Raw genomic sequence first — 115,343 nt, forward strand, 5'->3', positions numbered from 1 at the left:
GTTTGTCTGCGCAGACTGCAATATTACTAGACTGAGAAGTAATAAAAGAATAAAGAACTATACTCAACCTATATTTAAATCTTCAGAATAAACTTAAATTTTGTGGCCTAAATTTTATTATCTATATCCAATATACTGTGTACTAACTATGAAATTTTTAATATGTGCCAACTACTTACCTCATGTGCTGAACTTTCGCGGTAAGTTATTACAAGATATCGCTGCACTAGGCTATGAGATACATGTAGTAGCACCAGACCTAAAGGCTTATGCTACAGATTACAATGTCTTAAGTGAGCTTGGATACAGTCTACATGAAGTACCTATGCAACGTACTGGTACCAATCCTATTGCAGATACAAAAATGCTCATGGCGATGTATAGTCTATTGCATGAGATACAGCCTGACTTTATGCTCTCATATACTATCAAGCCCGTTATATACGGCACGTTGGCTGCTTGGCTTGCTAAAGTGCCTAATCGTTTCGTATTGATTTCTGGACTGGGTTATACCTTTCAGCAGGTGGAAGAAACGAGTAAACGTACAGTATTTCAAAAACTCGTCCATGGTATGTATCAACAAGCACTAAAAAAATCATCAAAGGTATTTTTTCAGAATACAGATGATCGTGACTTATTTAAAAGTTTAAAGTTGTTAAGTTCTAAAACGCCCAGTGTGGTAGTAAATGGATCAGGTGTTGACGTCACTGATTTTGATGTCTTACCGTTTCCTAGAGATACGGCAGGGAGTATCAAACCTTCTTTCTTATTAATTGCTAGATTACTCAAAGATAAAGGTATATTAGAGTATGTAAGGGCAGCTAAAAGGATAAAGGCAGAATATCCTAATGCTGAATTTCATTTGGTAGGCTGGATAGACGAGAACCCTGCAGCCATCAGTCAGACTCAGCTAGATGATTGGATAAAGGACGGTGATATTAACTATTGGGGTAAGCTTGACGATGTTCGTCCGGCAATACAGGAGTGTTCTGTATATGTACTGCCCTCATACCGTGAAGGCACGTCGCGTTCTGTGTTAGAAGCAATGTCGATGGGTAGAGCAATAATTACTACAGATGCTCCAGGGTGCCGTGACACTGTGATATCTGGTGACAATGGCTACCTTGTTCCTGTCCAAGCTGTTGATGAGTTAGTCGATGCCATGAAGCACTTTATAGATAACCCTAGCTTGTATGAAAAAATGGGTCATGCATCTAGAGGTTTTGCTTTGGAAAAGTACGATGTAAAAAAAGTAAATGCACATATGATCTCTGAAATGGGGTTAATGTTATTAAGTAATAAGTTATAAACGTATGATGTTGTAATATATTAATTATTATATATACTCTTGTATTTCCTACTTACTTAAAAGCGATACTTTCCAATTGTTTATCAATAAGAAGTTATTCAAAAGTAAAGATATCAAATATGAATTGCTACTACAAACGCTAATTAACGTTAATTAAAGATGCTGGGTTTATAAATGCTTAAAAGAATATGTGACATTACAATCGCCACAACTGCTCTAATTACTCTCTCACCTGTGTATACTGTAGTGGCGTACAAGGTCAAAAAAAATTTAGGCTCACCGGTCTTATTTCGCCAAACTAGAGCAGGTATTCATGGTGAACCTTTCAAAATCTATAAATTCCGTACTATGACAGATACAACAGATTCTGAAGGTAATGTGTTACCAGATGAAGATAGATTAACTGAATTTGGTAAACAGCTTCGTGCGACCAGTCTCGATGAACTTCCTCAGTTATGGAATGTCATTAAAGGTGATATGAGCATTGTGGGTCCTCGTCCTCAGCTTATGGAGTACCTGCCTTATTATAACGAAGAACAGTTTCGACGACATTTGGCTCGACCAGGTGTGACAGGATACGCACAAGTAAACGGTCGCAATGGTATCAGTTGGGAGAAGAGGTTTAAGCTAGATGTCTGGTATGTTGATAACCAATCCATGTTATTAGATATCAAGATTCTTTTAAAAACTGTCAAGCAGGTTGTTACCCGAGAAGGTATTAGCGCTGAAGGTGAGGCGACAATGAGTAGGTTTACTGGCAATATAGTAGAAAACGAAGCAAAAGAGTAAATAAGCCATTTGGTTAACGTTGGCATAACTATAGATGAGTAGGTCATTATGTACAAAAAAATAAGCGTTTTACTAGGCTTTGGTATGGTGTCTGTATTAGCATCTGCTCAAAATCTGTATATGAATGATATGAAACTGAAGTCAGAGCTTGACTGGTTGAATGCCCAAGGTGTGACGCATATCAGCACCAGCACATGGCCATTGACTGCTAATGAAATTGCAAATGCACTCAATACGGCTAAAGTGACGACTGATACTCAACAAAGAATATTGCAGTCTGTACGTATCATGCTTGCTCAAAATCCAAACTCTTTAGTCAAAGCAGAGGCAGAAGCTTACTTACAAACAAACCGCCAGCAGCTGCCACAAACTTTTGCAGATGACAATCTGGCAGGACAACAGATATCAGCTGCGATAGGACTCAGTGAAGAGAACTGGGAGATGAAGCTACAAGCCAACGTAAAAAACGATGAGCTTATCGATGACGATAGTGATGTTAGTTTTGAGGGGTCGTATATCGCTGGTACGGCAGCCAATCAGTGGTTAATAGCAGGTAAAATTCCAGCATGGTGGGGCCCAGGGAATGATGGTAGCCTTATCCGAGGGGATGCCAGCATCCCGGTCACAGGTATTACCATGCAGCGCGATACACAAACTGCACCGACTAACCAGTATTTGAACTGGGTTGGCCCTTGGCAATATCAGCTGTTTGCTGGTCAATTAGATGATTATGAGGCCATACCAGATGCTAAGCTATTTGGTGCTCGCCTCACTGCGAGTCCATGGGAGTGGTTAGAAGTTGGTGCGTCTCGAACCTTTATGTGGGGCGGAGAAGGTCGTCCAGAGAGTTTTAGCTCCTTTGGTGATGCTGTTTTAGGTACTAAAGATAATGAGGCTACTGCAGGTAATACTGACAATGATCCGGCCAATCAGTTGGGTGGTTTTGATGCCAAAATACAGTTAGCACCGCTACTTAATGTACCAGCGAGTGTCTATGGACAATATGTTGGCGAAGATGAAGCGGGTGGTCTTCCAGCCAAAAATATGTATTTAGCGGGCGTAGACTATGCTTCTGAAGCTTATGGAAAACCCTATCAGTTATATGCTGAATACGCAGATACTCGTAGTAGTGGAGAAGTAAAAGGTGTGTCTTACGATCATTTTTTATACACCGATGGCTATTACCAACAGGGCTATCCGCTCGGACACTCTTTAGGCGGTGATGCTGAGAGTGTATCAGTAGGTGGTAAGCTATGGCTCGATAGTCGGAACTTTGTCAATACAAAACTGCAATATGCCAAAGTAAACCAAGCGGATGAGGCAGACAATCAAGCCTTTCCAACGACGGCTAAATTAACAGCTATTGACGTATCATGGGCACACCAATGGCAACCTCAGACACTAATAACGAGTAGGGTATGGGCGGTAGACTCTGATACTCAGTCAACTGATATTGGTGCAGGTGTGGGTATAGAGTTCCAGACTTATTAGACAAGAATAAGTGAATACCTTAGCGCTTTAAAAATTAAGAAACGGTCTACTAATATTATAGTAGGCTGTTTTTTATTTGAGCTGTTGCTAGAGCTACGTGTTGGTAAATTGACGCGTATGTTCTATAAGTAATTGTCAATTTGATAGCCCTTTACTTGTATATTGCATAGCAATAGTTAAAGAATTAGTTTTTAGCGGTACTCTAATACATGCTAGGATTTTGCAGCGTACACAGGTACAATATTATTCTTAGTCAAAGGTTGACGAAGCAAAGGACAGGCATGCAAAGTATTTGCGCGCGCTGTCTTTATTTTTTTATATCGTACCCCCTATTGGAGTTACTATGTCTACTGCTCAAGAATCCGCCACCGTTTTGGACGGCAAAGCACTTGCCAAACAAATAGAACAGGATCTGCGTACACGCGTTGATACGATAAAGGACAAGACTGGACGCACCCCAAGCCTTGCCACGATATTGGTTGGTGATGATCCTGCTTCTGCAACTTACGTTCGCATGAAAGGTAATGCTTGTAAGCGTGTTGGTATGGATTCTATACGTGTTGAGATGCCAAGTGCGACAACCACTGAGCAGTTGATGGCAAAGATAGATGAGCTAAACAGTAATTCAGATGTACATGGTATTTTGCTGCAACATCCAGTCCCTGAACATATCGATGAGCGCGCGTGCTTTGAGCAGATTGACTTGGCAAAAGATGTCGATGGCGTGACTTGTCTTGGTTTTGGTCGTATGGCTATGCAGCAGCCTGCCTACGGCTCATGTACACCGCAAGGCATCATGCATTTGTTAGAGCATCATAATGTCGAATTATCAGGTAAAGAAGCGGTAGTTGTGGGACGTAGTGCTATCTTGGGCAAACCAATGGCGATGATGCTACTCAATGCCAACTGTACGGTGACCATTTGCCATTCAAGAACCCAAGATCTAGCAGCACATATCAGACGTGCCGATATTGTAGTTGGTGCTGTGGGTGTGCCTGAGCTGATTAAAGCAGAGTGGATCAAAGCAGGCGCCGTTGTCGTTGATGCAGGCTTCCATCCAACAGATGATGGCGGTGTTGGTGATATTGAAATGCAGGGTATGGAAAATATTGCCAGTGCTTACACCCCAGTGCCAGGCGGCGTTGGTCCAATGACTATCAATACGCTTATTCGCCAAACGGTCGATGCTGCTGAAAAATCAGCAGGTCTGAACATCAGCTGAAAGTAGTGAAATGAATGCTGATCGCCGATAGTTAAGAGGCTTGAGGCAATATAGACTCAGGCTAAATCAACCACCTTTTAGTTGATAGGACCTAAAAATGTCTAAGAAAAACGTAGGTTTTCATGAGCGACTGCAAGGCATTGGCAGAGAATTTGTCGATATCTGTCATTACGTCATTTTGTTTTTAATCAGCGTGGTGGTGGTTTGGACGGCAGGCAAGGAGTTTGTCGATATTGTCCAAAAGGGTTCAGCGGACTTAAAAGATATTTTGATGCTGTTTATTTACCTTGAGCTGTTGGCCATGATAGGTATCTATTTTAAAACCCATCGTTTACCCGTTCAGTTTTTGATATTTATTGCCATAACCGCATTATCACGACATTTAGTTGTCGACGTACAGGCGGTCTCGGATTATTTTCATCTATGGCTACTGGCGACAATTTCTGTAGCGATCATGCTGTTGAGTGGCGCTATTGTAGTGCTGACGTGGACCGCAAAAACCTTTGGTCGCCCAGAGGATAATCTCGACAAACAGTATGCAAATTTAACGGTCAAAGCCATGCTACCTGATGACGCGCAAGCACCGGATAGTCATACAAAGCATCGCCGTGAGTAATGTTTGATACCTATATAAAAAAAGGCTACCAGTGGTAGCCTTTTTTTATATAAATGAGTGATCACAGCCATTTTAGTTTTTTGAAATTGTAGTATAAGAAGCTACACAACGCGATGATGATAATCATGATCACAAGGTAAGCGTATTTCCAATGCAGCTCAGGCATAAAATCAAAATTCATCCCATAGATACCAGCAATAGCAGTCGGCACTGCTAAAATACCTGCCCATGCTGCAAGCTTACGTACGACTTCATTCTGCCCCATATTGACCATGGCCATATAGGTATTCATAACCACACTCAACATTTCATTGAGACCATTGATGGCGTCTAGTGAGTGCAAGAGATGGTCATTGACATCGCGGAAGTATGGTTTGGCTGCTTGAGAGAAACCAGAGACAATTTCGCTTTTTTTATGATTGATAAAGAAGCTACAGATGTCTTGGACTGGTAGGATAATAGCCCGCATATGTACCAGCTGCGACTTGAGTTCATAGAGGTTTTTTAGTGTGCTTTTATCAAACTCATAGGTAAAGACATAGCGCTCTTGCTCGCGCAAATACCGACCCAAGCGATCAGTGATCGGCATATAGTTATCAACGATAAAATCAAGTATGGCATGTAATACAAAGATAGGACCCATACGTAGCTTTTCAGGGCGACGGTGGCAATGCTCACGGACAGGGGCGTAGGAGTTTGATGGACCATTACGAATAGTAATCAAGTAGTTTTTGCCCATGAATATCGCAGTCGTACCATAGCGAATGACATTGTCCTCAAGCTTAGCAGTACGTAGCACCACAAAGACCATGTCGTTATCGTAGTTTTCTACCTTGGCACGCTGATGATCAGCGAAGGCATCTTCAATTGCCAACTCATGGATATCAAAAGCATCTTTTACTTTGACCATGGTTTCTAGGCTGGGGTCATAGAGACCAAGCCAAATAAACTGACCGTTATTACTAAGCGCACGGCTCACATCATTGAGTGCCACCTTGTCTATATTTTCGCCTGTCTTGCGAGAGTAAGCATAACAATTGACCACTTCATCAGCACTCGATGAATCAATATCTTCATAGCGCTCAGAATCAGGATCGTAGACCGTCATGGTCTCGATAGTATCTTCTGTTGTCGCATCAACATCGCCATAAATATAGCTGTCATCACCATCCAAATAGAGGTGCTTGTCATTCATATTGGCATAAATGTGGCTCATATTAGAGTCAGGAGCAATATGAGCCGTTTTTTTGATTAATTGGTTATTGTCGTTTTCCATACATCCTCCTGCCACATAATAAAAAACTGCAATAATCTAAAATTTTAAGTATAAAAGCCGTGAACATGACTACTGTGACTAAATATGGCTAAATACTAATGCCCTTTATTTAGTAACCCTCTATAAGGCATAGCTTTTTAGGGTATCAATATCTACCAATGCCAATAAGCTTTCGTGACACGCTTCTAGTTTGATTTGTGGCGCGATATCAAAGTCTAGCGCTTCAACCCAGCGCAGCGCACAAATGCACCAATAATCACCAGGCTTGAGACCTGCAAAATTGTATTCAGGTAGCGGGGTAATAAGATCATTACCGCGACCGGCCGAAAAGTTCAAAAATTCACTGGTCATCTTGGCGCAAACTGTGTGCTGACCGACGTCGTGATTGCCAGTATGACAAAAGCCGTTGCGGTAATAGCCGGTGATAGGATCGAAGCAGCAGCTGGCAAGGGCAGTACCTAGTACGTTGGTTTGGTTGTTGGCGGGGTTTGGGTGATAATCAGATGACATAAGGCTTCCGAGATAAAAATATGTGTTAGTGTACCATGAGTATGTGTCAAAAACGCTGATGTAAACATGCGCAGCACTCGATGTATAACAAAAAGTACACGCTATCGTCAGCCACCCCTTTAGTAAATAAGCATCGCGTTAAATCCTCTCGTAGGCAGGTCGTAGATAGGGCTATATCTGCTTTACTTATAAGGCACCATTAGATGCTAATTAGATAACGATTGGATATAATTGTCACTAGGCGAACCTTAAGTGCTATGCTAAACTAAAGCATAAAGTGCCTTGATTATTTGTCGCAATTTTTTAGCGCACAAAGATACTCGTCTTATCATTCAAAATTATACTTATTATTCACCCTTTTGCGGTTACCTGGTTTGTTTATAAATAATTGGGTCAATGATGTTGCGTGTTGAAAAAACACGGCATCAATATTTGACAAAACAACCCTTTGAGTACCGCTTCAGTACCGCGTTTTTGGTAAGCGATACGCCAAACAAGGATTTATTGTGTCTGTTAGTTCTGATTCTACAAAACCTACCCAGCAAAACTCCATAAACGAGACAGCAGCTCAGCCTGCAAAGGACAGCGCTGCATCTAATAGCATGCCCTATCTGAGTGGTTTTGCGAGCGATGTTGCCAACAGCTGGCTATTACCTGATGGGGTAGTCGATGTACTGTTCGAAGATGCGCATAAGCAAGAAGTGCTTAGGCATCAATTGATTGAGCAGCTTATCACTCATGGCTATCAGCTTGTTTGTCCACCGATGCTCGAGTTTACTGAGTCCTTGCTCAGTGATGCATCAGAAGATCTCAAGCGTCAGACCTTTAAGATCATCGATCAGCTGACCGGACGTCTAATGGGTGTGCGTGCTGATATTACGCCGCAGATCTTACGTATAGATGCGCATCATGGCGGTACAGGTATTGCACGTTACTGTTACGTTGGTGATGTGATCCATACCTTACCATCAGGACTGTTTGGCTCGCGTACACCGTTACAGTTAGGTGCTGAAATATTTGGTTGTGAATCACTGACAGCAGATATTGAGCTGATTGATGTGTTGTTTACGATGGTAAATAACTTAAATATGAGCGCCGCGCTTCATATCGATTTGGGTCATGTAGCGATATTTAAGCGCCTAGCTGAATTGGCTGAGTTACCAGATAACGCGACTGAGCGCTTGATGTACCTATATGCCAACAAAAACCTTCCAGAACTCAAGCGCGTCTGCCGTGAGTTGCCGATGGGCGATGATTTTTATGTGTTGGCACGCTTCGGTCATGATATTGCAAACTTGTTGGCCAAATTGTCAGACGCAGCGCAACAAGACAGCCAAATCGCAACCGCTGTGGATGAGCTACAACGTCTAAAATCTCATTTAGAAGATCAGTGGCAGTGCCCAGTCAGTATCGATGTGACCGAGCTATCAGGCTATCACTATCATACGGGTATCGTATTCAACGGCTATATCAATAGTGAGACCCAGCCACTAGTACGTGGTGGTCGCTTTGATGGTATGCAGAGCCAAACGCAAACCTTACGCGCCGCCACCGGCTTTAGTATGGATATCAGTCGCTTGCTCGCTCATACACAGCTTGATGCGCCAACTATTGTACTGGTTGATTTTGGATCACTGGCTGACGCAACTGCAGATGAGACACAAACGCTATCTGTGCAAGTTGAGAGTCTGCGTCAGCAAGGTTATCACGTCACCATGCCATTAAACGCAGATGATCGTCCACATGACGTTACTCATCGACTGGTTATGACGGACAATCAATGGCATCTACAAACTGTTTAGTTGCCAGTTCAATAAATACAATTTATTAAGTACACGTTATTAGAACGCTCAATGGTTCGTTAGATAAAAAGATACAGTAAATAAAGCATGAAGCTATTTTAGCTTTCCGACTGTTATTGCACACACCTCAATACATAAAGGTAAGGATTGATCATGGGTAAGAATGTTGTAGTCTTGGGTAGCCAATGGGGCGACGAAGGTAAGGGTAAAATCGTTGATTTACTTACCGAAAAAGCCTCAGCAGTAGCCCGCTTCCAAGGCGGTCATAATGCTGGTCACACGTTGGTTGTCGATGGCAAAACCACTGTCTTGCATTTGATTCCATCAGGTATCTTGCGTGAAGGCGTTACTTGCTTTATTGGTAATGGCGTGGTGCTCGCACCTGACGCATTACTAAAAGAGATGAAAGAGTTAGAAGACAACAACGTCCCAGTGCGTGAGCGTCTGCGTATCTCTCCAAACTGTCCACTTATCATGCCTTATCACGTGGCACTTGACCAAGCTCGTGAAGCCAAGCGTGGCAGCGGTAAAATTGGTACAACGGGTCGTGGTATCGGTCCTGCCTACGAAGACAAAGTAGCACGCCGTGCAATCAAGCTTGCCGATTTGTTCCGTGACGATCTAGAAGAAAAGCTACGTAACCTCATCGAATATCACAACTTCCAACTGACTGAGTACTACAAAGTTGATGCGATTGATTTTGATGAGACACTCAAGCTATGCCAAGAATGGAAAGAAGAAATCAAAGGTATGGTTACTGATGTCACCGAAGACCTAAATCAATTGCGTCTTGCTGGCAAGAACCTCATGTTTGAAGGTGCTCAAGGTACACTACTTGATATCGATCATGGTACTTATCCGTTTGTGACCAGCTCAAGTGTAACAGCAGGCGGCGTATCAACGGGTACTGGTATCGGTCCATTATACTTAGACTACGTACTTGGTATCACCAAGGCTTACACCACGCGTGTTGGTAGTGGTCCATTCCCAACAGAATTGTTCGATGATGTTGGTGCTCATTTAGCCAAAGTCGGTCATGAATTTGGTGCGACGACTGGCCGTGCGCGTCGCTGTGGTTGGTTCGATGCTGAAGCATTACGCCGTGCCGTGGTGCTGAACTCGATGTCAGGTATCTGCTTAACTAAGCTTGATGTACTAGATGGTCTTGAAGAATTGCTCATCGGCGTGGGTTACAACCTACCTGAGACTGAGTGTGCAGGCGCGCATGATGCTGAATTCTATGAATCAGTAACGCCTAAGTACGAGACTATGCAAGGCTGGAGCGAGTCAACGGTTGGTGTTACTAACTATGACGATCTACCAGAGAATGCAAAAAAATACATCAAACGTATCGAAGCATTGATCGGTTGCCCAGTTGATATCATCTCAACTGGTCCTGATCGCGAAGAGACGATCGTATTACGTGACCCGTATGATGCTTAATTTTTACTATATATCTTAGTGAGTCGTTTTTAGTATTAATAAAAATCCCAGTGCTGAGCATTGGGATTTTTACTTTTTTGCAAGGTATGGTCATAAATTAACCCTATCATTTATAGCCTTAATCATTATAATAGGCAGCAATCCTATGTTGGCACTCAGGTATTAGATTTGACTAACTATGAGTTGGTTCATTCAGCTGAGGTCAATATGGCGGCTAAAGATAAAACAAAGCATTAACTCTTTCATTTTTTATCGAATTTATCATTTATTAGGAGCTTTTCATGGCTAACGAACGTACTTTATCTATCATCAAACCTGACGCAGTTGCTGGCAACCACATCGGCGCTATCTATAGCCGCTTTGAACAAGCTGGTCTAAAAATCGTTGCAGCTAAAATGCTACAACTTGATGACGAAAAAGCAGGTGGTTTCTACGCTGAGCATGCTGAGCGTCCATTTTACAATGACCTAAAATCTTTCATGATGTCAGGTCCAGTATTGGTATCAGTACTAGAAGGCGAAAACGCTATCGCTCAGCACCGTGAAATCATGGGCGCTACTAACCCAAAAGAAGCGGCTGAAGGCACTATCCGTGCTGACTTCGCTAGCAGTATCGATGAAAACGCAGTACATGGTTCAGACTCAGCTGAATCAGCAGCACGTGAAATCAGCTACTTCTTCAGCGATGATGAAGTTTGTGCACGTACGCGCTAATAGCAGCAGTTATTGATATCAGCTACCCTGTAGCATAGTGAGTGTTAATGATTGGTTTTGCAAGACGGCTTATATCTTATGGGTATAGGCCGTTTTAGCTATTTGCTGATGGGCAACTTAGATTATAATAAAGCAATCTAGATTGAAATTATCTGAAGAGTCCCTCATTATAAGTCCTATTTATTCTTACCAAAATCGTCATAAAGTCTTGCAATTTAGGATAGTGATATAAAGACTCACATATCGTCGGTTGATTTCCCTGTCAGATTGCTAAACACTCAAACTATGAAAACACTTAAATTACGCATCAAAAACAAGCACGTCAATCAGCTCAATAAACTGGCTGAGGCGGTTAATTTTGTGTGGAACTATGTAAATGATTTGAGTTTTAAGCATGTGCAACGTACTGGGCGTTTCTTTTCAGCTTACGATATTGCACCGTACACCAAAGGTGCAGGCGAATTTTTAGGTCTGCACAGCCAAACGCTTCAAGCAATCACTGAAACTCATGCTAAAAGCCGAAAACAATTTAAAAGAGCCAAATTAAACTGGCGTACCAATAATCCGAAAGCCAAACGTAGGTCGCTTGGCTGGATCCCTTTTAAGAAATCTGCAATCAGGTATTTGGGTATCAAGAAGGCAGGAAAGAAAAGTCTTAAATCTATAATTCAATTTAGCCTTGCAAAAGGCCAAAAAATTACTATCGACGTCTGGGATAGCTATAACTTATCTTTGTATAACATTAACACCTGTGAGCTCGTACAAGACAGCCGTGGACTATGGTATGCGTGCGTGACTGTTAAAGAGCACTCAAACTTGAAGTGTGGTACTGGTAAGGTTGGTATCGACTTAGGATGTAAAAAAGCGGCAACTACCAGTGATGGCGATACTCTAGCTACCAAGCTAACTTATGAATATGCAGCTAAATTAGGCATTGCTCAACGAGCCAATAATAAAAGGCGTGTCAAAGCGATTCATGCCAAGATAAAAAATACCCGGCAACATCTAATCCATGTTTTCACCAGCAAACTGGTTAAAAACAACAATATAATTATTATTGGTAAACTTCAATCGAGATCATTCATCTCAAGCAAGCTAGCAAAATCTGTTTATGATGCTAGTTGGTTCGAAGTGAAGCGGCAACTGGATTATAAATGCAAGCATGCAGGTTGCCGTTACTTAGAAGTGAATGAAAATTACACAACCCAAACCTGTTCGTGTTGCGGTTCACGCCAAAACAGTCCGAAAGGTAGAAAAGGCTTAGGAATAAGAGAATGGTCTTGTGCTCAGTGTGGCACAACGCATGATAGAGATGTCAATGCGGCAAAGAATATTCTTGCGGTCGGGCTTGACCGTCTAGCAGTAGGAATCTCTTCATTTTAGAGAGGAAGTCAACAATCCCTTATCAGCATCCTCTAATCAGTATCAACGCGTTGTATTGGCATTGGTTGCTCATGAGATAAACGCTACGCTCATAACGGATTGCTCATGCATTCAAGCCATACGTGTGTACGGCAACGCTCATATCAATAATTGCATCGCTTATTAGACTGATGCAAAAAGGTTACCTATTATGTCAACTGTTCAAGCACCAACCCAGCATATACCTGCCAAGCTTACTGATAGCATCAAATTAGTAGATGAGGCACATGCCAAAACCAACCTACTCGGCATGACCCAAGCGCAGCTGGCTGATTACTTCAAAAGTATCGGCGAAAAACCTTTTCGTGCTACTCAGGTTGTTAAATGGATCTATCAGCATGGGGTTACCGACTTTGAGCAAATGACCAATTTGAGTAAATCATTGCGCGATAAGTTGTCACTTAATGCTTGCGTGGTACCGCCAAAGGTTATTCATCGCCAATACAGCGATGATGGTACACGTAAGTGGGTGTTTGAAGTGACGGGCGGCTCACTGGTTGAGACGGTGTTGATTCCAGCAGATGACAGTAAGCTAAATGGCCGTAAGACGCTATGTGTGTCTTCACAAGTCGGCTGTGCGCTTGATTGTAGTTTTTGTAGTACGGGTAAGCAGGGTTTTGAGCGCGATTTGAGTGCCGCTGAGATTATTGGACAGCTATGGGTTGCCAATGCCTCATATATGACTGACGAAAACGAAAGCTTAGAAAATGTCGATCACAGTCTATGGGAAAACAATGTCACCAACGTCGTCATGATGGGTATGGGTGAGCCGCTATTAAACTATAAGCCAGTGGTTGGCTCAATGGAATTGATGCTCAGCGATCATGCTTATGGGTTATCAAAGCGCCGTGTGACTTTATCAACATCAGGTGTCGTTCCCAAAATGTATCAACTTGCCCAAGACATCGATGTGGCATTAGCGATCTCATTGCACGCGCCAAACGATGAGCTGCGTAATGAGCTGGTACCAATAAACAAAAAGTACCCGCTAGATGAGCTGATTGCCGCTGCAAAAAACTACGTCTATGATGTTAATCCACGTCACAAAAAGCACGTCACCATTGAGTATGTGATGCTCGATGGGGTCAACGACAGCAATGAACATGCGCATCAGTTGGTCGCACTATTAGACGGTCTACCAAGTAAGATCAATCTTATCCCGTTCAATCCGTTCCCACACGCGCCATATGATAAGTCGAGCAACAACCGTATTCATGCGTTTAGTAATATACTTAGCGAAGCTGGATTTGTCTGTACTATTCGCCAAACGCGCGGCGATGATATCGACGCGGCTTGTGGTCAGTTGGTTGGACAAGTGGCTGATCGTACCAGACGTTCGGCTGCATGGCAGCAAAGCATCAAGGATCGTGAAAACGGTTGATATATAAATCATAGGTGTTCTTAACGTAGATGCTTAACTGTCATTTGTCTGTCGCAACGGTAACGAAAATGTATCAATAACGCTCGAGACTGAAGAGCACAGCAATTAATAACAACTAAATTGTACTTATAGGGGTTAAATCTATTAAACTGATGCTCGATGACCAAATGCATTGAACCACAGTTTTATGATGGCGGCTATGATGACTTCTAAAAATTCTTGTCAGTTTGAACCTAACAAACCATTTTTTAAACGTTACAAGCAGATAGGCGCGATGACGACTCATGTCAATGTATCGAAGAATGTACCGAAACAAATGTTGTTTGTGGCTGTGCTCGCAGGATCATTATTAAGTGGTTGTCAGAGCACGCCAAGTAATGATCTGACAGGTGGTACAGTCTATCAAACCTCTACGGGCGCAAGCGGTGATCGCAATTCAGACCAACAAGAAGTTGCACGTGTGCGCACCTCACTGGCGGCACAATATATCCGTAAAAATGAGCTGGATGCGGCGCAGCGTCAGCTCGAAAAAGCCTTTACTGCCGATAGCCGTTACGCGCCAGCCTATGATATGATGGGCGTTTTGTTGCAACAAGAAGGCAGCCGCATCAATCTTGCAAAAGCCGATCAGTACTTCAAAAAAGCAATCGCGCTAGACAAAGATTTTGTGCAAGCACACAATAATTATGGTGTTTACTTGTCACAGGCGAAGCGCTATCGCGAGGCGGCAGAGCAGTTCGAGATTGCAGGCGCATCATTAGGCTATGAAGGCCGTATCGGTGCATTAGAAAATCTAGGGCGCACATACCTTCAGCTGGGTGATAACAGCGCTGCTGCTAAAGCGTTCCTGCGAGCGCTTGATGGTAACCGCAATAGCATCATCGCCCATATTGAATTGGTTGATTTGTTGCTTGAACAACAGCGCGTACCTCAGGCTCAAAGATTATATGATGAGACATTGATATTGGTGCAAGGGCAGGGCATCAGCCCCCGCTTACTCCTACAAGGTATCAAACTTGCGGCAGCACAAAAAAACACGACAACGCGCCAGCAATTGGCCCAGCAGCTTTTATCTGCTTATCCACTGAGCGATGAAGCGAAACAACTTAAGACTTGGCTTAACAATCCAGAGGCACCATGGAAATGACCACCCCATCATCGAACACTCAATCTAACGCTCAGGGATCATTTGGTGCCATGTTGCAGCAAGCCCGAAAAACTAAGCAAGTCAGTTTAGATGAGGCGGCTGCCGAGTTATTTATTTTAAAACGCCATCTAGAGGCATTAGAGAGCGAGAACTTCTCTGAACTACCACAAGCCACATTTGCTCGTGGCTTTGCCATCAACTATGCCAAATACTTAGGTCTGGATTCAGCCAAAATCGCAAGTAGCTTCGATGCCGCCTATCCTAATGAGCTTAAAGCCAAGTCAGTAAATAACACGGATACGCCACTGCGACCAATGGGAACATTGCAGCGTGATACGCATAGTCGTATCCGTTTCAATCCACTATTGATCATCGGTGTGATTGGACTCATTATTTTGGCGATATTTTTATTCCGTATGGTGAGTAATGCGAGTAAAGAAAATAACCAAGAGCCTGTCGCTGCTGTGGAAGATGTATCAGCCATAGAGCAAGCGCAGGGGGCCGCGATTAATATTGATAATGATGCCAGTAGCGTTGGCGCTTCTGGCTCTGCGCTGAATCTGGGTGATGCCAATGCTAGTACAGCTTTTTTGAATGTTAAGTTGAGCGATGATGCCGTAGTTAGTATCACTGATGCCTCTGGCAATAATCTGATTAGCGGGGACCAGACAGCTGGCGACTATGATCTATCAGGTATGCCACCATTCGATGTGCAAATCGATAATATCGATAATGTCAGCTTGATGCTTAACCAAGAAACGGTCGCTTTAGAGACTTATGCAACTGATAAGCAAGCGACTTTTGAGTTAACGCCTTAATTGTTGATGAAAGGTTTGATTGCCTGTTTTCGCTAAAGTGGTCACATGTGCAAGCTCGTTTATATATACAAGCCAGTGGCTTTTTTATTTTTGATTCAAGGATTTATGTATGTCAATGCCATCACCTATCAACCGTCGTTTGACCAAAAAAATCTATGTGGGTGATGTTGCAATTGGTGGTGATGCGCCAATCAGTGTGCAGAGCATGACCAATACTGACACCTGTGATGTGGCCGCAACGGTCGCCCAAATTGAGCGCTGTGTTGAAGCTGGCGCTGATCTAATGCGGGTGTCAACGCCAACGATGGACACGGTAAAAGCCTTTGGCGAGATTCGCAAACTTGTGAGCGTGCCTCTCATTGCGGACGTACATTTCGATCATAAAATCGCCCTAGCAGTTGCTGAAGCAGGCGCTGATTGCTTACGTATCAACCCTGGTAACATCGGTAGCGATGCCAAGGTGCGTGAAGTGGTTGCTTGTGCTAAACATCATAATATTCCTATCCGTATTGGCGTCAATGCAGGCTCTCTAGAAAAAGACATTCAGCGCAAATATACTGAGCCAACTGGGGAGGCGATGCTTGAGTCAGCGATGCGCCATATCGATATTTTAGAGCGCCTTAACTTTGATCAGTACAAAGTATCTGTCAAAGCCAGTAATGTGTTTTTGACATTGGATGCTTATCGTCTGATATCAGCACAAATTGATAATCCACTTCATCTTGGGGTAACCGAAGCTGGGGTATATCGTACTGGTGCGGTAAAGTCTGCAATTGCCCTTGGTGGTCTCTTATTAGACGGTATTGGTGATACTATTCGCATCTCTTTAGCTGCCGAGCCTGAAGAAGAGATTAAGATTGGTTTTGATATCTTAAAATCGCTGAATATCCGTTCAAATGGTGTCAACTTTATTGCTTGCCCAAGTTGCTCACGTCAAGAGTTTGATGTGATTAGAGTGATGACAGCGTTAGAGTCGCGTTTAGAAGATATCCGTGAACCGATGGATTTATCCGTCATCGGCTGCAAAGTAAACGGTCCAGGAGAAGCAAAAGAGGCAGATATTGGTATCGTTGGCGCCGCACCAAGATCGCTAGTCTATCGTATGGGCGAAAAAAGCCATCTTATTGATACCGACAATTTGGTCGATGAAATAGAAAGCATGGTTCGTGCTCACGCAGAAGACTTGGCAAAAAAGCGCGAAAACGAAATCATTCGCGTAAGATAGGCCAGTGTGTTGATATATGTTTCAAACTGATACACAACGTCAAGTAGTTAAGTTAAAACACAATGAACATTTAGATAGACAACAACAATAGATATACCTGTTAAATTTTTAAGGATACGACCGTACCATGATCAAAGCTATTAAAGGGTTCAATGATATTTTGCCTGATCAATCAGCAAAATGGCTACATCTAGAAGCAATATTGGCTGATGTACTTGGTAGATATGGTTACGAGCATATCCGCCTGCCTATCGTTGAGCAGACTGATCTGTTTGCACGTGCCATTGGCGGCGCTACTGATATCGTCGAAAAAGAGATGTATAGCTTTACGGATAAGTCTGAGCCGCCCACACCTTTGACGCTACGTCCTGAAGGTACGGCAGGCGCAGTACGCGCTGTCATCGAGCATAATCTACTGCGCGGTGACACTCCTAAGCTTTGGTACATCGGTCCAATGTTTCGCTATGAGCGTCCGCAAAAAGGCCGCTATCGTCAGTTTCATCAGTTGGGTGTCGAGAGCTTTGGTAGTGCGTTACCAGACGCTGACGCTGAACTGATTGCGATGACCCATCTAATGTGGCAAGAGTTGGGTCTAAAAAATGAGATGCATTTGCAGCTTAATAGCTTAGGTGAGAGTGATGAGCGTTATGCTTATCGCGAAGCATTGGTCGCTTATTTAACTGACAAAAAAGATCAGTTGGATGAAGACAGTCAGCGCCGTTTGACGACCAATCCGCTACGTATCCTAGATAGTAAAGAGGCGAGTACACAAGCACTGTTGGCAGACGCGCCAAAGCTGGCAGAATTCTTGGGTACAGAGAGTAAAGCGCACTTTGAGCAAGTTCAGTCATACTTAACAACACTTGGCATCAATTTTGAAATTAACCCGCATCTGGTACGCGGGCTTGATTACTATAACAAAACGGTCTTTGAATGGGTAACGGACAAGTTAGGTAGCCAGGCGACAGTTTGTGCCGGTGGTCGTTATGACGGTCTGATCGGACAGTTAAAGTCTACGGGCACTGATGGTAGCAAGCCGGTAAAATCTGAACCAGGCGTTGGTTTTGCGATGGGGCTTGAGCGCTTGTTGTTACTTATAGAAGCGGTTGCACCAATTGCTGATGTACCTGCTTGTGATGTGTTCGTTGTCGCTCACCCAGAGGTTTATGGTGCTGGTGTTGATTATGCACAACGTTTACGCTACAGTCGCCCAGATGTACGTGTAAAAATGGCAAGTGCCACAAGCTTAAAAGCACAAATGAAAAAAGCAGATAAGTCAGGTGCTGCATTGACGGTCATTATTGCGCAGCAAGAGCTAGATGATAATACAATCAGTGTTAAAGACATGCAGACAGGTGAGCAGCAAACGGTCGTACAAGACTGGTTATCGAGCAAAGACAACTTTTCTCGTAGCTAATCATCTTGTCATACCGTTGTTTTGATTTTGGTATCAGTAAATTAATGTACATTTTATCAGGTAAATATATATGGCTCTGACCCCCAACTCGCCGAATGCAGACAACTCCATGCAAGCACTAAAGCAGTATGGCAGTTATATCGTCACTGCGATTTTGTTGGCGCTGGCCGCTTATTTTGGCTGGACATACTGGCAGAATAACCATGCGCGCGTAGATACGGTCGCCGCCGATCAATACGCAGATATCCAGCGATTGAATGAAGAGGTCAGCATCGCATCGCAGAACCCAGATCTAGAAGCACAAGCGCAAGAAGCTCTGGCACAGAGCCGTACACAATTAGACGAGAATATTGATGCATTAGTAAGCACCCATGGCGACTCAGTTTATGCGTGGCAAGCACTAATGATTAAGGCTCGCCAGCAAGTAGATAGCGATGACTTCACTGCAGCAGCTGAGACGCTCAAGCAAGCACTCGCAATTGACTTGGGGGATGCGGGGTTAGAGGCGATTACTCGTCTGCGTTATGCCAAGACATTACTGGCTACTGGGGACGCAGATGCAGCTTTATCAGAAGCCAATAACGATATGCCAAGCTCGTTTGAAGCCAGTCAGCAAGAATTACTAGGTGATATTTATTTGGTTCAAGACAACAAAGACTCAGCGATTAAGTCTTACAATAATGCTTGGGAGCTGTTACGTAGCCGTCAAGAAACGCGTGCAGTATTGGCATTAAAAATGGAAAGTCTAGGTATCACGCCTGAGCCTATCGCAGAGCAAGCGAGTCTTGTTCAAGAGTCAGCGACTCCTGAACAGCCATTAGTGGTTGATAGCTCAGAAAGTGTGGCCGTTGAGACGGTACAGTAAATAGGATTGTATTGAACGATAACACTAATAGTAGTCGCTTAAATAATAGTTAGTAGTCGCTCAAAAACTTTTAAATAAGATTACTAATGTGCGGTTAGCCAATGTACTAATTAATAATAATTCATCTGTAGTGAGAACGTATAATGACCCAATCTATTCGCGCAAGCAAAATGTTAAGTACCAGGTTCAGTACTAAGACTGTCAAAAAGACAGTCATGCATGTAGCAGTACTTGCTGTGATGAGCACTGCAGTGATAGGGTGTACTCGCGGTATCAAGCCCGTAGTCAATGACCCAGTAAAGTTAGTACAAATTGCGCAGCCAATCAGCGTGCTACAGCCAGTATTTAGCACTGACGTGGGCAATAAAAAAGCCAGTAAAAAAGACCCACTAGATTTGCAGGTTGGTTATGCCAATGGGCAAGTCGTTACTGCCTCACGCGGTGGCGACTTAATAGGCTTTAATCAAGCAGGTGAGCGCTTGTGGTCAATAAACGTTGGTGATCAAATTACAGGCGGCGTTGCTTTAGACGCGCTCAGTCAAACTGCTGTTATCAGTACTCGCAGTGGTCAAATTATGGCATTTGATAGTGCTACGGGCGCCAAACGCTGGCAGCAACAGTTATCAGGGTCGGTCTTGTCTTCTGCATTGATCAGTAATAATCGTGTGGTGCTATCAGCAAATGATGGTTTCTTGCATGGCTTGTCACTACAGACGGGTCAATCAGTATGGCAGTTTGCGACCCAAGTACCAGCCATTAGCGTTCGCGGTAGTGCAGCACCGACTTTATTAGATAATGAAACAGCATTGTTGTCTACTGCTGATGGTCGTCTGCATGCGATTACCGTTGATAATGGCTTACCGCAGTGGTCAAGACGTGTCGGTATCGGTTCTGGTAGTAGTGAAGTTGAGCGCATGAGCGATGTCGATGGCACGCCAATTGTAGATAAGCAGCAGATGTTTGCCATTAGTTATAGCGGACAGCTACTAGGTATTGATTTGGCTTCACGTCAAGTAATGTTCGTCAACGAGCTTGCAAGTCTCAAGTCGCTTGCCGTGAATGCTCAACAAGTTATTGCGACTGGTTTGGATGGCAATGTGGTCGCTTACGATCGCAATAGTGGCGAGACGTTATGGGAAAGTAAAGCGCTAGCGTATCGTGATCTAACCAACCCTGTCATGATTGGTAATTATATTGCAGTTGGTGATTTCGATGGTGTGGTGCATTTATTTGATCCTGCGACTGGCGATATTGTTAGTCGCGTGGAGACAAAAGGCGCACTGACCAACCTGCAAGTACAGGGCAGCCGCCTTATGACTCAAAGTACATCAGGACAAGTGGCTATTTGGCAGCTGGTGCGTTAGTCAGTCAACTGAGTTATTATTATTTTAGAACACAAACGCTGCTTGGTCAGCGTTTAGTGCTTTGTGTAAATCGCTTGTTTATAGACAGGCTTTCGCGTACTCTATGCGACCGATGCGCTAGCCATGTATACTGTATATCGTTTAGTCATTCCAGATATTTTTTAAAACTACGATTATTTTTGATTGTAAGATAGCTATCTACTATTTTTGCTATTGTTTTATTATTCATTTTAATTTGCGGTTAAGTACAGCCTATTCGCTGCTATTGTTATGTTGCTGGTTATAAGAACAGCTGTGCTGTCCGTCATTGTGCCTTTCACTGAGAGTAACCCATGAGTATCAAGCCTGTGGTCGCCTTAATTGGTCGTCCAAACGTCGGTAAATCCACCTTATTTAATCAGTTCACAAAGAGTCGGCAGGCATTGGTCGCTGATTTGTCAGGATTGACTCGTGACCGTCAATACGGTGACGCGACCTATGAAGACAAATCTTTCATCGTTGTGGATACTGGTGGTATTGGTGAAGCGGACGATGGTAGCGGTAATATTGACGACTATATGTCTGAGCAGTCGCATACTGCGATTCATGAAGCAGATATTATTGTATTCGTTGTTGATGCCCGTGCTGGTATGATTGGCGCTGATGCCGAAATTGGCAAGTTTTTGCACACGTTAGGCAAGCCTGTTTATGTCGTTGCCAACAAAGTTGATGGTGTTCATGACGCCGCGCCTGCCGAATTCTATGCATTAGGATTGGGTGAGCCTTACCCGATGGCCGCCAGTCATGGTCGCGGTGTGGGTAACTTACTCGAAATCTTAACGGCTGATATGCCTGAGCAAGAAAACATTGTAGAGCCAAGAGGCTTAAAGCTTGCGATTATCGGTCGTCCAAACGTCGGTAAATCAACCCTAGTGAACCGTTTGCTGGGTGAAGACCGAGTAGTGGTGTACGATATGCCAGGTACCACACGTGATAGTATTTACATCCCTTATCAGCGCGAAGGCAGAGACTACGTATTGATTGATACTGCTGGTGTGCGTCGCCGCGGTAAAATTGATGAAAAAGTAGAGAAGTTCTCCGTCATCAAGACGTTGCAAGCAATCGAAGACTCTAATGTGACTGTGATTGTGATTGATGCGCACGAAGGTATCGTTGACCAAGACTTACACATGATTGGTTACGCCTTGGATGCTGGTCGCGCTTTGGTAGTAGCGATCAATAAATGGGACGGCCTGACGCCAGATCAAAGAGATTACATCAAGCTTGAGATGGATCGTCGTTTTAACTTTATTCCCTACGTAAAAGTGCATTTAATATCAGCGCTTCATGGCACTGGCGTTGGCAATCTATACCCCTCTATTTTGCGTGCGTATAAGTCTTCAATGTTTGAAGTATCAACCAATCGCTTGACGCAAATCTTGCAAGATGCGGTTACGGCCAATCCGCCACCAACTGTTGCTGGTCGTCGTATCAAGTTGCGCTATGCGCACATTGGTGGTCACAATCCACCAGTTATTGTTATCCATGGTAACCAGACAAGTGCGCTTCCTAAGAGCTATCAGCGTTATTTAGAGAACCAATTCCGTCAGGTGTTCAAACTTGAAGGCACACCGCTCAATGTTATTTTCAAGCAAAATGACAACCCATATGCTAATAAAAGCGATACGCCAACCAAGGCAAAAACCCAGCAGTTGCGCCAACGTGAGCGTAATCGTGCAAAGAAATTCACCACAAAAGACAAAAAGTCTCGTTAGTAACTTTTTATCTAACCCTTCTGTTTGATTCATTGCGTTGTCTAACAGTTACTCATTTTACCGTGTCACTATACACGGTAAAATGAGTATCAAGCATTATTTAGCAATGATGCTGCATCCGTCCGGTCAACGCAGTCATAAATTACCTCAATCTTTCGCTTATAACATCTCCCAAATACCTGTACTATAAGTAAAAGTTTTCTTTACTCAGTAGAGTGATATGAACAACCGTTCGTCTCAAACCATTTCTATGCTTATCTGGCGCTCTGTTGGGCAGGCCGTAACTTTGGCCGTGCTAGCAGGATTTGTGCTGCCTTTTAGTTATGGGTTGGTGCATCATTACCAAGAAAAGCAGCAGCATATCCAGCAGTTGGCTTCGCTATTGACGACCAGTGCATCGACAGCAGATGGTGCAGATATTGTGGCTGATCAAGTCAATGTTTTGCTAGAAAACGAACCTACGATTCAAAGTATTGTCTTCTATTCAACCTCTAAACCGATCAGCGATGTGAACCAGTCCCTTGATGACTGGCGAAATGCTTTATTTGCCGATACTGTCAGCTTTAATTATCCAGTCGTGAGTAAGTATGAAGATGACAATGAGGCAGGTGCTGATAATGCAGCATCTGACCGACAAATAGCCAGCACTTTGTCAGAAAGTATGGCGAACGCGCCAAGTACGAGTCAGTTGACTGATGACTCTGCCAAAAACAGTGCGCTGATTGGCTATATCAACATTACAATGGACGTAAAGTTGCTACGGCTGCACTGGTTCCAAAGTGTCTTATGGTTATGGCTCACAACCGTCGTACTGATTGTTATATTTGCTTTATATATCTTTAGAAAGCTTAACTGGCCTGTCAAAGATATCGAAGCATTGACAGATATTTGCCAAACCATCACAAAAAACTCAGAGTTAGAGCAGCTACCGATCATCCCGCAGCGCTTCAATTTCCAAGAGCTTACGCAAATAAAAAAAGCATTAGTCATACTATTTGGTCGACTACAAGAGGCCAAAATAGGGTATGAGACATTAGCGGCTTTTGAGCAGCAGCTACATAACAAGGATGTCTCGCTTGATGTACAGCTGCATAATTTCCAGAGCATGATCACCCATGAGCTAAAAACATCGCTCAATGCGATTGTGGGTGGCCTGCAGTTGTTGGATTATGAGAGTCTAACCAGAGAGCAGAAAGATGCTGTTGAAATTATCAGTGATGGTAGTGATAAATTGGTCTTATCGCTCGACCATATTATTCAGCTCAATCAGATACAAAAGGGTCAAATAAGGATTCATACCAACGAATTTAATCCGCTACAATTAATCTCTGATCTATTAGTGAAATTTGAGCCTATTGCCAGTCAAAAAGGCTTAGAGCTTATTAGCAATATCCATCACATAGACTATAGCTTGCATGGGGATTCGGCCAAAATTCAACAGATACTATCGATCCTGCTCAATAACGCTATCAAGTTTACCCCTACCGGACAGGTGATTATATCGTCGCAATTGACTCATTTTGATAAGAGTAATCGCTGGAAAATCAGCGTAAAAGATACCGGTATCGGTATCGATAGCGATCATATTGAAGATATCTTCAATCCGTTTTTTCAGGTGGACTCATCACAAACACGTCAATATGAAGGCTCAGGTATAGGTTTGCCTGTTGTGAAGCAAATGGCGCAGCTTATGGGCGCTACAATCGAAGTTGATAGTACATTGGGCTTGGGTACTGAGTTTACGCTTACTGTAGCAATGCCAAACCAGCAGCAGTCCCGTCAGCAGCGCCTTTTATCTGGACTGACTATTGTTTATTACTACTATCAGGAGGCAGGTGCTCTATTAAGTGAGCTGGAGTATCTAGGAGCTACTATTATTTGTCACCAGTGTCCGCAGCAGGTGATAAATGAGGTTAGAACCCAAAAAGTTGATATGGTGATGTTTGCTGAGGATGTATTTGTAGAGAAAGCTGAGCTGCTAGCCAAGAGTATTCGTCAGTACGAAAGTGAAGAGGGTACGCAGCGCACTCTATTGGTATATTGGTATCCACCGCACCGAGCGCGCTATGTTGACAGTTTTGAATACGGACTAAAAGCAGCTGGCATTGACTACTGCCACAGTTCCAATTATAAAGATAAGGCATTGAGCGATTTATTAAAGCGCTGGTTGGTATGGACGTAATGCGACAGCTCAATACGTGATTGGCTCTGTCAAAGTGATATGGTGTGCTCGGTAGTACGCTAGATATAATTAACCAGCAATAGTCTCGTATAGAGTTTCCTACCGCTACTATGTTTGCTAGCGATTAAGCAAACGTTTTTCTAGTACAAAAAAAGACGCCCAATTTTGAGGCGTCTTTTTTGTTAACGGGTCTTTACTGATTCATACGTTGTTAGCGTTATTATTTATGTTGTTATCTATAAAGAGAGCAACTTCTAAAAGAATAAAGTATGTCCTATAAAGATAAACTACGCTCTATAAAGACAGATTAACGCTTAAAAAAGATTCTTTGCCCAGCGTACAACATGTTGCCAAGTACGGCTGAAGAATCCCGACTGTTCGATATCACTGGTCGCGATAACAGGAACGGACGCCACCGCTTTACCATCAATAACCGCCATCATCTTACCGATTTCTTGACCTTTTTTGATAGGTGCTTCTAAACTCTCAGGAATATCAACTACCGTAGTGATTTTATTCTTTTGTGTTTTGCTGGTTAGGATCTGTAAATTATCGCCAGTAGCCAGCTCTATCTCATCTGCTTCCCCAAACCATACTGGGATTTTGCTGACAAACTGACCAGCAGGTGCTTTGGTGACTGTAGTGAAGTGACCAAAACCCCAATTGAGTAGTTCACGCGATTGATCCGCACGCGCTTGTTGGCTCTTAGTGCCCATAATGACAGAAATTAGACGCATACCGTCGCGGTTACTAGAGGCCACTAAGCAATAGCCTGCAGCATCCGTATGACCTGTTTTTAGACCATCAACAGTTGGGTCAGTGATGAGTAGAGCGTTACGGTTACCTTGGGTGATGCCATTGTAGGTAAACTCTTTTTCGGCATAAATACTATAGTAATCGCCACTATTTTTGATAATAGCGCGGGCAAGTTTAGACAAATCTAAGGCTGATGCTAAATGACCCTCATCAGGCATACCGGTTGCATTGACGAAGTTGGTATTTTCCATACCAATCTTCTGCGCCTGCTCATTCATCAAAATAGCAAAAGATGTTTCGCTACCAGCAATATGCTCAGCCATTGCTTTTGAAGCATCATTACCTGATTGAATGATGATACCGCGTAGCATGTCGATAACGCTGGCTGTCTTATTAACTGGAACATACATACAAGACTGGCTGCTACTACCACGGCACCATGCATTTGGACTCATGAGCACTTGGTCGTCTTCTTTGAGGTCACCCGATGCTAGGCGCTGCTCAATGATGTAACTGGTCATCATCTTGGTTAGGGACGCTGGCGGTAGCGCTTCATTAGCATTCTTTTGAGCCAAAATCTCACCAGTATTATAATCCATCAATACATAGGCGGTATTATCCATCTCAGGTGGCTGTATGGCTGCGTTTGCCATCACTGCACTCATTGAGATACTTACACCCACTACCAACTGTACCAGCTGATTTTTCACACGCTTTACTGTCATATATCGTTACACCGCATCATGGAACCAAATGTATCTATCGCTTATGCTCAGTACCAATTTTCATATATTATTTTAGGCAATATACCTTAGACATCATGTCTAAAATCATGTATCTACAAAAATAGGGACGACGGCACGATAGACATAAAATTAACGCCTTATCTTAGCAAAATGCCAACCGATGGGGAATCGATAAATGCAAAAAAGTAAGACAAGAATAAAAAGAAAAATGAATACTAATCAAGTGCTTGCTTTTGTTGAAGTATAACTAGGTTGCGATTGTCATAAATGTGATAACCACAAAAAAGCCTGCCGTGCCATCTGTGATTTATAAATGGCATTACGGCAAGCTTTGTATGACATAAACCACAAGATATAGTCTATATCATCATATTCTATAACGACTGTTAATAGCTAATGGTTAACAGTGTTCTTTTATCTGCTAATACACTCTATTAATATTCAGCGTCTGCCAAATCTTCGCACAGAGCTTTGTTTTCTTGCTTTGAGAAGCCCATTGTCCAGCTACGGATACCTTGCAATATCTGACGGTAGTCTTGCTGCGTTGACAGATATTGAATGGCTGCTTTTGGGTCTTCTAGAGTTGGCATTAATTCGTGCAGTTGTACAGTGTATGACTTATAAAAACGTTGTTTCTGCTTACCGTTCAGCATTGATGGACAGATCTCTGATAGTACCTGCATCACAGCGATTTCATGCTTAGTGATATTAATGCCAGACAGATCTAACGGAATAGTGGTCGCAGGATTGTTTGCAGCATTAGACGCTTGAGACAGCATGGCAACAGACGTTATCAGTCCTGCAAGCCCGATTTTTGAGGCAGTCTTTGCTATCACAGAAGCTATAGATAATATCGATTGATTCTTCATTCAGTATTACACTCGCTTATCTTTATTTGATGGTGATATGTTAATGGGTAAAAAAACGAAAGTCACATAAAATATTGATTTATGTGTAGATATCTTGTGAGCCGATGGCACTTTATAGAAACATATCAGTAGCATATACCAACGAGGTCACCTCAGTATAAATGCATCAGTTTGTATTGTTGTATGGTGTTGCGTATTGTAACGCACTGTTTGTTCCTACTTTTTTCTCAGTTTGGTTTGATAGCAATAGCACAGTTATCGACAAAAAACGCAATACATTTTCTAGTGAAAACCGGGGATTTCAGAGTACATTATTAAGATATAATCACTCGAGCAATTAAAGTGAGCTATCTTACGATGGTTGACGTCATTTAGATGAGATACAAGTGGAAGAGGTATAAGGTAACTAAGTGCAGGTGTCTAGTATAGATATATATTGAATACTTCAAGTGCAGTTAACGCTAGCACTCTTTTATAGAGGGTTGACGATATATTAATATGGCAAGGCTTTTAAGATGGAAGCGTTAAATTTTATCTCATTTATAGTTGCAATTTTTGCATCAATAAAGATATGGTACGGTAACAAAACCACGGGCAGATAGAACGTCTGATATAAACATAACGAGCTGATATGAAATTTTTGATTAGTAATGATGATGGGGTGCATGCGCCAGGATTATTGGCTTTGTTTCAAGCACTATCGACTATTGGTGAGGTCGTAGTGGTTGCCCCAAACGACGAACAAAGTGGCTATGCTAGCGCACTGAGTGTCTCAAAACCATTACATACGCATCAATTACCATCAGGGTTTGTAGCAGTAAACGGAACCCCTGCTGACTGTATTCACTTGGCACTGCATGAGCTACACCGTGATATGGACTTTGATTGCGTCATTACGGGTATCAATTCAGGAGCAAACTTAGGTCAAGATGTGATGTTTTCTGGGACCTTTGGTGCGGCGTTGACAGCACAGCTCTTTGGAATACCTGCTATCGCGACGTCTCTAGTAGGTGGCGGCGTAAAAAATGGCGGGCAAGAATCAGCAGACGATTATAAGGTAGCAGCCAATGAAATCGTCAAACTGCTTACTGATACACCGATTTTAGATACTCTCAAAAGTTTGCCCTATCATGTATTAAACGTTAATATCCCTGATGTGGGTAGCGCAGATGACATTAGAGGTCGAAAGATAACTTCATTGGCACACAAACAGATTGCTCAGCCTGTACGTCATATGATTGATCCGCGTGGCCGGGATGCATACTGGCTGTCTTTACGAAAACGTAAAAACGACGAGTGTATGGAAGAATCGCCTCTAGATACTGCCGCTCCGTTATCAAGACCCAAAGATGGCGGGTTTGGAAGTGACGGCAAGTGCGGAGATATCGCTACGCCGGTGATGACAGATGATAAGGCTGTAGTGGCAGGGTATGTCAGTTTATCGCCAGTACGTCTGCACCATACGCCGACGGTGGCATTGGCTCAGTTTTCGACGCTGTTTAGGCACTAAAGCTATAAGTTAGGCAATAAAGCCATAAGCTCGATACGATGTAATCCAAACCATATAAATAGCCATCATGGTTACTTTACCATCTACTGTGTTAGTGATATAAGTCATTCGATGGATGGCTAAGTGTAGTGTGCAGTCAAAATACCAAAAGAGCTTTTAGTGATGTAAAAAGCTTTTGGATGATAAAACAATAGATCAGCAATACAAAGAACAGGAACCTTGTATGAAAAAAATTACGACCGGATCGCACCTTGCCAAAGCGGCGTTGATTGGCACAATGGCAGTTGCTACCTTGTCTGTGGTGGGCTGTGCAACTAAGCCGACTTATCAATCACCTAATCAAGCTGGCCCTAAGATCATAACCAACGCGCAAGGCGTCCCTAACTACCATCGCGTACAGCGCGGCGATACGGTCAGCCAAATTGCGGCGCGCTATCGTCTCAACTATCGTCAAATTGGGGCGCTGAATAACCTAGATAGTAAATATACGATTTATAGTGGGCAGTGGCTCAAGCTATGGCAGGGCAGTGTGGCAACGACGGCTAGCAATAATAGCTACAGCAGACCAGCACAGCCACAACCTACTTATACGCCTCCTGTGACGACGGCTCCAACGCCAGCGTACGGAGCAACTGCCAGTTCGACCTCTGGCTATGACTATCCTACTCGTAATCCAGTGACTCGCAACATTGATCCTGCGGCAGGCAACATGGGTATGTGGTTTGCTGGAAACATTGGTGATCCAGTACTTGCCAGCCAATCAGGAACAGTGCTTTACTCAGGTAACGGTCTACCAGAATATGGCAATTTGATTATGATTCGTCATAGTGATGACTATATCACTGCCTACGCGCATAATAGCCAATTGCTTGTAAAAGAAGGGGATACGGTACAGCGTGGTCAACGCATTGCCAATATGGGCAGCAGTGGTCAAACCAATCAAGTCGGCTTAGAGTTCCAAGTTCGCTTGAACGGTAATCCGATAGATCCGCGTACGGTACTTGATCGTTAGCACTAATATATCAGTACTAAGACATCAGTATTAATACATTAACATTGAGGCATTGTTGCTGATGGCTAGGCGACTTTGAGTCATTCATTTATTCATATTTGAGATTTTTATGAAATTAAAAAAACAATACCTCGCCCTGATGCCAGCATTAGTAATGGTCGGGTGTACAAGTCAACAAGCAATGCAAAAAAAGCCTGTCCGTCAAGGCGGTGTTGAGATCACTCAGACTCAAACTGTTCAGGTAAAGCCGACACCTGCACCAGTTGTCAAGCCGCAGCCCGCCCCAAAGCCTAGTTATAGTAGTTTTTCTGATTGGAAGTCAGACTTTTCTATGCGCGCGATATCAGCAGGCTATGATGCTCAGGTTATTCGCCGGATGTTGGATTCGGCATATCTGAATCAACAGGTTATCTCGCTAGACTCAGGGCAGCCTGAGTTTTCTAAAATGCCGTGGGAGTATGTAGACTCTGCGGTATCAAGTGGACGTGTCAGCGTCGGCAAGCGTAAATTTGCAGAGCAGCGTGCGTTTTTGTCGCAGCTAGAGTCGCAGTATGGTGTTGATGCCGAGATTATTGCAGCGATATGGGGTATGGAGTCATCATATGGCGCGGTCACTGGCAATAGTGATTTGCCAAGCTCGCTTGCCAGTCTTGCCTATGATGGTCGTCGTCAAGCCTTTGCTGAGGCCCAGCTGCTATCGCTAGCAACGCTGCTACAGCGCGGTGATGTCTCATGGTCACAGCTCGATGGCTCTTGGGCAGGTGGTATGGGACAGACACAGTTCATTCCTGAGACGTGGCTCAAACAAGGTGTGGATGGTGATAATAATGGTCACCGCAATCCATGGGCAACAGGCGATGCATTAGCTTCTACGGCCAACTATCTTAGTAACTCAGGTTGGGTTCGTGGTCTAGCGCCTTTTTATGAGGCAACCGTGCCAGCGTCATTTGACTATTCGGTCGCTGGTAGCAAACAACCTGCGGCTAGATGGGCGGCAATGGGTGTGGATACGATCGCTGATGTTTACCTAGACGCTAATACCGAGATGGAGCTGTGGTTGCCAGCTGGTAAAGATGGTCCAGTGCTACTGCTGAGTCCTAACTTTGATGTGATTAGAGTGTACAATAACTCATCGAGTTACGCATTAGGGGTGAGTCTGTTGGGCAAAACGATTGATGGGCAGAGTGGGTTGCAAAAATCATGGCCTCGTTATGAGCGTCCATTATCTACCGCACAAGTCACGAATCTACAACGTCGTTTAACCAGTATGGGTTATGATACCAAGGGCGCTGACGGTATCGTAGGTACCAATACACGCATGGCATTTCAGCGCTGGCAGGCAGACAATGGGCGAACGGCAGATGGATTTATCACTCAAAACAGTGCATCTTCATTGGCTGGCTGGTGAGGTACACTGGCGGTATTGATACACTGGATAAAAGCAACTTTTGCTAACTGTCTTTGATTGCTGTTGACTAGCCATTAGTTTGCTAATAACTACCTATCAGCTCTCAAACACCCATTTTACTTTGCTCTACAAAAAGCACCTTGCCAAGGTGCTTTTTTTGCTCCAGTCTATGTTTGATCTTGCCATACCTCATTACTGCAATAGATGTGGTTACGAGCATTGAATGTTGAGGGTACTCTAATTAACGACATACGCTCGTTTTTTCAAAACTTATCAGGACAAGGTTAATACAAGAAAGTTGATACTTTGGGTGATAGACTCTAGATACTGCATCTTTAAAAGCTTTATCTTTAATAGCATCTTTATCTTTAATAACTGCTTTTAGTTAGAGCTGTCGATAGTAATAATTGAAGCTATTGATAGTATGTATTTTATAAAAAATAATTAGAACGATCAAAAGAGCGTGCCTTTATGATTACCATGGAAGAATTACAAGCGGCAATAAAGCTGCGTATCAATGATTATAATAATACGGATTTTCCGCTACAAAAAAGAGCCATCAATACTTGCGATTTATTGGACAGTCGCAATCATATACTGGCGCAAGATATTACCTCACCTTTCGACGTACCCAGACAGAATCTATCTGCCATGGATGGTTATGCTATTGCTGATGGTAGCGATCTATCAGACGGTAATACTATCGAAATCATTGGTGAATCTCAGGCGGGTAGTGCTTATACTGGTGTGACAGCAGCAGGGCAGGGTGTCCGTATTTTTACGGGAGCAGTTGTACCTGATAGCTGCAATACGGTTGTCATGCAAGAGAATACCAACTTTGCTGATATCAGAGATACCATCGATAAGTCGCAGCCCTATAACATCACGCTCACACAAACGACTAAAATCAACAATAACATCCGCGCGCAGGGCGAAGAGATTGAGTCTGGCGAAGCTGTTTTAAAGATAGGTAAGCGCCTCAACTCTGCTGATATCAGTTTGCTTGCCAATTTAGGCATCAGCCAAGTTAGCGTGTTTCAACCACTCGTCGTCGGTGTGCTCGCAACCGGCGATGAGCTGGTCACTATCGGTGATGAGCTTCAGAGCTTAGCCCAAATATACAACTCAAATACCCCAACGCTCAAAAGTCTACTGTCGGATTTGCCAATTGTTATTCGTGACTATGGCATCATTCCTGATAATCTAGACAAGACCACAGCCGCTGTCCATGAAGCCATGCAACACTGTGATGTGCTGATATCGACAGCAGGCGTCTCAGTTGGTGACTATGACTTTTTGACAACGGTGATCGAGACACTTGGGCAGATTAACCATTACAAAGTGGCAATGAAGCCGGGTAAGCCTTTTGTATTTGGTGAGTTGAACAAGAATCTTGATAAGCCTGTATTGTATTTTGGACTACCCGGTAATCCACTCTCTACGGTTGTGGGTACGCTACAGTTCGTCATACCTGCACTATGGCAGATGTCGGGTGCTACTGTATTAGAGCAGCCTATGCCGCTAACCATCAAAGCGATGCTTACCAATGACATCAGAAAATCTCCTGGTCGTAAAGACTTTCAGCGCGGTATATTGTCTGAAGATGATGGAGGTAACTATCAAGTTGAATGCTTCTCTAATCAGCAATCGCACAGGATTAAGCAGCTAAGCCGTGCTAATTGTTTCGTTGTTTTGGACAAAGACAGCAGTAACGTGATAGCGGGTAGTGACGTTGTTGTACAACCATTTCCTTGGCTACATCGCTAGCTTGGCGTTTGCTAATTTTATATAAGCTGATTGAATACAGTGAAAAAAACAACATAGTAATGGCATGCTAAACACGAATAATAAAGTAACGCTTATGACAAGCAATACTGATGGCAGTGAAATATGAATGATGACCACATCCAAATAGACAGTCCGCAACTATACTCTCCTGCGTCAGCGCCGGCGTTTGCAGACAGCTATACAAAGTCAGCGCTAGTAGCACCGACGGATCAAATACACGCTCATCAACCTTTGACCGATGGGTTTTCGCGACGTCTGACCTATCTGCGCCTATCGATCACCGATTTTTGTAATTTTCGCTGTGAGTATTGTTTGCCTAATGGCTACCAAGGTAAGCGTCCTGACGATGAGCTGAGCATTTCTGAAATTGCGACATTGGTGCGCGGCTTTGCGCAAGTAGGTACCAAGAAAGTAAGAATCACTGGTGGTGAGCCCTCTATTCGTCGTGATGTTGTCGAAATCATCGAAACGATCAAGCAAACGGACGGCATCGAAACAGTAGCAATGACCAGTAATGGTTATAAATTAGGTAAGCACCTAGCCAGCTGGCAAGCTGCTGGACTCGACCAGCTCAATATCAGTATGGACAGCTTTGATGCCGCTACTTTTCATAAGATGACGGGCTTTGATACCTTGCCGCAGATATTGGCTGACATGGATACGTTGTTAGAAACGACCGATATCAAGCTCAAAATAAATAGCGTTTTGATGGCGGAGACTGCTTTTGAAAACCTCATTACAGCTATCGATTACGTAAAAGACAGGCAGGTCACGTACCGCTTCATTGAATTTATGCAGACCAGCGATAATAGCGATTTGTTTTTTGCGCAGCACGCCCAATCTGATATTATCACTGATTATTTATTAGAGAATGGATGGCAGCCGCATGAGCGTGGCAGTGCCGATGGTCCAGCAGTTGAGTACAGTCACCCTGACTATGCCGGGCGTATTGGTATGATTGCGCCTTATGCTGCGCATTTTTGTGATACTTGTAATCGTTTGCGCGTCAGCAGTCAGGGCAAGGTACATTTGTGCTTATTTGACCAAGGTAATTATGATATTCGTCCGTACTTACAGCAGAACGATATCCAAGGACTAGTGAATACCTTACATAGCTTCATGCCGATCAAGCCTGAACACCATCATCTGCATGACTCCAACAGTGGTATTATGCACAATCTGTCGATAATCGGCGGTTAAGATATTTTGAGTAAGATATTTTGAGTCTGCAATCATGACGCTGATAGAGATTGTCTTCCAACGCAATCGTTTTTCAACATCGCTTTTTTGATACAACTGATATTTAATACAATTATAAAATGACATCTATAAGGGATTGTTTATGAGTAAGTCCGCTGCACAATTCAAACCGCTTAATATTGCTGTACTGACAGTCTCTGATAGCCGTACGTTGGCAGAAGATACATCAGGTCAGTACTTGGTAGACAGCTTGACAGAAGCGGGTCATCATTTAGCAGATCGCCAATTAATCACTGATGATATTTACCAAATTCGCGCCGTTATTAGTGGCTGGATTGCCAGTGCAGACGTGCACGCGGTCATCACTACTGGCGGTACAGGGTTTTTTATCAGAGACAGTATGCCAGAAGCCGTAAGCGTACTATTTGACAAGTCTATTGATGGTTTTGGTGAAATGTTCCGTCTGATTTCAAAAGATGAGATTGGGATGTCTACGGTGCAGTCAAGAGCAGTAGCTGGTATGGCAAACGGTACAGGTATATTCTGTCTACCAGGCTCATCTGGTGCCTGCCGTACTGGTTGGGAAAATATCTTAAAAGAGCAGTTTGACAGCCGTACGCGCCCATGTAATTTTGTACCACATTTTTTGGCACAAAATCCTAGCCATGATTGAGTTATAAATAATTGACCTATGAGTGATATACAATCAAGTCTGAAAGGTAATAGCGTAGTAACAGATTGCTCAAATAATCTGGATGGTCTGGCAGGGGTCGTTATCTTAGCGGGCGGGGCATCCAGACGCATGGGCACACCTAAAGCAATGCTCACGTTGCCATCAGGTGAGCAGTTATTGGACTATCATGTCCGTCAAGCAAGCAAGTTACAAATTCCTATTTTGATTGCAGATAATGGACGTAGTTTTCAAATTGGTTCAGATATAAATCTAGAAAACCCCAATTCGCCTGTTATGCATATTGCTGACTATAGTTCTAATAGTAATGCCAGTAAATGCGACGATACGATCAACACTGGCGGCGCTCTAGTCGCTATTGAATCAGCACTGCAAACATTGCTTGGATTACAGGATTCACATGAATCAAAAAATAAGAATAAATCATGGTTACTGGTTATTAGCTGTGACAGCTTAATACCTGCAACCGATCTGTGGTTGACATTACAGCAATCGGTGTACCAAGCCATTGATAAACAAGCTGTCGATAAAAAAGTCATTTGTTTAGAAGATAACAGTCATTTTTATCCACTACTGGGTTTATACCGTTTAGATATCGAGCCTGATCTAAAAGCCTATATTGATAGTGGTCAGCGTCGAGTGATGCCATTTATTCAGCCGAGGGTAGAGGCTGTGCCATTTATTGTAGAATGGCAGCATTTAACCAACTTTAATACGCCTAAAGATTTTAAGCAGGCATGTGCCGCTCTACCAAAATAATAAAAATACTAATAAAAAGATTACTAAGAAAAGGCTATATCAATGAGTAACAGTGCACAAAAAAATCAGCAATCTGCTTTATCGCATTTAGACGGTAATGGCGATATCACTATGGTTGATGTCAGTGGCAAGACCGCCACGACAAGAGAAGCCAATGCCACTGGGCAAGTTCGTTTTCCCAGCGAGATTTATGCGCAGATCAAAGCAACTGATGGTATGACCAAAAAAGGCAGCATCACCCAAACGGCACATATCGCTGGTATCATGGCGGCCAAACGTACTCATGATTTGATACCGCTTTGTCATCCACTGCCATTGGATAAGATCGGTCTTGTTTTTACGTACCATGATGCACTTAGCAGCATTGTGGTAAGCGCTACTGTCAAAGTCACGCACAAAACAGGGGTGGAGATGGAAGCATTAACCGCCGTGAGTGTTGCCTGTTTGACCATCTATGACATGACTAAAGCGCTATCGCATGACATCGTTATAGATGATATTCATCTAGTCAAAAAGACAGGTGGTAAGTCAGATTATAGTCATGCTTAATACAAAAACAATGAGCTCATGTTCGAAGAGATATTGACTATCAAGTAGGGAAGCTTGCAAAGAGAGGAGAGGGTTATGAGTGCTATCGATACAAAAGCTGATATCGAATCAATGATGGATATCAATGTCATCTATTTTGCGAGTTTGGCGGATGAAGCCAATCGTCAGCAGGAGACAGTAAAAGTGCAGCAGAATACTTCATTGACTGAACTGTACGAACAGCTCAATCAAAAGTATCACTTTAGCCGTCCGCAGGCAGACCTACGCGTCGCTGTAAACGACTACTTTGCTAAGTGGACAGATCACATAAATGATGGCGATAGCGTGGTATTCATCACTCCAGTTGCTGGTGGTTAGGTTTGTATTTATGAGCGGTGATAACGCCGCTATTAGCACAAAAGAGACAAGATATGATAGATAACGTCCATGATCATTCAATGACTATTAAACGTAGCGCTGATGAGGCTTACCTTATCGCTGAGTGCGATGGCTTTGCATTACTAGATATTGCTATTGATGAAGACAAGCTCAAAAGTACGCTAGACAATGACAGCTGCGGTGCGTTTGTCTGCTTTGAAGGGCGGGTGCGCAATCATAATAATGCTACAAGCGTAGATCGTCTTACCTATTATGGTTACGAAGATTTGGCCATCAACCAAGGCCGTGCCATTATAGAAGAGGCCAAAAAACGCTTTGAGATTACTCATGCCATTGCGATACACCGTATTGGTGCCTTGGACATTGGTGATGTGGCTGTATGGGTAGGGGTGGTGTCAGCACATCGTTATCCTGCATTTGATGCGTGTCGCTGGATATTGGATACCATCAAAGCAGATATTCCCGTCTGGAAGCAAGAGTATTACGAAGACGACTCGTCCAAATGGTTAAGCAATAATGGTTAAAGTGGTCAAGTCAGTAGCTGCTGCCGGAGCATTTACCTGTCTTCTGCTCGCACTAAGCGCTTGTACACAAGATAGTGGGGCCAAGTCTTCGGCTGATACGACTGAGCAGGACAAAACGCTGCGTATCGCTGCGGCTGCTAATCTATCTGATGTGCTACCCAGCATCGTTGATAGTTATCAGGCAGATAATAATGTCTCTAAACAAGATACCTTAGATATTGAGGTCACTTATGCCTCCTCTGGCAAGCTATATGCTCAGATTAGGGCAGGGGCGCCTTATGATATATTCTTGTCCGCCAATCAGGAATTTCCAGCAAAGCTTGCTGATGAAAGCATCGCAAATAAAGCCAGTGAGTCAGTGCGTCCGTTTACCTATACCAGAGGGCAGTTAGCACTTTATAGTGTCACAGAACCTTTGAGTAGTATCACGCCAACCTCACTTAGTGAGGTGTTTAGCATTGCCAACTTTACCAGTAACGGCAAGATAGCCATTGCTAATCCTGATCTTGCCCCTTATGGCGCCGCGGCAAAAGCCTATCTACAATCACAGAAGATGTATGACACATTAAATGCTCAAAAACGTTTGATACAGGCAGAGAATATCGGTCAAGCGTTTCAATATGCACACACAGGCAATGTGGACTATGGTTTTGTGGCGCAGTCTCAGCTTGTCTCAATACAAGCCAAACCTGAGCAGTTTGTTATTTTACCACCCGCAGCCTACCCACCTATTCTACAAGATGGAATTATCATCAATAATACAACTGCTGCCGCAGCGTTTATAGGCTACTTGCGCTCGGAGGTGGGGCAACAACACTTCTCACAAGCAGGCTATCTGTCTATCAATTAATTCGTTAGACTAGACATTCTACCTATAAAACGAGCAGTGACATTATATGATCGACCCGTCTCTTATGTCAGATATGCTCAGTCCATTTTGGGTGAGTATCAAGCTCGCTACTGTTACGACCTTATGTCTATTGCTATTTGCCACGCCTATCGCTTATTGGCTGGCAAAACCTAGCCGTAGACAAGCTATGGGACGTCTCAAAGTAGTCCTCATGGGCATCATTGCTATGCCTCTAGTGCTACCACCTACCGTCATTGGTTTTTATTTACTACTACTACTAAGCCCCAATGCTGGTATCGGTAAGTGGCTCATTGAGCATAATATCAGTTCATTGATTTTTACTTTTGAAGGATTGGTGATCGGTTCGATTATTTACTCGTTGCCTTTTTATATACAGCCAGTATATGCACAGTTTTTGCGTATTCCCCAAAGTGTGACGGAAGTGGCTCACCTGTTAGAGCCCAGTCGATTGCGCCGATTTATCAAAATCTCCCTACCGCAAGCACGCGTGGGTATCATTTTGGGCAGTTTAGTGAGCTTCGCTCATACCATTGGCGAATTTGGTGTCGTACTGATGATCGGCGGCAGTATCTCTGGTGAGACTAAGGTGGTGTCGATTGCAATATATGAACAAGTAGAAGCACTTAACTATGAGGCGGCGCACATGATGTCGGGTGTCTTAATTATTATGGGGGTGGTGATGGTGGCGTTGATTGCCAGTGTCAGCCGCATGAATCAGCGTCCATAGTCATAAACAGATATATGCCCGTTAAATGATTATAACTATCACTAATGCAAAATAGAGGCTTATTGAGAGATACCTATATCAGTAAAAGTATAGATGTTAGAGGAAATATGGAAAGCAAGAAACACAGACACAAAAAAACCTCAAACAATCTAATGTTTGAGGCGAAACTTGCTTAAACTTTACAGTCTAAATTCGTTTTAAATATGGCGCAGCGGACGGGACTCGAACCCGCGACCCCCGGCGTGACAGGCCGGTATTCTAACCAACTGAACTACCGCTGCTTAGGTCGTCTTAGCTTTTTGCTCTTATTTAAGGAGCCCACTTGCTAAGAAGTGGTGGGTGATGACGGATTCGAACCGCCGACATTCTGCGTGTAAGGCAGACGCTCTACCAACTGAGCTAATCACCCCTCGAACAATTGCAATGCAATTTATTCAACATCAACTGAGCTCTAAGTTTGTCACTAAGCTCTGCTGCTGTGGGTGTGTATTATATAGATTTACACATGGCTGTCAAACGTTATTTTGACTATTTTATGAAATAATTCATAATAATTTTTTAATATTATTAAAAACAACAGCATAAGGCCGATATTGATTGGCATTTTTCATAACCCATTAATTATCGTTAGCTGTTGTTTGATAATGAAAAGCTACTATACTACGGTTACTTTGTTTTTAGGCATCATTGATGGAGGTCAGCATAAATACTTTTACTATTGGACAGACCTTCACCAATTGGTCGTTGGGCGACTTTGCAGGTCTGGGTCTGATATTGCATATTGTACTCATGATTGTCATGACGTTACGCGTGGTGTCAGTACAGCGTAATATTGGGGTATCCATTGCTTGGATTGCTGTGCTTTATACGGTGCCCGTGTTCGGTCTGATTGCGTACATATTATTGGGCGAGCCGATGATCGGACGACGCTATCGTGAGCGTGTGGATCAAGCAAGTATCGTGATGAATGATATGGCACGCCGCGCGCATTTGGTGTTCGATAAAGGTCAGGAGCTATTGCCAATCAAATACCGCGGCGTCAGTCAAATTGGAACACGCTGGACAGGGCTTGGAATATACCCCAATCATCAGATGCAGTTGTTGACAGATCCTGCTTTGATTTTCCAGCGCTTGATAGAGGATATCCATGCAGCAAAGCGCCTTGTTTTTATGGAGTTTTATATTGTATACCCAAAAGGACAAGTATTAGAGGTAATAGAGGCGCTATCTGTAGCGGCGCAGCGTGGGGTGGAATGTCATATATTGGCCGATAGTGTGGGTAGTTTTAGCTTTATCAATAGTAGCGAGCATCGCCGCTTAGAAAAGGCGGGTGTTTTTGTTCATCAGTCATTGCCAGTAGGGTTGTTTAAGACATTGTTTAAGCGCTCTGATTTGCGTAATCATCGCAAAATGGTCGTCATTGATGAACATATTGGTTATATCGGCAGCTTTAATTTGGTTGATCCACGGTTTTTTAAACAAAATAAAAACGTTGGACAGTGGATTGATGTGGCGATACGAACCACCAGTCAACAGGCTATCAGTATTAATACAGCGATGGCCAAGGTTATCGTGACAGATATCGGCGCCGAAAATAACGATAATCTTGCCCAGTTGCATCAGCGAGTCAATAACTATACGCGTAAGCTGTACGTGATGGACCCAACCATCAATGACTTGAATAGTCGAGTGAAGGTACTGGACGATACTATTGATGAGCATGAGCAACCAGAGATTGGTGCTACCTCCATTGTGATACCAAAGATGCCTGTTGTCGATAAGGTATTGGCGCAGTTAATACCTTCAGCCCCGCAGCTGACCGCTCACGTGATATATAACACGTTGGTCACAGTCGTCCATCGTGCCAACAAACGCATTCGCATCACCACGCCATATTTTGTACCTGATGAATCCCTATCAGGTGCATTGACTATAGCGGCTAAACGCGGGGTAGAGGTGACGCTTATCGTTCCTGAGAAGGTTGATTCTTTCCTTGTACAGCATGCGTCACAGGCCTATTACCAAGAGCTACTCGATGCTGGCGTGACCATTGCATTGTTTCGAGGCGGTTTATTACATGCCAAGACCGTGGTTATCGATGACGATTATTGTCTATTTGGCACGGTCAATATTGATATGCGCAGTTTTTATTTGAATATGGAAGTCAGTTTGGCGATTTATACACCAGAGATGGTGGCCCAAGTGGCTGACTGCCAAGAGGTCTACTTGCAAAACTGTCGTATCTTGAATAGTGAAGAGTGGCAGCAGCGCCATGGCTCAAAGCGCTTGTTTGATAATGTGGTACGCTTGTTCAGTCCGTTATTGTAGCGCTTTGGTTTTTGGGTTAAGGTAAGCTATTCAGATTTTTAATCGTGTGATCACGCTAACTGTCTCGTCTCTACGACCAGTTTATCTACTAAAAGGACTCGCCTGTCTATGTCTGTATCGTCTGCATCGCCCTTAACGCCGCTGGATTATATGGCAGCAGGCTACTGGCAGGATTTTCTGGCTGGACGTCCTGTCGCAGGTGGTATCGCATACGAGGCAGAGCTACATGCTTGTGTGCTGGATGAGTCACTTGAGAGTTTGCAACGTATCGATACGTTATTGTCTCAGGTACGCCGTGATATGGTTAAGAGCGGCATATGGGATGAGTCGACCTTATTAGTCGATGAGTACTACCGTAATTTTTTGGTGTTTTTGGCATTTTATGCAGGACGGGTATTGGCGCAGCAGTGGCAAAGCAGGCCCCATTGGTATGGTCAGTTTGAGCTACGTAAGCGCTATTCTGAGTTGCCACTCAGCACTGATGACTTTTATCAGCATATGGCGGTTGGCTATAATGATAATAATGCGGCTACTGATGCTAGGCCTTTATTTTTTGCATTGGAGCCGATAGGACTGCGTTTGTTTGGTCATATTGATCGTCCGTTTGATGCAGTACAAGGTGGGCAGATTGCTAGTGGATTGTACCAAGCAGTTAAGACAAGACTGCCAGACCTCTCTGATCCATCGAGTTATCATACGAGTGAAGTAGCAACGCCCGATGCGGCCCAAAGCGTACAGTCGACGATAACGCCAAGTGCACACACTGAAACAAGTGCAATAGCCAATGTCCATGAGCAGTTAAAAAAGGCACCTGTCAGTCATCCGTTGACTCAACCTGACAGGGTAGTAGCCGACACAGAGACAGCTTCTGCTATCGCTACGACCTCTGAGCCATCGATGGGCGCTGCACCGTTACCAGTAGATAACCATGTGCGCCCTGAGCTGACTGAAGTGGCTGAAGTGACACAGCCAGTCACCAAACCTATAGCACCAGCAAAAACTTCGCCAACCCCAGAGATGTTTACGCAATTGCTCATAGAATTGGATGAGATTGAAGTACCACAAACAGTAGGTGTGGCTGAATACCAAAAAGCGTGCAAAGTGCTTGATCAGTTTGAGCAGCATATTGCCAAGCAGGACAAACCTCGCAGCCAAATTGTCTTTTCAGATGATCATATCGAAGCAAAGAATAAAGCGCTGCAAACCCTGCAAGTAGCGGCCGAGACTGGCAATACGGCTGCTATGCTGCGTTTGGCAATGTATCAGTTGTTGGGCGAAGGACTGACGGCAGATAATGAAAGCGATAAAAAAGCGGCTGTGGATTGGGTGAAGCAAGCCGCTAGCAAAAACGATAGCCGTGCACAGCGCTTACTCAGCAAACTGTATTACCAAGGAGTAGGTGTCCCTCAAGATATGACTAATGGTAAGTACTGGTTGGAGCAAGCCTCAGACAACGGGCATATGGAAGCTGCCAATCTAGTACGCCAATGGGAGCAAGCGCAAGCATTGATCACAACCCAAAAACAAGAGCAGCACAGTACTAAACGTTATCAGTTATTATTTGGCGCCGTGATCCTAATCGCATTATTGATTTTGATTATTGTCTAGTAGCTGTTTTTAGTGCTCTTTTTTTAGTAACTGTTTTTCAGTAACCGTTTAAAAGCTTATTGTTACGCGCTGATTTCAGGTAAAATTGGCGCGTTTTCACATTTACCCTCCTATTGTTTGATCCATTACTAATTTAGGCTGCTCAATGCCATCAACACATTCTTCATCTGACAACGCTTCGAACCCGGCGGACACTATGCTAGCAGACAGTCAGCCATTGACTGAAAAGGCGGTGTACCAGACGCCGTTTTATTATCAATTCCTGATCAGTTTGCTAAAGCCACTGTACCGCTTGCAAGTGTGGCGTCGCTCTCATAAACGCGACAACTACCAGCAAGAAGTGGCTCAACGTTTTGGGAAGCAATACCCATCGCCCCCAATAGCTATCGATGAAGATCATAAAGGCGTTATTTGGTGCCATGCGGTCTCGCTTGGAGAAACCAATACCGTTGCGCCTTTGTTAGATATGCTAATGGCGAATGGTTATCAGATATGGCTGACCAATACCACACAGACAGGGTTTGCTCGCGGTGCCAGTCGTTTTGTAGATGAGATAGCCCAAGGTCGCATGAGTCACAGCTATGTGCCTGTCGATAGTCCTGCTGTGATTGAGACGTTTTTGGCTCATGTACAGCCTATCGCTGCGCTATTTGTAGAGACCGAGCTGTGGGCCAATATCTTGACCAAGCTGGCTCAGCACCAGATACCTAGCGTCTTAGTCAATGGTCGTCTATCGTCTGCTTCTTTTAAGAGCTATCAAAAAATTGCGGCAGTCAGCACCAGCATGATGAAAAATCTTGCTCTCATCATTGCACAAGACAGCGATTCTGCGAAACGTTTCAGACAATTGGGGGCTGATAGTGCACAAATTCGCGTGGCAGGGTCACTAAAGTGGGTCATCAATACACCCAAAGCCAATAGTAATACTATCAATATTGATGATCAGGACGCCGATACAGCAGAGGTGTATGCACATATAGCACATCAAAAAAATCAGCTGGCAAAAGAGTTTGCCACAGTAGGTCGACCAGTGTGGGTCGCAGCGAGTACGCATGAGGGCGAAGAGGCGGTGGCACTATCCTTGCATCAACAGCTATTGTCACAATCAGCACTGGCTGAGAGCTTGTTGATTATCGTTCCTAGGCATCCTGAACGCTTTGATGCGGTCGCAGAACTGATTCAAAAGACTGGGCTCACTATGGCTCGTCGCAGTAACGATGAGCCGATTGGTGCAGACACGCAAGTTTATTTGGCAGACAGTATGGGTGAGATGATGACGTGGTACACGCTGGCAACTGTTGCACTAGTGGGAGGGTCACTGGTAGATATAGGCGGTCACAATCCAGTTGAGCCGGCTAGCGTGGCAACGCCTGTCATCATGGGGCGCTATACCCAGTCTTGCCAAAGTGTGGTCGATAAGCTGGCAGAGGTAGGCGCTTTATATCAACCAAACAACGAGTGTTATCGTTCAGTTGTAATGAATGAGTCATCCGAAACGGCACAACGCACTCCAAATCAACAGACATTAAATAGCAATAACAAACCCTCTCACAACCACGCTACTGGTAATACTGGCAGTACGGATGACACCGCACTTATTTATCAACAGTTAGAGCGCTGGTTAAGCGACCTGTCATTAGCAGCAGCGGTAGGACAGGTTGGTGAGAAAACAACCGCGCAGCAGCAAGCAGTATTGCTCCGTCAATTTGCGATGATCGAAGATGTCATCGAGCAATACGCTATTCGAGAACAGGCTGTATAAGAGCTGGCTATTCATAAAACTAACGATCAAAGAATTAGCCATTAGAGCACCAGTTATTAAGAAGCTAAACCAAGAGATGCTATGAACTGTATACTGTTACCTGCTGAGAACTTCTCGACAGACAAAGCAAAAATTGATGCTCTGGCACAAGTCAATCATGTCAATAAAGTGCTGGGTGCAAAAGTCGGTGACACGCTAAAAATCGGACAGCTCGGTGGTCATTTGGGTACAGCTACTATTGAGAGTATTGCACCTGACCGTATTCAACTGTGCAATGTCCAGCTCGACGCTATACCGCCTGCCAAACCAGATGTGACGGTTGTTTTGGCCTTGCCACGTCCTAAAGTGCTACGGCGTCTGATCATTGATATGACGGCGCTTGGTGTACGTAGTATTGTTCTGATTAATAGCTACCGCACACAAAAAAGCTATTGGCAAAGTCCGATGCTTGAGCGCCTCGATGAGTTTGTATTAGAAGGACTACAGCAAGGGGTTGATACGATTGCGCCTAGGATTACGTTACAAAAGCGCTTTAAGCCGTTCGTCGAAGATACCTTGCCATGTTTGATGACTAATCAAGCGATCGTTGCGCACCCTTATGGAGAGCAGTCATTTTCTGAATGGCTACAGAGCAACTCATCTCTAGGACTACCAAGCATAGTATTCATCGGTGCTGAGGGCGGCTGGATCGACTATGAGATTGCGTTACTCGCAGCGCAGGGCTGTACGCCTGTACATATAGGTCCCCGCATATTGCGTACAGAAGCTGCAGTCAATGCTATATTGGGACAGTGGCTGCTCTAATCTAATATCACATCTCTAAAACTTCTGAAAACGAGTCTCCAACGAAAATTCTCGGTATCTGTAATTGGTATCCATAAATAGCACTTAAGGTAAATAATGGGTGTATTTCTGAGTTCAATAAATGTATTGATAACTACTATCATTTCCATTAGTATGTTGTTCTCACATATTATGGTCTTATGACTCCTGATATTTAAGGGTTTTATAGCCATTTTGTCTTACCATTTGTTGTACCTTTTTTATAGCACTATTATGGGGAAAACCATGTCATTGAATACCATCAGCGCTAACCTAACGTCTAAAAAGCTTGTTTTACCTGCGGCCGTATTTGGCATGATGTTGGGATTAGCCGGCTGTAGCAATTCATCTACTACAGAAGAGAGCGCGGAAGTAGAAGCGCCAGCGGCTGGTACTGAACAACAAGTAGCTAACGATGATGGTGCTACTAGCGCAGATGGCCAAACGATTACTATTTATTCTTCACGTAACGAACAGCTCATCAAACCACTACTAGATCGTTATACCGAGCAGACAGGAGTGAAGGTTGAATTGGTCACAGACCAAACAGGCCCGCTCATGGCTCGCCTAAAAGCCGAAGGTCAAAATACTCCGGCTGATATGTTACTGACCGTAGATGCAGGTAACCTATGGCAAGCGGCAGAGCAAGGGTTGCTACAACCAGTAGCGTCGTCTGTATTAGAGGCCAATGTCCCAGCAAAGTATCGTGATCCAAAGGGTCAGTGGACAGGTTTGTCGCTACGTGCGCGTACGATTTTCTATGATCCAAGCAAGGTCACTGCTGACCAATTATCTACTTATGCCGATCTGGCGGACCCAAAATGGAAAGGCAAGTTATGCTTGCGTACTTCTAAAAAAGTATATAACCAGTCACTTGTGGCTAGTATGATGGAGCATTTGGGTGAAGAGAAAACCGAAGTCGTCATCCGTGGTTGGGTCGATAATCTAGCGACTGATGTATTCAGTGATGATACCAGCATGTTAGAGGCGATTGCTGCTGGTCAGTGTGAAGTCGGTATTGCCAATAGCTACTATTATGGTCGTCTATTGGACGAACAGCCAAACTTCCCTGTTAAGATATTCTGGGCAAACCAAGATACCACGGGCACGCATGTAAACATCTCAGGCGCTGGCGTGGTTGCAGGCTCGGACAATCCAGATGGTACGCTTAAGCTTATAGAGTGGTTGTCATCTGATGAGGCACAAGGTCTGTACGCCAGCTCAGACAAAGAATTCCCAGTCAAAGAAGGGGTTGATGAGTCAGAGATGCTCAGATCCTGGGGTGAGTTCAAGAAAGACGATATCAATGTACAGAAATTCGGTGAGCTACAAACCCAAGCTATCCAGATGATGGACAAAGCGGGCTATAAATAAGAGGCTACCAATAATCGATATACCAAGCTCAAAAATATATGATTTAACGAACAGTTTTCACAGATAAGTCATTGAGACATAGTTGTCAAAGCAATGATAATTTTGAGTTTGGTATCAGTTTATAAGGTCTCGATGAGTATGACATGGTAATGAGAATATGATCACAACGCCAGATACGTCCCTTACTCAGAACGACACCGTCCATGACGGTGTCGATGATGAGCAGGCTATCAGCCAAGACCACGCCCTTCGTAAACGTATTATATCGAAATCAGTCTTAGGGCTGATTTCGTTGTTTATGCTGGTGCCAATTTTGATCGTGCTGTTATCGTGGACTCAGCCAGTTGCAGATATTTGGGTGCATATGGCAGACTATGTGCTGCCACAAGTGCTCAAAAACACCGCAATTTTATTGCTTATGGTGACGGTAATCTCAGGCATTATCGGTACGGCTCTTGCTTGGGTGACCAGTATGTACCGTTTTCCTGGTCAGCGGTTTTTTTCGTGGGCACTGATGCTGCCGCTAGCGATACCTGCCTACGTATTGGCATTTGTTACTATCGGTATTGTTGATTTTAGTGGGCCGCTCCAGACAGGGTTACGCGATTTTGGTATCAGCACCGCAATTCCGTCAGTACGTAACGTATGGGGTGCAGGTTTAGTCTTGTCGCTGGCGTTCTATCCTTACGTTTATTTGTTAGCCCGTCAGGCGTTTTTGTCTCAAGGCAGGCGAGCGATTGAAGCAGGGCAGATGCTGGGCTTGAGCCGGAGCCGAGTGTTTTTTCGGTTGGCATTGCCGCAGGCATTACCGTGGATCATTGGCGGATTGTTGCTGGCAAGTATGGAGACCTTGGCAGATTTTGGGGCGGTGTCAGTATTCAATGTTGATACCTTTACCACAGCGATTTATAAGGCGTGGTTTGGCTTTTTTAGTTTGACTACGGCGGCGCAGCTGGCCGCGTTGCTCATCGGTGTGATCTTTATCGTGGTATTGTTTGAGCAGTATTGGCAGGCCAAGCGTGGTAGCTCACTGACGCAAGGCAGTAATCAACGCTTTGATGCTAGCAAGCCTGCCAAAATAGGTATGACCTTGCTATGCACAGTTGTATTTTTGGTGGCGTTTTTAGTGCCAGTTTTACAGCTGATTTATTGGACAGCATTGAACTTTCGCCAAGATTTTGATGCGCGCTATATTGATTTTGTTACCAATAGCCTCATGATTGCTAGTATGACCACGCTTTTTATTGCCTTTTTGGCAATTATTATTGCGTGGATCAAACGGCAGTATTCTGATAAGTCGACCAAGCTTATGACCACATTGGCCAATTTAGGTTATGTGGTACCTGGTACGGTATTGGCAGTAGGTATATTTATTCCTATTGCGTGGCTTGATAATCAAATGATTGCCTTTGGTATTACCTCGCAGCAAGTGTTGTCTGGTAGTGTCATCGTGATGCTACTGGCATTATCGACACGTTTTATGACGGTGAGCTTTCAGCCAGTAGACAGGCAGCTGCAACGATTAACTGTCAATCAAGAGGCGGCGGCAAAGCTACTAAGCGATAGCGCCTATCAGCGCTGGCGTCATGTGATGTTACCTGTGCTTAGCCCCGGCGTGCTCACGGCACTGCTGATGGGGTTTGTGGAAGTGATGAAAGAGATGCCAATTACATTAATGACAAGGCGTCAGGGCTGGGATACGCTTGCAGTGCGAGTGTTTGAAATGACGAGCGAGGGTATGTGGGGACGGGCAGCACTACCCAGTCTATTGATTGTGTTGGTTGGTTTACTGCCTGTCTGGATACTATTGCGTCAAAGTGACAAACATAGCTAATAACAACAAAGCTAACTGCTGCTGCTTAAAAAACTGCTATATTCGATAGCGCTTAGCGTAACTGATATTATTATTTTACTGTTTACCTAAAACTGTACTTACCAATAGCGAACTGGGATTGTCTATGTATACTGACTCAATCAACGACTCATCAGATCCTAAGTCAGTCAAGGCTGGGGCAGATATCATCCCTGCCAAAAAATCACCACTCACCCAAGCTCGGATATTGCCGAGGCAGCCCAGCGAGCCTTTAGAAAAAACCAATAGCGTACGCCAAGACAATGAGAGAACTCTCGCTGGCAACCCTTATTTTAGTGTGCAAAACCTAATCGTCGGCTACGATGATACTATTGTCGTCAATGGCATGTCGTTGATGCTCGAGCAAGGAGAGATTGGCTGCTTTTTAGGTTATAGTGGTTGCGGAAAGACGACAGCATTACGAGCGATTGCAGGACTAGAGCAAAGCCGCGGCGGTACCATTCACTTAAACAACCAGCGCTTGACCGAAAAAACCACTCGTCACTCATTTGCCGTAGCACCAGCCAAACGTGGCATGGGGATGGTGTTTCAGGATTACGCGCTTTTCGGTCATCTAAGCGTGGCCAAAAACATCGCCTTTGGTCTCAATAAATGGTCAGCTGCTGATAAAAAAGCTCGAGTGGCAGAAATGCTGAGCTTAGTTGAATTGACTGAACATGCGGACAAACGTCCAAATGAGCTGTCTGGTGGGCAGCAGCAGCGTGTGGCTCTTGCAAGGGCGCTCGCACCAAAACCTAAATTACTGCTACTCGATGAGCCGTTCTCTAACCTAGATGTGGTATTACGTGAATCGCTGGCAATGAATGTCCGCGATATTCTCAAAAGCACCAATACCACAGCGATATTGGTCACTCATGATCAGAACGAAGCATTTGCCTTAGCAGACAAAGTCGGGGTCATGGATAAGGGTAGACTGGTACAGTGGGCGACTCCAAGCGAGTTGTATCATGAGCCTGTTAGTCCTTTTGTCGCGGAGTTCGTTGGTGAAGGTGCGATGATAGACGGTATCATCAAAGAAGGGCATGTAAAAACAGCACTGGGCAATATTTATCGCCGTATGGAAGTCTATGATGACTCGGGCCAACCACAGTACTGTGAGTATGACTATCCAAACGGCACGCCGATCAAAGTGCTGGTACGTCCTGATGACATTATTCATGATGATGACAGTACGCAGACAGCCTTGGTGGTGGGACGCGTCTTTCGCGGTGCTAATTATTTGTACCGATTGCAACTAGATGATGGGCAGACTGTCCTGTCGTTGGTTGCCAGCCACCACAATCATGCGATTGGCTCACATATTGGAATTTTGCCGTTGTTAGAGCATGTGGTCGTATTTGATGAAAAAGACATCAATGCGACCACGTGGTCAGAATATGATAGGTCATCAAGAGTCGATGAAAGTCTCTAGCAAATATAAAAGCTATTATTTATAAGAAATAATGGCTTTTGTCATTGATATCACCAGACACTAATTAAGCGTACTTCGTTGCCAAAATATGTAAATATCGTCCAAGCCACTTGTACGGCTCTAGCTGTGAGTAACGTAACTCCATTCGTATCACTGCATCTGGGTCGTTATGCCCACCGCGTTTGAGCGGGGCATAATCATGAAATACTCGCAGACCACTGCTGCGCACGGTTTTGTACTCATGCGCCTCTAACCACTGCTCAACCTCTTCTTTGGCAACCGGATGGTTGGGTGTCAGGCTTTTCTTGTTGTCTGCCTTATAGTCATTATTATCAAGTAAATTAAAATTCCCCATAATCAGGTTGCGATAATCAAAGCTGGCTGGGTTATAAAAGCACAAAGATAACGCGCCATTATCGGTCAAATACTGATCAAAAAAGTTCATGACCGCTGCTGGCTCTGCGAGCCACTCCAGTAGCGCATGACACATGATCAAATCAAACTTTTCTGTTTCTATGTGGGCCAGCTTTTCCTCAAGCGCTTGATAGGGACAGACATACCAAGTGATGTCTAATTTTTGCTCAATCTGATCTGCACTCGCTTTTGCTTTTTCGAGCATATTCGCTGATATGTCATTAATGACTACGCTATGACCTTGGGTGGCGAGCTCTATCGCAACCTGTGCAAGCCCTGCACCCACATCTAAGATACGTAGAGGTCGCCCAAGCGCCTCACTAACTTGCGCGCTATATTCAAAAATATCACGGCGCAGTACCGCCAGTCGAATCTCACCTTTTAGCCCACCATAGACCTTTTTTTCAAAATGATCAGCAATAGTATCGAAGCTACGATCTGCTCGCTTGCTCTCTGATGCTGTAGCGTGGGTTGGGTCAGGGTGGCTGTCTTGATGTTTAATTGGCATAAGGTATTTAGATCAATAAGTGAGAGGTTTGGAGTATAGTCATCGAATTACTAAGCCGCTACGGTGTTACCTTCCCTAGAGGTACTATATGTACAATCTTCGGTCGGCTGCCTTGTAGCTGTTTTAGATTTCTTTGACTATAGAAAAATATTCAGTACAGCCTAGCGTTTCAAACGTCTATTAATAACCCATTTGAAAACGAATTTCGATAAAACAATGATGATAAATACGACGATAACAAACACCCACATACCACTACCTTGTAGGTTTTCTTGGTAGGCTTGTGCCAAGTACGCGGATAAAGCCATAGCAATCAAAAGTGCTCCCCAGCGGACATAAGGTACGGCACGATTGTTATGATTAGGAAAGCTGGCAACATAATCACTCGAAAAGCTATATAGCACCATTGCTAAAATCCAAATAATCGCAAGAATGATATCCATAATATAAGTAGCCTGTTAGGTCGTTATTTAAGTAGGGCGTGTTCAACATGCCATACTGTAGAAGATGAGTTAGTGTAGCGTTTAAATTTTTTTTGTCTAGAGCGTGTTTTCGATTTACTCGACAACCATTCAAACAGGCTAAATGGGCCAAAAACAGCAAAATTAGCCAATCAAAACGTCCCTGTTAGTAATATATTTTTAGAGGATATTGATTGTTTGAAATATTGGGGTTAATAGGCTGTTTTGCTTGATTTTAATGACGCTCAGAACCCCTAAATCAGCAAATTTGTGCTAAAATAGCTTCTTTTATTTACTATCAAAAATATCATCATTTTCCCAATATTTTTCACGCTTTATAGTGTTGCTTTGCTTGTTATATTTATTGGTTCTTATCAGTATTTAATGAGGCAAATACGCTATCTATAAAGCCTGCAAAATTAATAGCGTGGATATGAGTGAAGGAGTGTATATGAGCGAGTCGGTCAGTCCTATTGGCATTGTAGATGAACTGAAGCAGTCCTATCTGGATTATGCGATGAGCGTGATTGTCTCGCGTGCGCTACCTGATGTGCGTGACGGGTTCAAACCTGTCCATCGCCGCGTGATGTATGCCATGCATGTGCTATCTAACGACTACAATAAGCCATACAAGAAGTCCGCACGTGTGGTGGGTGATGTCATCGGTAAATATCATCCACATGGCGATAGTGCGGTATATGATGCCATCGTACGTATGGCGCAGGACTTTAGCTTGCGCTATCCGATGGTCGATGGTCAAGGTAACTTTGGCTCGATCGATGATGATCCTCCTGCTGCTATGCGTTATACCGAAGTACGTATGACCAAGCTGACCCATCAGATGCTGGCTGATTTGGACAAAGATACGGTCGATTGGGAAGACAACTACGACGGCTCTGAGCGCATGCCAAGTGTGATGCCAGCGCGTATTCCTAATCTATTGGTCAATGGTGCGACGGGTATTGCTGTTGGTATGGCAACCAACATGGCACCGCATAATTTGACCGAAGTGATTAATGCTTGTCTAGCGTATGCTGAAAACCCACAAGTCTCTGCCGAAGAGCTGATGTCACATATCTCAGGTCCTGATTTCCCAACGGGCGGCATTATTTATGGTCGTGCGGGCATTTTAGACGCTTATCGTACGGGTAAAGGTCGCCTGCATATCCGTGGTCGTTATCATATCGAGCCAATGAGCAACTCTGGGGTCAACCGTGATCGCGAGCGTATCGTATTTACCGAAGTTCCTTATCAAGCAAACAAAGCCAAGCTGATCGAGCGTATTGCTGAGCTGGTTCGTGATAAGAAAATCGAAGGTATCAGCGAGATTCGTGATGAGTCTGATAAAGACGGTATGCGTATCGCTATTGACTTGCGCCGCGGTGAGACCGCTGAGGTTATCGTCAACAACTTGTTCTTACAGACGCCGCTAGAGTCTAGCTTTAGTATCAATATGGTGGCGCTCGATAATGGTCAGCCAAAGCTATTGACTCTGCGTCAGCTTATCGCTGCGTTTGTCCGCCATCGTCAAGAAGTTGTGACGCGTCGTACGATTTATGAATTAAACAAAGCCCGCGTCCGTGGTCATTTGCTCGAAGGTCTGACCGTTGCTCTAGCCAATATTGATGAAATTATTGCAACGATTAAAGCGTCGGCAAACCGTGGCCTCGCACGTGAAAGCTTATTAAATAACACGTGGGGTTCGGGTAGCGTCGTTGCGATGCTTACCGCTGCGGGTAGCCAGTCAGTACGTCCTGAGTTCATCGAAGGCGAAGATCCAAAAGCGCCGTTTGGCTTAATTGAAGGCGAAGAACGTTATCGCTTATCACTTGAGCAGGTCAATGCGATTTTAGATATGCAATTGCATCGCTTGACTGGGCTTGAGCAAGATAAATTGACTGAAGAATACCAAGACTTGCTACGTGAGATTGCTCATCTAGAGTCTATTTTAGGTGATTTTGATAAGCTAATGACTATTATCTCTAATGAGATGATTGAGATTCGTGATAACTTCGGTGATGAGCGCCGTACCGATATCATCGATTCGCGTATGGACTTTAGTCGCGAAGACCTCATCCCTGAGCAGACTGTCGTTATGACGGTATCGCGTACTGGCTATGCCAAAACTCAGCCAATCGATGACTATGTTGCACAAAAACGCGGCGGTAAAGGTAAGTCTGCCACAGCCATGAAAGAAGATGATGTGATTGATCATTTAGTCGTGACATCAACGCATTCTACAGTACTGTGTTTCACTGATAGTGGCCGTGTCTTTAGTCTACGAGGCTTTGAGGTACCGATCGCTAGTCGCGGCGCTCGTGGTCGTCCATTGGTCAACTTAATTGGTCTAAACAGTGATGAGACCGTAACGACCATACTACCGATTCCAAAAATAGTAGAAGAATCACCTGTAAAAGATGACGATTCATCAACAGATAATGAGTTGTCAGAAGACAGTAATGAAGCAGAAGCGCCATTTGTTTTCTTTGCAACGGCTAATGGTACTGTCAAGCGGGTAGAGCTCAAGCAGTTTGCTAATATTCGCTCGAACGGCTTAATCGCAGTCGGGTTAGAAGACGGCGATAAATTGGTTAGCGCGCGTATTACTAATGGTAGCCAAGAAGTGATGTTGTTTGCGTCGAGTGGTAAGGCGATTCGTTTTGATGAAAATGATGCACGTGCGATGGGCCGTACAGCAAAAGGCGTTCGCGGTATGCGTCTGTCTGCTGAAGAATTTATCAAGTCACTGGTCGTTATCGAAGATGACGTACGTGAAATCCTGATTGCTTGTGAAAATGGCTTTGGCAAACGTACCTTTGTCGAAGAGTTCAACACACAAAACCGTGGTGGCGGCGGTGTGATTGCAATCAAGACCAGCGAGCGTAATGGCGCACTAGTACGAGCAACCAAGGTTGACTCTACCGATGATATTATTTTGATCTCTGATAAAGGAACGCTCGTACGTACGCCAGTTGAGCATGTCGCTAGCTCTGGTCGTAATACACAGGGTGTCACGCTTATCCGTCTATCAAAAGATGAGAAACTGGTCGCTATGGCACGTGTCGAGCACGAAGAAAGCGATGATGAGTTAGTCGATGCCATGAGAGAAGACGGCACATTTGAGGTAGAAGGTCAGGAGCAAATAGATATTGATGCGACCACTGACAATACCGCAATGACCGATGCCAATGATGCTATCGACATTGCAAATGACCATACGCTAAATGATGACAAATAATACTTATAGTAATTAGCTTTTCAGTCTAGTTTTACATCATTTTTCTAGAAAAAAGCCTCTGACGTTCTCGTCGGAGGCTTTTGTTTTTTTGATTTATTTTTCTCAACAATTTACACAGGGTTCTATTTTTAAGGCTGTTGTTATGCTCACGACCAATCAAACTTTTCAGGGAACGATTGCATCCGTATCATCAAGCTTTTTGTTCTCGATGATGTTTTTGTTTGGGCTATTCATGTTGCCGTTGTCAGGGACACAGGTGGCGTCATGGCGGGTGCTCATGATGCTACTAAGCTTGGTGATATTGCTCAGTCTAACCAAGCAGTGGCAGCATGTCTTTGAGTATATAAAAACACTAAAGACACCCAAAGAGTGGCTCATATTTACATTGCCTGCACCAATTCTAGGCGGCCAGATATGGCTGTTTATGTGGGCGCCAGTTAATGGTTTTGGCTTGGATGTGACACTAGGCTATTTTTTATTACCATTGATGATGATCGTGCTTGGTCGGTTTTTTTACCATGAGCACATGAGTACTTTGCAGTGTGTGGCGGCGATATTTGCAGCGTTAGGTATTGGCTATGATGTGTTTCAATATGGTTCGGTGTCTTGGGTGACGCTGTTTGTGTGTTTGGGTTATCCGCCGTATTATCTACTTCGGCGTACCCTCTCTGTACCACCCATCACAGGCTTACTTTTTGATTTGGCATTATTGACACCCGTGGTGCTCATCGTACTCTACATGACCGGTGGTTTTAGTGTGGCAGCACAGAACATAAAATTTTGGTATCTACTGCCGCTGCTGGGCGCTTTTAGTGCGCTGGCGATGTCACTGACGATGGTCGCGAGTAGTAAGTTGCCAGTGTCACTATTTGGTGCACTGAGCTATATAGAGCCGATGCTATTGTTTGTGTTGTCCTTTACGGTTCTGAACCAAAACCTTGAAGAAGGTGGTTCGCTCTTTATGTACGGCATGATTACGCTTGCACTAGTGGTCATGATGGCTGATAGTGTGGCAGGGTATCTGGCTCGTCGCCGAGATGATCATCTGCATGGATATAGAGAGCCGCAGGTAGGAGGCTTCCCGCCACGTCGTCATTTTATTAATCAGCGTATCGAGGGCGTACTAAAAGCCCATCGTTTTCGCAAGATTCGTCACTACCGAAAAAAGATGAATAAGATACAGCAAAAAATCGAAAAACTTGATGCAAAATAATCATTTATCTGCATTAAATTTACTCAATGTAGAAGTTAATCTACTAGATGCATACTGGCATTGCTTATCTATTCTGACTTTGACATAATGCGCCCCATGATGTAAGCCTAACACATCAAAAGCGTTCAACTTAGATTGCGCGACGACCTTATATGCAAAAGCCTCAGACGTTCTCGTCTGAGGCTTTTGTTTTTTTTAAAAATTGCCAAGGATGTGCCCCAATCTCTAAAGGCTGTTGTGATGTTGACTACTAACCAAACCTCGCAGGGTACGATCACTGCGGTGGCTGCAAACTTTTTATACTCTTTGCTGTTCTTATTTGGTTTGCTACTGCAACCCTTATCAGGTACGCAAGTCGCTTCATGGCGTGTGCTTACGATGTTTTTTAGTCTGGTGCTGCTGGTCAGCGTACTAAAGCAATGGCAGCACATTTTTGATTATCTAAAAACTTTAAAGAACGCAAAAGAGTGGCTGTTGTTTATATTACCCACACCGATTTTGGGCGCGCAGATCTGGATATTTATGTGGGCGCCAGTCAATGGGTTGGGACTTGAGGTCACCTTAGGTTACTTCCTATATCCTATGATTATGATTGTGGTTGGTAGGTTCTTTTACAACGAAGACATGAGTCTACTTCAGTGGGTTGCCATTGTGTGTGCAGGTCTCGGTATCGCTTACGATATCTTTGCATATGGTGCGATCTCTTGGGCGACGTTGTTTGTGTGTTTGGGTTATCCACCATACTATCTACTACGTCGCAAGTTGGCTGTACCACCTATTACTGGTTTGATATCTGATCTTGTATTGTTATTGCCAGTGGTATTGGTCGCGCTGTATATGAATGGTGGTTTTGAGGTGGCAATCACCAACCATAAGCTTTGGTACCTGTTGCCTTTGCTCGGCATCATTAGCACGGCGGCGATGTCATTGACGATGGTCGCGAGTCAAAAACTACCGGTCTCACTGTTTGGAACTTTATGCTACCTTGAGCCAGTATTTCTATTTATATTCTCGATTGCAATTTTAGACCGTAATTTACATGAGGGCGGCTCCATCCTAATGTATAGCATGATTTTTATCGCATTGCTGATTATGATTGCGGATAGTGCCCTTGGCTATCTGGCGCGCAAACGTGACAATCGCTTACATGGCTACAATGAGCCACAAGTGGGTAGTTTTCCGCCGCGTCGTCGTCTCAAAAACCGCCGTATCAAGGGCGTGCTGATTGCGCATCGATTCCGTCAAATTAAGAAATACCAGCAAAAGATAGATAAGATGACGCGCAAGATTGAAGCGCTAAATCTATCATAATGCTAATGAGTGTATCGCTATAGCAGCCAATAGAACTGACTTGGTAGGTAAGATTTTTTGCTATTACTCTACAAACTTGCTGTGTCAAAGGGCATTAAATTACGCTATTATCGAGGAAGATGCTGCTGCGCTTAATTAGGGGCGCTGCACTATGTTTAAGAGATTATATTTGAGAGACTGTCTCTAAATGGCGATATTTAAGTGACGGTATCTAAAAGGTTGTCTCTAAGAACGTACCTCTTAAACCTCAGGACTGACCCAAAACAATATATGACTAGGACGGTTTATGTTACATCTTCATCATTTAGCAAACTCACGCTCGTTTCGTATCATTTGGCTACTAGAAGAGCTAAACGCCGATTATCAATTGACTTGCTATGAGCGCAATAAAGCATACCGCGCCCCTGATAGTCTAAAAAAAGTGCACCCAATCGGTAGTGCGCCAATGCTAGAAGTAGACGATCGCGTATTGCTTGAATCAGGATTCATTATTGAGTATTTGATCAAGCACTACGACAAAGAAAAACAGTTCAAGCCTGACGATAGTGACGAAGCGGCGTGGGAAGCCTATACGTTCTGGCTGCATTTTGCAGAAGCCTCGCTGATGCCGTTGTTGGTTATGCGTCTGGTGTTTACAAAGGTTGTGAGTCAGTCGCCTATGCTGATCAAACCGATTAGCAAAAAAATCCAAGGTCAGGTCGAAAAGAACATGATCGGAAATGGTTTGGACAAAATGCTGAACATGATGGAACAGCACTTGAGCAAAAATCATTGGTTTGCAGGTAGTGAGTTTAGTGCTGCTGATATTCAGATGCACCTTGCTGTCGTAGGCGCAAACGCGGGCGCAGGTCTCAATAAGAGTAAATATGCCAATATCTTAACGTGGCTACAACGCTGTGAAGAACGAGATGCCTTTAAGCGCGCCGAAGAAAAAGGCGGTCGTCTTAATTTTTAGATAATGCTGGTATTATCAAATTGGTATTATCAATAAGCACTGCTCAGTACTTGGCTTATTACTCGAGTAGATATTTAGATAAAAGGTTTTGTTTATTTTTAAGCAAAGCCTTTTTTAGGATAAAACAATGACAGATTCCAATAGACCGAATCATAAAGATCTAAGCAAAAACATTAACTCCAACCAGCCATCAGGACAGAATATGCAAGATAGGCAAGCTATTGACAGCCAGCAGGTATCTATCAAGGCATGGTCACAAAAACTACTGGTTGTCATTCTATGTGCTGCCAGTTTTTATGGTGGTTGGAAGTCTTATGAGTCCAACATGGTCAACGAGTGTACCGCAAATGGTGGGCAAATGATTGAGGCTCAACGAACCATGATATGTCAGCGGTCATAATAAATGTCCCTGACAAATAAAAGGCACCATCTATGCTAAAGCTAACCTTTTTGGGGACCTCTGCCGGGGCGCCAACCAAACAGCGTAACGTAACTGCATTGGCAATCGAGTGCTTGAATGTTCACAATTCTGGTTCGAAGCAGCAGAGCCGCTCACAGCATAGTAGCAATCAAAATAAAAAATCACGTCCTTGGCTACTCATTGATTGCGGTGAAGGCACACAGCAGCAGCTGCTACATACCAAGCTGTCTTTACGTCAATTGACTGCTATCTGTATCACCCATGTCCATGGTGATCACTGCTATGGTCTACCAGGATTGCTGGCGAGTGCTGCGATGTCAGGACGCCGTGATCCGCTAACGCTCATTGCACCCAATGCGATTGCTACCTTACTTGAGGCTATCGTCTCAACGACTGAGCTATACCTACCATTTACGCTCGATTTTGTGTCGATAGAAGACTTACTCTCACAAGAGAGTGACAAAGGTAAAGTGACGCTAGAGTTAGATGGACAGCAGCAGATTATGATAGAGGTCTACCCGCTATCGCATCGCGTGCCGTCCCATGGTTTTGGTATCGCTCAGACCATCAGTCGCCGACTATTGAATACTGATAAACTCAAAGAGAATGGTATTCCAGCAAGTGCACTATGGGGCAAATTACAACAAGGCTGCGATGTTATCACTGAGGATGGTCAGCAATTGCGCTCAGCAGATTATGTTTATAATGATATGCAGCGTACAAAAGTAGTGGTGGCGGGTGATAATGATACGCCAGAATGCTTGAGTGATGCTGTTGCTGATACAGATCTGTTGGTGCACGAAGCCACTTATACGCATGAGGTATTGATGGCTATTCAAGCCAGAAATCCAGAGTTTGATCCCATGCATAGTAGCGCGCATATAGTGGGTACCTTCGCGCAAAACACAGGTGTGCAGAATCTGATTTTGACCCATTTTAGCGCTCGTTATCAAAGCTTTGATAACCCAGAGAGCGAAACACCAAATATGGCCTATATCCGCTTAGATGCGCAAAGTGTCTATAAAGGTAATCTATGGTTAGCGTCAGATTTTGCACAATATACGGTCGATGGTGCTGCCACCTTGGTAGACGACCAGCAAGATAACCGCGTACAGTATGTGGGTTCTGCACGCAGCAATCAGTTATGACTTTATAGACATAACTTTATAGACATAACTTTATAGACATAACTTTATAGGCATGACTTTATAGGTAAGGTGTTACGGGTATGGATTAGCAGCTATTGCTTATTTGTGGTCCTCAAGCGCCAATTGCGTCTTGCCGCTCCAGTAACGGCTAAATTGATAAGCCACTCGTCCTGAGCGCCCACCACGTTCAGAGGCCCAGCGCAAAGCATCCATTCTTATCTTGTTGGCCAAGCTGCCATCATCCGCAGTCACCTCCACATCATGATCAGTATGTGCCGAGATTTTCCGTTGTTCTAAATTCAGGTAATGTTGAATAATTTGCAAATAAGTCTGTTGATCCATAGGATGAAAGGTCAATGATAAGCCAAACCGATCTGACAACGACACAGTCTCATCAATAGTCTCGTAGGGGTTAACCTCGTCGGTCTGACCATTATAAATATCAAGATTGTCTTTCATCATCTGAGGGAGCAGACGACGGCGATTACTGGTGGCATAGACCAGTAGCTTGTCTTGCTCAGAGTCTAGCGCGCCATCCAGCACGCTTTTTAGCGCGCGGTAACTTTCATCTTGACCATTGAACGCCAAGTCATCACAGTAGACGATGTAGCGACAGTTCGAGTCTGCTGGCAGCTCATTAATAGCAGTGCGAATCTTATCCAGTACTTGTAGGTCATCACGGGCAATCTCAATAATACGCAACCCTTCGCTATGATACGCTTGTAGCAAGGCGCGAATCAGTGAAGATTTACCGGCACCGCGTGTGCCTGTCATCAAAACGTGATTGGCGGGATAACCTTTTAGAAATTGGCGCGTGTTCTGTACCAGTTTTGATTTTTGCGTATCGATACCTTGCAAGTCATCTAAACTCAAAAATAGATTGACCGATAAAGGCTGCAGGTGACCAGTACGTCCACCAACCCAGCGATATGCCAGTTGATCAGGGTCAATCTCAATGGTGGGTGTGACGTGCTCTTGCAGATACTGACTGAGCAACTCTAACAAGGAGGCGGGCAGGGCATATTGGGTAGACTGTGACATAATAACTCTAGTGGTAAAGTGGCGGTTGGGTAATAAGATGGTGGCGTGATTGGGGCGGTGCAATATGATAGATAACAACACTGTGAAAAATAGTGCCAGTAATTCGCCTATTAAACAAGCCTTGCAAGCGAAGTCTAGGCAACTATTGCCAGTCATCACCCAAGCATTGTCAGAGCGAGCATATAGTAAAATAGTGCATCAGCGTATTAGTCAACAATACAGAGAGGGAAGCCCAGAGCAGACTCAAGAGAGCGACACGCAACATATCAGGCAGAGCAGGCAGCAAAACTGCTATCAAGGTCTCACGCGCGCCCAACATTTACAGTATGGCAGGGTGATGATCAAATGGGAAATATCCAGCACTTCAGATGTGCCACAAAATATCTCAGATCTGAATCATGAAATAAGCGTATTACAATCGCTAAGTGTTTCGCAGAAGATTCAACTTACTACTATCACACCATCTGTATTTGACAATTACGATATAGATATCCAAGCGTTGGAGCAGCCTCAGCGATTAACGGTATTGGTTATGCCGTATTATGAAAATGCTAGCCTAGCCAAGCTGCTCAATCATCAGCGCCACTCATTTCTAACTGACGAGCAAAAGCATCATTTGCTTGTACAGTCCGCTCAGCTCATCCTCAGTCTACACACAGCTGGTTGGCTGCATAATGATATTAAACCCAGTAATTTTTTGCTTAGCAATATTAGCAACATCCCGAAGGATAATGCTGGTAGCGACCATAAAGCAGCTGACTTACTACTGACGGATTTTGCATTAGCCCAAAGAAGTGATCAAGCAAACGCAATAAATTCTGCTAGCGGCACACCAGCATACTTAGCGCCTGAGCGTTGGCAAGGGCAAAAGGCAACCATACAAAGTGATATTTACGCGTTTGGTAACATGATGGTTGAGATACTGACGAGCGTGCGACCATTTAGTATAAATTCTAAAAGTCAGCAACCGATGACAGACTGGGCAATTAGGCACTGCCAACAACCTATTATTAGGCTGCCAATAGCATGCGCTCACTATCAAGGCATTGTCGATAAGATGCTGGCGAAGCGAGTAGAGAAACGATATCAGAGCATGGAAGCTATATTGGAGGCTTTAAAAGATTGTAATGGTGAGTAGTAAATTACAGACACAAAAAAACCTGCTAAAAAGCAGGTTTTGATATTTGGTCTAAGATGTACTATCCGAAAATGGTGGGGCTGGAGAGACTCGAACTCTCACACCTTGCGGCGCCAGAACCTAAATCTGGTGCGTCTACCAATTCCGCCACAGCCCCATTTTCCGTTACTCTATCATCAAAAGCGATTAAATTCAAACGCTATCTAGACAGTTAACTGATTCGGTAGTGCGTCTCAGTGGTTGGCTATTATATAGAGTTTGAATTTTTGGTCAACCCCTATTTGCATTTATTTTTAACTATTTCGCAATTATTTTTCGTTATTTCTATAAATATCTGATTTTAATAGCATTTAAATTTAGCGTCTTTAACCCTCAATTAATCTTTGGAAGGTACTCTTGGTGCAGAGATATCTAGTTGCTGTAATTTACGGGTTAGGGTATTGCGCCCCCAGCCGAGCAAACTTGCCGCCTCTATCTTTTTACCGCCGCTATGATTGAGCGCTGCCGTCAATAAGACCCGTTCGAACTCAGGCGTTGCGGTTTGTAAAATATCAGTCTCGCCTGTGTTGAGAGATTGCTCGGCCCAAATAGCAAGTACTTGCTGCCAACTTGGGTTTGTAAGAGTGTGACTGGCTTCGATGCTTGGAGCGTCTTGAGCATTATTTATGGCAGCGTCGCTGTTTTGTAGTGCAGGAGTTTGAGTTATTTCTTGCGGTGATAGACCATGCTCTTGGTACAGCTCTGCATCTGCTGGGATGTTTTCGAGCAGCTCAGGTGGCAAGTCTGCCGCCGTCACGGTATCACCAGTCGCCATTACTGTGAGCCATAAGCAGACATTTTCAAGTTGACGGACATTACCTCGCCAGTCAAAGGCTTGCATGATCTGTACGGCAGCAGGATGCAAATGCTTGGCGGCCGTGTTCATCTGCTCAGCGGCAGACTGCATAAAGTGAGCCGCTAATGCTGGAATATCTTCGGGACGTTTGCGCAGTGGTGGTAGCGGTAGACGAATGACATTGAGTCGATAAAATAAGTCTTCACGAAATCGGTTTTGGGTGACCAGCTCTTCTAAGTTTTGGTGAGTAGCCGCAATGATACGTACATCTACTTGGATAGGCTGCTGTCCACCAACGCGGTAAAACTCGCCATTAGCCAGTACACGCAGCAAGCGCGTTTGAGTGCTAAAAGGCATGTCACCGATTTCATCCAAAAACAACGTCCCACCATCAGCCTGCTCAAAGCGACCTTGCCGGGTTGTCGTTGCACCAGTAAATGCGCCTTTTTCATGACCAAATAACTCAGATTCAATCAAATCATGAGGTATCGCTGCCATGTTAAGTGCGATAAAAGGCTGCTGCTTACGCGGTGAGTGTTGGTGCAGGGCACTGGCGACCAATTCTTTACCTGTGCCAGACTCTCCTGTGATCAACACAGAAATAGGCGACTGTGCCAATCGACCAATGGCGCGAAACACCGTTTGCATAGCCTGTGACTGACCCACTATACCGCTAGGATTACCATTGTTTTTTGGATCAGGGATCACTTCAGCGTCATTTTTAGCGTTTTTGGTAGGTGGGCTGGTTGCTATAGGTTTTACATCACTCTCAGAGGTATCAGTGGTGGAGAGCTGACTGTCAGGTTCGCTTGGATAGTCAGCTGCGGCCATGTTTGGCTGGTAATTGATGGCTTTGTAGATAGTAGCCACGGCATCATCTAAGTCAAAGGGCTTGGGCAAGTATTCAAAGGCACCTGTCTGATAGCTATTGATAGCAGAAGTGAGGTCTGAATGCGCTGTCATGATGACAATTGGCATATCAGGAAAGTGCTGATGTACCCAGTCGCTAAATGACAGACCATCCATCATGGGCATACGAATATCAGTTAATATGACATCTGGTAGCTGAGCGTCTGATTCTGGTTGTTTTAACGAATCGTTGAGACGAGTCCATGCTGCTTGCGCTTGGGTAAAACTGATTACCGTCAGTCCTGCATCTTCAAACGTATCTGCCAAAACCATACGCAGTGCAGCATCATCATCGATCAACCATAGCGTAGCAGGGTGGTCGCTAGGGATATTATTAACGGTTACTATTGGGGATCTGGCATCGCTTTTAGGTTTGTGGTTATCACTATATTCGGTCATGTATCGGGCCTAATGAGCAATTGTTATTGTTGGTTTGGGATTGAGCGTCTTATAATTTAGCAGTTTTAGAGCATAATGTGTTCTACGTTTCAGCGATAGGCTGAGTAAAGGGCAGATATAGCGTAAAACGTGTTTGATTGTCACTGGCTTCTTTTGTAGAACTCACATCAATCATACCATGGTGGTGGCTAATGATATCTTGCACGATGGATAGCCCAAGACCAGTGCCTGCAGCACGGCTAGTCACCATCGGGAAAAATATCTGTCCAATGAGTGCAGGATCAATGCCTGAACCATTATCGGTAATGGTGATTTGCAATACTTGCTTGTGCTGCTGTCCTATAATGGTGTGCTGAAAGGCAACGCGAGTCTGGATGTGCAGAGTTGGCTGATAATCAGAATTTATATTGGCTTGCACGTCAGCGGATGATGCGCCCTCAGCGTCAGAGAGTTTGTTTTGTTGTAGCGTTTGCTCAAACTCAGTCATAGATTCACAAGCATTATTGATAATGTTCAAAAATACCTGAATCAACTGATCTTTATCAGCGCATAACTCAGGCAATGACAAATCATAATCGCGCTGTATAGCTATTTTTGGATACTGGCTGACGACCAAAGTCAACACATGCTCTAGGGGTTCATGGACATTCAGTGTCTGCCAGTTTGGTAGTTGGTTGGAGCCAAGCAACTGCCCAATCAGATGTGTCAAGCGATCGGTCTCTGAGATGATGATATCAGTATAGTTGCGCAGTTTTTGATTCATTTTTTGCAAATCATTGTTTGTATCAGCGCTGATACTCGATGAGGTATTGCTAGCGGTAGCATCCTTGTTGGTGGTCGTGACATCACTGAATTTGATAAATTGTCGCTGCAATAATTGCGCGGCACCGCGGATACCTGCGAGTGGGTTTTTGATCTCGTGAGCGACTGACCGCAGCATATGACGGGCAACGGCATATTGTTGCTGCTGTCGCTGCTCCTCTGATATACGGCTTTGACGATCTTTACCCCACATCTCAATGATGAAGTATGACTGCTGCTCATAGATCACAGGCGTCACGCTATAGTCAACAGAGAGTAGTAGGTTGCCATTTAATGGCGTCTTGATGAGGTGATCATGGTCAATAAACGGTTGCTGGTAATCTTGCGCTTGACTAAAACGCTCTCTTAAAGAGCAGATAGGCTCGTCCAGATGCCCATTCTCACTACTGTCGCTATTATCCAAAGTGGCGCTTTCCTTGGGTTTTAATTCTTCAGGTGCCAATAGCGTTAAGATAGACTGATTGATTAACCTTCCACTGCTAATAGCCAGCAATTGCTCTGCTTGTGCATTTAAACGTGTAATCGATAACTGGTCATTAACCCATAAAATAGCAGTAAATAGATGCTGTGATACAAATGCTAAATCAGGTGTGGTTTTGGTAGTGATAAAATCAGCGGTCATGGATGTTACCCAAAAAATAGGATGTTTGATTGAATATTTAACCACAAATCAAGACTATAGAGCGGCAAAACTGGTGATTTTTGCAAAAAAAACGTACAATGCGCTCAGCCAATTTATCTCTAGCAAGGTCAGCCATGTCCAAAACTTCTACCGAGTCAGTGAATACGACAACGACAATCCCTACGTCAGCCGTAAAAGATACTGCCACCGTCTTTAATCCTGCCAAGCCAGCTGTGGCAAAAGAGCAGAGCCAGACAGATAGCAGCCAAGCTAATACTAGCCAACCTTATCATCATAAAGCCAACCACAATCAAAACCGCAGCATTGTCCAAAGTAGCCATGCCACTTCAGCCTCGACAGCGAATGCCACGGCTACGATGCCAGTCAGCGCTGCACCAAAGATTGGGTTTGTGTCACTAGGGTGCCCAAAAGCCTTAGTAGATAGTGAGCGTATCATCACTGAGCTGAGCCGTGATGGCTATCAAGTTGCCAGCGACTACGATGGTGCTGATTTGGTCGTGGTTAATACCTGCGGCTTTATTGAGTCAGCGGTTCAAGAGTCACTTGACGCGATCGGCGAGGCCATTAGCAAGAACGGCAAGGTGATTGTCACGGGCTGTCTGGGTAAAGAGGCGGATAAAATCCGTGAGATGCACCCTGCTGTACTCGCAGTGACGGGCGCACATGCCTATGACGAAGTAATTACGGCAGTTGCACAGCACGTGCCAAAGCCAAACCGTAGCTTGGATGCCAACTATGATCCAAAAATAGATCTGATTGATGAGGCGGGTATCAAACTCACCCCAAGTCATTATGCGTATCTAAAGATATCAGAAGGCTGTAATCATCGCTGTACGTTCTGTATTATTCCAAGTCTACGTGGTGATTTGGCATCGCGTCCGATTGACAATGTTATGAATGAAGCCATGGCGCTCAAAAAGGCGGGCGTGAAAGAGCTGCTTATCATCTCGCAAGATACTTCAGCCTATGGCCTTGATCTAAAGTATAAGACCAGTTTTTGGAATGGCATGCCGCTCAAGTCTAAATTTTATGACATGTGCCAAGCATTGAATGATCTAGGGATTTGGGTGCGCTTGCATTATGTCTATCCATATCCACACGTAGATAAAGTTGTGGAATTGATGGGCGAGAAGAAACTGTTGCCTTATCTGGATATTCCGTTTCAGCACGCCAGCCATCGTATCCTAAAAGCGATGAAACGTCCTGCGCACAGCGAAAACACCTTAGCGCGTATCAAAGCATGGCGTGATATCTGTCCTGATATTGTGATTCGTTCGACCTTCGTGGTCGGTTTCCCGGGTGAGACCGAAGAAGACTTTCAGTGCTTGCTTGATTGGTTAGTAGAGGCTCGCCTAGATCGCGTAGGTGCCTTTACGTATTCAGAAGTAGAAGGCGCTGTTGCCAATGATTTGCCAGATCATGTGCCTGAAGATATTAAGCAGTCTCGCTACGAGCGCTTGATGGCGTTGCAACAAGATATCTCAGCACAAAAACTGCAAGAAAAAGTAGGTAAAACCTTAATGGTATTGGTCGATGAGATTGATAGTGATGAGAATATTGCTATCTGCCGCAGTTATGCGGATGCCCCTGAGATCGACGGTCACGTCTATGTCGATGAGATCAACGATCAAGTCAAAGTTGGGCAGTTCCTGACTGTGACGATTGATGATGCTAGTGAGTACGATCTATTTGCCAGTTATCAAGGTTAGGCATTTGACAAGATATACGAGTGAAAATTGCCCAATGGCGGGCAGTTTTTGCTACAATTAGCGCAATTTAGCCTGTTTAATACGCTTGTCTTTAAGTGCAGCGTTGCGACCAAACTTGATTTGTGTTTTACCCATAATTTTCTTTATAATTTCATGATAATAAGGTGACCTCATGTCTGACAAAAACCCGCGTTACGCTCGTATCTTGCTAAAACTCTCTGGCGAAGCCTTGGCTGGTAGCAAAGACATGGGTATTGATACCGAAGTGCTTGATAAAATGAGCCTGTCTATCGCTCACTTGCGCGGATTAGGGGTTCAGGTCGGTATCGTGGTCGGCGGTGGTAACTTATATCGCGGTGCACAGTTACAAAAAGAAGGCTTGGTTGGCCGTGTCACTGGTGATCAGATGGGTATGCTAGCGACGGTAATGAATGGTCTGGCGATGCGTGATGCCCTTGAGCGTCGTAATATCAAAACGCGCCTGATGTCAGCATTGCCAATTGGTGAGGTTACCGAAAGTTATAGCAGTCGTAATGCGATTCGTTATCTCAAAAATGGTGAAGTTTGTATCTTCGTTGCAGGGACGGGCAATCCATTCTTTACGACTGATACAGCAGCATGTCTGCGCGGTATCGAGATCGAAGCGGGCTTGATCCTAAAAGCAACTAAGGTTGATGGGGTTTATGACAAAGACCCAAGTCTACACGCTGATGCCAAAAAATACGATGGTCTCACTTTTGATGAAGTGCTAGAGCAAAAACTTGGCGTGATGGATTTGACGGCTATTGCGTTGTGCCGTGAGCATAATGTACCGCTACAAGTCTTTGACATGACCAAACCCAATGCCCTGTTGAACGTCATCATGGGCGAAAACGAAGGGACACGCGTTTTTCATTAATTGATGTGGCACTGAACGCAGAGTTTAGCAAGCAGCTCATAATTAACACCCTAATAGTAAATAAAAAATTTGTCGATAGCGATAAATAAGGACACATAATGATTAAAGAGATTAAGCAAGACGGCGAATCACGCATGCAAAAAACACTAGAAGCGCTTGAGAGCACTTTTAGTAAAGTCCGTACTGGACGTGCCCATCCAGGCATGTTGTCAGGTGTCATGGTCAGCTACTACGGTTCTGATACACCGCTAAACCAAGTTGCAAGCGTAAACGTTGAAGACTCACGTACCTTATTGGTTCAGCCGTTTGACCGTACCATGGTTCAAGCAGTAGATAAGGCTATTCGTGAAGCGGACTTGGGTCTAAACCCAATGACTGCTGATGTGATTCGTGTGCCAATGCCAGCATTGACAGAAGACACTCGCCGCGACATGCAAAAACTTGCACGCGGAGAAGCGGAGAGCAGCCGTGTATCTATCCGTAATATCCGCCGTGATATGATGAATGACATCAAAGATTTGGCAAAAGAAAAAGAAATCTCAGAAGATGACGAGCGCCGCGCCAATGATGATATTCAAAAAATCACTGACAAATATATCGAAACTATCGATAGTCGCTTAAGCAAAAAAGAAAGCGACCTGATGGAAGTCTGATATTGATACACTTGCTATTTATAGCAATGCTCAATTCAATCGACTATTTATAATGTGACAGCCAATACGTGATAACTATTGGCTGTTTATTCTTGGATATATCGATATGCATTTATTGATCTATCCATAACTTTGTAGTGTTTGCCCACAACATGGCAGACTATAGATTAGATGGTTTAGTTTACAATCTATTAAGGGATTTTATCTCTCAATGACGATAAGTTTGTGAATTATTTACATGACGCTTTTTAATCGCTGCTGCACACGTTATCATTGTTTCACCTTAATAATAAGCAAGTTTGCCTATGTCCTCTCCAGCCGCTATTGCACCTACTGTTCTTCCTCATCATATCGCTATCATTATGGATGGCAATAATCGCTACGGTAAAGCCAATAAATTGGGTAAGGGCCAAGGTCATATCGCTGGTAAAAATGCGCTAGATCCTTTGGTTGAGTATTGTGTCGATGTTGGTATCGAAGTGCTGACCGTATTTGCGTTTTCTAGTGAAAATTGGCAACGTCCACCTAGTGAGGTCGCACTATTGATGCAACTATTGGCATCGACCATCAATGAGCAAATGCCGCGTATGCATAAATACCGCATTCGTTTGCGTTTCATTGGTGATCGCAGTCAGCTTAGTGAAGAGCTGCAAGCATTAATGCTAGATGCTGAGCAAAAGACCGCGAACTTTGAGGCCATGACGTTAGTGATTGCCATCAGTTATGGTGGACAGTGGGATATTGCCCACGCTGCAAAAAAACTGGCACATCAGGTGCAGTCAGGTGATCTCAATCCTGAAGATATCAACGCTGAGAGGCTTGGTGAGCAGGTACAACTGGCCGACGTACCAGCAGTAGATATGCTGGTGCGTACAGGCGGTGACTACCGGATATCTAATTTCTTGTTGTGGCAAGCGGCCTACGCCGAGTTGTTTTTTACGCCAACTTTATGGCCAGATTTTGTCCCACAAGAACTTGCTTCGATGCTTGCCGAGTTTGCACAGCGTCAACGCCGCTTTGGCAAAACTAGCGAGCAGGTTGTGACAGAGCAGCAAAGCCACTGAAGCACGCGTTATTGTACAAATTCAATGAGTACACTATAAGTGGTCAATATCGCTTGCTTGTGAAATGATAAACCGCTTTAATTAGTGTCACTGCTGTTATTGGGCGATAATCGACTAGCAACTACAATACATCTCTTGGCTGTATTTTCATCATCATTATAAGGCTCGATAAGTATGTGGCAACGAATTAAGACGGCAATTGTTCTCGTTATTATCGTTGGTATTGCAATGTTTGCGAGCCAAACACCTGTTTTATTTGCGCCGCTGCTAGCGGTTGGCGTGGTTATTGCGGCTCACGAGTGGGCAAAACTAATGCCGAAATGGCGTCAGCCGATTGTATTTGTGTTATTGGTATTCGTCATCACTGTATTGTCGCTTATGTTCAAGGTAACTTGGCTCTTCTGGTGGATTGCTTCACTAGTCATATGGCTGATGGCGTTATCTTGGGTCAAAGTATTCCCCACGCAGACCAAATGGTATGGTAAACAACTAGCATTGATGGGTGTGGTCATTTTGACAGCGTCAATCACAGCGATGTTTTATCTGTGGCAGCTATCAGCATGGTGGCTCCTTTACGTGTTCTTATTGGTATGGTGCGCTGACAGTGGTGCTTACTTCGTTGGCCGTAAGCTTGGTCGCCGAAAGATGGCACCCAATGTCTCACCCAATAAAAGTATGGAGGGCTTAGCTGGTGGCTTGGTTACCGGTTTACTGGTAGTGGTTGCGATCAGTGTGTTCCAGCTACAGCTGACAGGACTTGCGCTAATTGCTTTTGCCGCACTATCTGCAATCACTATTCTTGCCTCTGTACTTGGCGATTTGTTTGAATCAATGCTCAAACGTCGTGCTGATGTCAAAGACTCTGGAACTATTTTGCCAGGTCATGGCGGTATATTAGATCGCATTGATTCATTGTTATCTGCCACGCCTATATTTGCCCTTGGTTTTTGGCTGATACAGCAGCTGGGTTTAATAGTGGTATAAAATGACAGGGTCGCTTAGCTGGTTGTGTGAGTATGATACTCAAGCTAAGTGACTGTCTTGGCGAGCATCCCATAGACAGCCTTATTTACGATTACATCATTTTATAGTTTTTCATATCTTGTTTATTCTTCTTTTACTTTCTAAATATCATAGGCATCAATGGTTATGACCCAACGCATCGCCGTATTAGGCGCGACAGGCTCGATTGGCGATAGTACGTTAGCAATTTTGGCTGTGCAGCCACATCTCTACGAAGTCTACGCATTATCAGGCTACTACCGTTTAGACAAGCTGTTTGCACTGTGTCAGCAGTTCTTGCCAAAGCGCGTTAGTGTGCCAATGGCAGCGGTAGACGATTTTGCTAAACGGCTCAAAGCAGCAGGAATCGATAGTGATGTCGTAGGCGGAGAAGAAGGGCTAGTAGATATCGCCACTGATCCGCAAACTGATACTGTTGTTGCCGCCATCGTAGGTGCAGCAGGGCTGCCGTCTACTTTAGCCGCAGCGCGTGCAGGCAAGCGTATTTTGCTTGCTAACAAAGAGGCCCTAGTGATGGCAGGGCAAGTCATGATCAATGCAGTCAAAACGCATAAAGCCACGTTGCTGCCACTCGACTCTGAGCACAATGCTATTTTTCAATGTTTACCGCCTGCTATTCAACAAGACAACACCCAAATTCATGAGCCAGACCATGGTGTCCGTAAGCTATGGCTGACTGCCTCTGGCGGCCCATTCTTGCAACAATCATTTGAGCAGATGCAGCAAGCAAGTGTGGCCCAAGCGGTCAAACATCCTAACTGGTCAATGGGGCAAAAAATATCTGTCGACTCGGCCACGATGATGAACAAAGGACTTGAGTTGATAGAGGCCTGTCATCTGTTTGACTTGCCTGAAGACAAGATAAATGTGGTGATTCACCCACAAAGTATCATTCACTCAATGGTAGAATATAGTGATGGCAGTTTTTTAGCGCAACTGGGCAGTCCAGACATGAAAACGCCAATCGCTCATGCACTCAGCTACCCGAATCGTATTGATAGTGGCTCGCAGCCTTTAGATTTGTTTGCACTCAGTGGTTTAGAATTTATTGAGCCTGATCTACAAAAATTTGCCTGTCTACGTTTGGCGCGTCAAGCCATGCAAACTGGTACACAGGCGACTATTGTCTTAAATGCAGCAAATGAAATTGCAGTCGCCGCATTTTTGAATGGTCAAATACGCTTGACTGATATTGCAGATATTAATGAGCAAGCTTTGAATGATATACAGTTGCCACCCTTAGATGCCGCTGCTGATATCGAAGATATATTGGCCATTGATAAGATAGCACGTCACTTGACGGACAAGCTTGTGGCAAAACTGGCATAATTACTCCAAGTGCAGTTGAGCCAAACGATGGTTGCGATGGCAGTACTGATAAAATATGTCAATGTTAATAAAAGATGCTAAGAACCCTACTGAGAAAAGATCATGACGTTTTTACTAACGCTTCTTGCAGCAATATTTGTCTTAGGTCCACTCATCGCTTTGCACGAGTGGGGGCACTATATTGTGGCACGGATGTGCGGTGTCAAAGTATTAACATACTCTATCGGTTTTGGTCCTAAACTGTTTGGTTGGACCAGTAAAAAAAGCGGTATCGACTATCGTATCTCGGCCTTACCACTGGGCGGTTATGTCAAAATGCTTGATGAGCGTGAAGGCAATGTCGCAAAAGATGAGCAGCACTTGGCATTTAATCATCAGCATCCACTCAAAAAAATTGCGATTGTTGCTGCCGGTCCCATCATGAATTTTATCATTGCCATTGGACTTTTTTGGGTGCTCTTCATGACACCATCTGAGCAATTGGCTACTAAGATTGGGCAGGTACTGCCAGATACGCCTGCGGCAATGGCTCAGTTACCTGTCGGTGATAAGATTGTTGCGATTGACGGACACGATGTACAGACGTGGGAAGGTATCAACTATCGTCTTGCAGGGCGTATGGGTGAGACGGACAATGTGAGCATCACCCTACAGTCGGATACCCAAGCCAATCAGTCGACCCAAACCTATCAAGCTCCCGTCACCCAATTTATGCAGGGTGAAGCACAGGGTAAAGATGCGTTGACCAGCTTTGGGATGTTGCCGTGGCAGCCACAGATTGCGCCGATTGTTGGCGGTTTGGCTCCTGATGGCGCCGCCAGTCGTCAAGGTCTACAAGTAGGCGATCGTATTACAGCCATCAATAACGAAGCAATCAAAGACTGGATCAGCGCCACGCGTATCATTCGTGATAATCCTGAGGTATTACTTGAGTTCACTGTGTTGCGTGATGATAAGACTATTCAGCTACAGATCATGCCGCAAGGGAAAAAGGACAACATGGGCAACGACTATGGACAAATTGGTGCTATGGTAGACCAAACTGAGATCGTGATCCCTGATGCTTACAAAACCACCGTGGTCTATGGCCCTGGTGAGTCTTTGGTCAAGTCGTTCGAGAAGACTGAACAGCTCGCTGTGATGACGGTAGACTCTATGGGCAAAATGCTCTCAGGAATGATTGGTCTAGATAACCTATCAGGTCCGATTACCATTGCCAAAGTTGCCAAACAAAGCTTCGATATCAGTTGGCAGATGGTACTATCGACTGCCGCACTCATTAGTTTAAGTCTGGCGGTATTGAATCTTTTACCCATTCCAGTATTGGATGGTGGTCATATTGTTTATCATTTTATTGAGCTAATTCGTGGTAAACCACTCTCTGAAGGGGTGCAAATGGTTGGGTTAAACATCGGCTTACTCTTACTGGCAGGTTTCATGGTGTTAGCAATTGGTAATGACATCAGTAGGCTGTTTTAATCGATTAATTCGTAATATATTTGATAAACCACGATATACTAATGGTTTAGTGACTCTTATCTACTGATTGTTGCTATGATACGCAAGATATTTTGTGTCGCAGCCTCTGTACTAATCGTAATTTTTAGTTTATTTTGTGATGCATTTTATATAAAGTGTTCTGAGTCAGCCATGTATGGAGTTGCAACTTCATGCAAAACGGGCTAGATAACATATACTTTTTAACTTAACTTTAGCAAGTTTTTTATTGACGGATAGTGTTTATGCGTACGCCTTTATTTATGAGCGCGGCTGGGTTGCCGTTAGTTGTAGCAATGATGAGTATGCCAGTACAGGCTGCAGAATTTGTAGTCACTGACATCGGTTTCAATGGTTTGCAACGCCTAACCCCTGATAGCCTCTATCCGGTCCTACCTATTACGGTAGGAGATACGGTAAATGACAGTAGCTTGGCTGCCAGTATCAAGGCACTATATGCGACCGAAAATTTTGCTGATATCCAGAGCCGTGTCGAAGGCGGCAATCTAAGGTTCGACGTGGTTGAGCGTCCAACCATTGCTGAGGTAAACTTTGAGGGCAACAAACTCATTCCAAAAGAAGGTCTTGAGCAAGGCCTTGGCAATGCTGGTTTGTCAGTTGGTGATGTACTAAAGCAGTCAACGCTACAAGGCGTAGCTAATGAGTTACAACAGCAGTATATCAGTCAAGGATATTACAACAGCAATATCGAAGTAGATCAGACGGTACTCGATGGCAATCGCGTCAAACTTGATGTGCGCTTTATCGAAGGCAAGCCTGCCAAAGTGGTCGATATCAATGTGATCGGTAACAAACACTTTAGCGATGAAGAAATTAAAGACGTCTTTGCGGTAAAAGAATCGTCATGGACACGTTTGCTCTCAAAGTCTGACCGATATGCACAAGAAAAACTGGCCGCCAGTTTAGAGAATTTAAAGGCGCTGTACCAGAATGATGGTTATGTACGTTTTGCAGTAGATAATGCGGTACTAAATATCAGTGAAGACAAGCAGAGTGTGTTTATTGAAGTCAGTCTGACTGAAGGTGAACAATACCAGTTTGGTGAAACCAATTTCTTAGGCAAACCTACTTTTGATAACAATGAATTGAATGAGCTGGTTACTTTTGCACCTAATGAAAAGTACTCACAAGCCAAATTAGATGCCACTACTGCCGCGCTCAAAAGACGCTATGGTAACGAAGGGTATTATCTAGCCCAAGTCAGACCAGTACCACGTATTAATGACGATACCAAAATGGTTGATGTAGACTACTATATTGATCCTGCACGTCCTATTTATGTTCGCCGTATTAACTTTACAGGCAATCTAAAAACACAAGACGAAGTGCTGCGCCGTGAAATGCGCCAGCTAGAAGGGGCGCTTGCGTCTAGCGAAAAGATCCAATTGTCACGCACACGCCTTATGCGTACAGGTTTTTTTAAAGCGGTCAATGTCGATGTAAAGCCAGTGCCTAATCAGCCAGATCAGGTAGATGTTAGCTACACGGTAGAAGAGCAGCCTTCTGGTAGCTCAACGATTGCAGCGGGTTACTCTCAGAGTGGCGGTGTGACCTTCCAGTTAGATTTGACCCAAAATAACTTTATGGGTACAGGTAACCGCGTCAAAGCGGCACTTTCTCGCTCAGAGACACGTGACTCTTATAGCTTGGGCTATACCGATCCGTATTTTACAGAAAATGGCGTCTCGCAGGGTGTTAGTGCCTACTATCGTAAGACCAAGTATGATGATGACAACGTCAGTAACTATGTGACAGACTCATATGGTGCAACGCTAAATTATAGCTATCCTGTTGATGAAACCAAGCGTGTTAGTGCAGGTCTCAATGTTGACAACACAAAAGTACGTGGCGGTCGCTTCCTAGGTATCTCAAATGCTCAAGAAATTCTTGATGATGGTGGTACACAAACATTTGACGAAGACGATGATGGCGTTTCGACATTCAGAAATGACTATCAAACCTATAACTTATTACTTGGTTGGGACTACAGTACGCTAGATCGTCCAGTATTTCCAACTAAAGGTATGAGCCATAGTGTCGATGCCACTATCGGTTTGGGCGACGCAAATTATCAAAAACTTGTGTATAGCGGCAACGTATATTATCCGCTATATAAAGATGTAGTCGCACGTGGTTACACCAAGCTTGGCTATGGTAACGATTTGCCTTTTTACGAAAACTTCTACGCGGGTGGTTATGGCTCAGTACGTGGTTATGAGTCGTCGACATTAGGGCCTAAGTCACAAGTTTATTTTGATGCTATTAATGATCCAGATAACCAAACCTTTTTAGCAGAAGAGGTTGGTGGTAATGCATTAGTTACTTTTGGTAGCGAGCTGATTTTACCGATGCCATTCAAAGGCGATTGGGCAGATCAAGTACGTCCAGTGCTATTTGCTGAAGGTGGTCAGGTCTTTGATACCTCTGATAAAGAAGACAGAACCTTTAATGATTCAGATGTACCTCTATTAACGCAAGACAATGAATTCCGCTTTAGTGCTGGTGCCGGTGTGACGTGGTATACGCCAATTGGTCCAATCTCACTCAGTTACGCGGTGCCTTTCAATGACAAAGAAGGTGATGAGACTGAAAAAGTTCAGTTCCAGATCGGTAATACATTCTAGATTACTAATAAAATCTATCTAACCGCGCTTATGTTTATTTGAATAGGTTAGAATGTCATTAGTTTCCAGTAGGTCGTCAAAATAACAATGTGTTTTGACGACCGTTTTATATACACCTATATTCTATTAATAGTCATTATGATAACGATTGAGCAACTTATCACTCGGATCGAGCAGCGGCAGCCTATTATCAATAAGGCTGATCTGGATGCTGATCAGTTATGTCGACCATTTGTCAGCGTTGGCAGTCTAACCACTGCTAGTGAGCAACAGCTCAGTTTTCTAGCAGACCCTAACTACATCTCTAGCTTGTCTACTAGCCAAGCAGGTGCCGTTCTAGTTACAGACTCGTATCGGGATCAAGTGCCTGCATCAGCCGTAGCATTGGTAGTATCAAATCCATACTTGGCTTATGCCAGCGCCAGTCAGCTGTTTGCTCGTAAGCTATCGTCCAAAGGAATTCATCCCAGTGCTGTCATTGCTGATAGTGCCATTATTGGCGATGAGGTTACTATCGGTCCTTTTTGTGTGATTGGTGAGCATGTACAGGTAGGGTCACGTAGCTCGCTAGAGTCTCATGTGGTCGTCGAAGCACATACTAAGATCGGTACGGATTGTGTCATCAAGCCACAAGTCGTTATCGGCCATGATTGCGTTATTGGCAGCCACGTTAGACTACATACAGGGGTGAGCGTAGGTGCTGAAGGCTTTGGGTTTGCACCTACCTCAGATCCTAGTACCTCGGGTTGGGAGCGTATTGCTCAATTAGGCCGTGTGGTCATTGGTAATCACGTGCGTATTGGTAGCCAGACTTGTATCGATCGCGGCGCTATTGACGATACGATCATTGGCAACCATGTTATTATTGATAACCTAGTACAGGTTGCTCATAATGTGCGTATCGGCGATGGTACAGCTATTGCCGCCCATACGGGTATTGCAGGTAGTACTACCATTGGCAAGCGCTGCATTATTGGCGGTGCTGTTGGTATTACAGGCCACATCGAAATTACAGACGATGTCGTATTGTCTGGTATGACGATGGTCACCAAATCCATAAAAACTGCTGGTTCATATTCTTCTGGCACCGCTGCGATGCCAACTGCTAACTGGCGACGTGCAGCAGTACGCTTTCGTCAGCTTGGTCGCAATTAATCTACACAATCAATCAATATTCAAAATACAGCAAGGAAGCGGCATTATGAGCAGCAACAACATAGATATCCCAACTGATGAAGATATCAAAAGCTTGGCTGAACAAGGTCTCAAGCTGCCACTAACGTACCAGACGATTAAGCATTATTTGCCACATCGTTATCCTTTTATGTTGGTAGATAGAATTGTCGCTTGTACACCTGGTGAGTGCATCACGGGTATCAAGAACGTGACGATCAATGAAGAGTTTTTTAATGGTCACTTTCCTGATGAGCCGATCATGCCAGGGGTACTGATGGTAGAGTCAATGGCACAGGTTTCAGGCGTGCTTGGGTTTATTAGTGCTGGTTTGACCGCAGAAGATGGTTATCTTTACCTGTTTGCAGGCGTAGACAAAGTGCGCTTTAAGCGTCGTGTCATTCCAGGTGATCAACTCATCATTCGTGCAAAAACAGTCATGCAACGTCATGGTATTTATAAGTTTGATTGTACAGTACATGTTGAAGATGAGCTTGCTGCCAGTGCGCAAATTATGATTGCACGCCAAGAGCAGCAAAAAATCAAAGATGCATAAGCGAAAAAGTGCGTATTCAATAAAAGTGCATAAAAAGTGATATCAAACCGACCATTACAATTATAATTAGCAGGTATATTTAACAATACAGCCTAGTATTAGCATCATTAATGAGGCTAGATGGGTTGTATTTGGCTTACTATTTACTCGTATTAAATGATACAAGGGTTCACACTATGAGTCAGATTCATCCCACAGCACTCATCTCCCCATCTGCGCAGATTGATGAGACTGCCATTATTGGTCCTTATTGTATCGTTGGTGATGAGGTGTCCATCGGCGCACATACGGTACTGCATCGCCACGTAGTAGTGACTCGGCTAACACGTATCGGTGCGCACAATCAGTTTTATCAGTTTGCAAGTGTTGGTGAAGATCCACAAGATCTGAAATATGCAGGAGAGCGCACTTGGCTTGAGATTGGCGATCATAATACCATTCGCGAAGCGTGCAGCTTACATCGCGGGACTGCTCAGGATGGCGGGCTGACTAAAATAGGGTGCCACAATCTACTGATGGTCAATACTCATGTGGCGCATGACTGCGTGATTGGTGATCATAATGTACTGGCAAATAACGTCGGAGTAGCAGGTCATGTGTCCATCGGTAATCACACAATTATAGGTGGTAACTCAGGTATCCACCAGTTTTGCACGGTAGATGATTATAGTTTAGTGGGCGGGGCCAGCTTGATTCTAAAAGATGTGGCTGCCTTTACTATGGTGTCTGGCAATCCAGCCAAAACCCATGGTATGAATGTTGAGGGAATGCGCCGTAAAGGCTGGTCGAAAGAGACTATTAACGCACTCCGTCAAGCGTACCGTGTGATTTTTAGGTCAGGTTTGACGACGGTACAAGCGCTCGAAACGCTTAACAATGAGCTACTGCCTCAAGAGCCAAAAATACAGCTCCTTATCGATTCACTACAAAACAGTCGCCGCGGTGTGGTGCGCTAAAAGGGTATTATGACTACTAACCTATGATGCCATTTTATATTTTTTAATTTGCCAAAAGGTTATTAATAAAAGATAATAGCGCCAAAAGCCATAACCAATTGTTATGGCTTTTTATATTTATGAATACTTGACTTTTTTAGTCGCTTAGCAGAAACTGAGCGTTTACGATATTGTAAACAATTCTTTCTTAATGTTACTGGGCGCTTCACATCGAAGTGTTTACTGAATAGTTCGGTAGTGGTACTGGCTATTTGTGGTGATCAAGGATGATTATCAGTGACGTTAATTTGAGCACGAGGACGGAAAAAATGGCTATCAACAAACAAGAACATGCACAGTGGAGCTCGAGTTTTGGCTTTGTACTGGCAGCAGTAGGCTCAGCAGTAGGTCTAGGAAATATTTGGAAGTTTCCATACATGGTAGGTGAAAGTGGTGGTTCAGCTTTCGTTATTGCTTATTTATTCTGTATCGCTCTGGTTGGTTTTCCTATACTGGTTGCTGAGTGGCTAGTTGGTCGCCGTGGACAAAAAAACCCAGTCAACACTTTTGCAGATGTCGCTGCTAGTGAAGGCAAGTCACGTAGCTGGAGCATCGTTGGTGCTACTGGTATCTTGGGTGGCTTTTTGATTCTATCGTTTTATAGTGTCATTGGTGGCTGGGCACTTAACTATATTACAAAAATCTCAACAGGTAGCTTTGTGGGTCAAGACAGCGATTCTGTCGCTGCAACCTTCGATGCTATGCTCGCATCAGCGGGTACATTGACGATTTGGCATACCGTATTTATGATCTTAACCGCGGTCATCGTTGGTATTGGCGTCACAAGTGGTATCGAAAAAACAGCTAAGATCTTAATGCCATTGTTGGGTGTTATCTTGTTCGTTATCGTTGGTTATAACGTGATGAATGGTGGTTTTGGTGAGGCAGTGGCTTATCTATTCACGCCAGACCTTAGCAAACTGACAGCTGACGTTATGCTGGCAGCACTAGGTCATGCGTTCTTCACACTATCGATTGGTATGGGTATCATGGTTGCTTATGGTTCGTACTTAGGCCGTGAAGTGAACTTACTAAAAACAGCACGTACGGTTGTTATTTTAGATACCGTTATTGCGTTGGCTGCTGGTCTAGCCATCTTCCCAATTATCTTTAGTAATGGTTTAGACCCTGCTGCAGGTCCTGGTCTTATCTTTGTTAGTCTACCGATTGCTTTTGGTAGCATGAGTGCAGGTACTATTATTGGTGCATTGTTCTTCTTGCTTATCACCTTTGCTGCTATCACTTCATCTATCTCACTACTTGAGCCAACCGTTGAGTTATTAGAAGAGCGTACCTCGATGAGTCGTACTGTATCGACTATCGTTGCAAGTACGGTAATCTGGCTATTAGGTATTGCTGCATTGCTATCGTTCAACCTATGGTCGGACTTTACTATCATGGGTAATGGTATCTTTGATGCACTTGATAAGCTTACCAGTAAGTTCCTATTACCTCTGACTGGTCTTGCTGCTATTTTATTCGTTGGTTGGAAGATGGATCAACGTGCTATCCAGCAAGAGCTTGGTTTATCTAATGGCACATGGCAGCTTTGGCAGATCGTTGCAAAATTCATTGCCCCAATCGCTGTTGTGGTGGTATTTGTAACGTCGCTAATGGGCTAATATTAATAGTGATTTAGCATTACTAAATCATCTAATGTTAAAATAGCGCACAGCAAAAAGGGCTTAAGATAATTCTTAAGCCCTTTTTCTATGTTTAACGATGAAGCTATCAACAATCAAAGCTATCAGTAATGCTTGCAACAGACTAACGTAAGTTCAGCTCAGGCACGGTTTGTCCACGTTTACTATAGAACTCATTAACAAACTCATCGAACTGATCTTGTTCAATGGCATCTCTAATCCCTTGCATCAAACGCTGATAGTAGCGCAAGTTATGAATAGTTGCCAATTGAGCTCCTAGCATCTCTTTGCACTTGTTCAGATGATACAAATAAGCACGGCTAAAGTTCTGACAAGTATAGCAATCGCACTCTGGATCTAATGGACCTTCGTCATTGCGATACTGGCTATTACGGATACGTACCACACCAGCATTGTCTGCATCGCCCGTCACAAAGTAATGACCATTACGCGCGTTACGAGTAGGCATAACGCAGTCAAACATATCTACGCCGCGGCGTACGCCTTCAACCAGATCCTCAGGCTTACCAACACCCATAAGATAGCGCGGTTTGTCTGCTGGCATATCATCAGGGAGGTAGTCTAGGACATCGATCATCTCTTCTTTGGGTTCACCAACGGATAGACCGCCAATAGCATAACCATCAAAGCCAATCTCTAGCAGACCCTCAAGGGATTGCTGACGTAGATCAGGATACATACTACCCTGTACGATACCAAACAAGGCATTGGTACTGCCCAGCCTGTTGTGCTCATCAATACAGCGCTGTCCCCAACGTAATGATAACTCCAGAGATTTTTTTGCTGCTTCGTGAGTCGCTGGGTAAGGCGTACATTCATCGAACTGCATGACGATATCTGAATTCAAGCTGTACTGGATCTGCATCGATTTTTCTGGAGAGAGGAACACCTTGGCACCGTCGATAGGCGATTTAAAATTGACGCCTTCTTCGGTAATCTTACGCATGGCGCCCAAGCTAAATACCTGAAAACCGCCAGAATCGGTCAAGATAGGTTTGTCCCAATGCATGAACTTATGCAAACCACCAAATTTATCAATCACCTCAGTACCCGGACGTAGCCAAAGATGAAAAGTATTGCCTAGAATAATATCAGCACCGATGGCTTCGATGTCACGTGGCAGCATACCTTTGACCGTACCATAAGTACCAACAGGCATAAAAGCAGGCGTTTGCACATCGCCATGATTGAGATGAACCGTACCACGGCGTGCACGCGTGTCACCGCTGGCCGTTTTATGTAAGACAAATTGCATATGATAACCGCTATGTAAGCTATGAAAATGGCGCTAATTATAGCATTGTTGGTTAATTTTTTGGACATAGATATTGAGTGCTATCCATATACGGTGGACGCGGTACTCAATAACATTGGCTATGGTCACTTTGTCATAACCAAAAAACACAGACCATACCTCAAAAGACACAGACAGTACGAGTCGTCATTGATAAAGTATCAATCATACTGGTGAGGCATTTAGCGTCATTAGGCTATATGTTAAAAAATTAAAATTTAAGAAACCATACTTTAAAAAACTAGGAAAATAATATGAAAAAGACAGGGTATTTATTATTAGCAGGCGGATTATTGTTGATATCGAAAGGGGGGATGGCGGCTGATGTAGAAGAGCCTGAGTACACGTTATTGGCACAAACAGGCGATTTTGAACTACGTCGCTATGATGAACAGCTCGTAGCACAGACGTGGGTGAGCGGTGACCAGCGCGCGGCAAGTCGTGCAGGGTTCAAAGTACTCGCAGACTATATTTTTGGTAACAATACCGCACCAACAGGTGGCAGTAGTAAGATCAGCATGACAGCACCCGTCACCATGCAGCCTAATAACAATGATGGGGGTAGCGACTCACAAAAAATAGCGATGACCGCACCAGTCAGTATGCAACAAGATGACGGGAAATGGCGCGTACAATTTACGATGCCTAGCAAATATACGATGCAAACATTGCCTAAGCCAAACAACCCAGACGTTGAAATTGTAGAAGTACCTGCACAAACGTACGGTGTGATTAAATTTTCAGGATTTACTGGAAGCGAAAAAGTAGATAAAAAGACACAAGAGCTACAGGATTGGATGCAAAGCAAAAATCTAACGCCTACCGGTGATCCTGAGTTGGCACGCTATGATGAACCATGGACACTACCGTTCTTGCGCCGCAATGAAGTCATGATCGCTTATGAGCAAAAGTAGTTGTTCTACTGGGTTCCAAATGAATATTACTATTTTTCCCTATTATCTCGATCATTAATCAAAAAAGACAGCCATTGCTGTCTTTTTTATGTCTGATTTTTTAGCTAATTGGTTTAGCTGTTTTGCTCACGAATGATGTTAAGCATACGGCGTAATGGCTCTGCTGCGCCCCACAGTAGTTGATCACCAACAGTAAATGCGCCTAAATATTCAGGGCCCATATTCAGCTTGCGTAGGCGACCTAGCGCAACAGTTAGTGTCCCAGTTACTGCCACTGGCGTTAAGCGATTCATAGTCGCTTCTTTGTCATCTTCGACTAAGTCCAACCATTCGTTGCCACTGTTCTTGAGCGCCGCTTCGATCTCTTCTAGTGGAATGTCTTTTTTAAGCTTGATCGTTAGGCCCTGTGCATGGCAGCGCATGGCGCCCACACGTACACACATACCATCGATAGGAATGGTGCTTGCGTCATCATTGCCCAAAATCTTGTTGGTTTCAACACCGCCTTTCCACTCTTCTTTGGACTGCTTGTTTTCTAACTGAACATCGATATAAGGGATCAAGCTACCTGCAAGTGGCACACCAAAGTACTGCGTAGGAAAGTCTTTAGAGCGCTGGGTTTGAGCAATTTTTTTATCAATATCAAGAATGGCGCTTGCAGGATTGGCCAGCTCATCTTGCACAGCGTCATGCAAGACACCCATGCCTGAAATCAGCTCGCGCATGTTATTGGCACCAGAGCCACTAGCGGCTTGATACGTCATTGCGCTGACCCATTCAACCCAGCCTTTATTAAACAGCTCACCGATGGCCATCAGCATCAATGATACGGTACAGTTACCACCGATAAAGTCTTTTTTGCCACTAGTTAGGGCATCGTCAATGACACTGCGATTGACGGGATCAAGAATGATGATGCTCTTATCTTTCATACGTAGGGTACTTGCCGCATCAATCCAGTAGCCACTCCAACCGCTATCACGCAGTGGTTGATGAACTTTTGAGGTATAGTCACCACCTTGACAGGTAATAACCACGTCACAAGCAGCGAGTGCGTCAATATCATGAGCATCTTTTAATTGACCGGTCTCAATACCATCAAATTTTGGTGCATCGCCACCCGCATTGCTGGTCGAAAAAAACACAGGCGTGATACCGTTGAAGTCATTCTCTTCTTGCATACGTTGTATCAATACTGACCCTACCATACCGCGCCAGCCTACCAAGCCTACTGTTAAATTACTCATGAAATTCAATCCTATTTACAATTATTTGTTGCGTCATCAACCGATAACAATGCCGTGAATGGCACAAAAAAGCAAGGCGTTTTGGCTATTATTTGGTCATTTTCTATACACTATTAAATATGCTTACCATAACTTTAGGTTATCACTATTCAGAATTACTGAAACATCTATTCGTTTCTAGTATCACAGAGTAACGCTCCGAATGTTAGTGCATTTACATATCCTTATTATACTAAAGGGTCTGACATTGTAAGTTTTTATGACAGTTGTCCTATAATTACGACTCACTTGTAGGCGAAAATCTTATGAGATGATAAAGTAAGCTTCTAGTATCATTACCTAACGCCAGTTCGGTCAAATTAGGGCTACGATTACAATACGCTTTGTCATTGAACAAATGATATCTGACAACATTGACTCTATCATCCTCTCAATAAATGGTTAGTACATACTATGGATCTCTCACTATTATATTATGGCCTACAGTGGCTAGCAGGATTCATCGCATTTGTTACGATCTGGGGCTGGATACCGCTTGATAACTGGTGGGTGCGCGGTGTTGAGTTTCCACGTATTCAGATCATGGTGCTTGGTATTATTGCTTGGCTGGGGATGATCGTGTTTTTTTCAGAGTGGGAGCTGGGTCAATGGGTGCTGTTCGTTATACTTAGTATTACTTTAGCCTTTCAGCTGAGAATGGTCCTGCCTTATACCAAGCTATGGAAAAAGGAAGTCCAAAAAGCAAAAGATAAGCCAGAAGGAAAAGTCCATCACTTAAAAATTATGGTATCAAACGTACTGACACCTAATGATGAGACGCAAAAACTGGTTGATTTGGTTGGACAAAAGCAGCCTGATATTTTAATCACGTTAGAGAGTGATAAAAAGTGGGAAAAAGCATTGCACCAAATTGAATCTGATTATCCTTATACGGTTAAGGTACCACTCGACAACCTATATGGTATGCATCTGTATTCTAAGCTTGAGCTGATAGATCCTGAGGTTAAGTATCTGATGATCGATGACATACCTTCTGTTCATACTCAGCTGCGTCTGCAGGGCGGACGGGTGATTTGGTTATATTGCTTACATCCTATGCCGCCTAGTCCAACTGAAGCTGATAAATCAACCACGCGTGATGCTGAGTTACTCATGGTTGGCAAACACATTAAAGAAAATAACCAAACGGCGATATTGGCCGGTGATCTCAACGATGTGGCATGGTCAAAAACAACGCGACGTTTTCAGCGTATCTCGGGTCTACTAGATCCTCGTATTGGTCGACATTTTATCAATACTTTTCATGTCAAATACCCGTTTTTACGCTGGGCTTTAGACCATATCTTTCACAGTGCTTGTTTTACGGTCGTCGATATCAAGCGTATGCCGTCGATAGGGTCGGATCATTTTCCTGTAATGACCACTCTGCAATACGAGCCAGAGGAGACTAGTAACCAAGAGGGCAATGCACCTACTGCCGAAGCAGAGGATGTTGAAGAAGCAGACCATAAGATAGAAGAGGGCAAAAAAGAAGGCAAAAAAGTATCAGATGAGCATAGAGAAGAGCAGCGCAATTTTGCTTAATAATCGATATTGCAGGTAGGCGTAACCGGTGCTGTCGTAACGTAAGCATATGCTTACGTCAAATAAGGTCTTTAGCTTCTATTCGTACTACATTGATTGTCCTATAATACCTCCATCAACACAAGGATACGCAAGGATGCAGTGTTGAGACGGTACCAATAAAAGAACAGGTCAGCCCGCTGTCTTATATGTTACTGTTTATGACTCAGGATGAGTCAACATGGAAGAGAGATAATAACAATAATATGAAGCGTCAAAGCCCTGAACCAATCGCCCTAGGTTCGGGGCTTTTCTTTGTGTACGATTCGGAAAGATAATAGGTTGTTTACAGACTAATTATAATATTCAGTTATCTGTATTTGACTAGTTTGCTATCAACTATTCCAATTAGTGTGAAATCAGCCATTGGTTGCATTGATTGATGTGGCCAATCAGGATTAATAGTCTTTAGGTATAAGTCGGATTTGTCCTCACCAATAATCACTTGTTTGAAATTAGCTTGTTTATTGTCATTATCGCGAACAATGATTAAATCGCCATCTTTTAAGTCTGTTAAAACTACTTTTGGTTCTACATAAATAATGTCTTTAGGTTTGAATTCAGGCCACATGCTTCTCCCTTGAATAATAAGACCAAAAGCCTGTTCAGACAGATGAGGCAGCCTAGGTGTCCAATCAACTATAGGGTCTATTATAGTCGGTATATTACCAGAAAAGTTGGCAGCTATTGTCCAGCTAATGATAGGAGTCATCCCTTTACTTTGGCATTCTATAAAAGGATTTTCAGCAGTTTCGTAGATATTGTTTTTCTGATCATCATTTGCAAGTAGCCAGTTGGGAGTGCAGCGTAAACAGGTAGCTAGTTTAGAAATATATAGACTTGAGGGTTTCGTATAACCATTTATCCAGCTTGATATAGTCGCTTTACCTGCACCTGTGGCTCTTTTTATATCTGCTTGTGTAATATTAAGTTCATACATTCTTTCAGCTATTTTATCTGCTGTACTCTTCATGAGCTCCCCATTTTCTGACGTAGTGTATGCAATAAAAAAAGGGCACATGCTACTGCACATACCCTTTTTTCGTTAAGCTGTCTGATAATGGTATTACTACTTATTGCCGAGTACTCAAACAATAGGTAATTAGCCCAACACTTGGACGTAAGCACCTGCACGTAGCTCTTGTAACCAGTCTTCTTTGGCTTGCGGCGCTAGGCGCTGATACAATGCTTGACGTGCCATATTACGACGATACTGTTCGCTAACATCTTGCTCACGCTTGCCATCGACTTTTAGTATGTGCCAGCCAAACTGAGTTTTGAACGGTGCAGAGTAATCACCAACTACCGTGTTTTTCATAGTGGCTTCGAATGGGCCAACCATATCTTCTTCACTGACCCAGTCTAGATCACCACCGCGCCCAGCTGAGCCGGGATCATCTGAATAAGTCGACGCTAAACTAGCAAAGTCAGCACCGCTACGCAATTGGTCGTACAGGTCGTTGATTTTTTGTTCAGCAAGCGCATCAGTCTGAAGTTCATCTACTTTCACCAAGATATGACGAGTATGCCACTGCGGTATGAGCATTGTATCGCTGGCCTTTTTATCAGCCAATTTGATGATATCGATACCTTCAGGTGTTAATAGTGGCTCACTAACTGCGCCAACATCAAGCTTGGTTATCTTACTCGATAACTCTGTAGGTAGAGAGGCTGCTTTATGAAAGCCCATATCTCCACCTTGAATAGGAATAGGGTAGCTTCCTTGACTTGCCGCAACAGCTTCAGAGACACTGACGTTTGGCGCAAGCAGGCGAGTACGTAAGTTTTGAGCCACTGCTAAGGCTTCTGCGCGCTGCGCTTCTGACAAGCGGCTGTAGTCATCTATATAGGGAACACGGACGTGTACGGTTTGATATTCACTTTGGTTTAGACGCTTTGCTTCTGGTGAAGCCAAAAAGGCATCAATATCTTGTTCACTAATGCGCACACGGCGACTGATTTGACGCTGCTGCAGTGCTTGGATAGAAGCCTCTTCAATAAGCTGAGCACGCAGCGCAGCGTAGCTACCAGGACGGGCGGCATCTAGACGTTGCTGCAGTCCCGAGATGCTATTGATGCCTTCAGCTTGAGCGATCTGAGCCAAGCGCTGATTGATATCCGCTTCATCAGGCGATACACCGACACGTTTTACCATTGATAATTGCAGTTCACGCAAGATCAGAGCATTTAGCACTTCAGACTGTAGCTGCGATGAGTTGGCAATAGGTTCTCCTGCTGCTCGTGCACGCGCTTGGGTCTGCGTAATAGCATTGACCAGCTCACTTTTTAGAATGGCATTTTCGTTTACTAAGGCAACGATACCATCTGTACTAGTAGCAGGTGTCAAACGAGCTGCCGTGCTTTGTTCGGCGGTCGACGATGCTGGTACTGCTGCAGGTTTTACAGTGGCTGCTTGAGCACTTAAGGTAAGCGCAAGGCTAGCGCCCGTAGATAGCAGTACAGCACGGCTGGTTTGACGTAAAGAAAAAAATCTCATGATGCTCCTCATCAATGTCATCGCATCGGATGGTAGTTGGTCAACGCTATCCAATACTGTTAATAATCAATTATTCGACAGCGTTGACCATAATAGGGGTTCAAGTAATGTCTTACAAATATTCGTCTAAATAATAGGTCAAGCTAGCAAAAAGTGCATTAGTCTTTCCATGCTGTCTGAACAGGTTCAAAGCCCAACACTTTGTCAGCGAGCAATCGTGTTAAGCGGCTGCTGCCACTACCAAGACCATTCAACCGTATCTCTGCCATAACCGCTTCTGTTGGTTCGTCTTTCACATTTAGGTCATTATAGTAACGACGACCATAAACTGCAAAACCAAAGCAACAGTCTTCGTAATCAACGCCGATAAGTGAATCAAGCATCTTATTACTATTATAATCATATTGACCTTGAGCCAATATCCGCCAGCTATTGTTGATAGGGAAAACCGCAGAAGCTGTGAAAGCAGACAGTGGCAACTGATCCGTATTTTCGTCACGCTGGCGTTTAACATAGCCCACATTGAATAAGCTATTGTCTGAGGGCTGATAGCGTAGCTCAGTCGTAATATAGTTCAAATCGTAATCGTTAGTCAGCGCGCCGCTGACATCAACCCAAAAATTATTGTAAGGTTGCGTACTGGTATCCCATACCATGCCCGAAGACGAGGAGTTGAAAACTCGTTGCTCATCATCAAGCGTTACACGTCCATCATCTATATAGAACTGTTCTGCAATGCTACCATCAAAACGTGTCACACCCGTTGCATCGATGTAACGATAATTGACGCCAGGCGTAATAGAATGCAAATCCTGCAAGCGATCATGCCCTAAGAACCAACTGTCCGAAAATAGCTGCTCATAGTTGATAGAGGCAATACGAGTATTAAAGTTAGGGATGTCATTTTGATTCTTGTACGGCGAGTACGTGTATTTGACTCGTGGACTGAGCAAGCGGTAGCCACCCATAGTGTCATCAAAAGCACCAAAAGGTGAGCCTGCTTGATAGAAGTTCAGCGCCGCATCAATACTGGCTTGTGGCACGAATACGGACTGGCTACCATCTTCCTCACTAATATCATTATCTGCTAAGCTGTCCTCATCATATGAGGTGTAGAGATGTTGCAAGCTTAGCTTCGGTCTAATATAGCCCCAAGATCTCTCCATCGGGTAAACGGCGCTCAGTTTATTATAGATACGTGCGCCGCTCTTCTCATCCTCAGAACCATCGTCGATAGACTTTTTGAAATAGGCAGAATCATGTACGCCAGTGATGTCAAAGTTCTTTGCCCACGGTAGTCTATAGTCAAGCTTGAGCTGTGGTAGGCGTGAATAGGGCTTGTCCTTGTCTTCTAACGCCTCACCATCATCGGTAAAAGCATCTAGCGTCTGAAAAGTTTCAACCTTTAGCTCACCATCGACATAATCATTGTAATAATTAACGCGAGCACGGCGTGGTAGGTTGATGGTGTTATCTGATAAACCTAAATTATCAAAATCGTCAAGATAGTCTGAATCCGAAACGTAGCTATATTTGGCATCCGCACTCAAGCGTGGAATATCTTTGGACGACCAATAGTGATCATAAAATAAGCTTTTACGATCTTCATCATTGAATTCTTTGTCGTTAGGCAAGTAAGAGCCGCTAACGATCCCTTCACCATAATTTTCGGTCAAGTAGCGAAATTCGCCTGACAACATAGGGTTGCGGTTGGTATATATTTGAGTATTGAGCGTGGCGTCATAATTGGGTGCTAGATTAAAATAATAAGGCACATCAAGCTCGACACCGCTCTCACTACTCACGCTAGCGCTAGGTAACAAAAATCCGCTGCTACGTCGGCTGTCTATCGGAAAATTAAAGTAGGGGAGATAAAATACAGGTACGTCAGCAATGCGAAAGGTGGTGTCGTAAGCTTCACCGCGTCCAGTATCGGTGTTTAGATCGATACTTTTTGCATCGAACTGCCATTTACGATTGGTAGGCGGACAGGTACTGAACATCACCTCGTCCAACTCGTACTCACTATCGTTGGGTTTGTTCAAGCGTTTAGCATAACCATGTGCTTGTAACTCGACACTAGCAAAGGCCACATCATTGGCCGTTGATTGTCCAGTTTCTGTATTATAGTTCAGGCTATCTGCGACTCCAATCAGACCGCCTTGCCTTGCTCTGTCATTGAGGCTCGTTTGAGAGCGGTTTAGCGTACTTTCGACTGATTTTCCAGTTGCCTGATCAGTAAACATAACCTTGCCCTGTGCAGCGGCAACGCCGTTACTCAAGTCAATAACGACCTTTTCTGCTTCAATGTGCTGGGTGCCTTGATCGACTTTGACATTGCCTGACAGTTCAGCGTAATTAATATTATTGTAATAACCATAGTCTGACTCTGTAAACAGGGGCGCTTGGTTATTCGGTACGCTATCTACATCAGCAATAGGTTGTCCATTTGCAGCACCAGCTTCATTCACAGCACGCTGGTAATTAGGGTTGCTCTTTGGATAGACCCATTGCCCTTCACAGCGCTGCGCGCTATCTACCGCACTTGGAAGTAGCCGTAAGTCTTTACCGACTTTTGGAATGGTTTGGGCTGCTGGTGCTAGGGTGCTTTGGGTATCCTCTGATTCGACGATCGTTACCTCATCGACATTATTTAAGGCAGAAGTGTCTGTTTCTGGCGTGAGCTCATAAAATTCTGCCAAACGCGTGAGGCTGGCTTGAATGCTCTCATCACTAGTATCGAGCTGTTGGTTATCTGTTACTGTGCGGTTAGGTGTAATGGTCGTGCTGGCCCGTGTGTCATTGATTTTTGGAGCACTGTCCATTGTATTTACGGGTTGTAAAGATGACGTATCATCGGCTTCATTAATTGCTGTGATGCTTAGCTCTGAGTCAGCGTCAGCGTCTGAGTCTGAGTCTGAGTCGTCAGAGGCGTAGATGCTCGCACTGCTCATTGATGGCTCAGTTGACTGGGTGTCAGCATCGTTAATAGCTGCACTGACAGATAGACTAGAAAAGCCTAAGGCACCAAATAAGATCAAACGAATGCTTTGGTAAAGCGGAGAATATAACAAGGGCACACCTATGATTGCAGAGCCTATTGGATTGCGATACTGAATTGCATAGCCATACTGTTCGACAATACATCACTGCCAATAAGCTGCTAAAAGATCACTTATTGATAGCGTCGTCTCAAGAGTTTGGCTATTTACATATAATGACGACTAATCATAGTCAAAAAAAACCAAATCAGCTACACTATTTACCAAAATTTATAATATAAGCAAGCTGATTGTGAACGAGATAGAGCGTTCAGTTGAGCATCAAATACTAAGTAATATCTTTATACGTCTACTGGCGCTGATGTTGCGGCCCAGGACAGGGCTATTTTAGCAAGTATTTGCCTGACTTATCACTACTTTAATTATTTATGATTTATATTTAACCAACGATGCCCATTATGACTGATAAAATGACTATAGAGCCTGACATGACCGATAACAATAACGACAATCGCCAACAACAACTAGAGCAGTGGCTGCAGCAAGTATTTACAGATAAAGCTTTTAGTTTGGAGAGTTTGCCTGGTGATGCGAGCGCCCGTCGCTATCATCGCATTCAACTATCAGAAGCTAATAAGCCAGAAAGTACGCGCTATATTGTTATGGACTCTGCTGACGAGCAAGATGCCATGCGTCAGTTTATCAATGTCGCCAAGCTCATGTCGCCTGCCATCAATGTACCGACGCTCGTCGCACAAAATCTGGAAAAAGGGTTTTTGGTACTACAAGATTTTGGTGCTACAGAATTTGCGCATCTGCTCACAGACGCAGCGCCAGCGCAAATTAACGACTATTATCAACTGGCAATGCAGACACTAGTAGCGCTGCAAACGGTACCCGTTGAGGCTGCAAAATCGGAGCACCAGCTGCCAGATTATGATACAGCGCTATTAGATCGTGAGATGACCCTATTTAGCGAATGGTTTATACCTTATATCGGGGTCGATCTAAACGAGACGGTATGGGAGAATTTAAAAACCACATTGATAAATGCAATCTTGTTGCAACCACAAGTAGTTGTCCATCGTGACTATCATAGCCGCAACCTGATGCAAGACCAAGCGGACACATCACGTTTGGGTGTGATTGATTTTCAAGACGCCGTGATCGGCTCTTACACGTATGATTTGGTGTCGCTAGTACGCGATGCCTATGTCGAATGGCCAGAGAGTCAAGTGTCTACATGGATTAACGACTTTTGGCAGTTACAACAGCAAAACTCACTATCTACAGCAGACACTGCGTCACAGCTTGAAAACGATGTGAACGTCATGGGTGTACAGCGTCATCTAAAGGTGCTGGGTATTTTTATTCGATTATCTGAACGTGATGGCAAAGATCGTTATCTAGCGGATATTCCCAAGGTCATGCGTGATCTAATTATTGAATTAAACTGGTTGGCTAAACAAGGAAGTGACGACATCGCGCTTGCCGTTCGACCGTTTAATCAATGGCTACAAGAGACTGTCCTGCCTGCATATCAAGAAAAATTTGCATCACTTTCGCTTTCTTAGGATGAGTCGCTACAATAAACATCAGTTAAACTGATTACTTGAATAATGAGCACTTAAATAACGAGTACTCAAATAATAATATAAAAAGGAGCGTACATGTCGACATCTACGTCTAAGATTACGCAAGCAATGATTTTGGCTGCTGGCAAGGGCACACGTTTGCGTCCATTAACATTAGAGACGCCAAAGCCCTTGGTCGAGGTCGGTGGTCAGCCGCTTATTGTGTGGCACATCAAAGCATTACAGGCAGCAGGTATTACTGACATTACAATCAATGCCTCTTGGTTGGCTGACAAACTTATGGATAGCTTAGGTGATGGGTCGCAATACGGAGTCACGCTGCATTGGTCAGTAGAAGGCGATGAACCGTTAGAGACGGCAGGTGGTATCTTTCAAGCGCTACAATCAGGAAAGCTGCGAGATGAGCCGTTTATTTTGGTCAACTCTGATGTTTGGACGACCTACAATTTCGCTCAGTTACAAGACTATGTGCTGAGCGCCGACCAGCGCGCGCATTTGCTACTCATTGATAACCCAGAGCACAACAATGGTGGCGATTTTGCGATCAACAATGGTCTGGCTAGTGAGCACCCGGTTGGCGACGCAGACAAATATACCTTTGCAGGTATTAGTGTGATGTCACCCGCATTGGTCGAGGGATTAGTACCAGGGCAGCCTGCTGCATTGGCGCCGCTGCTCAAGCAGGCGATGATTAAGTTTCAGATTACTGCTGAAGTGATTACGGATAACTGGATAGACGTGGGCACCCCTGAACGTCTGACACAAGTAAATGACTTTGTTGAACAAAATGATATGGAGAGTCACCAAGGTAGAGCAGACTAGCTAATTTAGCAAAAACTCACAAAAAAGCAGCGTTGAATCATCAACGCTGCTTTTTTATGGGTTTCGACATTTATCTTCAATGTCAGTAGCTATAGTCCCAGATGCTGTTTATTAAACACCCATAGCAAGTTTAATGAGCTGTGCAATCGTAAACACAACTAAAAACCCTGCTGTATATAGACCAATAAACCATAACCATTGAGATTGTTTTTTACTGAGCTTTTTCATATCTTTCTCCTGATTAGCGTATGAACAGTGGCTATCGACTATCAACAGTAATAGCCACCGTTTCTAGCTGATCCGTTACTTATCACTATTAGCAATTAGTACATCGGATTATGATCAGATTTACCCTTGAACGTATAGTAAGCAAAAGCGGTATAGCTCAAGATAATCGGTAGCATGATAACCGCGCCAATAAGCATAAATGATAGCGAAGTATCCGCCGCCGCTGCCTCATAAATCGTCATCTGATACGGTACGATATATGGGAATAGCGCAAAACAAACACCAATATAACCCATCAGAAATAGCGCAACCGTCAATAAAAACGGACGATATTCACGCTCGGTCTTCAAGTCTTTACGCATGACAAAGAACAAAATCACAGCAATGACAGGCATAGGGGCAAGATATAGCAGCTCTGGAAAACCAAACCATCCTTCTAACGCATCAATGTCCGAGAAGTACATAAACGCGGTGACGACAATCATCGCTACCACTAAGGCGCTCAGCATCCAGCCTGAGACTCTACGCGCCCATACTTGTAGAGTATGTTCTGTTTTTATGATAAGCCATGTCGAGCCAAGTAAGGCATAACCAATAATCATGGCAAATCCGCAAACGATCGAGAAAGGCGTAAACCAATCAAACGGACCACCAGTATAGAGACGGTTGCTGGCCTCTAGCCCTTGCACCAACGCCCCAAGCATAATGCCCTGAGAAAAGGTAGCAACGACTGAGCCTACAAAAAAGAAAGTGTCCCATACATGTCGACGCGACGATGACTTGAAGCGAAACTCAAACGCTACCCCGCGCATGATAAGACCGAACAGCATGGCAGTCACAGGCAGGTAGAGACCTGTCATGATAATACCGTAAGCAACAGGGAATGCGGCAAATAGACCGCCTCCGCCTAACACTAACCATGTCTCGTTACCATCCCAAAAAGGGGCGATAGAATTCATCATACGACTGCGATTTTTGTCTGAGCCTGCAAATGGGAATAAAATTCCGCAGCCCAAATCAAACCCATCAAGCAGCACATAGATAAAGACAGATAAAGCAATCAATCCGCCCCAAATGAGAGGTAAGTCTAATACATCACCGAAGTTAAACATTAGCGTAATCCTCCATCATCGACGTCATCTGCAGGCGCATCTAAGTCCTCTTCAGTATTTTTGGCAGGATTGCTATCGCCACTCAATGCGCGACCTTGGCTTTCTGTTACTGAGTGCTCATAGAAGTTGTCTTCAGCAGGGTCTGTATAAGGCTTAGGACCTTGAGCAATCAAGCGTAAGATATAAAAACTACCGGCACCAAAAACAAATATATAGAGCACAATGAAGCCAATGAGTGTCGTAGCCACTTGCTGCGCTGCAAGAGGAGACATACTTTCAGCAGTACGAATCACCCCATATACTGTCCAAGGCTGACGTCCTGTCTCAGTCACGAACCAACCGGACAATAGAGCAATAAAACCAAGCGGGGTCATCATCATCCACGCACGGTGGAACCATACGCTATCAGAATTGAATTGTTGTTTCTTAAAGTATTTGTAGAGACTAAATAAGCCAACCAGTACCATAAGCATACCGATACCAACCATGATACGAAATGCCCAGAACACAATGATGACCGGTGGCTGATCTTCAGGGGCCCAGTTCTTCAGACCTTTGACTTCACCATCCAATGAATGGGTAAGAATCAAACCAGTCACATAAGGAATTTTTACTTCATATTTATTGGTCTGGTTTTCTTGATCAGGAATCGCAAATAGTCGTAGAGCGGCACCGCGCTCATCTTCCCAGATACCCTCCATTGCAGCCACTTTGGCTGGTTGGTGCTCAAGCGTATTTAGACCATGCTCATCTCCAATCAATACCTGCGCTGGCGCGACAAAGATAGCCATAATCATCGCCATACCAAGCATCACGCGACCATGCTCACGGTGATCGGCGTGTTTTTTGGATTGGATATAGTAAGCACCAATACCACCGATAACAAAGGCAGTCGTTAAGAATGCTGCAGTCATCATATGGGCGTAGCGGTAGGGGAACGAAGGATTGAAAATGATCTCAAGCCAGTCGGTTGGATAAAGTAAACCGTCTGCACCCATCATAAAACCTTGAGGGGTTTGCATAAAGCTGTTGGCAGACAGGATCCAAAATCCCGAGATTAGCGTACCGATGGCGACAATGGCAGTCGAGGCAAAGTGCATGCGCTTGCTGACACGTCCCCAGCCAAATAGCATGATACCCAAAAAAGAAGCTTCTAAGAAAAACGCGGTCAATACTTCATAGGCGAGTAGTGGGCCTAAAACGTTACCTGCCTTGTCAGAGAAGACAGCCCAGTTGGTACCGAACTGGTAAGACATCACCACGCCAGATACCACACCCAGACCGAAAACGACGGCAAATATCTTGACCCAATGCTTATAAACTTCAGCATAGATAGGATTACCAGTTCTCAACCAGCGAAATTCAAGCACTGCAAGCCAGCTGGCAAGTCCGATAGAGAAGGCAGGAAAGACAATATGAAACGAGATAACAAAAGCAAACTGAATGCGTGCGAGCATCAGCGCATCGAGCTGGTCTATCATAAATGTAGCGAACATAAACGGTTACTCTCATCTGTTAGCTGAATAGCGCTGGCTTCCGTACAACGCTCAAGTAACTGTCCGTAACTGTACATAGATCAAGGTGACAATGATTACGGGCAATGGCTTTTGGTGATACAAACGTTAGCAACATTAGGCATAAATTGTGGCTAAGCTTGCGAGTCACGGTTTAGCTGGATTGAATAATTTATGTCCCTATAAATTCATATATTACAGTCATGTGCTATAGATATATTATGCGCTTCCCTAGATAGTCACGCAACCCGAGTAGGTAGCCAGTCACCTACCTAACAGTCATCGAAATAATTGCTAATCGCCCTTGAAAAATAATACTAATTTTATAAAAAACAATAGCTTAAAAATTAGCCATATCGTTTAAGGAAGCTACTGTCCCAGTTTTTGTGTGGTGATCCACGCTACCAGATACCCATAGATAACAAAAACATACATCATTCTTGTAACTGTTTATGAAGTATTCTTCGTAACGTCAAAATAGTCTGTGGATTGGTTTGGATACTATGACCACCGCTAATAATAGTTTCAGAAGCAGCGCCATCTAAGTGCGCGCTAGTATAAGGAACGATACCATCTGACAGGCGTTCAGTCAGTGCTTGGCTAATATCATCATTGACAGTCACCGCTGCGACTGTTGGCGTAGCGGATTGATCAGATGTGTTTTCTGTCACGCTAACACTAGCATTCTCGTCTTCGAGATTTTTTTCTCTCGCTTGAGATAGGTCGACTTTGACACCCTCTGGCTGTGTTTGTGCCAGCCCTTGGGTAATGTCGGCATCATTATTGGCAATAATCGAATGATAGGTCACACGGTCATTAATCGTCAGGTCTTTGGTCAGTTCAATAAAAGAGGACTTATTACTTAACTGACTGGCACCGTTTTGTAAGTACAAGGCCCCTAATGGGTTTTGCGCCAGATCGCCTTGTGTCGCAATGGTGGCTAAGTTGTCAGTGACGGTCTTCGCCAACCCAACTGGCAAATAGACAATGCGGCGCAGTGCACGCGTGAACCAGCGGTCTGCATAGTCAGTACCTCGAAAGGGTGCGGACAAAAACACAGCGGTATCGACTTGTGGCAGTGATTGTAGCTCAAACCGTTTTTTGAGTTCTTTTTCACCGAAAGAGGCTTTGAGTGCATCACGAATTTGTCGTTTTTCGCTATTGGACAGCACCTCTTGGTCATCCAGTCTGTCTAAGTCATCAACCAAATCATCATCAGATAGCATCATTCTGGCAATGAGTGCTCCCATACTGTGGCTGATAATCAGACTGTTCTGACTGGCGCGGTTTTGCCCATTGGGATCCGTCTGCTCATAAGTACTATTGATTAACTGTTGAATTTGATAGCGATTTTCTAAAATAGGTAAGTTGGTTGGATAAAATATCTGCCAAACTTGGTAGTTGTCACGCAGTTTGTCGTCATTAAGAATATCGTTGGTCAGATTAACCCATGTTGCCGGACTAGAGGCCAGACCATGCAGCATAATGATGACACGCTTATCAGGATCATAAGGCTCAAGCATAAAGAGTTTAGGCAGTCTTGCCTCCGGCTGACGCGTGATCAAGTTCAGATAGCCGACACTATCCAATTGGTTTTCTGCGAGCCACATGCCGTAGCCTGCTGAAAAGTTGGCAGCCAAAGGGTAGTTATCGTTGAGGACGTTGACAGTCTCGGTCTGGTAAGGGTTGTACAAATGAACGTCGAGCTGACGACTACCCAACACATCCAATACACTATCACCGCTTGGTTTTATCAGGCCTGTTAGCAGTAGGTGACCTGTAGGGTAAATGCGAGTGCTTGGTTCACTCTCCGTTTTATTCTTATCATCATCGGCTAATCGACCTGATAGAGAGGACGTGAGTAACTGACGAATGGTCGTGGTATAACGATCGTCCAATGAAGCAACCAAGCTGATGCCCAAACCTGGGCGTTTACTGACAGAGTTAAGCCCAGACAGACGCAGCTCATAAGTGGAGACTAAATCTGCTAGTGCAGAGTCTTGCTTATGAGCATTTTGCAGATAGTTGTTTTCATTTGGCAAATAAATACCAAGGTTATAGCCATCTACCTGTACATTCATGACCTTGATCTGATCAACCGCTTTGCCTTGTAGCGGTGCGCGATTGGCAATGGCTGCTTGCTCGCTACTATCGCGTTTAGCAGCAGGGATAGGCAGGTATTCTACCTTTGTGTCATTCATCAACTTATCGGCGTCTTCTGTCGATCGATAAAGCTGAGTGATGACATCATTGCTAGCAGCATTATAGATATCTTGGGTCTGAATATCATTGTCAGTTGGGATGCGAGTCTGTGCGTGGGCACTACTGTAACTCTTATCGGCACCCTCAAAGTCATGGGTCAAGCTGTCATAAAACAAATAGGTATAGCTGGATTTTACGGCATCAAATAGTCGTTCCTGGTAGCTATTAAGACATAGATTGGTTGCGTCTTGCTGTTTTTTCGCATCAGCGTCGCTCAAAGGCGCGTTGGCATAATAGGGATCAAGTGGCGGTCGAGCAAGGGCGTTACGACAGTTTTGTGAATCGGCGAGCTGGCGCGCTTTTGCGTAGTGCAATTCCGCAAAAATAGCCAGTGCAGGTCGGTAGTGCTTATTTAAAATACTGTCAGTAAGCTGGGTCAAACACAACTCAAATTGCTGCAAGCAGGCTTGTTCATTTAGACCTGCAGATAACAAGGCAGATGCAGTATCGCTGCTCAGCTCATTGTCAGTGACAATGTTGCCGCGCTGTGCTGAGATGGTCTTGGCTGATGCTTGTCTTTCTACCGAGACGACACTACATGCTGGTAGTAGGGTAGCCGCTACCAATAATACGACTGAAGTAACAAACGGCGTTTTTTTATTGGTGGATATCATCGTATGCTTGCTAGGGCTAACAGGAGTCATAGGTCAGTCCAGTAAAAGGGTAGTTTTGAGAAGAGATCAATTAAAATACTTTTGGCTATAATGAGTGTAGCGCAACTTGTGACATTAGACTATGTTATTTGAGATGCTATGACTAAGTGGTAAGTTTCAAAACGAGAGTATTTGCTTAGATAAGCTGAGGTAACCACTAGAGCGCTATAATTATTATTGTAACAGACACAAAAAAGCGCCTGTGTTTGTATTAATGGTTATATTAATAGAACAAAGGCGCTTTTCTGTTTGGAGCTATTGTGTCGAGCTAGTGTTGTGGTTTACTCATTTTAGTCATAAACCTGCAGACTCAATCTACGCACCGGGTTTGACATTGATGTCAGGTGCTGGAATATCCCAAATGTAGAACTTACCTTCTTCAACGAGTTTGATTTGTTGAGGGATAACCGTATTGTTAGGGTATTGTCCCTCAAGGCGACGTAAGCGCTCTAATGCATTAGCACGGCGATCACTGAGTAGGTCTGATTGCGCCAAGCTTTGTTCAGCTTCGGTATAGCCAACAGAAACCGCTTTCTCTAGATACTTTTGACCTTCCTTAAACCCGCCACCTTCTGATAGCATCATACCGTATAAGAAATTAGCTTCGCCGCTATTTGGCTGAATTTTAATGGCACGGTCAACATACTGTCCGCCGCGCACCGTATAGTCTGAGCCTAGATCTAGATTTCGACCCATACCATTTAGTTTGGCTGCACGGAGCAAGACGTCATAAGAGGCATTTGGTGATTTGGCATACGGCTCGATCCAGTCGGTCAAGACTTTGATTTTTTCGCGCGTGTAATGGCGCTGAGTGCGGTTAGGGAAGTTTGGTGGATAGTGACGAGCATTAGGCGATACATCTGCGATGAAGTCATCAAGTAAGCTGACGTCAAGTTTATCAGTACCTAGACCTGTTTGCTGTGGAATCAGTACGGTCTTAACAAAGCTCATATCTGAAAGCTGTACTCGCGGTGTTGGAATATTTGGCAACTGACCGCTACGAAGATCAATACCGGCAGCAGACATTGGACCAGGCTCATAGACGCGAGTGGTACCACTGATCACGGGGGCATTAGCTGGACTCATCATTTGTGATGCTGGTGGCTGAGCGGCGCTGACAGGTACACGATTTGGTTGAGTATTGCTTGATTGCATCATCTGTGCTGCCTGTGCCGTGCTCAAAGGAGTACGGTTAGGCTGAGCGTTGGTTGACGGCATCATTGGCTGAGTACCAACTGACTGAGTGCCATTAGAAGGAGTAGCTTCTGTTGTGCCTTGAGCTGTATTGGCCACTGCACCTGGCCTTGCCAGACGAATCACACGCTTGCTCGAGTCTACAGCACTGGGTACCGAAGTAGCTGTAGCGTCAGCTTCTGCAGCATGTACAGGTGCTGATAGCATCATCGTACAGGCTGCAGCTAGGGCGGTCAAAGTTGCAAGCTTCGGTGACTTGTTCGGTGACGTGGCAGCAGTATTATTAGAGTAGATAGCTTTCATAGAAATCATTACCTTGTTTAATTTATTTAGTCGTTATTTATTCATTGGCCGGTTGATCATCAGGATATATCGTCACTACCAAATCGTACAAATTTTTAATACCCTAGCAAATTAAGCTTTACGCTATCTGTGGTAGGAATGTTAATCGCTAGTATTGGATACGCTCAACAGTACGCGCCTTACTAGTGATAAAAACAACGATACCCTCATCTACAAATACCTACAAATGATAAGCGGTGGCTTTCATACGATTGGCCATCCAGCGCATGGTCTGGCGGACAGGTGGTGACAATGCAGCGCCGCCACTCGCTAGAGCCAATTCACGATGATGCAGCTCCTCGATATCCATTTGTGCCAGTATCTCTCTTGAACGCTGATCATGTTGTGGTAACTGATCGATATGGTCTTGGAGATGCTCGCTGACCTGCGCTTCTGTCTCCGCGACAAACCCCAGACTAAACTCATTTGAGATCGCCCCTGCGACTGCACCCAGCCCAAAAGACATGCAATACCAAAGCGGTGTAAAGACACTAGCATGGCTACCGAGCTCGTTTAAGCGCGTTTCGCACCAGACCAAATGATCGACTTCTTCTTCAGCAGACTCTTGCATGGCTTGTTTTACATCTGTGTCTTTGGCTGCAAATGCCTGCCCGTGGTATAGACCTTGCGCACAGACCTCACCAGTATGGTTGATACGCATCAATCCTGCGACATGACGCGCCTCAGTGATGGTCAGCTCAGGAATCTCATCACTGCTCACCGGTAACGGGCGCGCACTGGGGTTTGAGTTTGGAACGACAGCTCGTAATGCTTTGTCGACCCCAAGTAGTAATTGGTCGACTTTGGATAAGGGACGCAGGGCCATGGTTCACTCCTGATGGCGTTAAATTCTATCAATAAAATAAGAGTAGCGACTGCTCTCAGGCAATAATCCTATACACAGCTTTTATGCACATTACTATAGCAAACAATCCAAATTATCGGCATCAATATTATGATCTTGAGCACTATCAATTGCTATAGCCAACCAAGTTCAATATTACCTGTTCAAAGGGCTGTTTTTTATAAGATCACTCTTATGGGGTTATCTCGTCATTGGTTTGAATGACGGCATGTTTGATATGCTTGTTCAATTTAATATATAAAAAAGCACCAAAGGCAATATTGAGCACACCAGTGACCAAAAATAGTTGCGGTAGACTTAGTCCTAGTGAGTTTAAGATAACAATCGCAAAAATCGCTGATGTCACCATAAATATCGCATTAAAGATATTGTTAGCACCTACAATACGTGCGCGGTGGCTTTTAGGGGCGTAGGCCTGCATCGAGGCATACAAAGGCACAATATATAAACCACCACTGAACCCCAAAAAGAACAAATCAGCAAAAACGCGCCAGCTACCACTCGTACCAAACAAATCACCAATACCGAGCAATACATCATTATTCACGTTTATGTTTAAGCTGGATAGGGAAAAGTACAAATCAATAGCAAAGATACTCAATCCAGCAATACCGAACGGCAGCAAGCGTAAGCTCACTTGATTTTTGGTCAACGATTTGCATAATAGTGATCCGATCGATACCCCGACCGAAAACAGCGTCAATAAAAAGATAACGACTGACTCATCACCGTGCAAAATTACCTTGCTAAATTCTGGTACTTGAGTCAAAAAGGTCGCCCCATAGAACCAGAACCAGCTGTTGCCAAGAATGACAAAGAATAAAAACGGCAGTGAATATAAGTAGCGTACCGTGGACAAACTGGTAGTGATGATATTCCAGTTGACCTTGAGGTCCGGCTGCATGGCTGGCATATTAGGAATATAACGAGCCGCTAGATAGCCTAATACAGCGACAACTAATACCGTGGCACTGATCCAATACAACGATTGGGATAGCTGAGTCAATATGCCAGCGACGATCATACCAACAAGAATAGCCAAGGACGTACCCATCTGAAACAGACCATTAGCACCGACCAGCTCATCTTCTTTCATAGCTTGGGGCAGATACGCGTACTTAATCGGTCCAAAGAAGGTCGAGTGCGTACCCATCAAAAACAAGGCGACAAATAAGAGCGCATACCACTCAAAGACAAAGCCGACCGCAGCGATTGCCATAATGACCAGCTCAAGCATTTTGATAAATCGTGTGAGCTTTGATTTTTCATACTTATCAGCAATCTGTCCTGCCAATGCCGAAAACAAAAAGTAAGGCAGAATAAATAGCATCGCCGCCAAATTATTTAAAATACTGACTTCTACACCCAACTGACTGGCAGCGGTATAGGTAAGAACCAATATGAGCGCTTGTTTGAATATATTGTCATTAAACGCGCCCAAAAACTGGGTGAAAAACATGGCGCTAAAACGGCGGCGCTTGAACAACTGAAACTGATTGGACATGAACGTTCCTACAGATGAGACGCGGCTAATAAAGTAAGAAAAAGCCCTGAATATAGCTTATAGTATTATGGTAATCGTCAGTATTATCAAAAACTTATCAAAATATAGCATAGGTTTTATGAATATTAAGCCGTATAATAGCAAGGCTTAGGTAAAAATACATGTAACCTGCGCTATGATTTCATAATTAACTAAGTTATGATTTGTAAATTTTATATGGTTGTATTAAAAGGTGCGAGCGACGGTAAAGTTGACGACCTGCTATCAATCAAAACTGTCTGTATGGTGTCATGGTTCTAGTGCTACCGTTTGCATTGGTAACGTCCATCATTGAGAGCAAAGTAGTCAACCATTCATTCAGCAAACTGCGATAAGCTTATTCACCGGTCAGACTTAGCGATAGCTATCGTTAATAAAAGTGCGCCGTGTGAGGCGATAGGACACAGATATGACACAGCACCCTTTAACTCGAGCACGCAACACAACCACAAAGCAGCGTGATAGGGTGAGTATTCAAAGCAACACCAGTATTCAAAGCGTCTATGTCACCGCGCCGCGTATGTATTTTAAGCGCTCAGCACTTTGTACTGCGCTAGCAACCAGTCTAAGTATTGCCCCTGTAGCATTGGCGGAAACAACCAGTAGCACAGGGGTTACAAACCAATTTACCAGCAATCAGATGGTTAGTAACCAAGCTGCTGACAATCAATCAGCTACGCTATCAGACGATGATACCCAGCTAAATGCTGCCTTGGATGCGTTGCGTCTAAAAAAAGCCGTAGAACAAGGCATCATCGATCAGTCGGTCTTAGATGACTATAACGAACAAACCCTAGGTAACCAAACCTCTGGTGCTAATCAGTCGTCCACTCAAAATAGCAGTGTTCAAAGTAGCAGTGTTCAAAGTAGCAGCTCCCAAAACAACACCCTTCGAAATTCGAACCTCTTTAATGATGATTTGTTGCAGCAGGCAACGGCCGTACAGCAACAAGGCTATCAGATGATGACGCCTGAGCAGATCGATCGTGAGCTTGCGATGCTGGACTTGCAAAACGCTCAAGATATTGACAACATAAATAATATCAGTGGCGACAGTGCCTTTGATGCGCCAATCGCCACGTTAGATGATACAACACCGCCTATAGGCTTGGATATTGATCTGGATGCGACCAATCTACCCACACCTAGCAATCTTGATACCTTAGGTACAGGGGAGACGATAGAGGAACGGGCAGCTACTGCTGAGATTATGGCACGTCCTATTGATGTCAGTGATTCTGTAAGTAGCGGACGTGTCAATACAGCAAATAATATCAATGATGAGATAATAGCGGGCAACAGCGATACCTCAGATCAAGGCAGTACGCCTGCAGAAATTATCAATCCTGATGATTATTTACCCGATTACGAAAGCAATACCCAAGCGGTAAATCAAAGTATCGAACAAGCCGATAAACCAAAGCCACGTGCTCGCAACAGAGGCAATATTGTTAAGCGTCTCTATAATCGCTTTTTCAACGGCGGCGTGATGGCACTGCCGAATATAGAGACCACTGTCTATCTAGAGCAACTGTCAGCTGAAGATGCCCCTAATGGTAAGGCTGTACTTGTTGAGGCTGATAACGATATTCAACCGATAAAAAACATCAAAGCTGCACTTGATGATACGTCGGTACAGTCGGTTATTGATTTTACAGCAGCATTGCCACGCTTGCGTGAGACGGCACTAGATGCGGCAAAAGCGGTCGGCTACTATGATGTTACCCTACGTTTGAGCCAGCCTGATCGCGATACAGTCAACGTTGTTATTGAGGCGCTGGGCGAGCCTGTACTTGTAGACAGCCGTATTGTTGAGATTCGCGGTGAAGGTAGCGAGCAAGAAGAGTTTGTTGCGCTCAAAACAGAGCTGCCACCCCAAGAAGGTGATATCTTCAACCACCGTGTGTACAAGAGTAGCAAAGCTGCGCTTGAGTCTTTGAGTAATACCTACGGATATTTTGATCAGTATTGGTTGAACAAATCTGTCGATATTATCTTGCCAGACAACAAAGCTGATGTCTCGTTGGTATACAACACAGGTGACCGCTATGAGTTTGATGATGTGGTTTTCTTTACGTATGACAAAAAGACCAACACGCTGACACAAGACCCTGACAAACTACCAGTAGAGTTGTCATTACTGCAGCAATTGTACGAATTCACACCAGGCGACCCGTTTTATCGCCCATCAGTGACAAAGTTCAGTAATGACTTATCAGCGACCCGTTACTTTAATACTGTCAATGTCGAGTCCATACTGCCACCTGATGATAGTAGTCAAGCGAGTACATTGGCGTTTGACAATACGCCTACCAATAGCGATGGTACATTAGATGATGATGTCAATGACGACAGTATTTTAGATGCTGCCAATGGTAATGGGTTTGCTAGCCTGACTAATAGAGAAGATACTCTCAACGACAATAGCGATATTGGCGGTGAAGGTGACAGCGCATTGACTGCCAACAGCGGGGAGATGGTCAACGAAGCTGATATCGCTGCCATCGAATTTGAAGCTGATGAAGCGACGCTCGATAAACTACAAGCAATAAGACAAAAAGCAGAGCGCTTAAGCCGCCTACCAAATGATCGTGTGCTAGATGAAAAAGACCAAGAAGCTGATAATCTATTAGGAAAAATCAGTGACTCAATCAGTAACGTGGCGCAAAAGATATTCCCTGACGAAGAAAGTATATTGGCCGACGAAAACTTCGTTCCTCCGACATTAGCGGGACGCAAAACGCCGCAAGACGTTGCGACGAGCAAAAAAATACCGCTATATGTTTTTGTAGCTGCTGATAAGCCCCGTGACGCTCAAGTTGGTTTGGGTTATGGTACGGATACAGGGGTTCGAGCGACTGCAAAAATTGATTATAACCTGCTTAACCGTCAGGGTTACCAAGCAGGTGCAGAGACCGAGGTCTCAAGAATTAGCAAAAACGTTGCTGTCTATGCCAGTCGCCCTTGGAACCATCCGCTCAATGATAAGTTGGACGCCCGACTTACTTATGAAGAAGAAGTTATTGACCAAGGTGAAGGTAACTTTGATTTGTCTACCAAAACGCTAAAAGCAGCGCTAGCGCGTAATATCCGTAGTGATAATGGCTGGAATCGCAGCTACTCTGTGCGCTACCGTTTGGATGAGCTTGAGACGGGTGTTGATGGCGCAGCGCTTGATGACTTGCCGATACGCTTTACCTCGTCCAGCCCTAAGCAGCAAGCGTTGCTATTTGGCTATGGTATGAACAAGACTGATACGGATAGTGCTACTAACCCGACGCGCGGTATACGTCAGTATTACTCGATTGAAGCAGGTGCTGATAAAGCACTAAGTGATACGGATTTGGCAATCGTTCGTGCTGGTGTCAGCGGTATCTATAGTTTCGGTGACGACAACAAACACCAAGTGCTAGGTAGCGTGAATGGTGGTTATATTTGGGCGGATGATTTTTATGATGTTCCTTATAAGCTGCGCTTTTTTGCAGGTGGTGATCAGAGCATCCGCGGCTATGATTACGAGAGCCTGTCACCGCTAGAAAATGGTTATCTGACAGGTGGTCAAGTATTGGCGGTCGGTAGTGCAGAGTATAACTATGAGTTCAGACCAGGCTTTCGCGGTGCGTTCTTTACCGATGTTGGTAACGCCTATGACAAAGACTTTGAGACTGAGACAAAAGTCGGCGTTGGTGTTGGTATCCGCTGGGCATCTCCTGTTGGAATGGTGCGCGTCGATGTCGCCGCAGGGGTGACAGAAGAAAGTATTCCTGTGCGCCTACATTTCTTTATTGGCTCACCATTGTAAGTGCTCGCTTTATAAACGTGCAATCAGATTGTTTAAACCGTCTTATCTATTACCCATCGCGCCGATCGCTGGTCATCATTTTTTAACGTAGTTGAGTGTCATGCTGACAGAAAATACCCCGCCTAACCACGCACCAGATGAAGATCCAGCACAGCGCGATGCCCGCGCAGTCAAGCGTTGGTATCCGCTATCATTTCTCATCAAATTACTGGTACTGATTCTTATCGTACTCGCGATTATGTTTGCGATATTCTTTTATGCAGCAGGCACCGATGCTGGTACCAAGTTTATTTTAGAAAAAATCAGTGCTGAGACGGGTATTGATTTTAAATATGGACGCGGTAACTTGCGTGATGGTATTTGGGTAACTGATATCGATGTCGATGCAACTGAAGACCTTGAAATATTAGTAGACAAAGCCTATGTCAAAATAGGCTGGCGTGCAGTATTTGCAAAAGAAGTGCATCTGAGTGATGCTGATATAAATACCATCGAAATTATCAATAAAAAGCCACCTACGGGTGAGCCGTTCGATTATAAAACCTTAAAACTACCCATTAATTTACGTTTTGATCAAGCAAAGATTAATAAAATCATTTATAGACAAGTTACTAAAGACCCGGTTGTTATCAATAATATTACAGCTCGTGATCTGACGTGGGTCGGTAGTACCGTGACCGTAGGCCGCGGTGATTTACAATATGCTGATATCGTCAAAATAAGTGCGCTACAAGGTGAGATTGATCTACAAGGCGACTATCCATTAGATCTGAGCGCGATAGCTGAAGTCAGTGCGCTTGAAAAAGCATACATTGACCCATTAAATATTAGTGCGACCGGCACACTGAAACGTACTGTTGGTAAGGTGCGTAGTCGCTACAACGATAGTGATGTCAGTGGTGATTTTGTGGTGCAGGGGTTAGATGCAGGCGCACCGTTTGACGCAACATTACAATGGGATGATATTCTGATCCCTTATGCCGACAGCCAAGATATCCGTTTACAAAGCGGTACGGCTACGGCGTCAGGGGTTATCTCCGAAATACGGTTGCGTATCAATACTGAGCTGACCGCAAAGGATATTCCGTCAGGTCATTATCAAGGGCGCGCGGTCATTGCCGATAGCCAATTGCGCATTGATCGTTTGGAGGCTGATGTCCCAGCGGGGCGTCTGGCGTTACAAGGTATTTTAGGCTGGAGAGACGGCTTTGATGCCACGATACGTGCAACGGGTCATAATTTTGATATTCGCCGTGCTATCCCTAATGATTATGCTGATTTCAAAGCTTATGCCCCGCAAACACTGAATGGCAGACTATCACTACGCTATCAGCAGCAGAATGTTACGGGCAATACAGAGATTGATGCTGATTTACGCCAGCGAGATGGTGAACATATCAATGCAAATATGGTCCGCGGCAAAACCTCTGCTAAATCCAAGCAGGTGGCGCCTTGGTATATCGATGCCACGTGGCAGAATCTGATCCGCCGCGATGTCCCTAATATCGGTAATATCGACAGTCCTCGTGGTCAGGCAGATGTTATCGTTCGTGGCTCGAATTTATCAGTCGATGCCAATGCGGTTATTAATGAGCTCAACGCTGCGCCTAAGGGTAACTACGACGTGCGCTTACGTAAAGCAGGTGACGTCATTGATATCAATCGACTCAATTACGATGGTATCGTGGGTGATCTATCAGGTACTGGGCAGATCCAGCTTGCAAATCGCAACCGCCCATTGACGTGGCAGATTGATGCCAGTACCAAAGGTCTACTGCCTAAAAAATACCGTAGCGACCTGCCACTTGAGCGTCTCACAGGGCGCCTAAGTGCTCGTGGCCGATTGCTCAATATCAGAAAAAACGGTGTAAGTGGTCAGCGTCATGTGATTACTTTAAACAATACCGACTTACAGGCGCAGCTTGATGCCACGCAGAACGGCCGTGCTATTGGGCTGACAGGTAGTGGCGATGCCAGTGTTGATATCGTGGGTGGTGAGTTGTCTGTATTTGACGCGCGCTTTGATGGTCAGGTCGATACAGCAGATGTACCAAAAGGTCGTCTCTCGATTGATGCTGCTGGTACACCAAAGCTAATCAGTATTCGCAAGTTAAACTATAACGGTGAAGCTGGTGCAGTCAATGCAAAAGGCGTCATAGATCTACGGAACAATATCGGCTGGAATGTCGACGGCCGCTTTGACAAATTTAATGTAGGGTATTTTTTACCCAACAATCCAGCCATTATCACAGGGAATCTAAAAACTAGTGGTGAGTGGCAAACCCCTGCCAGAAACAGTGCGAATGCCGCAGGTAAATTACAGCGTTTTGCCATTAACTTCGATGGGGTTTTGGATGCTGAGCAATTGCCAGCAGGTAAGCTTAATATTGAGGCCAGTGGTGATAGCCAATTGATTCGTATCAATCGCTTCCGTCATGTAGGGGCAGCAGGTAGTATCAATGCAGAAGGAACAGTCGATGTGCGACAAGGCATTGCCTGGGATATCAATGCAGTGATGGATCGTTTCAACATTGGGTATTTCCTAAAAGACACGCCAAGTCTGATCACGGGTACTATCGATACCGATGGTCGCTGGGGTGACACGCAGCAGACCATTAATATCAATCAAATAAACTTGAGCGGTATGCTAAAAGGTCAACCACTCAGTGCGAAAGGTAGCTTGGCTGCAAAACTGCGCTTGCCAAAAGACGTGGCCAGTTATTTTAAGCGTCTGCAAGCACAGGATGCACAGGCACAATATAAGCAAGTAAATGCTTTAGTGGATAGCTTGAACGCTGATAATCTAGTGCTGCGCTGGGGTGATAACTACGTCACTGCCAATGGCAATGCCAAACAGCTACAAACCAAAATCAATATCACAAGTTTAGATCAATTGTCTGATAAGCTTGCTGGAAAAGTGACTGGCGGCGCCACATTGGCTCAACCAGCAGGACAGGCATTACCAACGATTTATATCGACTTGGTCGGTGAACGACTTGCATTACCGGGCTTTATCTTACGTCAGGGCCGTATCCGCGGAAAGCTTGTCAACTTAGCCAATAGTCCCAGTCAGCTCATTGTCACTGCTGAGGGACTAGATGCTGCTGGACAAAGTTTCGATAGTATAAAAGCATCATTTAACGGTACCGAAAAATCTCATGTAGTCGATCTAAACGTCGCCAATAGTAAGTTAGATATTGGGGCCAGACTCAAAGGTGGCTTTGATAGAGATAAGCTCAGCTGGTCAGGGGTTATTGGTAAAGGCCGCGTCAAATCCAAATACGCCACCTTAAACCAATTACAGCCAGCACAGTTGATTGTGAACTTGCCTGATAACCAAAACGGCAACAATACAGACCTAAAGGTACAGTTAGCAGCGCATTGCTGGCAGGCGGCTGACCAAACGGGCAAGCTATGCCTGCGCCAAAAACTGGTCGCTTCACCAACCAGTGGTGAAGTCGATGTGGCACTGCAAAATTTAGACACCTCACTATTTTCAGTATTTTTACCAAAAGATATTGATTGGCATGGCAAAATCAACGGTAAAGCCGTTGTCGGCTGGCAACGTGGTCGTCCGCCAACCATAAACACAACCTTATACTCAGACAATGGCAAAATCGGCTTGATTCAAGATGGCGATAGTACACCAATGACCTTGCCTTATAAGCGCGTTTCCCTTATCGCTTTGTCTGTGCCGGAAGGTATTAAGCTGCGCACTGATATCAATACAGGACGCGGTGCCCGTGGCTATGCTGAGGTTGTCGTTGATCCTTACAAAGATCCTAAGCCAATCTCTGGTGCCCTAGTGCTCAACGAGCTTGATTTAGCGATATTAAAGCCTTTCTTCCCTGGTATGCGTGTCCTAAGAGGTAACGTCACGATGGCAGGCGGACTGGGAGGTACTTTGACTAAGCCGCAGTTCTACGGTGATGTAAAACTCTCTGACGGCCGCGTCGCGATGCTTGACTTACCAGTCAATCTAACCAACGTGAATGCCGAAGCAAAAATACGCGGTACGCAAGCGACTATTGATGGGACGTTCAACAGTGGTGATGGTAAAGGTGAATTGTCTGGTACCGTCAACTGGCAGCAAAAGCTTCAGGCCAAATTAAGTATCGTTGGCGAGCGCTTAGTGATCACTCAGCCACCATTATTAGTGGCTGAGATTGATCCTGATATCGATATTATCGTGCGCCCAAGTGATCGCTATGTCGATATCAAAGGCGCTATTAGCGTACCCTCAGCTACCATACGTCCACCAGAAGCCAGTGAAGACATCATTACTCAAACTGAAGATGCCGTCGTATTGGACCGTCGTTTGATTGGTAACATTGATGAAGTATTAGCCATCTCAAAACCATGGTCAATCAACGCTGACATCGGTGTCGATTTGGGTGATGATATTAATTTCCGCGGTTTTGGTGCTGTTATTCCATTAGCAGGTGCGATTAATATCACACAAAGCGGTACAGGTATCATGCGCGCAACAGGTGTCGTACAGGTCTCACGCCGTACCAATATTAATGCCTTTGGTCAGAACTTAGAGCTTAATTATGGTCAAGTACGCTTCAATGGTGACGTGATGAAGCCGATATTAAGTATTGAAGCTGTCAAAACGATCACTGGCAAAACAGTAGGCGTACGTGTGAAAGGCAGTACAGAGAGTCCAAATATCACTGTCTTCAATAATGCAGGACTGACCCAGCAGCAAGCAATGAACGCTCTGGTAACAGGACGTATTGATAATAAGAGTGCCACTCAAATCAGTGAGCAAGGATTTAAGTCTCAGGTGACCAATAATCTTGCCGCCGCTGGATTGAGCTTTGGCTTAAGTGGGACACGTGGTCTGACCAACCAAATTGGCCAAGCTTTTGGTCTACAGAGTCTAACGGTTGATGCCTCAGGTAGTAGTGAAGATACTAATGTCAACGTCACCGGTTACGTGACCCCTGATCTGTATATCCGCTATGGAGTGGGCGTGTTCAATGCTCAAAACAGTCTGTCGGTTCGTTATCAGTTGACGCGCCGTATTTACGTAGAAGCGAGTTCAGCGGCAGAAAACGCCGTGGATGTCGTCTACAGTTGGCAGTTTTAATAACGTATCTCAAGGACAGATGTTTCACTATTGACGTCAATTGAATCTATTTGAATAATGACTGTCCAAAAAAAACGCCTTGTAATGAAGGCGTTTTTTTATAAGTACAAATAAACGGTACTAAACTATTTGGTTAGGATCAAACGGTTATTACGAGTTAGGCGTAATCGATACTCTTCGCCCTCATGCTCAATACGCACTTCTTTGGTCAAAGCAAATAGATGCTGTGATTGTAGAGTCGGCAGACGATTTTCACGGCAGTTTAAATAACGAGAGATAACCATGCTCATGGTGAATTCCTTTTGATAGTAAGTGGCTTAATAAATTAGCTATATCGTAACTGACTTTAACGATAATAATTATCATTTAGATTAAAGGAATTTGCAAGCAATTGATAAAATAAAATGCAGTTATTATGTAAACTTATCTAAGATTAGCGTCACAAACGATAAAGTTCGAGAGTTATGTACGCAAATTTGTACGCACAAAAATCTCGTATGCTCGAATCAACTTCATTGATACAGCCGATTCAAACCAAATAATTAAAAATCATCAACAGACATAATCGTAGAGGACAACGCTATGCCAAGCGACTCAAATAGCCCGTCAGCAATAACAAACGTAACTATCGTCAATGTGGCTGTCGCAGTTATACATTACCAAAACCAGTATTTGCTGGGGTTCCGAGATGCAGCACAGCATCAAGGCAATCGCTATGAGTTTGTAGGTGGCAAGATAGAGGCGACTGAATCAGCAGAGCAGGCACTAAAACGAGAAGTAGCTGAAGAGACAGGTATTTTAGTTGATGATAATACTATCGTTAAGCTTGGGCGTTTGCACCATGATTATGGTGATAAGCAAGTCAGCTTGCAGGTTTATAAGATTGAGCTGACAGCGCAGCAGTACGAGCAGTACAAGAGCCATGAGTATGGTTTAGAAGGGCAGGCAATAACGTGGGCAGATAAGTCGCGTCTACTGGCAGGTGACTACCCATTGCCTGCTGCCAACAAAACCATTCTAGAATGGTTAAGGCTACCTACACAAATAGCCATCACTTATCCTCTGGCTGACTTTCATCAGCATACTGATCCAAAAACAGCATGGCTACAATATCATCAAGAAAAACTACCACCAAAATCTTGGGCATATATTCGCTTGAAGCATTCTGATTCAGAGTCTATAGCCAAGCAGCTAATGGACGCACGTCCAGATCTTCTGGCAATTTTACCGTATAGCAGCGATTATCAATACACTGACACTGACACTGACACTGAAGTATCAGTAGAAGCTACTCACAAAAAAACCAACGATTCAATCGTCGCTAGGCACTTAACACATTCAGCATTGATGGAATGGCTTACTAATACTCAGGGCGTTATAGCGTCTGATCCGTTACTGCCTGATACCTATTCATTCACTTGCCAGTTGCTCGCTAGCCACTCACTCAATGATTATCCACTCATTGTTAGTTGCCATGATACTGCCAGTATTGATGCTGTCAACAAGCTTGCCAGCGCGCGTGTCGAGCAGGGTTTACCTCCAGTCATCGGCATGCTCCTGTCTCCTGTATTAGCGACCCAAACGCATCCTGATACAGTACCACTTGGTTGGCAATCATGGTCATCGTTGGCACAGTTGGCTGATATGCCTGTTATCGGCTTAGGCGGATTGGCGCCTTCGATGATTGAACAAGCATTAGACCATGGCGGTCTGAGTATTGCTGGTATCCGTCAGTTTCATTTGTAAGAAATACAAAAACAAATATAGTTCAGCTATCGATATTGTCTGTATAGACCTTGGCTCAGTCATCACATGCGACTATTAAAATAAGTAAATGTAGATGACTGATTTTTAAAATATTTATTCAGTAAGTAACTGTGTGGTTATGATGTATTTATAGCAATGCACAAACACATCGTTATTTACAAACCGTTGCGTTTCCCTACATTGGACTACTGTTTTAATCGCCTGACTGCCCTTAATATATATTGCATATCTAAAGCACATTTATTTTTCAGTGATGGATCGACTAACGACGACTCTATAATAATTATAATAAATAAGAGTGTTGATAGTAGTGAAGCTTGAATATGTTCTCGATTTTATAGCCAATATTCATTTAGAAATTATATAAATGGAACTGGATAAATGAAACTAGATAGATGATATACGCAAAGAACTTCAACAATCACTATTAATAATGGTATCCCTATGAAAACCAACAAGTTACCTAAGTCAGAATGGACTGACACACAGGCAGCTGGTTCTCAATCTCAGCAGTCTATACCGTCTAGCGATTACCGCAGGCACAGTTATGTCACGCAGCAGACCGAAAACGCCAGTAATGACGCTAGCTATAGCCATAAAGATGCAAAGAATGAACGTTCAGATAATGAGTACTCAGACTACTTGGCAGAAGATAACGTCTTATCACATAACTATTCTGGATACAAAAGCGCTGACCAAGATTCCAATGATGCAGAAGAGTCAGCCATGAATCGTCAGGTCATAGAACAATTCAATACTGCTAATGGCTACAAACGACCAAAAACACTTAACAAAGATGAGCCATTGATATCAGGGCTTTTGGATGATCAAATGAGCAATTTAAAAGATAACGTCCAACAGGATGCTAACGTATCGTCAGCCGATATCGACTCATCATATAAAGAGATACCGGAGCGCGTATTTATGAATGGACTTATCAAACATACAGGCATTGCGTTAGCGATTATTATACCGCTAGCGGCGTTTTCAGCCTATGCAGCTACGCCACCAGTGAATATGGCAACTACTGAAACGTCTAGTAATGCGATGAGCGAAAAAACCACAACTGACATGTTGTCAATCAAGCCAAGTGATATTATTTATAAGTCTACAAATACACCAACCACAGTAGATAATGTAGACCTAAATTCTTACGCAGGGACATGGTATGAAGTTGGTCGTTTACCGATGTACTTTCAGCGTAAGTGCGCAGGTGACGTAACCGCAAATTATGCTCAAAATAATGATGGTTCAGGCATTACAGTCACCAATAAATGTGTGGCTGCAGATGGTTCAGATATCGTTGCAGAAGGCCTAGCAAAGCCAGTAGATGATAGTGGCAGTAAATTAAAAGTGACATTCTTACCTAAGTGGATCAGGTGGATTCCAGTAGGTCGCGCAGATTATTGGGTGCTGGCACGTGATGAAGACTACAAAACGGCTCTCGTGGGCACACCTGACAAAAAATACTTATGGTTATTGGCACGTTCACCAAATATTAGCCAAGAGACCTATGCTAAGTATCGCCAAATTGCGCAGCAGCAAGGTTACGATTTAAAAGAATTTACGCTGACGTCACAAACTGATCAAACCGTGAA

At 44.2% G+C, this 115,343-nt stretch carries 87 protein-coding genes and 3 tRNA genes (2 of these 90 cut by a window edge); 65 read left to right on the forward strand and 25 right to left on the reverse strand.

Annotated features, from left to right (window positions below; all coding sequences use genetic code 11):
* The 6 genes from AC5JPY_RS11470 to AC5JPY_RS11495 all read left to right on the forward strand — a co-directional run.
* Window positions 1-91 carry the 3' portion of a hypothetical protein gene (locus AC5JPY_RS11470; RefSeq protein WP_493852513.1) on the forward strand. Its footprint begins 1,094 nt before the window's first position, so only the last 91 of its 1,185 coding nucleotides appear in the window; its start codon lies off the left edge, out of view; it ends in the stop codon at window positions 89-91.
* A 57-nt stretch (window positions 92-148) separates the two neighbouring features.
* On the forward strand, window positions 149-1,309 hold the full coding sequence (locus AC5JPY_RS11475) for a glycosyltransferase family 4 protein (protein WP_493852514.1): 1,161 nt from the start codon (window positions 149-151) through the stop codon (window positions 1,307-1,309).
* Between the two features lie 174 nt (window positions 1,310-1,483).
* Window positions 1,484-2,098 (forward strand): sugar transferase, encoded by a 615-nt coding sequence (locus AC5JPY_RS11480; RefSeq protein WP_493852515.1) that lies wholly within the window; start codon window positions 1,484-1,486, stop codon window positions 2,096-2,098.
* 48 nt (window positions 2,099-2,146) lie between these two features.
* Complete coding sequence (locus AC5JPY_RS11485) at window positions 2,147-3,589, forward strand: capsule assembly Wzi family protein (RefSeq protein WP_493852516.1); 1,443 nt, start codon at window positions 2,147-2,149, stop codon at window positions 3,587-3,589.
* A 343-nt stretch (window positions 3,590-3,932) separates the two neighbouring features.
* Entirely contained in the window at window positions 3,933-4,811 is an 879-nt protein-coding gene (folD, locus tag AC5JPY_RS11490) for a bifunctional methylenetetrahydrofolate dehydrogenase/methenyltetrahydrofolate cyclohydrolase FolD (protein ID WP_493852517.1), read from the forward strand.
* Between the two features lie 97 nt (window positions 4,812-4,908).
* Window positions 4,909-5,427 carry a phosphate-starvation-inducible protein PsiE gene (locus AC5JPY_RS11495; RefSeq protein WP_319049962.1) on the forward strand — a complete coding sequence of 173 codons (519 nt, stop codon included), beginning with the start codon at window positions 4,909-4,911 and terminating at the stop codon, window positions 5,425-5,427.
* 61 nt (window positions 5,428-5,488) lie between these two features.
* Here the strand turns inward: AC5JPY_RS11495 and corA are convergent, their stop codons facing one another.
* Complete coding sequence (corA, locus tag AC5JPY_RS11500) at window positions 5,489-6,643, reverse strand: magnesium/cobalt transporter CorA (protein ID WP_493852736.1); 1,155 nt, start codon at window positions 6,641-6,643, stop codon at window positions 5,489-5,491.
* Window positions 6,644-6,823: 180 nt separating this feature from the next.
* A complete protein-coding gene (locus AC5JPY_RS11505) occupies window positions 6,824-7,213 on the reverse strand; it encodes a DUF2237 family protein (protein WP_493852518.1) in 390 nt (129 codons plus the stop codon).
* Between the two features lie 506 nt (window positions 7,214-7,719).
* On the opposite strand from AC5JPY_RS11505, the gene AC5JPY_RS11510 reads away from it, so the two are divergent.
* The 13 genes from AC5JPY_RS11510 to AC5JPY_RS11570 all read left to right on the forward strand — a co-directional run bounded on the left by AC5JPY_RS11510 (window position 7,720) and on the right by AC5JPY_RS11570 (window position 24,746).
* Window positions 7,720-9,015, forward strand: coding sequence for an ATP phosphoribosyltransferase regulatory subunit (locus AC5JPY_RS11510; RefSeq protein ID WP_493852519.1), 1,296 nt, complete (start codon window positions 7,720-7,722; stop codon window positions 9,013-9,015).
* Window positions 9,016-9,168: 153 nt separating this feature from the next.
* Window positions 9,169-10,458 (forward strand): adenylosuccinate synthase, encoded by a 1,290-nt coding sequence (locus tag AC5JPY_RS11515; protein ID WP_319049966.1) that lies wholly within the window; start codon window positions 9,169-9,171, stop codon window positions 10,456-10,458.
* A 281-nt stretch (window positions 10,459-10,739) separates the two neighbouring features.
* Window positions 10,740-11,171, forward strand: a complete 432-nt coding sequence (gene ndk / locus AC5JPY_RS11520) for a nucleoside-diphosphate kinase (RefSeq protein WP_057759031.1) — start codon at window positions 10,740-10,742, stop codon at window positions 11,169-11,171.
* A gap of 285 nt (window positions 11,172-11,456) precedes the next feature.
* A complete protein-coding gene (locus AC5JPY_RS11525; RefSeq protein WP_319049967.1) occupies window positions 11,457-12,554 on the forward strand; it encodes an RNA-guided endonuclease InsQ/TnpB family protein in 1,098 nt (365 codons plus the stop codon).
* Between the two features lie 190 nt (window positions 12,555-12,744).
* Window positions 12,745-13,974, forward strand: a complete 1,230-nt coding sequence (rlmN, locus tag AC5JPY_RS11530) for a dual-specificity RNA methyltransferase RlmN (protein WP_493852520.1) — start codon at window positions 12,745-12,747, stop codon at window positions 13,972-13,974.
* Window positions 13,975-14,173: 199 nt separating this feature from the next.
* Window positions 14,174-15,121 (forward strand): type IV pilus biogenesis/stability protein PilW, encoded by a 948-nt coding sequence (gene pilW, locus AC5JPY_RS11535; RefSeq protein ID WP_493852521.1) that lies wholly within the window; start codon window positions 14,174-14,176, stop codon window positions 15,119-15,121.
* The gene (locus AC5JPY_RS11540; protein ID WP_493852522.1) at window positions 15,112-15,939 is read left to right on the forward strand and encodes a helix-turn-helix domain-containing protein; all 828 of its coding nucleotides are present in this window, start codon (window positions 15,112-15,114) and stop codon (window positions 15,937-15,939) included. The genes pilW and AC5JPY_RS11540 overlap by 10 nt, the downstream gene beginning before the upstream one ends.
* 109 nt (window positions 15,940-16,048) lie before the next feature.
* A complete protein-coding gene (ispG, locus tag AC5JPY_RS11545) occupies window positions 16,049-17,164 on the forward strand; it encodes a flavodoxin-dependent (E)-4-hydroxy-3-methylbut-2-enyl-diphosphate synthase (protein WP_319049972.1) in 1,116 nt (371 codons plus the stop codon).
* A gap of 127 nt (window positions 17,165-17,291) precedes the next feature.
* Window positions 17,292-18,581 carry a histidine--tRNA ligase gene (gene hisS, locus AC5JPY_RS11550; protein WP_493852523.1) on the forward strand — a complete coding sequence of 430 codons (1,290 nt, stop codon included), beginning with the start codon at window positions 17,292-17,294 and terminating at the stop codon, window positions 18,579-18,581.
* A 70-nt stretch (window positions 18,582-18,651) separates the two neighbouring features.
* The gene (locus tag AC5JPY_RS11555) at window positions 18,652-19,446 is read left to right on the forward strand and encodes a YfgM family protein (RefSeq protein ID WP_443524700.1); all 795 of its coding nucleotides are present in this window, start codon (window positions 18,652-18,654) and stop codon (window positions 19,444-19,446) included.
* Between the two features lie 143 nt (window positions 19,447-19,589).
* Window positions 19,590-20,810, forward strand: a complete 1,221-nt coding sequence (gene bamB, locus AC5JPY_RS11560) for an outer membrane protein assembly factor BamB (protein ID WP_493852524.1) — start codon at window positions 19,590-19,592, stop codon at window positions 20,808-20,810.
* A gap of 332 nt (window positions 20,811-21,142) precedes the next feature.
* Window positions 21,143-22,564 (forward strand): ribosome biogenesis GTPase Der, encoded by a 1,422-nt coding sequence (gene der, locus AC5JPY_RS11565; protein ID WP_319049976.1) that lies wholly within the window; start codon window positions 21,143-21,145, stop codon window positions 22,562-22,564.
* Window positions 22,565-22,784: 220 nt separating this feature from the next.
* Window positions 22,785-24,746: a sensor histidine kinase gene (locus AC5JPY_RS11570; protein ID WP_493852525.1), complete on the forward strand. Its 1,962-nt coding sequence runs from the start codon at window positions 22,785-22,787 to the stop codon at window positions 24,744-24,746.
* 314 nt (window positions 24,747-25,060) lie between these two features.
* Here the strand turns inward: AC5JPY_RS11570 and AC5JPY_RS11575 are convergent, their stop codons facing one another.
* The gene (locus tag AC5JPY_RS11575) at window positions 25,061-26,227 is read right to left on the reverse strand and encodes a D-alanyl-D-alanine carboxypeptidase family protein (RefSeq protein WP_319049978.1); all 1,167 of its coding nucleotides are present in this window, start codon (window positions 26,225-26,227) and stop codon (window positions 25,061-25,063) included.
* A gap of 455 nt (window positions 26,228-26,682) precedes the next feature.
* Entirely contained in the window at window positions 26,683-27,117 is a 435-nt protein-coding gene (locus AC5JPY_RS11580) for an MCR_0457 family protein (protein ID WP_443524695.1), read from the reverse strand.
* 631 nt (window positions 27,118-27,748) lie between these two features.
* Here AC5JPY_RS11580 and surE point away from each other — a divergent pair.
* The 12 genes from surE (at window position 27,749) to modB (ending at window position 38,534) form a co-directional block, all read left to right on the forward strand.
* Complete coding sequence (gene surE / locus AC5JPY_RS11585; RefSeq protein WP_493852526.1) at window positions 27,749-28,627, forward strand: 5'/3'-nucleotidase SurE; 879 nt, start codon at window positions 27,749-27,751, stop codon at window positions 28,625-28,627.
* 223 nt (window positions 28,628-28,850) lie between these two features.
* Complete coding sequence (locus tag AC5JPY_RS11590; protein ID WP_493852527.1) at window positions 28,851-29,639, forward strand: peptidoglycan DD-metalloendopeptidase family protein; 789 nt, start codon at window positions 28,851-28,853, stop codon at window positions 29,637-29,639.
* 109 nt (window positions 29,640-29,748) lie between these two features.
* Complete coding sequence (locus tag AC5JPY_RS11595; RefSeq protein WP_493852528.1) at window positions 29,749-31,047, forward strand: lytic murein transglycosylase; 1,299 nt, start codon at window positions 29,749-29,751, stop codon at window positions 31,045-31,047.
* A 471-nt stretch (window positions 31,048-31,518) separates the two neighbouring features.
* Window positions 31,519-32,814 carry a molybdopterin molybdotransferase MoeA gene (locus AC5JPY_RS11600; protein WP_493852529.1) on the forward strand — a complete coding sequence of 432 codons (1,296 nt, stop codon included), beginning with the start codon at window positions 31,519-31,521 and terminating at the stop codon, window positions 32,812-32,814.
* Between the two features lie 123 nt (window positions 32,815-32,937).
* Entirely contained in the window at window positions 32,938-34,035 is a 1,098-nt protein-coding gene (gene moaA, locus AC5JPY_RS11605; protein ID WP_493852530.1) for a GTP 3',8-cyclase MoaA, read from the forward strand.
* Between the two features lie 142 nt (window positions 34,036-34,177).
* Window positions 34,178-34,708, forward strand: coding sequence for a molybdenum cofactor biosynthesis protein B (gene moaB, locus AC5JPY_RS11610; protein WP_493852531.1), 531 nt, complete (start codon window positions 34,178-34,180; stop codon window positions 34,706-34,708).
* A gap of 18 nt (window positions 34,709-34,726) precedes the next feature.
* Complete coding sequence (gene mobA / locus AC5JPY_RS11615) at window positions 34,727-35,485, forward strand: molybdenum cofactor guanylyltransferase (protein WP_493852532.1); 759 nt, start codon at window positions 34,727-34,729, stop codon at window positions 35,483-35,485.
* Window positions 35,486-35,527: 42 nt separating this feature from the next.
* Window positions 35,528-36,034 carry a cyclic pyranopterin monophosphate synthase MoaC gene (moaC, locus tag AC5JPY_RS11620; RefSeq protein ID WP_319049987.1) on the forward strand — a complete coding sequence of 169 codons (507 nt, stop codon included), beginning with the start codon at window positions 35,528-35,530 and terminating at the stop codon, window positions 36,032-36,034.
* Between the two features lie 75 nt (window positions 36,035-36,109).
* Window positions 36,110-36,391, forward strand: coding sequence for a MoaD/ThiS family protein (locus AC5JPY_RS11625; protein ID WP_319049988.1), 282 nt, complete (start codon window positions 36,110-36,112; stop codon window positions 36,389-36,391).
* A 53-nt stretch (window positions 36,392-36,444) separates the two neighbouring features.
* Window positions 36,445-36,936 carry a molybdenum cofactor biosynthesis protein MoaE gene (locus AC5JPY_RS11630; protein ID WP_493852533.1) on the forward strand — a complete coding sequence of 164 codons (492 nt, stop codon included), beginning with the start codon at window positions 36,445-36,447 and terminating at the stop codon, window positions 36,934-36,936.
* Window positions 36,929-37,786, forward strand: a complete 858-nt coding sequence (gene modA, locus AC5JPY_RS11635) for a molybdate ABC transporter substrate-binding protein (protein WP_319049990.1) — start codon at window positions 36,929-36,931, stop codon at window positions 37,784-37,786. The genes AC5JPY_RS11630 and modA overlap by 8 nt, the downstream gene beginning before the upstream one ends.
* A gap of 46 nt (window positions 37,787-37,832) precedes the next feature.
* Window positions 37,833-38,534: a molybdate ABC transporter permease subunit gene (gene modB, locus AC5JPY_RS11640; protein ID WP_319049991.1), complete on the forward strand. Its 702-nt coding sequence runs from the start codon at window positions 37,833-37,835 to the stop codon at window positions 38,532-38,534.
* Window positions 38,535-38,738: 204 nt separating this feature from the next.
* Here the strand turns inward: modB and AC5JPY_RS11645 are convergent.
* Window positions 38,739-38,815, reverse strand: a tRNA-Asp gene (locus AC5JPY_RS11645).
* Window positions 38,816-38,867: 52 nt separating this feature from the next.
* Window positions 38,868-38,943: transfer RNA gene (locus tag AC5JPY_RS11650), tRNA-Val, on the reverse strand.
* Between the two features lie 281 nt (window positions 38,944-39,224).
* On the opposite strand from AC5JPY_RS11650, the gene AC5JPY_RS11655 reads away from it, so the two are divergent.
* The 7 genes from AC5JPY_RS11655 to AC5JPY_RS11685 all read left to right on the forward strand — a co-directional run bounded on the left by AC5JPY_RS11655 (window position 39,225) and on the right by AC5JPY_RS11685 (window position 49,712).
* On the forward strand, window positions 39,225-40,862 hold the full coding sequence (locus AC5JPY_RS11655) for a cardiolipin synthase (RefSeq protein WP_319049992.1): 1,638 nt from the start codon (window positions 39,225-39,227) through the stop codon (window positions 40,860-40,862).
* Between the two features lie 108 nt (window positions 40,863-40,970).
* A complete protein-coding gene (locus AC5JPY_RS11660) occupies window positions 40,971-42,470 on the forward strand; it encodes a sel1 repeat family protein (RefSeq protein WP_319049993.1) in 1,500 nt (499 codons plus the stop codon).
* A 145-nt stretch (window positions 42,471-42,615) separates the two neighbouring features.
* The gene (locus tag AC5JPY_RS11665; RefSeq protein ID WP_319049994.1) at window positions 42,616-44,232 is read left to right on the forward strand and encodes a 3-deoxy-D-manno-octulosonic acid transferase; all 1,617 of its coding nucleotides are present in this window, start codon (window positions 42,616-42,618) and stop codon (window positions 44,230-44,232) included.
* Between the two features lie 81 nt (window positions 44,233-44,313).
* Window positions 44,314-45,036, forward strand: a complete 723-nt coding sequence (locus AC5JPY_RS11670) for a 16S rRNA (uracil(1498)-N(3))-methyltransferase (RefSeq protein WP_493852534.1) — start codon at window positions 44,314-44,316, stop codon at window positions 45,034-45,036.
* A 264-nt stretch (window positions 45,037-45,300) separates the two neighbouring features.
* Window positions 45,301-46,428, forward strand: coding sequence for an extracellular solute-binding protein (locus AC5JPY_RS11675; protein WP_493852535.1), 1,128 nt, complete (start codon window positions 45,301-45,303; stop codon window positions 46,426-46,428).
* A 157-nt stretch (window positions 46,429-46,585) separates the two neighbouring features.
* Complete coding sequence (locus AC5JPY_RS11680; RefSeq protein WP_319049997.1) at window positions 46,586-48,262, forward strand: ABC transporter permease; 1,677 nt, start codon at window positions 46,586-46,588, stop codon at window positions 48,260-48,262.
* Window positions 48,263-48,386: 124 nt separating this feature from the next.
* Entirely contained in the window at window positions 48,387-49,712 is a 1,326-nt protein-coding gene (locus AC5JPY_RS11685; RefSeq protein ID WP_319049998.1) for an ABC transporter ATP-binding protein, read from the forward strand.
* Window positions 49,713-49,776: 64 nt separating this feature from the next.
* Here AC5JPY_RS11685 and AC5JPY_RS11690 read toward each other — a convergent pair whose 3' ends face one another.
* A complete protein-coding gene (locus AC5JPY_RS11690; protein WP_493852536.1) occupies window positions 49,777-50,634 on the reverse strand; it encodes a methyltransferase domain-containing protein in 858 nt (285 codons plus the stop codon).
* A gap of 161 nt (window positions 50,635-50,795) precedes the next feature.
* Complete coding sequence (locus AC5JPY_RS11695; RefSeq protein ID WP_493852537.1) at window positions 50,796-51,077, reverse strand: hypothetical protein; 282 nt, start codon at window positions 51,075-51,077, stop codon at window positions 50,796-50,798.
* A gap of 469 nt (window positions 51,078-51,546) precedes the next feature.
* On the opposite strand from AC5JPY_RS11695, the gene gyrA reads away from it, so the two are divergent.
* From gyrA to AC5JPY_RS11725, 6 genes are all read left to right on the forward strand, one after another.
* On the forward strand, window positions 51,547-54,333 hold the full coding sequence (gene gyrA / locus AC5JPY_RS11700; protein ID WP_493852538.1) for a DNA gyrase subunit A: 2,787 nt from the start codon (window positions 51,547-51,549) through the stop codon (window positions 54,331-54,333).
* Window positions 54,334-54,475: 142 nt separating this feature from the next.
* Window positions 54,476-55,546, forward strand: a complete 1,071-nt coding sequence (gene rarD, locus AC5JPY_RS11705; protein ID WP_493852539.1) for an EamA family transporter RarD — start codon at window positions 54,476-54,478, stop codon at window positions 55,544-55,546.
* A 240-nt stretch (window positions 55,547-55,786) separates the two neighbouring features.
* Entirely contained in the window at window positions 55,787-56,857 is a 1,071-nt protein-coding gene (gene rarD / locus AC5JPY_RS11710; RefSeq protein WP_493852540.1) for an EamA family transporter RarD, read from the forward strand.
* Window positions 56,858-57,143: 286 nt separating this feature from the next.
* Entirely contained in the window at window positions 57,144-57,812 is a 669-nt protein-coding gene (locus AC5JPY_RS11715) for a glutathione S-transferase (RefSeq protein ID WP_443524650.1), read from the forward strand.
* 127 nt (window positions 57,813-57,939) lie between these two features.
* Window positions 57,940-58,212, forward strand: coding sequence for a hypothetical protein (locus AC5JPY_RS11720; protein WP_493852541.1), 273 nt, complete (start codon window positions 57,940-57,942; stop codon window positions 58,210-58,212).
* A 32-nt stretch (window positions 58,213-58,244) separates the two neighbouring features.
* On the forward strand, window positions 58,245-59,381 hold the full coding sequence (locus AC5JPY_RS11725; RefSeq protein WP_493852542.1) for a ribonuclease Z: 1,137 nt from the start codon (window positions 58,245-58,247) through the stop codon (window positions 59,379-59,381).
* Between the two features lie 99 nt (window positions 59,382-59,480).
* On the opposite strand, the gene AC5JPY_RS11730 is transcribed toward AC5JPY_RS11725, so the two are convergent.
* Complete coding sequence (locus tag AC5JPY_RS11730; RefSeq protein WP_493852543.1) at window positions 59,481-60,422, reverse strand: ATP-binding protein; 942 nt, start codon at window positions 60,420-60,422, stop codon at window positions 59,481-59,483.
* Window positions 60,423-60,486: 64 nt separating this feature from the next.
* On the opposite strand from AC5JPY_RS11730, the gene AC5JPY_RS11735 reads away from it, so the two are divergent.
* Window positions 60,487-61,560: a protein kinase domain-containing protein gene (locus AC5JPY_RS11735; RefSeq protein WP_493852544.1), complete on the forward strand. Its 1,074-nt coding sequence runs from the start codon at window positions 60,487-60,489 to the stop codon at window positions 61,558-61,560.
* A gap of 72 nt (window positions 61,561-61,632) precedes the next feature.
* Here AC5JPY_RS11735 and AC5JPY_RS11740 read toward each other — a convergent pair.
* From AC5JPY_RS11740 to AC5JPY_RS11750, 3 genes are all read right to left on the reverse strand, one after another.
* A tRNA-Leu gene (locus AC5JPY_RS11740) sits at window positions 61,633-61,717 on the reverse strand.
* Between the two features lie 219 nt (window positions 61,718-61,936).
* Window positions 61,937-63,703 carry a sigma 54-interacting transcriptional regulator gene (locus AC5JPY_RS11745; RefSeq protein WP_493852545.1) on the reverse strand — a complete coding sequence of 589 codons (1,767 nt, stop codon included), beginning with the start codon at window positions 63,701-63,703 and terminating at the stop codon, window positions 61,937-61,939.
* An 82-nt stretch (window positions 63,704-63,785) separates the two neighbouring features.
* Entirely contained in the window at window positions 63,786-65,147 is a 1,362-nt protein-coding gene (locus AC5JPY_RS11750; RefSeq protein WP_493852546.1) for a two-component system sensor histidine kinase NtrB, read from the reverse strand.
* Window positions 65,148-65,281: 134 nt separating this feature from the next.
* Here AC5JPY_RS11750 and rimO point away from each other — a divergent pair, with 134 nt between their 5' ends.
* The 12 genes from rimO to AC5JPY_RS11810 all read left to right on the forward strand — a co-directional run bounded on the left by rimO (window position 65,282) and on the right by AC5JPY_RS11810 (window position 80,332).
* The gene (gene rimO / locus AC5JPY_RS11755; protein WP_493852547.1) at window positions 65,282-66,877 is read left to right on the forward strand and encodes a 30S ribosomal protein S12 methylthiotransferase RimO; all 1,596 of its coding nucleotides are present in this window, start codon (window positions 65,282-65,284) and stop codon (window positions 66,875-66,877) included.
* 172 nt (window positions 66,878-67,049) lie between these two features.
* Window positions 67,050-67,775, forward strand: a complete 726-nt coding sequence (pyrH, locus tag AC5JPY_RS11760) for a UMP kinase (protein WP_319050043.1) — start codon at window positions 67,050-67,052, stop codon at window positions 67,773-67,775.
* Between the two features lie 98 nt (window positions 67,776-67,873).
* Entirely contained in the window at window positions 67,874-68,428 is a 555-nt protein-coding gene (frr, locus tag AC5JPY_RS11765; protein ID WP_319050044.1) for a ribosome recycling factor, read from the forward strand.
* A 305-nt stretch (window positions 68,429-68,733) separates the two neighbouring features.
* Complete coding sequence (gene uppS / locus AC5JPY_RS11770; RefSeq protein ID WP_493852548.1) at window positions 68,734-69,492, forward strand: polyprenyl diphosphate synthase; 759 nt, start codon at window positions 68,734-68,736, stop codon at window positions 69,490-69,492.
* A gap of 174 nt (window positions 69,493-69,666) precedes the next feature.
* Entirely contained in the window at window positions 69,667-70,476 is an 810-nt protein-coding gene (locus AC5JPY_RS11775; RefSeq protein WP_319050046.1) for a phosphatidate cytidylyltransferase, read from the forward strand.
* A gap of 159 nt (window positions 70,477-70,635) precedes the next feature.
* On the forward strand, window positions 70,636-71,844 hold the full coding sequence (ispC, locus tag AC5JPY_RS11780) for a 1-deoxy-D-xylulose-5-phosphate reductoisomerase (protein ID WP_493852549.1): 1,209 nt from the start codon (window positions 70,636-70,638) through the stop codon (window positions 71,842-71,844).
* 102 nt (window positions 71,845-71,946) lie between these two features.
* Window positions 71,947-73,323 (forward strand): RIP metalloprotease RseP, encoded by a 1,377-nt coding sequence (gene rseP / locus AC5JPY_RS11785; protein ID WP_493852550.1) that lies wholly within the window; start codon window positions 71,947-71,949, stop codon window positions 73,321-73,323.
* A gap of 263 nt (window positions 73,324-73,586) precedes the next feature.
* Window positions 73,587-75,986, forward strand: a complete 2,400-nt coding sequence (gene bamA, locus AC5JPY_RS11790) for an outer membrane protein assembly factor BamA (RefSeq protein WP_493852551.1) — start codon at window positions 73,587-73,589, stop codon at window positions 75,984-75,986.
* A gap of 138 nt (window positions 75,987-76,124) precedes the next feature.
* The gene (lpxD, locus tag AC5JPY_RS11795; protein ID WP_493852552.1) at window positions 76,125-77,141 is read left to right on the forward strand and encodes a UDP-3-O-(3-hydroxymyristoyl)glucosamine N-acyltransferase; all 1,017 of its coding nucleotides are present in this window, start codon (window positions 76,125-76,127) and stop codon (window positions 77,139-77,141) included.
* Between the two features lie 46 nt (window positions 77,142-77,187).
* On the forward strand, window positions 77,188-77,715 hold the full coding sequence (fabZ, locus tag AC5JPY_RS11800) for a 3-hydroxyacyl-ACP dehydratase FabZ (protein WP_319050051.1): 528 nt from the start codon (window positions 77,188-77,190) through the stop codon (window positions 77,713-77,715).
* A 176-nt stretch (window positions 77,716-77,891) separates the two neighbouring features.
* A complete protein-coding gene (lpxA, locus tag AC5JPY_RS11805; RefSeq protein WP_319050053.1) occupies window positions 77,892-78,671 on the forward strand; it encodes an acyl-ACP--UDP-N-acetylglucosamine O-acyltransferase in 780 nt (259 codons plus the stop codon).
* Between the two features lie 308 nt (window positions 78,672-78,979).
* Window positions 78,980-80,332, forward strand: a complete 1,353-nt coding sequence (locus AC5JPY_RS11810) for a sodium-dependent transporter (RefSeq protein ID WP_319050054.1) — start codon at window positions 78,980-78,982, stop codon at window positions 80,330-80,332.
* Between the two features lie 145 nt (window positions 80,333-80,477).
* Here the strand turns inward: AC5JPY_RS11810 and tgt are convergent, their stop codons facing one another.
* The gene (tgt, locus tag AC5JPY_RS11815) at window positions 80,478-81,629 is read right to left on the reverse strand and encodes a tRNA guanosine(34) transglycosylase Tgt (protein ID WP_493852553.1); all 1,152 of its coding nucleotides are present in this window, start codon (window positions 81,627-81,629) and stop codon (window positions 80,478-80,480) included.
* A gap of 293 nt (window positions 81,630-81,922) precedes the next feature.
* Between tgt and AC5JPY_RS11820 the strand changes: the two genes are divergently transcribed.
* Window positions 81,923-82,582, forward strand: coding sequence for an SOUL family heme-binding protein (locus tag AC5JPY_RS11820; protein ID WP_493852554.1), 660 nt, complete (start codon window positions 81,923-81,925; stop codon window positions 82,580-82,582).
* 113 nt (window positions 82,583-82,695) lie between these two features.
* Here the strand turns inward: AC5JPY_RS11820 and asd are convergent, their stop codons facing one another.
* On the reverse strand, window positions 82,696-83,829 hold the full coding sequence (gene asd, locus AC5JPY_RS11825) for an aspartate-semialdehyde dehydrogenase (RefSeq protein ID WP_493852555.1): 1,134 nt from the start codon (window positions 83,827-83,829) through the stop codon (window positions 82,696-82,698).
* 453 nt (window positions 83,830-84,282) lie between these two features.
* On the opposite strand from asd, the gene AC5JPY_RS11830 reads away from it, so the two are divergent.
* Window positions 84,283-85,413 (forward strand): endonuclease/exonuclease/phosphatase family protein, encoded by a 1,131-nt coding sequence (locus AC5JPY_RS11830; RefSeq protein WP_493852556.1) that lies wholly within the window; start codon window positions 84,283-84,285, stop codon window positions 85,411-85,413.
* A 349-nt stretch (window positions 85,414-85,762) separates the two neighbouring features.
* Here the strand turns inward: AC5JPY_RS11830 and AC5JPY_RS11835 are convergent, their stop codons facing one another.
* From AC5JPY_RS11835 to AC5JPY_RS11845, 3 genes are all read right to left on the reverse strand, one after another.
* Window positions 85,763-86,425, reverse strand: coding sequence for a LexA family transcriptional regulator (locus AC5JPY_RS11835; RefSeq protein ID WP_493852557.1), 663 nt, complete (start codon window positions 86,423-86,425; stop codon window positions 85,763-85,765).
* Window positions 86,426-86,554: 129 nt separating this feature from the next.
* Window positions 86,555-87,949, reverse strand: a complete 1,395-nt coding sequence (locus AC5JPY_RS11840; RefSeq protein WP_493843522.1) for a peptidylprolyl isomerase — start codon at window positions 87,947-87,949, stop codon at window positions 86,555-86,557.
* Window positions 87,950-88,107: 158 nt separating this feature from the next.
* On the reverse strand, window positions 88,108-91,023 hold the full coding sequence (locus AC5JPY_RS11845) for an LPS-assembly protein LptD (RefSeq protein ID WP_493852558.1): 2,916 nt from the start codon (window positions 91,021-91,023) through the stop codon (window positions 88,108-88,110).
* A 386-nt stretch (window positions 91,024-91,409) separates the two neighbouring features.
* Here AC5JPY_RS11845 and AC5JPY_RS11850 point away from each other — a divergent pair, with 386 nt between their 5' ends.
* Window positions 91,410-92,525, forward strand: coding sequence for an aminoglycoside phosphotransferase family protein (locus AC5JPY_RS11850; protein WP_493852559.1), 1,116 nt, complete (start codon window positions 91,410-91,412; stop codon window positions 92,523-92,525).
* A gap of 96 nt (window positions 92,526-92,621) precedes the next feature.
* The gene (murU, locus tag AC5JPY_RS11855) at window positions 92,622-93,368 is read left to right on the forward strand and encodes an N-acetylmuramate alpha-1-phosphate uridylyltransferase MurU (RefSeq protein ID WP_493852560.1); all 747 of its coding nucleotides are present in this window, start codon (window positions 92,622-92,624) and stop codon (window positions 93,366-93,368) included.
* Window positions 93,369-93,479: 111 nt separating this feature from the next.
* Here murU and AC5JPY_RS11860 read toward each other — a convergent pair whose 3' ends face one another.
* The 7 genes from AC5JPY_RS11860 to AC5JPY_RS11890 all read right to left on the reverse strand — a co-directional run bounded on the left by AC5JPY_RS11860 (window position 93,480) and on the right by AC5JPY_RS11890 (window position 103,042).
* Window positions 93,480-93,596: a DUF2474 domain-containing protein gene (locus AC5JPY_RS11860; protein ID WP_423725573.1), complete on the reverse strand. Its 117-nt coding sequence runs from the start codon at window positions 93,594-93,596 to the stop codon at window positions 93,480-93,482.
* Window positions 93,597-93,691: 95 nt separating this feature from the next.
* Window positions 93,692-94,708 (reverse strand): cytochrome d ubiquinol oxidase subunit II, encoded by a 1,017-nt coding sequence (gene cydB / locus AC5JPY_RS11865; protein WP_443524549.1) that lies wholly within the window; start codon window positions 94,706-94,708, stop codon window positions 93,692-93,694.
* Window positions 94,708-96,204, reverse strand: a complete 1,497-nt coding sequence (locus AC5JPY_RS11870) for a cytochrome ubiquinol oxidase subunit I (protein WP_442967625.1) — start codon at window positions 96,202-96,204, stop codon at window positions 94,708-94,710. Before AC5JPY_RS11870 ends, cydB begins: the two co-directional genes overlap by 1 nt.
* A gap of 452 nt (window positions 96,205-96,656) precedes the next feature.
* Window positions 96,657-99,128 (reverse strand): esterase/lipase family protein, encoded by a 2,472-nt coding sequence (locus AC5JPY_RS11875; protein WP_493852561.1) that lies wholly within the window; start codon window positions 99,126-99,128, stop codon window positions 96,657-96,659.
* A 324-nt stretch (window positions 99,129-99,452) separates the two neighbouring features.
* Window positions 99,453-100,634 (reverse strand): tetratricopeptide repeat protein, encoded by a 1,182-nt coding sequence (locus AC5JPY_RS11880; RefSeq protein WP_493852562.1) that lies wholly within the window; start codon window positions 100,632-100,634, stop codon window positions 99,453-99,455.
* Between the two features lie 220 nt (window positions 100,635-100,854).
* Window positions 100,855-101,493, reverse strand: coding sequence for a 2-polyprenyl-3-methyl-6-methoxy-1,4-benzoquinone monooxygenase (gene coq7, locus AC5JPY_RS11885; protein ID WP_493852737.1), 639 nt, complete (start codon window positions 101,491-101,493; stop codon window positions 100,855-100,857).
* Between the two features lie 217 nt (window positions 101,494-101,710).
* Window positions 101,711-103,042: an MFS transporter gene (locus tag AC5JPY_RS11890; protein WP_493852563.1), complete on the reverse strand. Its 1,332-nt coding sequence runs from the start codon at window positions 103,040-103,042 to the stop codon at window positions 101,711-101,713.
* Window positions 103,043-103,490: 448 nt separating this feature from the next.
* On the opposite strand from AC5JPY_RS11890, the gene AC5JPY_RS11895 reads away from it, so the two are divergent.
* Together AC5JPY_RS11895 and AC5JPY_RS11900 are read left to right on the forward strand one after the other, a co-directional pair.
* Window positions 103,491-106,883, forward strand: a complete 3,393-nt coding sequence (locus AC5JPY_RS11895) for an autotransporter assembly complex protein TamA (protein WP_493852564.1) — start codon at window positions 103,491-103,493, stop codon at window positions 106,881-106,883.
* 100 nt (window positions 106,884-106,983) lie between these two features.
* A complete protein-coding gene (locus AC5JPY_RS11900) occupies window positions 106,984-111,978 on the forward strand; it encodes a translocation/assembly module TamB domain-containing protein (protein ID WP_493852565.1) in 4,995 nt (1,664 codons plus the stop codon).
* A gap of 125 nt (window positions 111,979-112,103) precedes the next feature.
* Here AC5JPY_RS11900 and hemP read toward each other — a convergent pair whose 3' ends face one another.
* On the reverse strand, window positions 112,104-112,262 hold the full coding sequence (hemP, locus tag AC5JPY_RS11905; protein WP_227672156.1) for a hemin uptake protein HemP: 159 nt from the start codon (window positions 112,260-112,262) through the stop codon (window positions 112,104-112,106).
* Window positions 112,263-112,560: 298 nt separating this feature from the next.
* Between hemP and AC5JPY_RS11910 the strand changes: the two genes are divergently transcribed.
* Window positions 112,561-113,724 carry an NUDIX domain-containing protein gene (locus AC5JPY_RS11910; protein WP_493852566.1) on the forward strand — a complete coding sequence of 388 codons (1,164 nt, stop codon included), beginning with the start codon at window positions 112,561-112,563 and terminating at the stop codon, window positions 113,722-113,724.
* A 465-nt stretch (window positions 113,725-114,189) separates the two neighbouring features.
* Window positions 114,190-115,343, forward strand: the 5' portion of a protein-coding gene (locus AC5JPY_RS11915) for a lipocalin family protein (RefSeq protein ID WP_493852567.1). The gene runs 13 nt beyond the window's last position; the window shows 1,154 of its 1,167 coding nt (coding positions 1-1,154); its start codon is at window positions 114,190-114,192; the stop codon falls past the right edge of the window.

Source organism: Psychrobacter sp. H27, from assembly GCF_059072655.1.

Coding starts and splice junctions, on each gene's coding strand:
- AC5JPY_RS11475 (WP_493852514.1), top strand. CDS start 149: ATGAAATTTTTAATATGTGCCAACTACTTACCTCATGTGCTGAACTTT.
- AC5JPY_RS11480 (WP_493852515.1), top strand. CDS start 1,484: ATGCTTAAAAGAATATGTGACATTACAATCGCCACAACTGCTCTAATT.
- AC5JPY_RS11485 (WP_493852516.1), top strand. CDS start 2,147: ATGTACAAAAAAATAAGCGTTTTACTAGGCTTTGGTATGGTGTCTGTA.
- folD (WP_493852517.1), top strand. CDS start 3,933: ATGTCTACTGCTCAAGAATCCGCCACCGTTTTGGACGGCAAAGCACTT.
- AC5JPY_RS11495 (WP_319049962.1), top strand. CDS start 4,909: ATGTCTAAGAAAAACGTAGGTTTTCATGAGCGACTGCAAGGCATTGGC.
- corA (WP_493852736.1), bottom strand. CDS start 6,643: ATGAGCCACATTTATGCCAATATGAATGACAAGCACCTCTATTTGGAT.
- AC5JPY_RS11505 (WP_493852518.1), bottom strand. CDS start 7,213: ATGTCATCTGATTATCACCCAAACCCCGCCAACAACCAAACCAACGTA.
- AC5JPY_RS11515 (WP_319049966.1), top strand. CDS start 9,169: ATGGGTAAGAATGTTGTAGTCTTGGGTAGCCAATGGGGCGACGAAGGT.
- ndk (WP_057759031.1), top strand. CDS start 10,740: ATGGCTAACGAACGTACTTTATCTATCATCAAACCTGACGCAGTTGCT.
- AC5JPY_RS11525 (WP_319049967.1), top strand. CDS start 11,457: ATGAAAACACTTAAATTACGCATCAAAAACAAGCACGTCAATCAGCTC.
- rlmN (WP_493852520.1), top strand. CDS start 12,745: ATGTCAACTGTTCAAGCACCAACCCAGCATATACCTGCCAAGCTTACT.
- pilW (WP_493852521.1), top strand. CDS start 14,174: ATGATGACTTCTAAAAATTCTTGTCAGTTTGAACCTAACAAACCATTT.
- AC5JPY_RS11540 (WP_493852522.1), top strand. CDS start 15,112: ATGGAAATGACCACCCCATCATCGAACACTCAATCTAACGCTCAGGGA.
- ispG (WP_319049972.1), top strand. CDS start 16,049: ATGTCAATGCCATCACCTATCAACCGTCGTTTGACCAAAAAAATCTAT.
- hisS (WP_493852523.1), top strand. CDS start 17,292: ATGATCAAAGCTATTAAAGGGTTCAATGATATTTTGCCTGATCAATCA.
- AC5JPY_RS11555 (WP_443524700.1), top strand. CDS start 18,652: ATGGCTCTGACCCCCAACTCGCCGAATGCAGACAACTCCATGCAAGCA.
- bamB (WP_493852524.1), top strand. CDS start 19,590: ATGACCCAATCTATTCGCGCAAGCAAAATGTTAAGTACCAGGTTCAGT.
- der (WP_319049976.1), top strand. CDS start 21,143: ATGAGTATCAAGCCTGTGGTCGCCTTAATTGGTCGTCCAAACGTCGGT.
- AC5JPY_RS11570 (WP_493852525.1), top strand. CDS start 22,785: ATGAACAACCGTTCGTCTCAAACCATTTCTATGCTTATCTGGCGCTCT.
- AC5JPY_RS11575 (WP_319049978.1), bottom strand. CDS start 26,227: ATGACAGTAAAGCGTGTGAAAAATCAGCTGGTACAGTTGGTAGTGGGT.
- AC5JPY_RS11580 (WP_443524695.1), bottom strand. CDS start 27,117: ATGAAGAATCAATCGATATTATCTATAGCTTCTGTGATAGCAAAGACT.
- surE (WP_493852526.1), top strand. CDS start 27,749: ATGAAATTTTTGATTAGTAATGATGATGGGGTGCATGCGCCAGGATTA.
- AC5JPY_RS11590 (WP_493852527.1), top strand. CDS start 28,851: ATGAAAAAAATTACGACCGGATCGCACCTTGCCAAAGCGGCGTTGATT.
- AC5JPY_RS11595 (WP_493852528.1), top strand. CDS start 29,749: ATGAAATTAAAAAAACAATACCTCGCCCTGATGCCAGCATTAGTAATG.
- AC5JPY_RS11600 (WP_493852529.1), top strand. CDS start 31,519: ATGATTACCATGGAAGAATTACAAGCGGCAATAAAGCTGCGTATCAAT.
- moaA (WP_493852530.1), top strand. CDS start 32,938: ATGAATGATGACCACATCCAAATAGACAGTCCGCAACTATACTCTCCT.
- moaB (WP_493852531.1), top strand. CDS start 34,178: ATGAGTAAGTCCGCTGCACAATTCAAACCGCTTAATATTGCTGTACTG.
- mobA (WP_493852532.1), top strand. CDS start 34,727: ATGAGTGATATACAATCAAGTCTGAAAGGTAATAGCGTAGTAACAGAT.
- moaC (WP_319049987.1), top strand. CDS start 35,528: ATGAGTAACAGTGCACAAAAAAATCAGCAATCTGCTTTATCGCATTTA.
- AC5JPY_RS11625 (WP_319049988.1), top strand. CDS start 36,110: ATGAGTGCTATCGATACAAAAGCTGATATCGAATCAATGATGGATATC.
- AC5JPY_RS11630 (WP_493852533.1), top strand. CDS start 36,445: ATGATAGATAACGTCCATGATCATTCAATGACTATTAAACGTAGCGCT.
- modA (WP_319049990.1), top strand. CDS start 36,929: ATGGTTAAAGTGGTCAAGTCAGTAGCTGCTGCCGGAGCATTTACCTGT.
- modB (WP_319049991.1), top strand. CDS start 37,833: ATGATCGACCCGTCTCTTATGTCAGATATGCTCAGTCCATTTTGGGTG.
- AC5JPY_RS11655 (WP_319049992.1), top strand. CDS start 39,225: ATGGAGGTCAGCATAAATACTTTTACTATTGGACAGACCTTCACCAAT.
- AC5JPY_RS11660 (WP_319049993.1), top strand. CDS start 40,971: ATGTCTGTATCGTCTGCATCGCCCTTAACGCCGCTGGATTATATGGCA.
- AC5JPY_RS11665 (WP_319049994.1), top strand. CDS start 42,616: ATGCCATCAACACATTCTTCATCTGACAACGCTTCGAACCCGGCGGAC.
- AC5JPY_RS11670 (WP_493852534.1), top strand. CDS start 44,314: ATGAACTGTATACTGTTACCTGCTGAGAACTTCTCGACAGACAAAGCA.
- AC5JPY_RS11675 (WP_493852535.1), top strand. CDS start 45,301: ATGTCATTGAATACCATCAGCGCTAACCTAACGTCTAAAAAGCTTGTT.
- AC5JPY_RS11680 (WP_319049997.1), top strand. CDS start 46,586: ATGATCACAACGCCAGATACGTCCCTTACTCAGAACGACACCGTCCAT.
- AC5JPY_RS11685 (WP_319049998.1), top strand. CDS start 48,387: ATGTATACTGACTCAATCAACGACTCATCAGATCCTAAGTCAGTCAAG.
- AC5JPY_RS11690 (WP_493852536.1), bottom strand. CDS start 50,634: ATGCCAATTAAACATCAAGACAGCCACCCTGACCCAACCCACGCTACA.
- AC5JPY_RS11695 (WP_493852537.1), bottom strand. CDS start 51,077: ATGGATATCATTCTTGCGATTATTTGGATTTTAGCAATGGTGCTATAT.
- gyrA (WP_493852538.1), top strand. CDS start 51,547: ATGAGCGAGTCGGTCAGTCCTATTGGCATTGTAGATGAACTGAAGCAG.
- rarD (WP_493852539.1), top strand. CDS start 54,476: ATGCTCACGACCAATCAAACTTTTCAGGGAACGATTGCATCCGTATCA.
- rarD (WP_493852540.1), top strand. CDS start 55,787: ATGTTGACTACTAACCAAACCTCGCAGGGTACGATCACTGCGGTGGCT.
- AC5JPY_RS11715 (WP_443524650.1), top strand. CDS start 57,144: ATGTTACATCTTCATCATTTAGCAAACTCACGCTCGTTTCGTATCATT.
- AC5JPY_RS11720 (WP_493852541.1), top strand. CDS start 57,940: ATGACAGATTCCAATAGACCGAATCATAAAGATCTAAGCAAAAACATT.
- AC5JPY_RS11725 (WP_493852542.1), top strand. CDS start 58,245: ATGCTAAAGCTAACCTTTTTGGGGACCTCTGCCGGGGCGCCAACCAAA.
- AC5JPY_RS11730 (WP_493852543.1), bottom strand. CDS start 60,422: ATGTCACAGTCTACCCAATATGCCCTGCCCGCCTCCTTGTTAGAGTTG.
- AC5JPY_RS11735 (WP_493852544.1), top strand. CDS start 60,487: ATGATAGATAACAACACTGTGAAAAATAGTGCCAGTAATTCGCCTATT.
- AC5JPY_RS11745 (WP_493852545.1), bottom strand. CDS start 63,703: ATGACCGAATATAGTGATAACCACAAACCTAAAAGCGATGCCAGATCC.
- AC5JPY_RS11750 (WP_493852546.1), bottom strand. CDS start 65,147: ATGACCGCTGATTTTATCACTACCAAAACCACACCTGATTTAGCATTT.
- rimO (WP_493852547.1), top strand. CDS start 65,282: ATGTCCAAAACTTCTACCGAGTCAGTGAATACGACAACGACAATCCCT.
- pyrH (WP_319050043.1), top strand. CDS start 67,050: ATGTCTGACAAAAACCCGCGTTACGCTCGTATCTTGCTAAAACTCTCT.
- frr (WP_319050044.1), top strand. CDS start 67,874: ATGATTAAAGAGATTAAGCAAGACGGCGAATCACGCATGCAAAAAACA.
- uppS (WP_493852548.1), top strand. CDS start 68,734: ATGTCCTCTCCAGCCGCTATTGCACCTACTGTTCTTCCTCATCATATC.
- AC5JPY_RS11775 (WP_319050046.1), top strand. CDS start 69,667: ATGTGGCAACGAATTAAGACGGCAATTGTTCTCGTTATTATCGTTGGT.
- ispC (WP_493852549.1), top strand. CDS start 70,636: ATGGTTATGACCCAACGCATCGCCGTATTAGGCGCGACAGGCTCGATT.
- rseP (WP_493852550.1), top strand. CDS start 71,947: ATGACGTTTTTACTAACGCTTCTTGCAGCAATATTTGTCTTAGGTCCA.
- bamA (WP_493852551.1), top strand. CDS start 73,587: ATGCGTACGCCTTTATTTATGAGCGCGGCTGGGTTGCCGTTAGTTGTA.
- lpxD (WP_493852552.1), top strand. CDS start 76,125: ATGATAACGATTGAGCAACTTATCACTCGGATCGAGCAGCGGCAGCCT.
- fabZ (WP_319050051.1), top strand. CDS start 77,188: ATGAGCAGCAACAACATAGATATCCCAACTGATGAAGATATCAAAAGC.
- lpxA (WP_319050053.1), top strand. CDS start 77,892: ATGAGTCAGATTCATCCCACAGCACTCATCTCCCCATCTGCGCAGATT.
- AC5JPY_RS11810 (WP_319050054.1), top strand. CDS start 78,980: ATGGCTATCAACAAACAAGAACATGCACAGTGGAGCTCGAGTTTTGGC.
- tgt (WP_493852553.1), bottom strand. CDS start 81,629: ATGCAATTTGTCTTACATAAAACGGCCAGCGGTGACACGCGTGCACGC.
- AC5JPY_RS11820 (WP_493852554.1), top strand. CDS start 81,923: ATGAAAAAGACAGGGTATTTATTATTAGCAGGCGGATTATTGTTGATA.
- asd (WP_493852555.1), bottom strand. CDS start 83,829: ATGAGTAATTTAACAGTAGGCTTGGTAGGCTGGCGCGGTATGGTAGGG.
- AC5JPY_RS11830 (WP_493852556.1), top strand. CDS start 84,283: ATGGATCTCTCACTATTATATTATGGCCTACAGTGGCTAGCAGGATTC.
- AC5JPY_RS11835 (WP_493852557.1), bottom strand. CDS start 86,425: ATGAAGAGTACAGCAGATAAAATAGCTGAAAGAATGTATGAACTTAAT.
- AC5JPY_RS11840 (WP_493843522.1), bottom strand. CDS start 87,949: ATGAGATTTTTTTCTTTACGTCAAACCAGCCGTGCTGTACTGCTATCT.
- AC5JPY_RS11850 (WP_493852559.1), top strand. CDS start 91,410: ATGACTGATAAAATGACTATAGAGCCTGACATGACCGATAACAATAAC.
- murU (WP_493852560.1), top strand. CDS start 92,622: ATGTCGACATCTACGTCTAAGATTACGCAAGCAATGATTTTGGCTGCT.
- AC5JPY_RS11860 (WP_423725573.1), bottom strand. CDS start 93,596: ATGAAAAAGCTCAGTAAAAAACAATCTCAATGGTTATGGTTTATTGGT.
- cydB (WP_443524549.1), bottom strand. CDS start 94,708: ATGTTTAACTTCGGTGATGTATTAGACTTACCTCTCATTTGGGGCGGA.
- AC5JPY_RS11870 (WP_442967625.1), bottom strand. CDS start 96,204: ATGTTCGCTACATTTATGATAGACCAGCTCGATGCGCTGATGCTCGCA.
- AC5JPY_RS11875 (WP_493852561.1), bottom strand. CDS start 99,128: ATGACTCCTGTTAGCCCTAGCAAGCATACGATGATATCCACCAATAAA.
- AC5JPY_RS11880 (WP_493852562.1), bottom strand. CDS start 100,634: ATGAAAGCTATCTACTCTAATAATACTGCTGCCACGTCACCGAACAAG.
- AC5JPY_RS11890 (WP_493852563.1), bottom strand. CDS start 103,042: ATGTCCAATCAGTTTCAGTTGTTCAAGCGCCGCCGTTTTAGCGCCATG.
- AC5JPY_RS11895 (WP_493852564.1), top strand. CDS start 103,491: ATGACACAGCACCCTTTAACTCGAGCACGCAACACAACCACAAAGCAG.
- AC5JPY_RS11900 (WP_493852565.1), top strand. CDS start 106,984: ATGCTGACAGAAAATACCCCGCCTAACCACGCACCAGATGAAGATCCA.
- hemP (WP_227672156.1), bottom strand. CDS start 112,262: ATGGTTATCTCTCGTTATTTAAACTGCCGTGAAAATCGTCTGCCGACT.
- AC5JPY_RS11910 (WP_493852566.1), top strand. CDS start 112,561: ATGCCAAGCGACTCAAATAGCCCGTCAGCAATAACAAACGTAACTATC.